The organism is Streptomyces sp. NPDC053541, from assembly GCF_044544705.1.
Classification (GTDB): domain Bacteria; phylum Actinomycetota; class Actinomycetes; order Streptomycetales; family Streptomycetaceae; genus Streptomyces.
In genome coordinates this window covers 345,406-458,371 of the sequence record NZ_JBITXM010000004.1, presented here as the reverse complement: position 1 = coordinate 458,371, position 112,966 = coordinate 345,406, and the positions used below count along the sequence as shown (strand labels likewise).

Here is a 112,966-nt window from a genome sequence, read left to right as displayed (position 1 = left end):
TCTCTTACCTGTGGACGATTAGATTGAGGCCATGCACCAGGCTCCCGCGACCCCCAAGGCCGTTCGACGCCAACACGACCGAGAGATCGTCTCGCTCGCCGTCCCGGCCTTCGGCGCACTCGTCGCCGAGCCCCTCTTCCTCATGGTCGACAGTGCCATCGTCGGCCACCTCGGCACCCCCCAGCTCGCCGGACTCGCCATCGCCTCGGCGCTCCTCGCCACCGCCGTGAGCGTGTTCGTCTTCCTCGCCTACGCCACCACCGCGGCCGTCGCCCGCCGGGTCGGCGCCGGCGACCTCAGGGCCGCCATCCGCCAGGGCGTCGACGGCATCTGGCTCGCCCTGCTCCTCGGCGCCGCCGTGGTCGCCCTCACCCTGCCCGCCGCACCCTGGCTCGTCGACGTCTTCGGCGCCTCCGACACCGCCGCCCCCTACGCCACCACCTATCTGCGGATCTCCAGCCTCGGCATCCCCGCGATGCTGGTCGTCCTCGCCGCCACCGGCGTCCTGCGCGGACTCCAGGACACCCGCACACCGCTGTACGTCGCCATCGCCGGCTTCGCGGCCAACGGCGCCCTCAATCTCGGTCTGGTCTACGGTGCCGGGCTCGGCATCGCCGGCTCCGCCTGGGGCACGGTCATCGCCCAGTTCGGCATGGCCGCCGCATACCTCTTCGTCGTCGTCCGCGGCGCCCGCCGGCACGGTGCCTCGCTGCGCCCCGACGCGGCCGGCATCCGGGCCTCGGCGACGGCCGGCGCCCCGCTCCTCGTCCGTACGCTCTCGCTGCGCGCCGTGCTGATGATCGCCACCGCCGTCGCCGCCCGCCTCGGGGATGCCGAAGTCGCCGCCCACCAGATCATCCTGTCCCTGTGGAGCCTGATGGCCTTCGCCCTCGACGCGATCGCCATCGCCGGGCAGGCCATCATCGGGCGCTACCTCGGGGCCGAGGACGCCGACGGCGCCCGACAGGTCTGCCGCCGCATGGTCCAGTGGGGCGTGGTCTCCGGGATCGTCCTCGGCGTGCTGCTGGTCGTCACCCGACCGCTCTTCGTCCCCCTCTTCACCGGCGACACCGCGGTCCAGGACACCCTGCTCCCCGCGCTGCTCGTCGTGGCGCTCTCGCAGCCGATCTCCGGGGTCGTCTTCGTCCTCGACGGCGTCCTGATGGGCGCGGGCGACGGCCCCTACCTCGCCTGGGCCATGCTGCTGACCCTCGCCGTCTTCGCCCCCGTCGCGCTCCTGGTGCCGACGCTGGGCGGCGGGCTGACGGCGCTGTGGGGAGCGATGACGCTGATGATGATCGTCCGCATGGCCACCCTGTGGTTCCGGGAGCGCTCCGGCCGCTGGCTCGTCACGGGCGCCACCCGCTGAGCGTTGTTTCACGTGAAACCGGATGTTTCACGTGAAACAGACCCCGCGACCCCCTGCGGAGGGCGGAGAGCAGCGGAAGGGCCCGCACCCCGAGGGGTGCGGGCCCTTCCGTACTGCTGAGCGCGAACTGCCAGGGGCAGCGTTACGCGGCGACGACCTCGACGCCGAGCTTCGCGGCGACCTCGGGGTGCAGACGCACGGACACCTGGTGCGAGCCCAGGGTCTTGATCGGCGCACCGAGCTCGACGCGACGCTTGTCGACCTCCGGGCCACCGGCGGTCTTGATCGCGGCGGCGATGTCGGCCGGGGTCACGGAGCCGAAGAGACGGCCGGCGTCGCCGGAGCGAACGGCCAGGCGCACCTTCGTGCCCTCGAGCTGGGCCTTGATCTCGTTGGCCTGCTCGATGGTCGCGATCTCGTGGATCTTGCGGGCGCGGCGGATCTGCGCCACGTCCTTCTCGCCACCCTTGGTCCAGCGGATCGCGAAACCGCGCGGGACCAGGTAGTTGCGAGCGTAGCCGTCCTTGACGTCGACGACGTCGCCGGCGGCACCGAGGCCGGACACCTCGTGGGTGAGGATGATCTTCATTATTCGGTCACCCTTCCCTTAGCGCGCGGTGGACGTGTAGGGCAGCAGCGCCATCTCACGGCTGTTCTTGACGGCCGTGGCGACGTCACGCTGGTGCTGCGTGCAGTTGCCGGTCACGCGACGGGCACGGATCTTGCCGCGGTCGGAAATGAACTTCCGCAGCATGTTCGTGTCCTTGTAGTCGACGTACGCGACCTTGTCCTTGCAGAACGCGCAGACCTTCTTCTTAGGCTTGCGCACAGGCGGCTTCGCCATGGTGTTTCTCCTGTGTGATCAAGAAGTGGGGGTACGAGCTGCTTCCGGGGCGCAGGCCCTAGAAGGGAGGCTCGTCCGAGTAGCCGCCGCCGGAGTTGCCACCCCAGCCGCCACCGCCGCCGCCCTGCTGGCCGCCGGACGGAGCGCTGGAGGCCCACGGGTCGTCGGAGGGAGCTCCGCCGCCCTGCTGGCCACCGCCGGAGTTGCCACCCCAGCCACCGCCGCCGCCACCCTGCTGGCCACCACCGCCGTAGCCGCCCTGACCACCGCGACCGGTGGTGCGGGTGACCTTGGCCGTCGCGTTCCTCAGGCTGGGGCCGACTTCCTCGACATCCAGCTCGAAGACCGTGCGCTTGACGCCCTCGCGGTCCTCGTAGGACCGCTGCTTCAGACGGCCCTGCACGACGACGCGCATGCCCTTCTGCAGCGACTCGGCGACGTTCTCCGCCGCCTGGCGCCAGACCGAGCAGGTCAGGAACAGGCTCTCGCCGTCCTTCCACTCATTGGTCTGCCGGTCGAAGGTGCGGGGAGTGGACGCGACGCGGAACTTCGCGACCGCCGCACCGGACGGGGTGAAGCGCAGCTCGGGGTCTTCGACAAGGTTGCCGACGACCGTGATGACGGTCTCGCCTGCCATGGGTGAACCTCTCGGCGGGATTGCTTACGGCTGCTTATTGCTACTCGGACCCGAGAACTCCTGAGCCTGGGCTCAGTGGGTCTCGGGGCGGAGGACCTTGGTCCGGAGGACCGACTCGTTCAGGTTCATCTGGCGGTCGAGCTCCTTGACGACCGCAGGCTCGGCCTGCAGGTCGATGACCGAGTAGATGCCCTCGGGCTTCTTCTTGATCTCGTAGGCGAGACGACGACGGCCCCAGGTGTCGACCTTCTCGACCTTTCCGTTGCCCTCACGGACGACGGAGAGGAAGTTCTCGATCAGCGGGGAGACAGCGCGCTCCTCGAGATCGGGGTCGAGGATGACCATCACCTCGTAGTGACGCATGTGGAACCCACCTCCTTTGGACTCAGCGGCCACGGTCGTTCCGTGGCAGGAGGGTCGTGATGCGTGCGCAACGGTATCCGCCGCCACTGACAGTCCCCCTCGCCGAACGAGGGGCTGCCGGCGGATCCAGGCCGGACCTGGGCAGACACCGGTGCAGACCGTACAGAGTACCCGCACATCACCCTGCGGTTGAAATCCGGCGGTGAGGGGACGCAATCTGTACACAGCGGATGTGGGCGGCGTCACAAGGCGCCGCCTTCCGGACGGCACGCCAGGAGGTGCCCCCATGGCACAGGCAATGCGACCCGACCCCGGCCACTCCCTCTTCGCCACGGACGGCAAGCCCCACCCGCTCCAGGACACCCTGGTCGCCGTCACGCTGGCGCTCGGCGTCCTCTCCTTCGTCACGGGCTTCTTCGACAACCTGCACCTGCTGGCGTCCTGGACCGGACTGATCGGCATCCTCACCGGGGCCTACGGACAGTTCATCTCCGCCACCACCCGCGAGCGCTTCGCGCTCGTCGTCGGACTCGGCGCCGCGGGCGTGGGCTTCTACCTCGGCATGGCCCACGGCGGCCTCTTCGGCGGAGTGATCAGCTAGCCGCATGCCCGTCACATGGGCCGGAAGGCCCCACAGGCACATTCGGGGCGCTCCCAGGTCGCAGTAGGCTTCGGCGCGAGAGCCGGAGCCCCGCAACCGATGGGGACACACCTGCCGAGGAGCGCCCCGCATGAGCCTGACCCTGAGGACTATCAGTCGTGAGCAGCATCTGGCATTCATCCAGAGCCAGCCCGCGGCGAGCCACTGCCAGGTCCCGGCGTGGGCTGACGTGAAAACGGAGTGGCGCTCCGAGAACCTCGGCTGGTTCGACAAGACCGGCGAGCTCGTCGGCGCCGGTCTGGTGCTCTACCGCCAGCTGCCCAAGATCAAGCGCTACCTGGCCTATCTGCCCGAGGGCCCGGTCATCAACTGGTACGCCCCCAACCTCGACGAGTGGCTCCAGCCGATGCTGGCCCACCTCAAGCAGCAGGGCGCCTTCTCCGTGAAGATGGGCCCGCCGGTGGTCATCCGCCGCTGGGACGCCGCCGCGATCAAGTCCGGCATCCAGGACCCGGACGTCAAGCGCCTGCGTGACGTCGAGGCCACCCACATCGAGCCGCGCGCCTTCGAAGTCGCCGACCGGCTGCGGAAGATGGGCTGGCAGCAGGGCGAGGACGGCGGCGCCGGCTTCGGCGACGTCCAGCCCCGCTACGTCTTCCAGGTCCCGCTCGCGAACCGCTCGCTCGACGACGTCCTCAAGGGCTTCAACCAGCTGTGGCGCCGCAACATCAAGAAGGCCGAGAAGGCCGGCGTCGAGGTCGTCCAGGGCGGTTACGAGGACCTGGCCGAGTGGCAGCGGCTGTACGAGATCACCGCCGTCCGCGACAAGTTCCGCCCGCGCCCGCTCTCGTACTTCCAGCGCATGTGGACCGTCCTCAACAACGAGGACCCCAACCGCATGCGGCTCTACTTCGCCCGCCACAACGGCGTGAACCTCTCCGCCGCGACGATGCTCGTGGTCGGCGGCCACGTCTGGTACTCCTACGGCGCCTCGGACAACATCGGCCGCGAGGTCCGCCCCTCCAACGCCATGCAGTGGCGGATGCTGCGCGACGCCTACGCGATGGGCGCGACCGTCTACGACCTGCGCGGCATCTCGGACTCGCTGGACGAGACCGACCACCTCTTCGGCCTGATCCAGTTCAAGGTCGGCACCGGCGGCGAGGCCGCCGAGTACCTCGGCGAGTGGGACTTCCCGCTCAACAAGCTCCTGCACAAGGCCCTGGACATCTACATGTCGCGGCGCTGAGCACCGGGCGACGCAGCCACCGCCGCGCCCGCCGCCTCGCTGACGGCGCGGCGGGCCTTGCGTAGGCTCGTACCCAGCCTCGTACACACTTTTGACAGACCGCAGCCACCAGAAAGGTTCCGGGCCGGCCATGGCGCTCTCCCTCTACGTCGACACCGCTCGCTGGCGGGCGCACCAGAAGACCGTGATCGAGCAGTTCCCGGGCCTGGTCCCGGTCTGCAAGGGCAACGGCTACGGGTTCGGCCACGAGCGCCTCTCGGACGAGGCCGCGCGCTTCGGCTCGGACATGCTCGCGGTGGGCACCACCTACGAGGCCGCGAAGATCAAGGACTGGTTCGGCGGCGACCTGCTCGTCCTCACCCCGTTCCGGCGCGGTGAGGAACCGGTGCCACTGCCCGACCGGGTCATCCGCTCGGTGTCCTCCGTGGACGGCGTGCACGCCCTGGTGGGCGCCCGGGTCGTCATCGAGTGCATGAGCTCGATGAAGCGGCACGGCATCCACGAGGAGGACCTGCCCCGGCTCCACGCGGCCATCGAGGACGTGCGCCTGGAGGGCTTCGCCCTGCACCTGCCGCTCGACCGCACCGACGGCACCGACGCCGTCGAGGAGGTCATCGCCTGGATGGACCGGCTGCGTGCCGCCCGGCTGCCGCTGCACACCATGTTCGTCAGCCACCTGCGCGCCGACGAGCAGGCCCGGCTCCAGCAGCAGTTCCCGCAGACCCGCTTCCGGGCCCGCATTGGCACCCGGCTGTGGCTGGGCGACCACGAGGCCACCGAGTACCGCGGCGCGGTACTCGACGTCACCCGGGTCGCCAAGGGCGACCGCTTCGGCTACCGGCAGCAGAAGGCCGCCTCCGACGGCTGGCTCGTCGTGGTCGCCGGCGGCACCTCGCACGGCGTCGGCCTGGAGGCCCCCAAGGCCATGCACGGCGTGATGCCGCGCGCCAAGGGCGTCGCCAGGGCCGGCCTCGCCACCGTCAACCGGAACCTCTCCCCGTTCGTCTGGGCCGGCAAGCAGCGCTGGTTCGCCGAGCCGCCGCACATGCAGGTGTCGATCCTGTTCGTGCCGTCCGACGCCCAGGAGCCGAAGGTCGGCGACGAGCTGGTGGCGCACCTGCGCCACACCACCACGCAGTACGACCGGCTCGTCGAGCGCTGAGCCGGCGCGAGCAGCCGTAGCGCGAAGGAACGCCGAAGCGGCCCCCGGGGGACTCCCCGGGGGCCGCTTGCGTCCGTGGCGCGGGCGCGGTCACTCGCGGGGCGGCAGGCCCCAGTCCACCCGCGTGCCCTCCACGGCCGGGGCCGCGTGCCGCGCCGGGTGCGCCGCCCTGCCGAGCACGAACACGTCCTCGGCGCCGTCCAGGACGCCCCCGGAGGGGTCGTCGGAGCCGTCGCGCCGCACCCCGTCCCGGTCGGGCACCAGGATGTCCCGCACGATCACGGCACACAGATAGAGCGTCCCGAGGACGTGCAGCACGATCGCGAACTGGTAGCCGTCGGTCGGCAGCCCCTGCTTGCTCGGGCCGCTCGTGTACGCCAGGTAGAACCAGATCGCGAAGAAGTACAGGACCTCGCAGCCCTGCCACACCAGGAAGTCCCGCCACCGCGGCCGGGCCAGCGCCGCGAGCGGCACCAGCCACAGCACGTACTGCGGCGAGTAGACCTTGTTGACCAGCACGAACGCGGCCACGATCAGGAACACCAGCTGGGCGAGGCGCGGCCGGCGGGGCGCGTTGAAGGCCAGGTAGGCGAGCCCCGCGACGGCGAGCATCATCAGGAACAGCGCCCAGTAGTTCGCGGTCTCGGGGCGCATCTGCTCACCGGTGAGCTGGCTGATCAGCAGCCACACCGAACCGAAGTCGACGTTCCGGTCCGTGCTGAAGACGTAGAACTGCTTCCAGCCGTCCGTCGCGAACACCAGCACCGGCAGGTTCACCAGCAGCCAGGCCCCCGCGGCACCGAGCAGCGCCGTGCCGAAGGCCCGCCACTTCCCGGCCCGCCAGCACAGCAGCAGCAGGGGCACCAGCAGCAGCGCCGGATAGAACTTGGCGGCCGTCGCGAGCCCGAGCAGCACCCCGGCGGCCAGCGGCCGGCTCCGCGACCACATCAGCAGCGCGGCGGCCGTCAGCGCCACGGCCAGCAGGTCCCAGTTGATGGTGGCGGTCAGCGCGACCGCGGGCGCGAGCGCCACGAGCAGCCCGTCCCAGGGGCGCCGCCGGTGCGTCCTGGCCACACAGACCGCCAGGACCGCCGCACAGACCATGAGCAGGCCCGCATTGACCATCCAGAACGCGCGCTCCTGCGCCGTCACGTCCCCGCCCGGCGTCAGCCACGCGGCGACCTGCATGAACAGCCCGGTCAGCACCGGGTACTCCAGGAACGGTATGTCGCCGCCCACCCGGTCGAAGTACGGGACCAGGCCCTCCGCGAAGCCGCGCCCGGTGAAGAGGTGCGGGATGTCGGAGTAGCAGGCGTGGGTGTACTGCGAGGTGGAGCCGCGGAACCAGGCCCAGTTGTAGCAGGGCAGCTTCTGCACCATGCCGAGGGCGAACATCCCGAGGGCCACGAGGACGACGACCCGGACCGGGGTCAGCTGCCCGGCGCCGAGCAGCGCCCGGCGTCCGATCGGACCGCCGATCAGCTCGCTGCCGGCGGCGGCCACCTCGTCCCGCCGGGTGGGGCAGACCACCGGGGGGTCCTGCGCAGGGCTCGTCTTCTGGAGGCTCGGCATGGGGGACATCCTGCCGTACGCCCCTGGGAAAACGGTGAGGGCCGCCGCGCCCGTTTCCGTACGAGGTACGGACCGGGTGCGACGGCCCTCGGGGCCCTGGGGCGCTCCTCAGGGGTGCGGGCTAGCCGCTCACGCCCCATGAGGTGCCGCCCGGCTTGCCGCCGCCTCCGCCGTTGGTGGTCGGGTCGACGGTCGAGCTCGTCGGATCGGGGCTCGGCGTGGTGGTGGTGCCACCGCTGGTGGTGCCGCCGCTGTCGGCGCCCGTGCTGGTGCCGCCGTTGTCCTTGCACGGCCAGTCCCAGACGCTGCACGTCTTGTCCGGGCCGGGCGTCTTGGTCGGCTTCTCGGTGGGCGCCTGGGTCGACGGGGTCGCGGACGGCGTCTGGGACGCGGTCTCCGTCGGCGTCGGCGTCGGCGTCGGGCTGACCGCGCCGCCGCCGTAGACCGCCTCGCCGTCGAGGTCCTCCGGCTCCGGGAACTTCTTCACGTCGGTGCCCTTGACGGCATCGGTCATGTAGTCGTGCCAGATCTCCGACGGGAACGACGCACCGTGGATCTTCGCCTGGCCGCCGGTGCCCTTCATGGACTCGAACTTGCGGTCCTTGATGGTCTCGTCGTCGGGGAAGCGGTACATGTCGATCGCCGTGGACAGCTGCGGGGTGTAGCCCACGAACCAGGCCGAGTTGTTGCCGTCGGTGGTACCCGTCTTGCCGGCCGCCTCACGGTCGTCCAGCTTGGCGTTGGTACCGGTGCCGCCCTCGACGACGTCCTTCAGGACGTCGGTGACGTTGCTGGCGACGGCGGTGGAGAAGGCCCGCTTGGGCTCGGCCTTGTGCTCGTAGACGACCTCGCCGCGCTGCTTGACCTCGGTCACGGAGAAGACGTCGTTGCGCTCACCGTTGTTCGCGAAGGTCGCGTAGGCGCCGGCCATCCGGATCGCGCTCGGGGAGGAGATACCCAGCGAGAACGAGGGCACGTTCGCCTTCACCAGGGAGGAGTCGAGCAGGCCCGCGTCGATCGCGGACTGGCGCACCTTGTCGATGCCGACGTCCATGCCGAGCTGCACGTACGGCGAGTTCAGGGACTTCATCATGGCCTTGCGCAGGTCGACCTTCGGCACGCTCTCGCCGCCGTCGTTGACCTGACGCCACTCGTTGCCCTTGTCGTCGTACCAGGTGCTGCCGTCGTACTCCTTGATCGTCAGCTTGTTCGTGCCGTTGTAGACGCTCTTGTCGGGGTCGACGATCGTGCGGGTCTCGGGGCCCTGCACCTTCGGTCCCTTGGGGTCGCGCACGCCGTCACGCATCGCGGCGGCGAGGACGAAGGGCTTGAAGGTCGAGCCGACCTGGGCGCCGGTCTGGTCCGCGTTGTTGGTGAAGTGCTTGGTGGCGTCCTGACCGCCGTAGAGGGCGACGATGGCGCCGGTCTGCGCATCCACCGAGGCGCCGCCGAACTGGACGTGGGTGTCCTTGTCCGGGCGCTTCTTCGGGTCGATGTTCTCCTTGTAGACCTTCTGGACCGCTGCCTCGAGCGACTTGACCTTCTTCTTGTCGAAGGTCGTATAGATCTCGAAGCCGCCCTTGGCGAGCTGCTGCGTCGTGAAGTCGCTGTTGTTCAGGAAGTTCGCCTCGGCCGTACGCACCAGATAGCCGATCTGGCCGCCGAGCTGGGCGCCCGAGCTGCGCGGCTTCGTCTTCGGCATCTCGGTGTACTTCGCGCGCTCACCGGCGTCGAGCTTCTTGTCCTTGACCATCTCGTCGAGGATCCACGACCAGCGCTTCCGCGCCCGTTCGGTGTTCGCCTCCTTGGTGGCGGTGGGGTCGATCTCCGGGTAGCCGGCCGGGTCGTAGTACGTCGCGCCCTTGAGCACCGAGGCGAGGAGGGCGCACTCACTCGGGTTGAGCTCGGTGGCGTCCTTGCCGAAGTACGCACGTGCCGCGGCCTGGAGGCCGTAGGCACCGCGCCCGTAGTACGAGGTGTTGAGGTACCCCGCCATGATGTCGGTCTTCTCCAGCTCGTTGCCCACGCGCATCGAGATGAAGAGTTCCTTGACCTTGCGGGTCACCGTCTGCGACTGGTCGTCGAGACGGTTGTTCTTCACGTACTGCTGGGTGATGGTCGAGCCGCCCTGGGTCTGACCGCCCTTGGCCATGTTCCACACGGCACGGGCGATGCCCATCGGGTCGATGCCCGAGTCGTCCCAGAAGGTCTTGTTCTCCGCCGAGACCACCGCGTTCTGCATGGCCTTCGGGATCTTCTCGAACCCGATGATCTGCCGGTTGACCTCACCACCGGTCGCGGCCATCACCGACTTGTCGGACCAGTAGAAGACGTTGTTCTGCTGCTTGGCGCTGATGGCGGTGTCGGGAATGTCCACCCAGGCGTACGCGATCGTCGCCGCGCCCATGAGACCACCGACGAAGGCCAGGAACAGGCCCGTCACCAGCTTCCAGGACGGCATCCAGCGACGCCAGCCGTACTTGCCGTAGCGCGGGTAGTCGATGATCCGCTTCTTGCCGGGCGGGCGCCCGCCGGCACCACCGCGACCGCGCCCCGGACCGTCACCGCGTCCACCGCCGCCACCGCGCCGGCCACCGGGGCCGCCCGGGCCGCCGCCGCCCTCGGGGGCGCGCCTGCGCCCACCGCGCTGGGCGGCACGACGGGCCTCTGCCCGTCCGCCGTAGGGACGCTCTTCCTCTCCATAAGAGGAAGGGGGCCCGTACGAGGCCGAAGGGGACCCCATGGCGGCATCATGACCGGGCGCCGCCCGGCGGCCCATCGGCTGCTGGGCGGCGCGCCGTGCCGCGGCACGACCGCCGTACGGCGGCTGCTGCGGCGGTTTGCGACGGTGCTCGCTCATCGAACGACTACTCCTCGGGCAGGCGCGTGCGCCTGGAAGCGGCAGTTGAGTTCCGGTCCCCCCGAAATGCACACGGCCGGACCTCGGAAGAAGCCCCGCCGTGTCGCAGCCGGTCACCCGTTTCACGGACGTCTCGCGGCCTTGCTCGGTTCCCGGTGGTCTGCATGCCGCACAGACTACGCACGGCCAAAACCTGCCTAGGGGGCGAGTTCACCCCAAATCAGGCAACTCGATTGCTGTGAATTGACGATGTGACGCCGGTCACCCGAGTCCCACTTGTCGCGGACATGGGGTCGTTCTATCGTCGGGATGTATCGAGCCGATACATCAGTGCGGCACATCGGCTCGGCATAGGAGTGTTTTTCCACCCGGTCCCCGAGACGACCCGAGAACGGAGGAGGAGACGAATGAGCCGGCGCTCAGGAATCCTCGAATTCGCCGTTCTCGGCCTGCTCCGCGAAGCCCCGATGCACGGGTACGAGCTGCGCAAGCGGCTCAACACCTCGCTGGGCATCTTCCGGGCCTTCAGCTACGGGACCCTCTACCCGTGCCTCAAGACGCTGGTCGCCAACGGCTGGTTGATCGAGGAACCGGGCAGCGCCCCCGAGGAAGCCGTGGCGGCTTCACTCGCAGGGCGGCGCGCCAAGATCGTCTATCGGTTGACGGCCGAAGGTAAGGAGCACTTCGAGGAGCTCCTCTCCCACACCGGCCCGGACGCCTGGGAGGACGAGCACTTCGCGGCCCGCTTCGCCTTCTTCGGCCAGACCGAGCGCGAGGTGCGGATGCGGGTGCTGGAGGGCCGCCGCAGCCGGCTGGAGGAGCGTCTGGAGAAGATGCGCGCCTCCCTCAACCGGACGCGCGAGCGCCTCGACGACTACACGCTTGAGCTGCAGCGCCACGGAATGGAGTCCGTGGAGCGCGAAGTGCGCTGGCTGAACGAGCTCATCGAGAGCGAGCGGGCGGGGCGGGATCAGCGATCCGGCCCCGACGCCCCCGAGGGCGCCGCTCAGCAGCAGAACCAAGAATCTGGAGAAACGGGCGGCCTGCCCCGGCACGGGGGCAGTACCCGGCCGGATCCGTCCGACGACACCGCCAAGTGAAACCCTGCGTCAGCAGGGCTTCCACGATCACACAGGGAGCAACCGGAAATGGGTTCGGTTCGCGTAGCCATCGTCGGCGTGGGCAACTGCGCCGCCTCGCTGGTGCAGGGCGTCGAGTACTACAAGGACGCCGACCCGGCGTCCAAGGTGCCCGGCCTGATGCACGTGCAGTTCGGCGACTACCACGTCCGTGACGTGGAGTTCGTGGCCGCGTTCGACGTGGACGCGAAGAAGGTGGGCCTGGACCTCGCGGACGCCATCGGCGCCAGCGAGAACAACACCATCAAGATCTGCGACGTTCCGGCCACGGGCGTCACGGTCCAGCGCGGTCACACCCTCGACGGCCTCGGCAAGTACTACCGCCAGACCATCGAGGAGTCCGCCGAGGCCCCGGTCGACGTCGTCCAGGTCCTCAAGGACAAGCAGGTCGACGTGCTGGTCTGCTACCTGCCCGTCGGTTCCGAGGACGCGGCGAAGTTCTACGCCCAGTGCGCCATCGACGCCAAGGTCGCCTTCGTCAACGCCCTCCCGGTCTTCATCGCCGGCACCAAGGAGTGGGCGGACAAGTTCACCGAGGCCGGTGTCCCGATCGTCGGTGACGACATCAAGTCGCAGGTCGGCGCCACCATCACGCACCGCGTGATGGCCAAGCTCTTCGAGGACCGGGGTGTCATCCTCGACCGCACGATGCAGCTGAACGTCGGCGGCAACATGGACTTCAAGAACATGCTCGAGCGCGAGCGCCTGGAGTCCAAGAAGATCTCCAAGACGCAGGCCGTCACCTCCCAGATCCCCGACCGGGACCTCGGCGAGAAGAACGTCCACATCGGCCCCTCGGACTACGTGGCCTGGCTGGACGACCGCAAGTGGGCGTACGTGCGCCTCGAGGGCCGCGCCTTCGGCGACGTCCCGCTGAACCTGGAGTACAAGCTCGAGGTCTGGGACTCCCCGAACTCCGCGGGTGTCATCATCGACGCCCTGCGCGCCGCGAAGATCGCCAAGGACCGCGGCATCGGCGGCCCGATCCTCTCCGCGTCGAGCTACTTCATGAAGTCCCCGCCGGTCCAGTACTTCGACGACGTGGCCCGCGAGAACGTCGAGAAGTTCATCAAGGGCGAGGTCGAGCGCTGACCTGACGGTCTCCCGACGGCCCGCCGGCCGTCGAGATCCCGGCGAAGGCTCTGACGAGGGTCCCCGTGGCACCTGCCCGGGGGCCCTCGTCGTATGTGAGTCTTGCTGCCATGTCCGTCGTGCGTGATCTGCGCGTCCTCCTGCGACTGCGCAACTTCCGCCGCCTGCTCGCCGTCCGCCTGTTCTCCCAGTGCGCCGACGGCGTCTACCAGGTCGCCCTGGCCACGTACGTCGTCTTCTCCCCGGAGAAGCAGACCAGCGCGGCGGCCATCGCCTCCGCCATGGCGGTGCTGCTGCTCCCCTACTCCCTCGTCGGCCCCTTCGCCGGCGTGCTGCTCGACCGCTGGCAGCGGCGCCAGGTCTTCCTCCACGGAAACCTGCTGCGGGCCCTGCTGGCCGGCGGCACCGCGGTGCTGATGCTGGCCTCCGTGCCGGAATGGCTGTTCTACGCCTCCGCCCTCTCCGTCACGGCCGTCAACCGCTTCGTCCTGGCCGGCCTCTCCGCCGCGCTCCCGCGGGTGGTCGACGCCGAGCGCCTCGTCGTCGCCAACTCGCTCTCGCCGACCGCGGGCACCCTGGCGGCGACCCTCGGCGGCGGGCTGGCCTTCGGCGTCCGGCTCGTGGCGGACGACTCCGACGCGGCCGTGGTCCTCCTGGGCGCCGTCCTCTATCTCTGCTCCGCGCTCGCCTCGCTCCGGATGTCCCGCGAGCTCCTCGGCCCCGATCCGGAGGTGCTCCAGCCCCGGCTCTCCGCCGCCCTCGCCTCCACCGCCCGCGGGCTCGCGGGCGGGCTGCGCCACCTGTCCGAGCGGCGCGCCGCCGCCCGGGCGCTCTCCGCCGTGACGCTGATGCGCTTCTGCTACGGCGCCCTCTTCGTCACCGTCCTCATGCTCTCCCGGTACGCGTGGAGCACCACGGAGTCGCAGGGGCTCGCCGTCCTCGGGCTGGCCGTCGCCGCCTCCGGGGCCGGCTTCTTCGCCGCGGCCGTGCTCTCGCCCTGGGCTGTGGGGCGCTTCGGCGCCTTCGGCTGGATGACCATGTGCACGGGGGCCGCGGCCGTACTGACGCCCACCCTGGGGCTCACCTTCGCCCGGACCCCGTTCCTCGTGGCCGCCTTCATGCTCGGGCTCATCACCCAGGGCGCGAAGATCGCCACCGACACGCTCGTGCAGACCTCGGTGGACGACGCCTATCGCGGGCGGATCTTCTCCCTCTACGACGTGCTCTTCAACGTCGCCTTCGTCGGCGCCGCCGGCGTCGCGGCGGCGATGTTGCCGCCGGACGGGCGCTCTCCCGCCCTCGTCCTGCTGGTGACCATGGTCTACGCACTGCTCTCGCTCGCCCTGATCCGTTCCGGCCTCCAGGCCCGCAGGGCCCGGAGGCCGCACGAGGCGGACAACGAAGAGGGGTGATGTTTCACGTGAAACATCACCCCTGCCCGAGACCGTCGCGTCGATGTTTCACGTGAAACATCGACCGTGAAACAACGGCGACCGCGTCACCCCTCCCGGCTCGCCCACCACTCCTTGAGCGCGGCGACAGCGGCGTCCTCTCCCATCGGGCCGTTCTCCAGCCGCAGCTCCAGCAGGAACTTGTAGGCCTGACCGACGGCGGGGCCGGGGCGGATGCCCAGGATCTCCTGGATCTGGTTGCCGTCCAGGTCGGGGCGGATCGAGTCCAGCTCCTCCTGCTCCTGGAGCTTGGCGATGCGCTCCTCCAGACCGTCGTAGGCCCGGGAGAGGGCGGCGGCCTTGCGCTTGTTGCGCGTGGTGCAGTCGGAGCGGGTCAGCTTGTGGAGCCGGGAGAGCAGCGGGCCGGCGTCCCGGACGTAGCGGCGGACGGCCGAGTCGGTCCATTCGCCCGTGCCGTAACCGTGGAAGCGCAGGTGCAGCTCCACGAGGCGCGAGACGTCCTTGATCATCTCGTTGGAGTACTTCAGCGCCGTCATGCGCTTCTTGGTCATCTTGGCGCCCACCACCTCGTGGTGGTGGAAGGAGACCCGCCCGTCCTTCTCGAAGCGCCGGGTGCGCGGCTTGCCGATGTCGTGGAGCAGCGCGGCAAGACGCAGCACCAGGTCGGGGCCGTCCTCCTCCAGGTCGATGGCCTGGTCGAGCACGGTGAGGGAGTGCTCGTAGACGTCCTTGTGGCGATGGTGCTCGTCGCTCTCCAGGCGCAGGGCCGGCAGCTCGGGGAGGACATGGGCGGCGAGGCCGGTGTCCACGAGCAGGCCGAGGCCCTTGCGGGGGTGGGCCGAGAGCAGCAGCTTGTTGAACTCCTCACGGATGCGCTCGGCGGAGACGATCTCCAGCCGGCCCGCCATCTCGGTCATGGCCGTGACGACCTCGGGGGCGACCTCGAAGTCCAGCTGGGCGGCGAAGCGGGCGGCCCGCATCATGCGCAGCGGGTCGTCGGAGAAGGACTCCTCAGGGGTGCCCGGGGTGCGCAGCACCTGCTCGGCGAGGTCTTCGAGACCGCCGTGCGGGTCGATGAACTCCTTCTCGGGGAGGGCCACCGCCATGGCGTTGACGGTGAAGTCGCGCCGGACGAGGTCCTCCTCGATGGAGTCGCCGTAGGAGACCTCGGGCTTGCGGGAGGTGCGGTCGTACGCCTCGGAGCGGTAGGTGGTGATCTCCACCTGGTAGCCCTCCTTCTGGCAGCCGACGGTGCCGAAGGCGATGCCGACCTCCCAGACGGCGTCGGCCCAGGGGCGCACGATCTTCAGTACGGCCTCGGGGCGGGCGTCCGTGGTGAAGTCCAGGTCGTTGCCGAGACGGCCGAGAAGGGCGTCCCGCACCGAGCCACCGACCAGCGCGAGGCTGAACCCGGCGTCCTTGAAGCGGCGGGCGAGGTCGTCGGCGACAGGGGACACGCGCAGTAGTTCACTGACCGCGCGGCGTTGCACCTGGCTCAGGGCAGTCGGGGTGTCTTCGTTGGCGTTCGGCACAACAGAAAAGGGTACGTGCACCGGCCTGCCCCCACGTCCCCGTTATTCCGCGGATCCGCGGGTCGGCCCGCGACCCGCCGCGTCCCATCGGCTGGAGCAGTCCCCGGCACTTGGCCCCCGCGTGCCTCGTTACCATGCCTGGACACAGCAACCGGGAACCACCAGCGACACCACTGACACCACAGACAACGACGAGGACGGGCGACGCGTGGCCGAGGCGGCAGCTATCCAGGGGACCCTTCCCTCACCTGCCCGCCGCTGGCTGCGGCGCACGGCCTCACTCGCCGTCGCGGTGCCGCTACTGACCGGTGTCGCCCCGGCCACCGCCGCCCCCGCGACCGCGGCCACCGAGCGTGCGAACGGCTCCGGCGCCGTCGACGTGTCCCTCGACACGCTGAGCCCGAGCGCCCCCGTGGAGGGCGACACGCTCACCATCAGCGGCACGGTCACCAACGAGGGCAAGCAGGCCGTGACGGACGCCACGGTCGATCTGCGGGTCGGTCCCCGAATGAGCAGCCGCAGCGAGATCGACGAGGTCTCCGGCCGGCGGGCCTACCGGGAGGGCCGCGACCCGGCTCCGCTGGGCGACGCCTTCACGGTGCGGATCCCCCGGCTCGGCGCCGGGCTGAGCAGTGATTTCACGCTCTCCGTCCCGGTCGCCAAGCTCGGACTGGACGAGGCCGGCGTCTATCAGCTCGGCGTCTCCCTGACCGGCCGGACCGCGAGCCAGTCCTACGACCGGGTGCTCGGCATCGAGCGGACGCTGCTGCCCTTCCAGCCCGAGGCCACCGAGAAGAAGACTCAGATCGGCTACCTCTGGCCGCTGATCTCCACCGCCCGGGTCTCCGCCGAGACCGGCGCCAACCAGCAGCAGACCCCCGTCTTCGAGAACGACGAGCTGGCGGCCGAGCTGGCCCCGGGCGGCCGGCTCGCCGAGATGGTGGCGCTCGGCAAGGACCTCCCGGTCACCTGGGTCATCGATCCGGACCTGCTGGCCAGCGTCACGGCCATGACCGAGCCGTACATGGTCAAGAACGGCACGACGGAGGTCCCGGGCCGGAACCAGGCGGTCGCCGAGCGCTGGCTGAACGACCTGGAGAAGGCCGTCCAGGGCCGCAAGGTGGTGGCGCTGCCCTTCGCCGACCCGGACCTGGCCTCCCTCGCCCACCACGGCAAGGACGTCCCCGGCTCGCTCAGCCACCTCCAGCAGGCCACGGCACTGGCCTCCACCACGGTGGAGACCATCCTGCACGTGAAGCCCTCCACCGACTTCGCCTGGCCGGTCGAGGGCGCCGTGGACCCCTCGATCATGGCCGTGGCCACCTCCGCCGGCGCCCGCAACGTCATCGCGCGCAGCGACAGCTTCCGCGACGACCTCTCGTACACGCCGACCTCGGCCCGTCCCATCGGCGGCGGCACCACCGCGATCGTCAGCGACGCGGGCCTGTCGACCGCCTTCCAGGGCGACATGATCCGGGCCGAGAACTCGACCCTGGCCGTGCAGGAGTTCCTCGCCCAGTCGCTCGCGATCACCCTGGAGCTCCCCGAGGAGCAGCGCAGCATCGTGGTCGCGCCGCAGCGCATGCCCTCCACCGCCCAGGCCCAGGCCATGGCCAAGGGCCTGCAGAGCCTCGCCGCGAAGCGCTGGACGGAGCCGGTCGACCTCCAGGCCGCCGCCGCCCAGTCCGACCCCGACGCGTCGAAGCGGGTCCCTGGCGGCTCGTCCTACCCGAAGCGGCTGCGGGCCCAGGAGCTGACCTCCGAGGCCTTCCGGCAGATGAAGGACACCCGCGACCAGCTGGACGACTTCCAGGTCATCCTGACCTTCCCCGACCGCGTGGTGCCGCCCTTCACCAACGCGATCAGCCGCGAGATGTCGACCTCGTGGCGCGGCGAGGCGCCCTCGGCGAGCCTGTACCGCAAGGAGGTGCAGGACTACCTGCGCAGCCTCACGCAGGAAGTGCAGCTGATCGAGAAGTCCGACCTCACGCTGTCCGGCCGCAGCGCCACCATCCCGGTGACCGTGCAGAACCGGCTGCTCCAGGGTGTGGACCACCTGGTCCTCAAGCTGAAGTCCAGCAACAAGACCCGTCTGAAGCTGGACGGCGACTCCGGTGAGGCCGCACGGTCGGTGACGATCGACGGCGGCCACAGCCAGTCGGTGAAGTTCGACACCTCGGCCAACGCCAACGGCCCGGTCACCATGACCGCCCAGCTCTACACCGAGGACGGCACCCCCTACGGCAAGCCGATGACCTTCACGGTGAAGGTCTCCGAGATCACCCCGACGGTGATGCTCGTCATCGCCGGCGGTGTGCTGCTGCTCGTCCTCGCCGGCATCCGGATGTACAGCCAGCGCAAGCGCGCGGCCGCCCGGAACGCCGGGGCCGAGGCCCACGACGAGGCCGGGACGGAGCCGGAGGCTCCGGCGGAGACCGCGGACGCGGCCCCGTCGGAGGACACGGATCCCGAGCAGCCGAGTGACCCGACACCGGACACCGGGTCCGAAAGCGGCGACCCGTCGGGCCCGGGTGAGAAAGTGGACCGTTGAGCGATGTCGTGGCCGGTCGGCCGGGGACGATGAGGTGGGGTAACCATGAACGCGCCGTACGACGGTGACCGCGGTCAGGGCGCGGGCGGCACGGCGCCGTCCGACGGCACGCCCGCGACACCCGGCCCTGCGCCGGTGCCTCCGCCGCAGCACGCCGCACCCGACCCGTACGCACCGGGCCCGCAGCAGCCCGACGCCCAGGACCCGTACGTCCAGGACGCCTACGCCCAGGACCCCTACCAGGCCCACGACCTGGCCGCCCAGGACCCGGTGGGCGAGGCGCTCTACGACCGCGCCGCGCACCCGCCGCCCCCGCCGGGCACCTACGCGGAGCCGCAGCCGCTCTACCAGCAGCCCGCCGCGCCCCAGCACGCCCCGGACCCCCGGGTGTGGGCCCAGACGCCCGCGCCCGAGCCGGACGGCCCCTCGCGCCACCTGCCGTACGGCGACGACGCCCGCACGGTCCAGTTCACCGGGGTCGACGACCTGGTGACCCGCGCGGGGGAGGAGCAGCCGGAGCCCGACGCGTTCGCCCACCTCTACCGGGACCAGCAGGCCTCCGGCCAGGTGCCGCCGCCGGCCCCGGAGCCGAACCCGCTGCCCGCACCCGCGCCGAAGAAGGCCGGCCGTGCCTCCGGGCTGCTCAAGTCGAGCGCCGTGATGGCCGCCGGCACCCTGGTCTCCCGGCTCACCGGTTTCGTCCGCAGCCTGGTCATCACCGGCGCCCTCGGCGCCGCGCTCCTCGGTGACACCTTCACCGTCGCGTACACCCTGCCGACGATGATCTACATCCTCACCGTCGGCGGCGGCCTCAACTCGGTCTTCGTGCCGCAGCTGGTCCGCTCCATGAAGAACGACGAGGACGGCGGCGAGGCCTACGCCAACCGCCTGCTCACCCTCGTCATGGTGGCGCTCGGCGTGATCGTGGCCGTCGCCGTGTTCGCGGCACCGCTGCTGGTCCGGCTGATGTCCAACACCATCGCGGACGACGCGGCGGCCAACAGCGTGGCCGTCACCTTCGCCCGCTACTGCCTGCCCACCATCTTCTTCATGGGCGTGCACGTGGTGATGGGTCAGATCCTCAACGCCCGCGGCAAGTTCGGCGCGATGATGTGGACTCCGGTCCTCAACAACATCGTGATGATCGTGACGTTCGGCCTGTTCATCTGGGTCTACGGCACCTCGGCCGAGTCCCACATGGGCGTCCAGACCATCCCCGACGAGGGCATCCGGCTGCTCGGCATCGGCACGCTGCTCGGCCTGGTCGTCCAGGCGCTGGCGATGATCCCGTACCTGCGCGAGACCGGTTTCCGCTTCCGTCCCCGCTTCGACTGGAAGGGCCACGGGCTCGGCAAGACCGTCAAGCTGGCCAAGTGGACGGTGCTGTTCGTGCTCGCCAACCAGGCCGGTGTCCTGGTCGTCACCCAGCTCGCCACCGCCGCCGGCGAGGAGTCCGGCAAGAACGGCGCCGGCTTCCTCGCCTACTCCAACGCCCAGCTGATCTGGGGCATGCCGCAGGCCATCATCACCGTCTCGGTGATGGCCGCGCTGCTTCCGCGGATCTCCCGCGCCGCCTCCGACGACGACCCGGGCGCCGTCCGTGACGACATCTCACAGGGCCTGCGCAACTCGGCCGTCGCGATCGTCCCGGTCTCCTTCGCCTTCCTCGCGCTCGGCGTCCCGATGTGCACCCTGCTCTACGCCTCCAGCGGCGTCGAGGCCGCCCAGGGCATGGGCTTCATCCTCATGGCCTTCGGCCTCGGCCTGATCCCGTACTCGGTGCAGTACGTCGTGCTCCGCGGCTTCTACGCCTACGAGGACACCCGGACGCCCTTCTACAACACCGTCATCGTGGCCGCCGTCAACGCGGCCGCCTCGGCCGTCTGTTACGTCGTGCTGCCCGCCCAGTGGGCCGTCGTCGGCATGGCCGCCTCCTACGGCCTGGCCTACGCGGTCGGCGTCGGCGTCGCCTGGCGCCGGCTGCGCAACCGCCTCGGCGGCGACCTGGACGGCGCCCACGTGATGCGCACCTACGCCCGGCTGTGCCTGGCCTCGGTGCCCGCCGCGATCGTCGCCGGCGCGGCCGGCTTCGGCCTGTTGAAGCTGCTCGGCGAGGGCGCCTTCGGTTCGCTCGTGGCCCTGGTCGTCGGTGGCGCGGTGCTGCTGGGAGTGTTCTTCGTGGCCGCGAAGCGGATGCGGATCGCGGAGCTCAACTCCATGGTCGGCATGGTCCGCGGGCGTCTGGGGCGCTGACCGGAGGCAGGCGCACGGGGTTCGCACAACCATCGGCAGCCGATGCGTGTCGTGCATAGCGCCGGACTGTGGGCACAATTGGCTTGGCTGTTGGATGTGGCGCAACGGATGGGGAGGCAGGAACGACGGTGGCGGAACGTAGCACGGCTGCCGTCGACGTGGCCGACAACAGCGGTGACGACCCGCTGACCGCCAAGGCGGACAAGGCCGCGACCGACGGGGTGGCGGAAGCGCAGAAGAAGGCGGCCACGACCGCCGAGGCCACGGAGAGCAAGGCGGGCGATCGAAAGAACGGCGAACAGCCTTCCATCACGGCACCGGAGCTGCACAGCGGCCACAAGCTGGCGAGGCGGTACCGGCTGGAGGAATGCGTCACCCGTCTGGACGGATTCAGCAGCTGGCGTGCCGTCGACGAGAAACTGCGCCGGGCCGTCGGAGTGCACATCCTGCCGGCCGACCACTCCCGGGCCCGTTCCGTGCTCGCCGCCGCGCGCTCCGCCGCGCTCCTCGGCGATCCGCGTTTCGTGCAGGTCCTCGACGCCGTCGAGGAGAACGACCTCGTCTACGTGGTGCACGAGTGGCTCCCCGACTCCACCGAACTGACCGCGCTGCTCGCCGCCGGCCCCCTGGAGCCGCACGACGCCTACCAGCTCGTCAGCCAGGTCTCCCAGGCCATGGCCGCCGCCCACCGCGAGGGCCTCTCCCACCTCCGGCTCACCCCGAGCGCCGTCCTGCGCAGCTCGACCGGCCAGTACCGCATCCGCGGCCTCGCCGTGAACGCCGCCCTGCGCGGCATCAGCGCCGAACGTCCGCAGCGCACGGACACCGAGGCGATCGGCGCCCTGCTCTACGCGGCACTCACCCAGCGCTGGCCGTACGAGAACGACGCCTACGGCCTCACCGGGCTGCCCAAGGGCGTCGGGCTGCTCCCCCCGGACCAGGTCCGGGCGGGCGTCCACCGCGGCCTCTCCGAGATCGCCATGCGCGCCCTCGCGAACGACGGGGCGACCGCCTCGCGCCAGGAGCCGCCCTGCACCACCCCGGACGAGCTCGCCAAGGCCGTCGCGGCGATGCCCCGCATCCGCCCGCCGGAGCCGGAGTTCCCCCTCCCGCCCCCGCCGGAGTACCAGCGCACCACCTACCAGCAGGGCACCTACGGACGGCCCCAGCCGCACCCCGCGGCCACCCAGCCCGTCGTGATGCCGCCGCCCCCGCTGCAGAGCCGCACGGGCCGGGCCCTCAAGTGGGCCGTCTCGGCCCTGCTGATCGCCGCCCTCGGTCTGGGCAGCTGGCAGATCGCGGACCGGCTCCTTGACCAGGACAAGGGCACCGAGACCCCGCAGACCACACAGCCGCAGCAGGGCGGCGACGACAAGGAGCCGGCCGCCGACGGCAAGCCGGTCACCGTCGTCGACGCCTTCGACTTCGACCCGGAGGGCGACGGCTCCGAGAACCACGACCAGATAAGGAACGCCTACGACGGCGACCCGAGCACCACGTGGAAGACCATGCGGTACGACGGGTACTCGAAGTTCGGCAACCTGAAGACCGGCGTCGGGATCATCCTCGACCTCGGCAAGGTCCAGCAGGTCGCCAAGGTCGAGGTCAGCTTCCAGGGCTCCACGTCCGTCCAGCTCCGGACGGCACCCGAGGGAGCCTCCGTGCGTCCGGGCCAGCCCGGTGGCTACGCCGTGCAGGCCTCCGGGTCCGGCACCCAGGTGCCCCTGCAGCCCGCGAAGCCGGTCAAGACGCGCTACGTTCTCGTCTGGCTGACCGACCTCCCGAGCGGCGGGGGCGGCTACCGGGGCGAGATCTCGGACATCAAGATCACCAGCTGACGCCACACCCGGGGGGAGGGGCTCACCGTTGGACGACGCCATACGCGACGAGCGCAGCGACCAGGACCTGCTGGCCTGCCATGTGGCCGGCGATCCCGACGCCTTCGGTGAGCTCGTACGGCGGCACCGCGACCGCCTGTGGGCGGTGGCCCTGCGGACCCTGGGCGACCGCGAGGAGGCCGCTGACGCGGTCCAGGACGCCCTCGTGTCCGCCTTCCGGGCCGCCCACACCTTCCGGGGCCAGTCGGCCGTCACCACCTGGCTGCACCGGATCACCGTGAACGCCTGCCTCGACCGGGCCCGCAAGACCGCCTCACGGCGCACCTCGCCCGTGGACGACACGGACCGGTTCGAGCAGCTCCTCGAACCGGTCGAGTCGGCCGAGGCCCCCGCCGAACGCCAGGACCTGCACCGCCAGCTCCTGGCGGCACTGGCCACGCTGCCGGCGGAGCAGCGGGCCGCCCTCGTCCTCGTCGACATGCAGGGATACCCGGTGGCCGAGGCCGCTCGTATCCTCGATGTCCCTAGCGGAACCGTGAAGAGCCGCTGTGCGCGCGGCCGGGCGAAACTCCTGCCGATGCTCACTCATCTGCGCGGGGACACGGTGGGTAACGAGGGCGTGGACCGGGGAAGGAACCGGACGCCGGGGGCATCCGTCCCACCGGTGCCGGGACCGACGGAAACCGGACCGAGCAATCCAGCGGCTGTGAAGGGCGGAGGTGGACGCGCGTGACTTCCGCGGCCGACACGACTCAGCACCCGGACGTCTCGGAGATCTCCGACCTGACCGAAGGGCTGCTCCCGCCCTCCCGCAGCGCCGCCGTGCGCCGACACCTCGGCGCCTGTCCTCTCTGCGCGGACGTGCGGGACTCCCTGGAGGAGATCCGGGGTCTCCTGGGCACCCTCCCCGGCCCGCCGCGGATGCCCGCCGAGATCGCGGGACGGATCGACGCCGCCCTGGCCGCCGAGGCCCTCCTCCACGCCACCGCGCCCGTCGAGGAGCGGCATGTTTCACGTGAAACATCGCCCGCCCGCCCGGTGCCCTCCGCTCCGGCCGCCGGCCGGCCCTCCGGACGCCCCTCCGCCACCACCGGCCCCGGCCGTCCCCGCACGGCCCGGCGGCGCCGCGCCGCGGTCCTCGGGGCCGTGTTCGGGGTGGCGGCCCTGGGCCTGGGCGTGTTCTTCGTCCAGTCGGCTCCGGACGAGCGCTCGGACAGAGCGGTCAGCTCGGCGAGCGCCCAGAGCTTCGACGGCCGGCCGGTGGCGACCGAGGTACGGGAGCTGCTCACGCCCAACGGCACCTTCAAGGCCCCCCAGGAGCAGAACCCCGCTCCCAAGTCGATGTCCGCGGAGAGTGGCGGCGAGACGCAGAAGCGCATGCTGCCCGCAGCCGAGCTGCCCGCGTGTGTCAAGGCCGGCACCGGCCGCACGGAGCCGGTCCTCGCCTTCCGCAGCGGCGACTACCAGGGCACCCCGGCCTATCTCGTGGTCCTGCCGGACACCTCCGACAGCACCCGGGTGCAGGCCTATGTGGTCGACGCCGCCTGTGCCTCCAACGGCTCAAACGCCCCGGGCGAGATCCTGCTGAGGGAATCCGTCCCGCGCTCCTGAAACTCTGCGCCGTGCCGAGCGGCGGTCGCGGGAATGCACGCCCCGTAGGATCGGTTGGGTGGGGTGAGAGTGACCGATCCGACCGCCCCCGTAGGCAGTAGGCAGTCTGCAGAGACGAGGAAGAAACCCGTGAGCGACGTCCGTAACGTGATCATCATCGGCTCCGGGCCCGCGGGTTACACCGCTGCGCTCTACACGGCCCGCGCGTCGCTGAAGCCGCTCGTGTTCGAGGGAGCCGTCACCGCCGGTGGCGCCCTGATGAACACGACCGAGGTGGAGAACTTCCCCGGCTTCCGTGACGGCATCATGGGCCCCGACCTGATGGACAACATGCGGGCCCAGGCCGAGCGCTTCGGCGCCGAGCTCGTCCCGGACGACGTCGTCGCCGTGGACCTCACCGGCGAGATCAAGACCGTCACCGACACCGCCGGCAACGTGTACCGCGCCAAGGCCGTCATCGTCACCACCGGCTCCCAGCACCGCAAGCTCGGCCTGCCGAACGAGGACGCCCTCTCCGGCCGCGGTGTCTCCTGGTGCGCCACCTGTGACGGCTTCTTCTTCCGCGACCAGGACATCGCCGTGGTCGGCGGCGGCGACACCGCGATGGAGGAGGCCACCTTCCTCTCGCGCTTCGCCAAGTCGGTCACCATCGTCCACCGCCGGGACAGCCTGCGCGCCTCGAAGGCGATGCAGGAGCGCGCCTTCGCCGACCCGAAGATCTCTTTCGCCTGGGACAGCGAGGTCGCCGAGATCCACGGCGAGCAGAAGCTCAGCGGTCTGACCCTGCGCAACACCAAGACCGGTGAGACCCGCGAGCTCCCGGTGACGGGCCTCTTCATCGCCGTGGGCCACGACCCGCGCACCGAGCTCTTCAAGGGCCAGCTGGACCTGGACGCGGAGGGCTACCTGAAGGTCGACGCGCCGTCCACGCGCACCAACCTCTCGGGCGTCTTCGGTGCCGGTGACGTCGTCGACCACACCTACCGCCAGGCGATCACCGCCGCCGGTACCGGTTGCTCCGCCGCCCTCGACGCCGAGCGCTTCCTCGCCGCCCTCGCGGACAGCGAGCAGCTCGCCGAGACCCCCGCGGTCTGACCCCTACGCTCCCCTCTCCTCACACCCCGCTGATTTAAGGAGGTCGCCGTGGCCGGCGCCCTGAAGAACGTGACCGACGCTTCCTTCGAAGAGGACGTCCTCAAGAGCGACAAGCCCGTCCTGGTGGACTTCTGGGCGGCTTGGTGCGGCCCGTGCCGCCAGATCGCCCCGTCGCTGGAGGCCATCGCCGCCGAGCACGGTGAGATCGAGGTCGTGAAGCTCAACATCGACGAGAACCCGGCCACCGCCGCCAAGTACGGCGTCATGTCCATCCCGACGCTGAACGTCTACCAGAACGGCGAGGTCGTGAAGACGATCGTCGGCGCCAAGCCGAAGGCCGCGATCCTGCGCGACCTGGAGGGCTTCGTCGAGGCCAAGTAGGCCCGACGCCGCTCCCCGGCACCCCTGTTTCACGTGAAACAGTGACGGCCCGTCCCCTTCCGAGGGGGCGGGCCGTTGTCGTCGCCGGTCAACCCGTTGCCGGCGGGGTCCCCGTCACAGGGGCCTGAGCGCGGGCTCCTTCTGGACGGCGCCGAGAAGGCGGTCGAGCGCCATCTCCACGTCCTCCTTCCAGGAGAGCGTCGTCCGCAGCTCCAACCGCAGCCGGGGAAAGCTCGGATGGGGCCGCACGGTCTTGAAGCCCACGGCGAGCAGGTGCTCGGCGGGGAGCACACACGCCGGCTCCTTCCAGCGGGCGTCGCCGAAGGCCTCGATCGCCTTGAAGCCCCGCCGCAGCAGATCCTTCGCGACCGTCTGCACCATCGTCCTGCCGAGGCCCTGCCCCTGATACCCCGGCATGATCCAGGCGGTCATCAGCTGCACCGCGTCCGCGGCGACCGGACTCGTGGGAAAGGCGGTGGAGCGGGGGACATAGGCCGGCGGCGCGTAGAGCACATAGCCGACCGGGATGTCGTCCACATAGACCACCCGGCCGCAGGAACCCCATTCGAGGAGGACGGCGGAGATCCAGGACTCCTTCTCCAGTTCCGGGCGGCCGGCCTTCACGGCGGCCTCGCCACTCACCGGATCGAGCTCCCAGAAGACACAGGAGCGACATCGCTTGGGGAGATCCGGAAGGTTGTCCAGCGTGAGCGGTACGAGCCGACGCCCCACGGCTGCTCCTCGCTTCCCTCGGCCATCGCTGTACGAATATGCCTCTCAGAATCGTAACGAGGGGCCGATCGGGGCGATACCGCGGACAGGCAAAGGGCGGAGCGCGTTCCGGTGAATGTCGGATCGCGCCCCGCCCCGGGGCGAGAGCGAGGGAGTTTCAGCCCTCGGAGTCCTGCCCGTCCTCGGCGTCCTGGGCCGCCGCACCGTGGTCCATGACGCGGCCCTCGCCGGGGGCCAGTGTCGACAGGATGCGCTCCAGGTCCTCCATCGAGGCGAACTCGACGACGATCTTGCCCTTCTTCTGGCCCAGGTCGACCTTCACCCGGGTCTCGAAGCGGTCGGACAGCCGGGTCGCCAGATCACGCAGCGCCGGGGAGACCCGGGCGCCGGCCCGCGGACCCTTGGGCTTGACCGGAGACGAGGGCTCCGAGCCCATCACCGTGACGATCTCCTCGACCGCCCGCACCGAGAGGCCCTCGGCCACGATCCGGTACGCCAGCTTGTCCTGGACCTCCGGGTCGTCCACGGAGAGCAGGGCCCGTGCGTGACCGGCCGAGAGGACACCGGCCGCCACCCGGCGCTGCACCGGCGGGGACAGCCGGAGCAGACGCAGCGTGTTGGAGACCTGGGGCCGCGAGCGTCCGATGCGGTCGGCCAGCTGGTCGTGGGTGCAGTTGAAGTCCTTGAGGAGCTGGTCGTAGGCGGCGGCCTCCTCCAGCGGGTTCAGCTGGGCCCGGTGCAGGTTCTCCAGGAGGGCGTCCAGGAGCAGCTTCTCGTCCTCGGTGGCCCGCACGATCGCCGGGATCCGCTCCAGGCCCGCCTCACGGCAGGCCCGCCAACGGCGCTCGCCCATGATGAGCTCGTAGCGCTCGGGGGCCAGCTGACGCACGACGACCGGCTGGAGCAGACCGACCTCCTTGATGGAGGTGATGAGCTCGGCCAGGGCGTCCTCGTCGAAGACCTCGCGCGGCTGGCGCGGGTTCGGCGTGATCGAGTCCAGCGGCAGCTCGGCGAAGTGCGCACCGGCGGGGGACTCGGGCAGCGGCTCCGGCTCGGCAGCGGGCACCACGGAATCCGGGGACTGCGGGCTCGCCGGCAGGGTCGCCAGCTTGGCCGCGGCCACCCCGCGCTCGGAGCCGAGCGCCGGAAGGGCACCGGGGGAGGTGGCGGCCGGGACGGAGCCCACACCGACGGCCGGGGCCGCCGGCCGCTCCTGGGGAGCCGCGGGGATCAGCGCACCGAGACCGCGTCCCAGCCCCCTACGTCGCTCGCTCACTGGATCCCCTCCGACATTCGCTGGTTGTTCTGGTGACCCGGGTGGGACGGTCCCCCATGGGCCTGGCTCGCGTCATAGTGCAGATCGGCCCCGCGCAGGGCGATCTCACGAGCCGCTTCGAGATACGACAGGGCACCACTGGAGCCCGGGTCGTAGGTGAGCACGGTCTGGCCGTAGCTCGGCGCCTCCGAGATGCGCACGGAGCGCGGGATGCTGGTCCGCAGCACCTCCTCGCCGAAGTGGCTGCGCACCTCCTCGGCGACCTGCGAGGCGAGCCGGGTCCGACCGTCGTACATGGTCAGGAGGATCGTCGACACATGCAGATGCGGGTTCAGATGGCCCCGCACCAGGTCGACGTTCCGCAGCAGCTGCCCCAGTCCCTCAAGCGCGTAGTACTCGCACTGGATCGGGATCAGCACCTCGGCCCCCGCCACCAGGGCGTTGACCGTGAGCAGACCGAGGGAGGGCGGGCAGTCGATCAGGATGTAGTCGAGCGGCTGCTCGTAGGCCTGGATCGCCCGCTGCAGCCGGCTCTCCCGCGCCACCAGCGAGACCAGCTCGATCTCGGCGCCGGCCAGGTCGATCGTGGCGGGGGCGCAGAAGAGGCCCTCGACATCGCGGACGGGCTGGACCACCTCGGCGAGCGGCTTGCTCTCCACCAGCACGTCGTAGATCGAGGGGACCTCGGCGTGGTGGTCGATCCCGAGTGCCGTGGAGGCATTGCCCTGCGGGTCGAGGTCGACGACCAGGACGCGGGCACCGTGCAGGGCCAGGGAGGCGGCCAGATTGACCGTCGTGGTCGTCTTGCCCACGCCGCCCTTCTGGTTGGCGACCACCATCACACGGGTCTGGGCAGGCCGGGGAAGCCCCTCACCCGCACGGCCCAGGGCTTCCACAGCCAGCTGGGCGGCACGGCCAATGGGGGTGTCGTCCATCGGGGGCGGTGTTTCACGTGAAACATCCATCCCCACCGATTCGGTTCGGGGACCGGGGACCGGATCGGTCATCGGTCCCGCGATGTTGGCGTCGGACCGCAAGGACTCACTCTCCTCGGCTTCAGACTCGCGATGGAGAGAGCCTGCCATGCCTTCGGGGTCCGGAACCAGCGAGGCCCGTGGTTCTGTGGACGAATCCACCTCTGTGGACAACCCCTTCACCCTCACGGGAGGTTTCAACGGGGTGGTGCGGTCCCGAGGCGTGGCAGCCGCGCGGCCGCGGCCGATGATCCCCTGCAGCAGTGAGCGACGTTTCACGTGAAACACGATGCACGCGCCGCAGGGCCGGGACCGCCCGACACTCCGAAATCTGCACGTATCGCAGCTTGTACGGATCAGCCGGTGGTGACGAAGGACGCTCAGCGGCGCCGACGCGTACGGCTGGGGCGCGCGGCCTTGGCGCGCTTGGCGGCGAACCGCACACCACCGGGGCTCTCGCCCACCTCGACCCGGACCACCGTGGTCATCGGGTCGACGATGTCCTCGCCGACGTGGAGCACGGAGGCCTCCACCACGCCCAGCTTCGCGAGCGCGGAGCGGGCGCCGTTGATCTCCTCCTCCGCCGTGTCGCCCTTGAGCGCGAGCATTTCGCCGTAGGGACGCAGCAGCGGCACGCCCCAGCCGGCCAGCCGGTCGAGCGGTGCCACCGCGCGGGCGGTGACGACGTGCACGGGCGGCAGCTTGCCGAGCATCTCCTCGGCCCGGCCGCGGACCACGGTCACATGGTCGAGGCCGAGCAGTTCGACGGCCTCCTGGAGGAAGTTGGTGCGCCGCAGCAGCGGCTCCAGGAGCGTGATCTTCAGATCGCGGCGCACCAGGGCCAGCGGGATGCCGGGCAGGCCGGCGCCCGAGCCGACGTCGCACACCGTGACGCCCTCGGGGACGACCTCGGAGAGCACGGCGCAGTTCAGGAGATGCCGCTCCCACAGCCGGGGGACCTCGCGGGGGCCGATGAGGCCCCGCTTGACCCCGGCGTCCGCCAGAAGCTCCGCGTACCGGACCGCCTCCGGGAAGTACTCGCCGAAGACTGTCCGCGCCTGCTCCGGCGCCTGGGGGAGCTCAGCTGCCTCCGTCACGGGGAACCGTCCTTCCGTACCGCACGCATACCGCGCGAGCGCACTGTGTGGCTGACTATCAGGCTGACAAAATTCGGCCCCGCCTGCGAACAGACGGGGCCGACACTACGAGGGGGTTCAGGCAGGGAGCACGACGACGAAGCGCTGCGGCTCCTCGCCCTCGGACTCGCTGCGCAGACCGGCGGCGGCGACCGCGTCGTGCACGACCTTGCGCTCGAACGGGGTCATCGGGTCCAGCTTCACCGGCTCGCCCGAGGTCTTGACCTCCTGCGCGGCCTTGGCGCCCAGCTCGGCGAGCTCGGCCCGCTTCTTGGCACGGAAGCCCGCGATGTCGAGCATCAGCCGGCTGCGGTCACCGGTCTCCCGGTGCACGGCGAGCCGGGTCAGCTCCTGAAGGGCCTCCAGCACCTCTCCGTCGCGGCCGACCAGCTTCTGCAGGTCACGGCTGCCGGAGTCGCTGATGATCGAGACCGAGGCCCGGTCCGCCTCGACGTCCATGTCGATGTCGCCGTCGAGATCGGCGATGTCGAGCAGGCCCTCGAGGTAGTCGGCCGCGATCTCACCCTCCTGCTCCAGGCGGGTCAGGGTGTCGCCACCCTCGGCGGCGGAGGTGGTGCCTTCCGTCACGGATGGACTCCTTCTTGCTTCGTGGAGGCTTACTTCTTGGAGGAGGGGTGCTTGGGCCGCTGCTGGCCCTTGCGCTGGCCGGACTTGGCCTGGCCCTGACGGGAGCCGCCGGAGTTGGCCCGGCTGGGCCGGGCCGGCTTGTCACCTGCGGCCTGGTCACTGGCGGAAGCCGCCTTGGTGCCCTTGGCCGAGGACTGCGGCTTCTTCTCCAGCGAGGTGGCCCCGGTGCCGGGAGCCGCGTCCTGGGGCTCGTCCGCCGTGTCGGCGTCCTTCGCCTGGGACTGCTGCGCACTGGCGGCCTGGCGCTGGGCCTTGGTCTGCCGCTTGGGCTGCTGGCGCCGGGTGGTGGCGCCGCCCTCCGCCTCGGCGACCGCGCTGTCGCTCTTGATCACGGTGCCGTCGACCTGGGCGGCGAAGCCGGCCTTGGCCAGGCCCGCGAAGAAGCGGCGCTCGTTGTCGTTGCGGTCGCTGCCCTTGGCGACGATGGCCTTCACGATGTTCTTGCGGCGGCGGCCGCGGACCTCACCGTGGTGGGTGACGCTCTTGAGCAGGCGCTGCAGGTAGGCGTCCTGGGCCTTGCTGCCCGGCGTCGGGTTCTGGTTGATCACGTACATCTGCTGGCCCATGGTCCACACGTTGGTGGTCAGCCAGTAGACGAGGACACCGACGGGGAAGTTGACGCCCATGACGGCGAAGATCACCGGGAAGATGTACATGAGCATCTTCTGCTGCTGCATGTACGGGGTCTTCACGGAGAGGTCGACGTTCTTCATCATCAGCTGGCGCTGGGTGAAGAACTGCGAGGCCGACATCAGGATGATCATGACCGCGGTGACGATGCGGACGTCGGTGATCGAGGCGTTGAGGGAGGCGACCTTCTCGGCGCTGTCCGTGAACTTGGCGGCCAGCGGGGCGCCGAAGATGTGCGCCTGACGCGCGCTGTCGAGCAGCGACTGGTTGATGACACCGATCGTCTTGCCCTCGGCGATGTGCGAGAGCACCGAGTACAGGGCGAAGAAGAACGGCGACTGCGCCAGGATGGGAAGGCACGAGGAGAGCGGGTTGGTGCCCGTCTCCTTGTACAGCTTCATCATCTCTTCGGACTGACGCTGCTTGTCGCTCTTGTAGCGCTCCTGGATCGCCTTCATCTTCGGCTGGAGCGCCTGCATGTTCCGCGTCGACTTGATCTGCTTCACGAAGAGCGGGATCAGACAGATGCGGATCAGCACCACGAGGGAAACGATCGACAGGCCCCAGGCCCAGCCCGTGTCAGGGCCGAAGATCGCCCCGTACAGCTTGTGGAACTGGACGATCACCCATGAGACAGGGGTGGTGATGAAGCTGAAAAAATTGGCAATCGTGTCCACTAATCAGGCTCCTTGAGCATTGGGCGAGGTCTCTGCGGCCGGGCTCGTCTCGGCGGAGGACCCGCCCTTGTCTCCACGCAGGGCGGTACGCAGCATCTCGTGCCACCGCGGCCGCTTGCGCTGGGGGACATGGTCCACGCCGCCGGGCGACCACGGGTTGCACCGCAGGATGCGCCAGGCGGTCAGGGCAGTGCCCTTGATCGCGCCATGCCGGTCGATGGCCGTGAATCCGTAGTGGGAACACGACGGGTAGTACCGGCAGACGGGACCCAGGAGCGGGCTGATCGTCCACTGGTACAGCTTGATGAGAGCCAGCAGCGGGTACTTCATCGCGTGCCCCCTCCCAGCAGCCGCTGCAGAGCGGCGTCCAGGTCTCGGGCCAGCTGATCGTGTTCGGCGTCGCCGGCTCCGGGCAACGCCCGTACGACCACCAGGCTACCGGGGGGAAGCAGGGAGAGCCGCTCGCGCACGAGGTGGCGGAGACGACGCTTGACCTGGTTGCGGACGACCGCGCCGCCTACGGCCTTGCTCACGACGAAACCCGCACGCGTCGGGGGAGCGCTCTCCCCAGGCGCGTGCGGGTCCGTTGCACCGCTGCGTAGATGGACGACGAGGAGCGGGCGTCCGGCCCGGCGTCCTCTGCGTACCGCGGTCGCGAAGTCCTCGCGCCGCCTCAGCCGATTCTCGGAAGGCAGCACGTCATGACCTGCTGTGGCAGATCAGGCGGACAGGCTCGCGCGACCCTTGGCACGGCGGTTCGCCAGGATGGCGCGGCCGGCACGGGTGCGCATGCGCAGGCGGAAGCCGTGGGTCTTGGCGCGACGACGGTTGTTCGGCTGGAAGGTGCGCTTGCTCACTCGGGGGCTCCAGAAATGATTCGTAGATGGCGGGACATCGCCTGGCTGTCACCGTGCGCCCACGAGTAGCTCTCGCAATCGCCCGAGTGCACCGCTTCGCGATCACCTAAGGTGATCTTCGCCCATCGGAGGCAGGCGGCAGCAGCCATCGACAACTCGACCTGGTTACGGTACGCGCGGCTACGCCATCCGGTCAAACCGACCGGTCGACGGGCCGCTCTGTACACAGGCTGTGGACAACAACTTGAACCACGTCAGCCGCCCCGACTACCGTGGCTGGACTCCGCAGTCTTTTCCGATCTGTCCTTACCTGTCCTTCCGGACTTCGACCCACCGTCCCGCAGAACCACACCTTCGTGGGACCAATGAGGAAGCGTGCCCCGTGGCTGACGTACCTGCCGATCTTGCCGCAGTGTGGCCGCGCGTGCTCGAACAGCTCCTCGGGGAGGGCCAGCAGGGCATCGAGCCCAAGGACAAGCAGTGGATCGAGCGCTGCCAGCCGCTCGCGCTGGTGGCCGACACCGCCCTGCTCGCCGTGCCCAACGAATACGGCAAGCAGGTCCTCGAAGGCCGGCTCGCCCCGCTGATCAGCGAGGCCCTCAGCCGCGCCTGCGGCCGCCCGATCCGGATCGCGATCACCGTCGACGACTCCGCCGGCGAGCCCCCGGCGCCCGCGCCGCCCGCCCGGCCGGCCCCCCAGCCCTACGGCGGGTACGAGCAGCCGTCCTACGACACGTACGAGAAGTACGAGGACTACGGGCGCCCGATGCCCGACGACGGGCTGCCCACCGCGCGCCCCGCCTACCCCGACTACCAGCAGCAGCGCCCCGACCCGGGCGTCTGGCCGCGCGCCCAGGAGGACCTCTCCTGGCAGCAGCAGCGGCTCGGCGGCTTCCAGGAGCGCGACCCCTACGCGTCGCCGCGCCCGCAGCAGCCCCAGCAGCCGCGCTACGACGAGCGGCCCCCGTACGAGCAGTCCCCGCAGCGCCCCGAGCGCGCCGAGCTCCCGGACACCGACGGCCCGGCCGGCCACGGCGGCCCGGGCGCGCACGGTCCGCGGCCGGGCGGTGGCGCCACGGGCATGGGCGGCGGCACCGGCATGGGCGGCTCCTCCTCCGGCCAGGGCGGCGGGGCGGGCGCGCCCGGCGAGCAGCACGCGCGGCTCAACCCCAAGTACCTGTTCGACACCTTCGTCATCGGTTCCTCGAACCGCTTCGCGCACGCGGCCGCGGTCGCCGTCGCCGAGGCGCCGGCGAAGGCGTACAACCCGCTCTTCATCTACGGCGAGTCGGGCCTCGGCAAGACCCATCTGCTCCACGCGATCGGGCACTACGCGCGCAGCCTCTACCCGGGCACCCGGGTGCGGTACGTGAGCTCGGAGGAGTTCACCAACGAGTTCATCAACTCGATCCGCGACGGCAAGGGCGACGCGTTCCGCAAGCGCTACCGCGACGTGGACATCCTGCTGGTCGACGACATCCAGTTCCTGGCGAGCAAGGAGTCGACGCAGGAGGAGTTCTTCCACACCTTCAACACGCTCCACAACGCCAACAAGCAGATCGTGCTGTCCTCCGACCGCCCGCCGAAGCAGCTGATGACCCTGGAGGACCGGCTGCGCAACCGCTTCGAGTGGGGTCTGACCACCGACGTGCAGCCGCCGGAGCTGGAGACGCGCATCGCGATCCTGCGCAAGAAGGCGGTCCAGGAGCAGCTGAACGCCCCGCCGGAGGTGCTGGAGTTCATCGCCTCCCGGATCTCGCGGAACATCCGTGAGCTGGAGGGCGCGCTGATCCGCGTCACCGCCTTCGCGAGCCTCAACCGGCAGCCGGTGGACCTCGGGCTCACCGAGATCGTCCTCAAGGACCTGATCCCGGGCGGCGAGGACACGGCGCCGGAGATCACCGCCGGCGCGATCATGGCGGCCACGGCGGACTACTTCGGGCTGACCGTCGAGGACCTGTGCGGCTCCTCGCGCAGCCGGGTGCTCGTCACCGCCCGCCAGATCGCCATGTACCTGTGCCGGGAGCTCACGGACCTGTCGCTGCCGAAGATCGGCGCGCAGTTCGGCGGCCGGGACCACACGACCGTGATGCACGCGGACCGCAAGATCCGTGCGCTGATGGCGGAGCGGCGCTCCATCTACAACCAGGTCACCGAGCTCACCAACCGCATCAAGAACGGCTGACGCGGCCGCTTCGCCGAAGGGCGCCCCGGGTAGGGATCCGGGGCGCCCTTCGGCGTTCCCCGGCCCCCTCCGCGCTCCGTGGGCCGTTCGGAGCAGCCCTGGAGGCCCGGTTCTCCGGTCCGCGGCGGCTCGGCGGGCGTCCGCCGGCCGGGTGGGCTGTTCGATTAGTGAGGTGCGCTGGCGGGTTCTCCACAGATTGCGGGATGATCTCCCGTCCACAGGGTGGGGACTGCGAAGTTATCCGGATCGCATCCACAGGCCCCCCTGGTGACAGACCATCACCCCAGGTCAGGGGGCTGTGGAATTGTTGGCAAACGATCTCCACAGCCTGTGGACGAAACTTTCGTCCACAGGGGGCCCGCAGAGTTGTCCACCGGCAACCCACAGGGGCGGCTCGGTTGCCCACAGCTTCTCCACACCGCTGTCCACTGTTCGGCAACGAAACACCCGCGCTCACTGGGGCGAGTGAAAGCCGTCACACCAAGGGAGACGTTTGGGCTGTGGGGAACCTGGGGAAAGCTGGGGACAGCACTGGGGAGAACTCCCCGTCGCCTGTGAATCGGGTGTGCAGAACTTTCGTGTGTCCACAGCGAGCCCTGGTTTTCCACGGGCCGCACCCACAGGGGCGGTGGACAAAAAACCGGGCCTGACCTGCATGGACGACGTTATCCACGGTTTCCACAGGCCCTACTACTACTCCCACTCATAGTTAGCCCGGAATCCGCTTTGAAGCGGGGCCTGTGCACAACTCGGGCCCGGAGCTCCGGCGAGCTCTTGTCGCGACTTGACCCCGAGCCGCACCGAGTGTCGGTGGCGTACGTCAGACTGGTTCCCGCAGTCGACGAAGAGCCAGCAACAAGCAGGAGGCGGTTCCGGTGAAGATCCGGGTGGAGCGCGATGTACTCGCGGAGGCGGTGGCCTGGGTGGCCCGCAGCCTTCCGGCCCGTCCGCCGGCGCCCGTACTCGCGGGCCTTCTGCTGAAGGCCGAGGACGGCGCGCTGAGCTTCTCCAGCTTTGACTACGAGGTCTCGGCCCGGGTCTCCGTCGAGGCCGAGGTCGAGGAGGACGGCACCGTCCTGGTCTCCGGCCGACTGCTCGCCGACATCTGCCGCGCCCTCCCCAACCGCCCTGTGGAGATCTCCACGGACGGCGTGCGGGCGACCGTGGTCTGCGGCTCCTCCCGCTTCACCCTCCACACCCTGCCTGTGGAGGAGTACCCGGCGCTGCCCGAGATGCCCACCGCGACCGGCACCGTGCCCGGCGAGGTCTTCGCCTCCGCCGCCGCCCAGGTGGCCATCGCCGCCGGCCGCGACGACACGCTGCCCGTCCTCACCGGTGTGCGCATCGAGATCGAGGGCGACACCGTCACCCTGGCCTCCACCGACCGCTACCGCTTCGCGGTCCGCGAGTTCCTGTGGAAGCCGGAGTCCCCGGACGCCTCCGCCGTGGCCCTGGTGCCGGCGAAGACCCTCCTGGACACCGCCAAGGCGCTCACCAGCGGTGACACGGTCACCCTGGCGCTCTCCGGCTCCGGCAAGGGCGAGGGCCTGATCGGCTTCGAGGGCGCCGGCCGCCGCACCACCACCCGGCTGCTCGAGGGCGACCTGCCGAAGTACCGGACGCTCTTCCCCACCGAGTTCAACTCGGTCGCGGTGATCGAGACCGCCCCCTTCGTCGAGGCCGTCAAGCGCGTCGCCCTGGTGGCCGAGCGCAACACTCCGGTCCGGCTGAGCTTCGAGCAGGGCGTGCTGATCCTGGAGGCCGGCTCCAGCGACGACGCACAGGCTGTGGAGCGCGTGGACGCGCAGCTGGAGGGCGACGACATCTCGATCGCCTTCAACCCGACCTTCCTGCTGGACGGACTGAGCGCGATCGACTCCCCGGTCGCCCAGCTCTCCTTCACGACCTCCACCAAGCCCGCGCTGCTCAGCGGCAAGCCGGCGCTCGACGCGGAGGCCGACGAGGCCTACAAGTACCTGATCATGCCGGTACGCCTGAGCGGCTGACCCCACAGGTGTGCGGCGGGGTCCGGGCGTAGGCTCGGACCCGGGTACGAACCGCACACGACGCTTAAGGAATCTCTGATGGAGCTCGGTCTCGTCGGTCTCGGCAAGATGGGCGGCAACATGCGCGAGCGCATCCGCCGCGCAGGCCACACTGTCGTCGGATACGACCGCAACCCGGACCTCGCCGACGTCCACAGCCTCGAAGAGCTTGTGGGCAAGCTCAAGGGTCCGCGCGTCGTGTGGGTCATGGTCCCCGCCGGCGCGGCGACCCAGTCCACCATCGACGAGCTGGCGGAGCTGCTCTCCCCCGGTGACGTCGTCGTGGACGGCGGAAACTCGCGCTGGACGGACGACGAGAAGCACGCCGAGGAGCTCGCCGCCAAGGGCATCGGCTTCGTCGACTGCGGCGTCTCCGGCGGCGTCTGGGGCCTGGAGAACGGCTACGCGCTGATGTACGGCGGCGACGCCGAGCACGTGGCCCGGGTCCAGCCGATCTTCGACGCCCTCAAGCCCGAGGGCGAGTTCGGCTCGGTGCACGCCGGCAAGGTCGGCGCCGGCCACTTCGCGAAGATGGTCCACAACGGCATCGAGTACGCGATGATGCAGGCCTACGCCGAGGGCTGGGAGCTCCTGGAGAAGGTCGACTCCGTCACCGACGTGCGCGAGGTCTTCCGCTCCTGGCAGGAGGGCACGGTCATCCGCTCCTGGCTGCTCGACCTCGCGGTCAACGCGCTGGACGAGGACGAGCACCTGGACAAGCTCCGCGGCTACGCGGAGGACTCCGGCGAGGGCCGGTGGACCGTCGAGGCGGCGATCGACAACGCCGTGCCGCTGCCGGCGATCACCGCGTCGCTGTTCGCGCGGTTCGCCTCGCGTCAGGACGACTCGCCGCAGATGAAGATGATCGCCGCGCTGCGCAACCAGTTCGGCGGCCACGCGGTCGAGACGAAGAAGTAATCCACAGGCTGTGCACCCCGCGGTGCACAGCCGCCGGGGGAAGAAGGTCGGCGCCCACCATGCACGTCACGCATCTGTCGCTGGCCGACTTCCGCTCGTACGCCCGGGTCGAGGTCCCGCTCGACCCGGGCGTCACCGCGTTCGTGGGGGCGAACGGCCAGGGCAAGACCAATCTCGTCGAGGCGGTCGGCTATCTCGCCACCCTCGGCAGCCACCGCGTCTCCTCGGACGCCCCGCTGGTGCGGATGGGCGCGGAGCGGGCGGTGATCCGGGCCGCCGTCACCCAGGGCGAGCGCTCCCAGCTGGTCGAGCTCGAACTCAACCCGGGGCGCGCGAACCGGGCCAGGATCAACAGGTCCTCGCAGGTCAGGCCGCGCGACGTGCTGGGGATCGTACGGACGGTGCTGTTCGCGCCGGAGGACCTGGCGCTGGTCAAGGGCGACCCCGGTGAGCGCCGGCGCTTCCTCGACGAGCTGATCACGGCGCGCGCGCCGCGCATGGCGGGCGTGCGCTCCGACTACGAGCGGGTGCTCAAGCAGCGCAACACGCTCCTGAAGTCGGCCGCCATGGCGCGGCGGCACGGCGGCCGCTCCATGGACATGTCCACGCTCGACGTCTGGGACCAGCACCTGGCCCGGGCCGGCGCCGAGCTGCTCGCCCAGCGCCTCGACCTGATCGCCACGCTCCAGCCGCTCGCCGACAAGGCCTACGAGCAGCTGGCCCCGGGCGGCGGGCCGGTGCACCTGGAGTACAAGCCCTCGGCGCCCGGGGCCGGGCACACCCGCGAGGAGCTGTACGGGCAGCTGATCGCCGCCCTCGCCGACGTGCGCAAGCAGGAGATCGAGCGCGGGGTCACGCTGGTCGGGCCGCACCGCGACGACCTGCTGCTCAAGCTCGGCGACCTGCCGGCCAAGGGGTACGCCAGCCACGGCGAGTCCTGGTCGTTCGCGCTGGCGCTCCGCCTCGCCTCGTACGACCTGCTGCGCGCCGAGGGCAACGAGCCGGTGCTCGTCCTCGACGACGTGTTCGCCGAGCTGGACGCGCGGCGCCGGGAGCGGCTGGCGGAGCTGGTGGCGCCGGGCGAGCAGGTGCTCGTGACGGCCGCGGTCGACGACGACGTGCCGGGGGTGCTGACCGGGACCCGGTACGCGGTGGCCGACGGCGCCGTGGAACGGGTCTGAGAGACGGGACGGCGACGGCCATGTCGATGAGCGGCGAAACTTCCCCACAGCCTGTGGACAAACCTTCGGCTCCCGAACCGACGGGCGTCGACCTCGCCCGGGTGGCGCTGCGCGCCGCCAAAGAGCAGGCGAGGGCGCGGGGTGCGGCGGCCGCGCAGAAGAAGCAGGCCCGGCGCGGTGGCGGCCTGCGCTCCGGCGCGCGCGCCGACGGGCGCGACCCGATGGCGCTCGGTGCCGCGATCAACCGGCTGATCACCGAGCGCGGCTGGGAGACCCCGGCGGCGGTGGGCGGAGTGATGGGCCGCTGGCCGCAGATCGTCGGCGACGACCTGGCCAAGCACTGCGTGCCGATCCGGTACGACGAGGACCCCGAGGAGCGGGTGCTCACCGTCCAGTGCGACTCCACGGCCTGGGCGACCCAGCTGCGGCTGCTCGCCCCGAGGCTGGTGGCCCGGCTCAACGAGGACCTGGGCCACGGCACCGTCCGCATGATCAAGGTCCTCGGCCCCGGCGGCCCCCGGCGCGGCTACGGCCCGCTCCGCGCGCCCGGCTCCACGGGCCCCGGCGACACCTACGGCTGACCGGCCCGGCCGGACCCGCCCAGGCTGCCAGCCCGCCCGACCCGTCGGACCCGCTCGGCCCGGACCCGCCCGCCCGACCTGCCCGCCGGACCTGGGCCCCCAGCGCCCGCCGGCCCCCGAGCCGGCCCTGCCCAGTCCGCCGGACGCACCCGACTCGCCGGCCCCGCCCAGCTCGCCCGACCTGCCGGGCTCGCCCGACCCGCGCACCAGCGCCCGCCCGCCCCCTCGCGCCCCGTCCGGGTGCGCCCTTCGCGTACCCGCGCGCCCTCACCCGTACCTCCGCAACCCCCTCCAACACCTCGTAACCCGCCCAAACCACCCGCCCCCCGTTCGGTCGCCACTACGCGCTACGACCCGAAGCGCTAGGTGGCCGTCAGAGGCGTCTGGAGCCCCTCTCCGGATATGGGGAGTCGTCTCGGGGCCGCGGAGGGCGGCACATGAGCATTCAGGTACCGGCAAACCCCCATGAGTGTCAGTGGTACCGGTAGACTGGAAGACAATCCCGCCACCCTGCGGAACAAGTCGAACGACGCAGCCGCTCCCGTATGCCCGGAGAACGGCCTGTGCTGTGCCAGAAAGGGCGCTTCGTGGCCGATTCCGGCAACCCCAACGAGAACAACCAGTACACCGCCAGCAACATCCAGGTCCTCGAAGGCCTGGATGCCGTGCGCAAGCGCCCTGGCATGTACATCGGCTCGACCGGTGAGCGCGGTCTGCACCACATGGTGCAGGAGGTCGTCGACAACTCGGTCGACGAAGCCCTGGCCGGGCACGCGGACACCATCGACGTGACGATCCTGGCCGACGGCGGCGTGCGCGTCGTCGACAACGGCCGCGGCATCCCCGTCGGCATCGTGGAGTCCGAGGGCAAGCCGGCCGTCGAGGTCGTGCTGACCGTCCTCCACGCGGGCGGCAAGTTCGGCGGCGGCGGCTACGCCGTCTCCGGCGGTCTGCACGGCGTCGGCGTCTCCGTCGTCAACGCCCTCTCCACCAAGGTCTCGGTGGAGATCAAGACCGACGGCTACCGCTGGACCCAGGACTACAAGATGGGCGCCCCGACCGCGCCCCTCGCCCGGCACGAGGAGACCGACGAGACCGGCACCTCGGTCACCTTCTGGTCCGACCCGGACATCTTCGAGACCACCGAGTACTCCTTCGAGACGCTCTCCCGGCGCTTCCAGGAGATGGCCTTCCTCAACAAGGGCCTGACGATCACGCTCACCGACGAGCGCGAGTCCGCGAAGGCGACCGTCGGCGCCGACGACCCGGACGCCGAGGCGGCCGCCGAGCCGACCGCGCGCACGGTGAAGTACCACTACGAGGGCGGCATCGTCGACTTCGTGAAGTACCTCAACTCGCGCAAGGGCGAGCTGATCCACCCCACCGTCATCGACATCGAGGCCGAGGACAAGGAGCGCCTGCTCTCGGTCGAGATCGCGATGCAGTGGAACTCCTCGTACAGCGAGGGCGTGTACTCCTTCGCGAACACCATCCACACCCACGAGGGCGGTACGCACGAGGAGGGCTTCCGCGCCGCGCTGACGACGCTCGTCAACAAGTACGCGCGCGAGAAGAAGCTGCTCCGCGAGAAGGACGACAACCTCACGGGTGACGACATCCGCGAGGGTCTGACCGCGATCATCTCGGTCAAGATCGGCGAGCCGCAGTTCGAGGGCCAGACCAAGACCAAGCTGGGCAACACGGAGGCGAAGACCTTCGTGCAGAAGGTCGTCTTCGAGCACCTCACGGACTGGTTCGACCGCAACCCCAACGAGGCCGCGGACATCGTCCGCAAGGGCATCACCGCCGCCACCGCGCGCGTGGCCGCGCGCAAGGCGCGCGACCTGACCCGCCGCAAGGGCCTCCTGGAGTCGGCCTCGCTGCCGGGCAAGCTGTCCGACTGCCAGTCGAACGACCCCACCAAGTGCGAGATCTTCATCGTCGAGGGTGACTCCGCCGGCGGCTCGGCCAAGTCCGGCCGCAACCCGATGTACCAGGCCATCCTGCCGATCCGCGGCAAGATCCTGAACGTCGAGAAGGCCCGGGTCGACAAGATCCTGCAGAACACCGAGGTCCAGGCGCTGATCTCCGCCTTCGGCACCGGTGTGCACGAGGACTTCGACATCGAGAAGCTCCGCTATCACAAGATCATCCTGATGGCGGACGCCGACGTCGACGGCCAGCACATCAACACCCTGCTGCTGACCTTCCTCTTCCGCTTCATGCGCCCGCTGATCGAGCACGGGCACGTCTTCCTCTCCCGCCCCCCGCTGTACAAGATCAAGTGGGGCCGGGACGACTTCGAGTACGCCTACTCGGACCGCGAGCGCGACGCCCTGGTCGAGCTCGGCAAGCAGAACGGCAAGCGCATCCGCGAGGACTCGATCCAGCGCTTCAAGGGTCTCGGCGAGATGAACGCCGAGGAGCTGCGCGTCACCACCATGGACGTCGAGCACCGCGTGCTCGGCCAGGTCACCCTGGACGACGCCGCCCAGGCCGACGACCTCTTCTCGGTGCTGATGGGCGAGGACGTCGAGGCACGGCGCTCGTTCATCCAGCGCAACGCCAAGGACGTTCGCTTCCTCGACATCTGAGTCGGTCTCAGCTGACCGTACGAAAGGACTGACGACCAGCAATGGCCGACGAAAACACTCCTGTGAACACCGGGACCGCGGAAGAGGAGGAGCCGCAGCTGCGGATCGAGCCCGTCGGGCTCGAGACCGAGATGCAGCGCTCCTACCTCGACTACGCGATGTCCGTCATCGTGTCCCGCGCGCTGCCCGACGTCCGTGACGGCCTCAAGCCGGTGCACCGCCGCGTGCTCTACGCGATGTACGACGGCGGCTACCGGCCCGAGAAGGGCTTCTACAAGTGCGCCCGCGTCGTCGGCGACGTCATGGGCACCTACCACCCGCACGGCGACACCTCCATCTACGACGCCCTGGTCCGCCTGGCCCAGCCGTGGTCGATGCGCATGCCGCTGGTCGACTCCAACGGCAACTTCGGCTCCCCGGGCAACGACCCGGCCGCCGCCATGCGCTACACCGAGTGCAAGATGGCGCCGCTGTCCATGGAGATGGTCCGGGACATCGACGAGGAGACCGTCGACTTCCAGGACAACTACGACGGCCGCAACCAGGAGCCGACGGTCCTGCCGGCCCGCTTCCCGAACCTCCTGGTCAACGGCTCCGCCGGCATCGCGGTCGGCATGGCGACCAACATCCCGCCGCACAACCTGCGCGAGGTCGCCGACGGCGCCCAGTGGTACCTGGCCCACCCCGAGGCCAGCCACGAGGAGCTGCTCGACGCGCTCGTCGAGCGCATCAAGGGCCCCGACTTCCCGACCGGCGCGCTCGTCGTCGGGCGCAAGGGCATCGAGGAGGCGTACCGCACCGGCCGCGGCTCCATCACCATGCGCGCGGTCGTCGAGGTCGAGGAGATCCAGAACCGCCAGTGCCTGGTGGTCACCGAGCTGCCCTACCAGGTCAACCCGGACAACCTCGCGCAGAAGATCGCCGACCTGGTCAAGGACGGCAAGATCGGCGGCATCGCCGACGTCCGCGACGAGACCTCCTCGCGCACCGGCCAGCGCCTGGTCATCGTGCTCAAGCGGGACGCCGTCGCCAAGGTCGTCCTCAACAACCTCTACAAGCACACCGACCTCCAGACGAACTTCGGCGCCAACATGCTGGCGCTCGTCGACGGCGTGCCGCGCACCCTCTCCCTGGACGCGTTCATCCGTCACTGGGTGACGCACCAGATCGAGGTCATCGTCCGCCGGACGAAGTTCCGGCTGCGCAAGGCCGAGGAGCGCGCCCACATCCTGCGCGGTCTGCTCAAGGCGCTCGACGCGATCGACGAGGTCATCGCGCTCATCCGGCGCAGCGAGACGGTCGAGGTCGCCCGCGCGGGCCTGATGGACCTGCTCACGATCGACGAGATCCAGGCCAACGCCATCCTCGAGATGCAGCTGCGCCGGCTCGCCGCCCTGGAGCGCCAGAAGATCGTCGCCGAGCACGACGAGCTCCAGGCCAAGATCGACGAGTACAACGCGATCCTCGCCTCGCCCGAGAAGCAGCGGGCGATCGTCAGCGAGGAGCTGGCGGCCCTGGTCGAGAAGTACGGCGACGACCGGCGCTCGCAGCTGGTGCCCTTCGACGGCGACATGTCCATCGAGGACCTGATCGCCGAGGAGGACATCGTCGTCACCATCACGCGCGGCGGCTACGTCAAGCGGACCAAGACCGAGGACTACCGCTCGCAGAAGCGCGGCGGCAAGGGCGTGCGCGGCACGAAGCTGAAGCAGGACGACATCGTCGACCACTTCTTCGTGACGACCACCCACAACTGGCTGCTGTTCTTCACCAACAAGGGCCGGGTCTACCGCGCCAAGGCCTACGAGCTGCCCGACGCCGGCCGGGACGCCCGCGGCCAGCACGTGGCCAACCTGCTGGCCTTCCAGCCGGACGAGCAGATCGCCGAGATCCTCGCGATCCGCGACTACGAGGCCGCGCCGTACCTGGTGCTCGCCACCAAGGCCGGCCTGGTGAAGAAGACCGCGCTCAAGGACTACGACTCCCCGCGCTCCGGCGGCGTCATCGCCATCAACCTGCGCGAGCGGGAGGACGGCAGCGACGACGAGCTGATCGGCGCCGAGCTGGTGTCCGCCGAGGACGACCTGCTGCTGATCTCCAAGAAGGCGCAGTCGATCCGCTTCACCGCCACCGACGACGCGCTGCGCCCGATGGGCCGAGCCACGTCCGGCGTGAAGGGGATGAGTTTCCGCGAGGACGACGAACTCCTCTCGATGAATGTCGTCCGGCCCGGTACGTTCGTCTTCACCGCGACCGACGGTGGCTACGCCAAGCGCACCGCCGTCGACGAGTACCGCGTCCAGGGCCGCGGCGGCCTCGGCATCAAGGCCGCCAAGATCGTGGAGGACCGCGGCTCCCTCGTGGGCGCGCTGGTGGTGGAGGAGACGGACGAGATCCTCGCCATCACGCTGTCCGGTGGTGTGATTCGTACGCGAGTCAACGAAGTCAGGGAGACCGGCCGTGACACCATGGGCGTCCAGCTGATCAACCTGGGCAAGCGCGATGCCGTCGTCGGAATCGCCCGCAACGCCGAGGCCGGCAGCGAGGACGAAGACGGCGACGAAGCTGCCGAGGCCGTGGAGTCGGCCGAGGCGGTCGAGGGCACGGAGCCCGAGACCGGGGAGCACGAGGAGTAGAGCGTGAGTGGAGCCACGGGCGCCGGTCCGGCCGACGGCCGGTCCGCAGGATCGAGCGGTGCCCGTGGCTCCGCCACGGACTCCCAGGGTGGGGGCACTCCCGCCGAAGGTAGGGGGATGACGGTGACGGACACCCGGGGGCAGAGGCCCTCGTACGACACGTACAACGGGCCGCTGCCCGGCGAGCGCGGGGGGACGCAGCCGCAGGGCCCGTACCACCCGCCGCAGGCCTACGGCGCCCCGCAGGGCGCGCAGGCCGGCGCGCCCGGGCAGGGCGGCGGCGGCACCCTGGGCGGCCAGAGCGCGGCCGCCCAGCGCAAGGCCCGGACGGGGGCGCGCACGACGCCGCGCACCCGCAAGGCGCGGCTGCGGGTCGCCAAGGCGGACCCGTGGTCGGTGATGAAGGTGAGCTTCCTGCTCTCCATCGCGCTCGGCATCTGCACGGTGGTGGCCGCGGCGGTGCTGTGGATGGTCATGGACGCCATGGGGGTCTTCTCGACCGTCGGCGGCACGATCTCGGAGGCGACCGGCTCCAACGAGTCGAACGGCTTCGACCTGCAGTCCTTCCTGTCGCTGCCGCGCGTCCTGATGTTCACCTCGGTGATCGCGGTGATCGACGTGGTCCTGATGACGGCCCTGGCCACGCTCGGCGCCTTCATCTACAACCTCTCCGCCGGTTTCGTGGGCGGTGTCGAGCTCACGCTCGCCGAGGACGAGTGAGGCCCCGGGGGTCGGTCCCGGGAACCGATTTTGGGACTGGCCCCCACGTGCGCTAATCTTCAGGAGTCAGCGCGCGGGACACACACCGCAAAGCGCGGCGGGGCTATAGCTCAGTTGGTTAGAGCGCATCCCTGATAAGGATGAGGCCACAGGTTCAAATCCTGTTAGCCCCACACAGAAGATCGGCCCGGACGGTTCACCCGTCCGGGCCGATTGCTTTGCCGCCGATGACCGATGTGTAGAGTGGGCGTCAGAAGTCTCCTACGTCAACGAAAGACGAGGTCGCGCGGTGAAGAAGCTTCTCCTGGTCGCACTGGCCGCCATCGGCGGGCTCCTCGTGTACCGCCAGATCCAGGCGGATCGCGCCGAGCAGGATCTGTGGACGGAGGCGACCGACTCCGTGCCCGCAGGTTCGGGTGTGTGAGACGAACCCATCGTCCAGGGGCGAGGCCCCGGCCGCATGACGCGGCCGGGGCCTCGCTCTGTTCACGGCCTCGCTCTGTTCACGGGGCCCCGTTCCGTTCGCCGAGGCTCACGCGCGTGCGCGAATGCGAAGAAATTGCTTGCTCTCGCGAATTTGTAGGGTGTCGGCGGTACCGGCGGGCAGGATGGGCCGGCACGGACACGACGAGGGGAAGCGCGTGAAGAGGCAACGGGGTACCGGGCACGGGCGCGGCGGGGCCGTCGCGTACGGGCGGGCGGCCGGGGCGCTGGCCACGGCACTGTGCGCGGGACTCGCCCTGCCGGGCGGGGCGTGGGCGGCGGCCGCGGGCGACGGGGGATACGCCTTCGACAGCGGTGCGCGGCCGGTCAAGGGCGCCGTGTCCAACCTGGACGCCGAGCGGCTGCAGCCCGGCACGACCTACCGCGACAGCATCAAGAAGGACGGCAAGCTCTACTACCGCGTCGACCTGGACGACAAGCAGAACGCCTACGTCTCCGTCGTCGCCGTCCCCCGCAAGGGCGCCCGGGCCGCCGGCTACGGCGACGGCATCAAGGTGAGCATGCAGGACGGCTCCAACAGCCAGTGCGGCTACCAGAACGTCTCCTTCACCGGCGACTTCACCCGGCCGCTCGCCGCCTACGCCCACCGCACCATCGAGCCGGAGTCGACGAGCTGTACCCAGGCCGGGGCGTACTACGTCCTCGTCGAGCGCGACTCCAAGGACGGCTCGGACGGCGGCGACTGGGACCTGGAGATCCGCTATCTGACCGAACCGGCGCTCACCAAGGCGCCCGGACCGACCGCGCTGCCCTCCGACTGGGCCTCCGGCACGCCCGGGCCGCCCGGGGGCGGCCCGCAGCGGCGGGACGGCGGGGCCGGCTTCCACGACGCCACCTCGCTCACCCAGGGCGAGTGGCGCACCGATCTCAGGCCCGGCCAGACCGCCTACTACCGGGTGCCGGTCGACTGGGGCCAGCAGCTGTTCGCCGGCGCCGAGCTGGGCAGCAGCCCGGCCGGGGACGCCTTCGTGTCGAACGCGCTGGTGCTGTCCCTGGAGAACCCGGCGCGCGGCCACGTCGACCAGGAGTCGATGACGTACTCCGGCGACCCGGCGACGATGGCGCTCGACCCGGAGCGCCCGGTGGCCTACGAGAACCGCTTCTCCTCGAACGACTCCACCAGCGCCATGCGCTTCGCCGGCTGGTACTACCTGTCGGCGACGCTCAGCCCGGAGCTGGCGAAGGGGTACGGGGACAAGCCGCTGCCGGTGACCCTCAAGGTGAGCGTCACCGGAAAGGCGAAGGCCGCGCCGCCGTACGCCGGACCGGCCGGGGAGTTCTCGGTGACCGCGGACGACCGGGACGCGGCCGCCAGCGGGCAGAGCGGCCCCGAGATCGAGCGCAGCGGCACGTTCAAGGTCGTCGGCGTGGCCGGCATCGGCGCGGGCAGCGTGCTGCTGCTCGGCCTGGGCGCGTGGTGGCTGCTGGCCCGCCGCCGGGCGGACTGAGGCGCCGGAGCACGGGGCGCAGGGGCCTTGGAGGCCCTCAGGCCTGGAGCAGGGCCCAGACGCCCACGGCGAAGCACAGCAGGGCGGTGATCAGGACCGGCACCGCCACCTTGGCGGGCGGCCCGGGCCGGCGCGCCGGTACGGCCTGAGGGGCGGTGTACGGGAGTCCGGGCTGCGGCTCGTACGCCGTCGGCCGCGGCGGATAGGCCACGGCGGGCGTCGGCGCCTGCGCGAAGCCGGCCGGGGCGGCGACCACGCGCTCGGTGGGCGTCGGGGCCGGGGCAGGGGCCGGGACGGGCGCGTGCCGCGGGGGCGGCGGCAGGTGGAAGCTGCCGGTCTCCGACGGACCCGGCAGGGGCGGCCCGGCGTCCTGCTGCGGTACGGGCGCGGGCGCGGGGGCCGGTGCGGGTGCGGCCGGGGCGGCGCTCAGCGGGCCCTGGGGACCGAAGCCGGCCGGCAGCGGACCGATCTGGTCGAAGACCTCGACCGGCTCCTCGCCCGCCGCCGGCTCCGGCAGCAGCTCGGCCGCCGCCGTGAGCGCCTTGCGCGCCCCCGTGGCCGTCCGGAAGCGCAGCTCCGGGTCCGGCTGCAGCAGCCCCGCCAGGACCTGCCAGAGCGGCTCCGGGATGCCCTGCGGGGCGCCCGGGGTGCCGTGGGTCCGGAAGTGCTCCACGAGGGCCTGGGAGTCGGGCTTGCGGCCCTGGAGCAGATAGAGCGCGACCAGACCGACCGCGAACAGGTCGGCCGGGAAGTCGGGCTCGGCGCCCATCAGTTGCTCGGGCGCGAAGTAACCGGGCGTCCCCACCACGTAGTTGGTCTCGGTGAGGCGGGGCTCGCCCTTGCGCATGGAGATGCCGAAGTCGGAGAGCCGCAGGTGCGGCCGGCCGGTGCCGGTGACCTCCATGAGGATGTTCGCCGGCTTGATGTCGCGGTGCACGACCCCCTCCGCGTGCACCGCGGCCAGTCCGGACAGCAGCTGGTCGAGCAGGACGCACACGAACCGGGGCGGCAGCGCGCCGTAGTCCCCGATCACGTGCGCCAGCGAGCCGCCCGCGACCAGGTCCATCGTGAACAGGACCTTGTCGTCGTCGGCCGCCCAGCTGGCCGGGGCGAGGACGTGCGGGTGGTCGATGCGCAGCGCCTGCTCGCGCACGAAGCGGAGCAGCGCGTGGGCGTCGCTCTGCTGGAGCACCTTCGCCGCCACGTAGCGGCGGCGCCGGTGGTCCCAGGCGCGCCAGACGGCGCCGATCCCGCCGCGTCCGATCGGGTCGATCAGCTCGTACCGACCCGCGAAGACCTCACCCATCGCGCTGCGCCCGCTCCCCGTACGTCCGGCCTCAGTTCTGGTGCGACTCGTAGTGGGCGACCGCGTCGGACGTGCGCCCCGCGCCGTACACCCGCAGGAACTCTGCCAGCTCCGGGTGGGCCGGCGCGAGGGAGTCCGCCGCCTCGATGATGTCGCCGGCCGCGGCCACGGAGCGCAGCAGCGACTGGATCTCGCGCACCACGCGGCGCACGGTCGGGGCGCCGCTGCTGGAGGTGGTCTGGCTGCCGGAGGTGAGCACGGAGCCGCCCTGGGACTTCTTGATCTCGTCCATCCGGTCGGTGGCCTCGGCGGCGCTGACGCTGCCGTCGGCGACCTGGCCGGCCAGCTCCTGGAGGGCCTGGACGCGCTGCACGACCGCGGGATTGCCGATCTTGGCCCGCTGGCCGCTCATCAGCTGGGAGAGCATGGGTGCCGAGAGCCCGAGCACGGCGGCCAGCCTGGCCTGGTTCAGCCCGAGATCGTCGATCAGCCGACGGAAGAGCGCCCCCAACGGCTCCCCGTACCAACTGCGCTGAAGCTCCCGGGCTCTGGCCGTGGCTTCCTGCTGCGCTGTGTCCATTTGCTACTTCTCCCCATCCCTTGGGTTCGCCACTGCGAACCCCGGTCAGCATCTTACGGAGCGTGGTCGCCGACGGGGAGTCCCAATCCTTTTGCGGGATACGGGGGTGCACCCGGTACTCTGGTCTCGTTCCGGGGCCTTAGCTCAGTTGGTAGAGCGCTGTCTTTGCATGGCAGATGTCAGGGGTTCGACTCCCCTAGGCTCCACCGGAAGAAAGCCCCTCCGACCTGCGAGAACGCAGGTCGGAGGGGCTTTTTCGGTCAGCGGCCGCAGTGCTCCGGCGTGCGGTCGGCGGACCGGGTGGGGGCGGACGTGGGGGTCGGGGTCGGCGTGGGGATCGTGGTGGACAGGACGGCCCGGTACTTGTTGACCGCGTCGATGCGGGACCGGGCGTCGAGCTTGGCGAAGATGTTCTGCAGGTGACGCTTGACGGTGCCCTCGGTGATCGTGAGCCGGTTGCCGATCTGGCGGTTGCTCAGCGCCTGGCCGACATAACGGAGGACTTCGAGCTCGCGCTCGGTCAGCAGCTCACGGCCCGCGGGACGCTCCTCGTCCGCGGGTGCCGGGCTTTCCTGGGTCTCCGGGGTCTCCAGCGTCTCCGGGGCGGCCGCGCGGACGGCGCGGAGCAGGGTCTCGCTGGGGGCCCGGGTGGGCACGCAGGAGTGGGCGCCCTCGGCGAGCAGGGTGCGGGCGAGGCCGTCGTCCTCGCTCTCCGAGAGCAGGACGACCCGGGTCCGCGGCGCCTTGGTGCGCAGGTCGCGGAGGGTCTGGACGGGCCCGCGGCCGGGCAGGCCCGGGGCGAGCAGGACGACGTCGGCGCCGCGGACGGCGCCCCGGACCGCTGCGGGGCCGTCGGCGGCTTCGGCGACGACCTCCAGATCCGGTTCACGGGACAGTAGAAGGGACACCGCTTCCCGCACCAGGGCATGGTCCTCTGCGATGACGATGCGGATCGGCGCGCTGCGGCTGTTGCGCATGGTTTCTCCCCCTTTGCTCAGGGCGGCCGCGCAGCCACGCGGCCGCTCCTGACCACGAGCACACCAGTCCCCCGCCGTCCGCCGCAGCAGCGTTGGGGCGACTGTGTCAGGAAGCGCAATGTCATGCCGGTCACACATTCACCCGATCGAATGAGCCCCCGGCCACCTGTACGCCGGTGGGCGTCCCGTGACCCCCGTCCCGGAGGGTCCCGGCGGCCCCGCTCAGGCGGAACGCAGCGCCTCGCGCAGCGCGCGGAGCCAGTGCGCGACCGTCTCGCGGGCCAGCGGGGTCGCCGCGCCGAAGTCCTCGAAGAGGTGGAACGCGCCCGGCACGAAGCGCAGTTCGAGCCCGACCCCGTGCTCGGCGAGCCGCCGGGCGTAGGCCAGGCCCTCGTCGCGCAGCGGGTCGGAGCCGGCCACCTGGACATAGGCCGGCGGCAGCCCCGACAGGTCCCCGGCCCGGCCCGGGACGGCGTACGCGGGGAGCGCGCCCGGGTCCGCGGCCGCGTCCGCCAGGTAGATCCGCCACAGCGTGCGCGCCGACGCGCCGTTGATGACCCGCGGGTCGTCGACCTCCTCGCGTGAGGTGCCGGTGTCCCGGTCGTCGAGCACCGGGAGCAGCAGCTGCTGGAAGGCGATGGCCGGGCCGTTCTCGGCGCGGGCGCGCAGCGTGAGCCCGGCGGCCAGGCAGGCGCCGGCCGAGTGGCCGCTGACGGCCAGCCGGGCCGGGTCGAGCCCCAGTTCGGCGTGGGCGGCGGCGGCCCAGCGCAGCGCCGTCCAGGCGTCCGTCGGCGCGGCGGGGTAGGGGTGCTCGGGCGCCAGCCGGTAGTCGACCGCGATCACCAGGGCGCCGGTGTCCGTACAGATCCGGGCGCAGGTGCGGTCGCCGGAGTCGAGGTCGCCGAGGGCGAAGCCGCCGCCGTGGAAGAAGAGCACCGCGGGCAGCGGCCCCTCGACCCCGGCCGGGCGGTAGAGCCGCACCGGCACGTCGGCCTCGCCGGGCACGCGGGCGACGGCGTCCTCGATGCCCAGGCGCGGGTCCCCGTACGGCTCGCGGGTCGCCATCGCCCGGTGCAGGCCGGCGCGGGTGGCGGGGATGTCGGCGAACATGTCGCGCGCGGGGAGGGCGTCCAGGACCGGCTGGAGCTGGGGGTGGACGTACAAGGGGGGCGTTCCTTTCGGGCGGTACGGGGCGGGCGGGGCCGGAGCGGGACCGGGCGGCGTCGTGCGGGGCGTACGGGTCGTGCGGCGTCGTACGGGTCGTGCGGGGTCGTGCGGGGTCGTGCGGCGTCGTACGGGTCGTGCGGGGTCGTGCGGGGTCGTGCGGTGGCGGGGGCCGGCCGGGGCGGCGACCGTGGGGCGGGCGGGGAGGGCCGTGCCGGCCCGGCCTCAGTGGCCCATGCCGAGGCCGCCGTCGACCGGGATGACCGCGCCCGCCACGTACGCGGCGCCCGGGCCGGACAGCCAGGCCACCACGTCCGCCACCTCCCGCGCCGAGGCGCTGCGCCCCATCGGGATGCCGGCCAGCTTCTCCTTGCGGACCTCCTCGGTCAGGTCCGCGGTCATGTCCGTGTCGATGAGGCCCGGGGCCACCACGTTGGCGACGACGTCCCGCGCCCCGTACTCACGGGTGATCGAGCGGGCCAGGCCCACCAGACCGGACTTGCTCGCCGCGTAGTTGGTCTGGCCGGCGCTGCCGTACAGGCCCGCCACGGAGGAGACGAGGACGATCCGGCCGTGCCGGGCCCGCAGCATCGGGCCGATCGCGCGCCGGGCGCAGCGCCAGGCGCCGGCGAGGTTGGTGTCCAGGACGCGCAGGAACTGCTCCTCGCGCATCCGCAGCAGGAGGCCGTCCGAGGTCATGCCGGCGTTGGCGACCAGGACGCCCACCGGGCCGAGCTCCTGCTCCACGGTCTTGAAGGCGGCGTCCACCGAGGCGCCGTCGGTGACGTCGCACTCCACGCCGAAGGTGCCGGCCGGCACCCCGGAGCCGCGGTGCGTGACGGCCACCCGGTCGCCGAGCGCCACGAAGGCCTCGGCCACGGCCGCGCCGATGCCGCGGTTGCCGCCGGTGACGAGCACGGTGCGGGGCCGGGCGGCCGCCGGGCCTGCTGACTGCTGGTCCATGGTGTGCGGGTTCCGTTCGGTCAGGCCGCGGGCGAGGCGGCGTCGGAGTCGGTGATGCTGCGGGACCAGTCGAAGTCGACCCGGTCGAGGGCGCCGAGCCGCTCGACGAGCTGGTGCAGTCCGGTGAAGTCCTGGATCAGGCGCTTGCGGCCGCCCGCGGCCTGGATGTCGTCGAGCATGGCGTGGCCGCCCGGAATGCCCGTCTCGTCCATGATCCGGTGCCAGGTGGTGAAGTCGTTGCCGACGAACGCCTCCAGGCCGTCGACCAGGGCCTTCAGGAAGAAGCGCTGCCGGTGTCCGTCCAGGTCGGCGTGCACCTTCTCGGCGAGCACGGCCGCGATCGAGGCGTGGCAGTACTCGTCGCGGTTGTGGATGCGCACCGCCGCGCTGTTGACGGGCTGGATCTCCTTGTCGTCGGCTATCAGGTTCAGATAGGCGTTGATGGAGATCTCGGCCACCGTCGCGAAGGCCAGCGTGGTCAGCGAGCGCTCCCACTCCTCGGTGGCCGCCGCCCGCAGCTCGTCGTGCCGGCGCACGATCAGCGGCTTCGGCAGCACCGCGTCCGGCAGCGCCCAGCCCCGCTTGCGCCGGGTCACGGCGCTCGCGTTGAGGTGCATGAGGGTGTGGTACTGCTCGTCGACCATGGCCTGGGCCAGGCTGCGCTGCATCAACTCCCCGCCCAGCTGCGGGAATCCGCCGTCCAGGCCGAGCTGGAAGGCCGGGTTCACGATCTGGCCCTCCAGCAGGACGGTGGTGCGGTTGTACGAGACCCAGGCCCAGCTCAGCAGCCGGGTGCGGTCCTCGGGCGCGAGCGCCGTGAACGTGGGGTGGTCCCGGAACGGCAGGATCCGCTCCGGGTAGTCGTCGCGCGTGACGTCGTACAGGGTGTCGAGGTCGGGCTCCTCCCGCTTCACGGCGGCCCTGCGGTGCCAGTTGCCCGCGAGCCGCGCGATGACCGCGTTCTCGGTGACGTCGGCGGGGTCGTGCGCGGGCAGCTCGGGCGGGACCACCCCGGCGGTCGGCGCGGTGTCCGACGCGGTGGCCGTGGCGGTGCCGGGCTCGGTGCCCGGCTCGGCTATCCGGTCCGTACGGTCCGTACTCATCCTTCTGCTTCTCCTCTTCTGCTGCGGCTCAGTCGTCCGTCTTGTGCGCCGCGGGTGCGGGGTCGGTCAGCCCGAGGGCGATCAGTCCGGCGAGCACCGCGAGGGCCGTGCACACCGCGAACACCGTGCGGAAGGCGCCCACGCCGGGGCCGCCGAGGGCCGCGATCAGGGCGGCGAAGGCGCCCGTGCCCAGGGCCGCGCCCACCTGGCGGGAGGTCACGACCAGGCCCGCGCCGGCGGCGAACCGCTGCGGCGGCAGCGCGCCGGCCGCGGTCGCGGACAGGGTGGTCATCACGGCGCCGATGCCGATGCCGCCGATCATGTTGGCGGGCAGCCACACCAGCGCGAAGTCGGGCTCGGCGCGCAGCCCGACGGCCCAGATCCCGCACTGCACGGCGAAGAGCAGGGTGCCGGCCACGACCACCGTGCGCTGGTGGCGCCGGGGCATCCGCCCCGCGAGCACCGAGACCACCACCGACACCACGGCGCCCGGGGTCAGCGAAAGCCCGGCCTGGAGCGGGGTGTAGTGCCAGATCTGCGCGGCGAAGAGCGGGGAGGCGAGCAGCCAGCAGTACATCGCCGCGCCGAACAGCAGGAAGGAGGCGTTGGCCACGGCGAACTTCCGGGTGCGCAGCAGCGCCAGCTGGAGCGCGGGCGTGGCGTGGTTGCGCGAGCGCAGCAGCGCGACGGCGAGGAGCACGGCTCCGGCGGCGAGCACGCCGAGGAAGGGGGCGCTGCCCCAGCCCCAGGAGCTGCCCTGGGTGAGCGCGGCGACCAGGCCGCCGACGCCGAGCAGCAGCGCCACCGTACCGAGCAGGTCCGGGACGGCGGCGGCGCGCATCCGCACCCGGGGCAGCACCCACCAGGCGAGCGCGAGCAGTGCGGCGCCGAGCGGGACGTTCACCAGGAACACGGAGGGCCAGCCGAAGCTGTGCACCAGGAAGCCGCCGAGCGGGGTGCCGGCCGCGGCCGCCGCCGAGGACGAGGCGCCCCACAGGCCGATCGCCTTGGCCCGCTCGTGCGGCGGGCGCGAGGCGAGCAGCAGCGCCAGCGAGGACGGCACCATGCCGGCCGCGAAGAGGCCCTGGACGGCGCTGGCGGCGATGAGCAGCTCCACCGTCGGGGCGAGCGCGCACAGCAGCGAGCCGACCGTGAACCCGGCCACGGACAGCGTGAACAGCCGGCGCAGTCCGATGACGTCGGCGAGCCGGCCGGCCGGGGCGAGGGTCGCGGCGAAGACCACGGTGTAGCCGCTCACCACCCAGGACAGCAGCGACAGGGAGGCGTCGGGGAAGCTCTCGGGCAGTTCGGGGAAGGCGATGTAGACGACGGAGACGCCGAGGAACGCGATGAAGGTCGCGCCGCACGAGGCCAGCAGGGTCAGTCCGGGACGCGTGTAGGGGGAGGCGCCGGCCGCCGCCTCCGCGTCCTGGGCGGCCCGGGCCGCCTCGGCGGGGGCGCCGCCGGGCGGTCCGCCGGGCGCCGTGGCCAGGCCGGGCGGGCGGGCGCCGGTCGGTTCGGACGTCTCTGTCATCGGGGGTCAGCTCCTCGTGCTCTCGGTGCTCTCGGCGCCCGGCGCGCTGTCCGCGCTCTCGGTGCTCTCGGCGCTCTCGGTGTGGAAGCGGCAGACGGATCCCCCGGTCCGCATGCACTCGGTGGTGGCGTCGGTGACCTCGACGCCGAGGCCCTGGAACCAGCCGTCCCGCATGCGCAGGCACGGACAGGCGTAGCCCTCCAGGGAGCGGGCGGCCCGGAGCATCCGCAGCGCGAAGTGCTCGGTGATGACGGTCTCCACCACGGGCCCGCCGTCCCCCTCGCCGGCGGGCAGGACCTCGGTGTGCGAGCGCATCATCCGCTCGTTGGTCATCACCCGGGTCAGCCCGTCGACGGCGGCGGCCAGCTCCTTCGGCGAGGCGGCGTCGGGCGTGCCCTCGCGCTGCTGGTACCAGGAGCCGACCCGGCGGCTGACGAACGCGATGGCCTCCGCGTTGATCTCGTTGGCCACCTCCTGGCCGAAGCGCTTCTTCACGCCCTGGTACCAGCGGGCGTCGTGCAGCCACCAGAACTGGCGCAGCGCGTCGGTGAGTTCGTTCTCCAGCTCGCCCAGCGGCGGGCGCGCCCCGTCGCTCACGCGGCCCCCTCCCGTACGAGCAGGGCGGTCGCGGTGCCCGGACCGGTCCCGGACTCCTCGTCCACGGACAGCTCCACCAGGATCAGCAGGGCCTCGTCGGCCTCGCCGTCCTCGAAGAGCAGCCGGGCGTAGTCCAGGGCGGCCCGCTCCTGGTCGCCCTCGGGGCTGAAGCAGACCACCGGGCCGCGCAGCCCCCAGGCGGTGGCGACGTGGCCGACGACGGCGTTGGGCACCGACTGGAAGAACAGCAGCGGCTGCACCGGGCGGCCCGCCGTGACGGCGGCGCCCACCGCCCGGTCGGTGGCGAAGTCGCCGAGCCGGCTGACCACGACGACCGCCGTGCGGTCGCCGCGCTCCGCCGGCACCGGCGCCTCGCCGTGGTGGGCGCGCAGACAGCGGTGGGCGGCCTCGGCGGCCAGCGGGCTGAAGGAGGACACCACGAAGCCGGCCAGCTTGGGCGGCCCGGCCGCCGGGTCGTCCGCCCCGGCCGGGTCGTCCCCCGCCGGCCAGGAGCCGCGGGACAGCACCTCCAGCGGGGCCGGGCCCGCCGAGGGGCGGGCGGACGGGACCGTACGCGTGCTCATGTCGCCTCCAGGACCAGGGCGGTGTTGGCGCCGCCGAACGCCGCGTTGAGCGAGAGGACGGTGCGCGGGCGCACCGGGCGCGGGGCGTCGACGACCAGGTCGAGCCGGCAGGCCGGGTCCTCCCCCAGATAGCCTGCGTTGACCGGGAGCCGGCCGTCCGCCAGGACGAGCAGCGAGACGGCGAGCTCGACCGCCCCCGAGGCCTCCAGGGTGTGCCCGGTCAGCGACTTGGTGGAGCTGACCGGCACCTTCGCCGCGTGCTCGCCGAAGGCCAGGTGGACGGCCGCGGTCTCCGCCGAGTCGTTGTACGGGGTGCCGGTGCCGTGCGCGTTGACGTAGTCGACCTGCTCCGGCGTGCGCCCGGCGCGCTCCAGCGCGGCGGTGATCGCCCGGGCCATGCCCAGGCCCTCCGGGTGCGGCTGGCACACGTGGTACGCGTCGCCCGCGCGGCCCCAGCCGGTCAGCCGGGCCAGCGGGCGGGCCCCGCGCCGCTCGGCCGCCGGGGCCGCCTCCAGGACCACGGCGGCCACGCCGTCGCCGAGCAGCAGGCCCTTGCGGCCGGCGCTGAACGAGCGCAGCTGCCCGTCGGTGGCCAGCGCGCGGCCCGCGTCGAACAGCCCGTACACGTCGGGGTCGACGAGATAGCCGGCCGCCACCACGACCCGCTCCTCGCGGCCCGCCGCGATCAGCGCGGCGGCGTCGGCGACGGCGGTGCTCGCGGCGACACAGGCGTTGGTGTACGTGCGGTCGGCGCCGCGCAGTCCGGTCGCGGCGGCCAGCGCGGCCCCGCTCGCGGCGTGGTGGTGCCGCGGCTGCTCGGCGAGCGGCCGGCGCGCCCAGGAGGCGTCCGCGTGCCGGGCGAACAGCAGCGGCGTGCCGGCGGCGAGCTCCTCGGTGAGCTCCGCCTGCGCGGCGGCCTCGCGGACCACGGCGGTGAGTTCGGTGTGCAGGTCGGGGTCGCCCGGCAGGTGGGCGGCGTGCTTGGCCCGGCGCCGGGTCACGTCGAAGCGGGTGACCTCCGCGAAGGCGGGGCGCCCGGCGGCGAGGGCCCGGCCCAGGGCCTCGGCGCCGCGCCCGAAGGCGGTCGTCACGGACATGCCGGTGACGACCACCCCGGTGCGGTCAGTGCGCGGTGCCGGCACGGTCACCTCCCGGGGCGGCGGTGGCGTCGGCGAGGGCGCCGCCGAGCACGTCGAGCACGTCGTCCAGGGTCACCATCCGGGCCAGCTGGGCGTCGTCCAGGTCGAGTTCGGTGTCGAAGCGCTCCTCGACGCTGTGCACGACCCAGGCCAGTTCGAGTGAGTCGATCCGCTCGGCGACGTCGCCGGGCTCCCGGTCCCCGTACGAGGCGAGGATCGCGACCAGGTCGCTCCGGGTCAGCCCGGCGGGCGCCGGCGGCTGCGGGAGGTGGGTGGTCACCGCGCCCGCCCGGTGAGCGCCGGGTCGGCGGCGCGCGCGTCGATCAGGGCGACGAGCCGGCCGAAGTCGAGGCCGGCGAGCGCCTCCAGCTCCTCGTCGTCGATCTGCACGCCGTACTCCTGCTCGACCTGCATGGCTATCTCGGCGAGCGTGAGCGACTCCAGCTCCAGACCGCCGTCGCCCAGCGGGGTGGTGTCGGTGACGCCGTCGACCTCGTAGTTGAGGTCGCGCAGGGTGGACAGGAGGAACTGGCCCGTGGTGCCTGTGGTCTTGCTGCTCATGTGGTCGACTCCAGAGGTCGGTCGTGAGGTCCGTGGTGAGATCGGTCGTGAGATCGGTCGTGAGGTCCGTGGTGAGGTCGGACGGGACGTTCTTCGGGGCGTTCTTCGGCTTCGGTCGGGCGTTCTTCGGGAGGGGCGGGATCGGGATGCGGACGGTGGACGGCGGGGCCGTGGTGGTCCGGCTGGTGCGGACGGCGGAGCGGCATCCGGCCGGCGCCCCCGTGCTGCGGGCGCTCGCGGCCGGGCTGCTCGGCGTGCCCGAGCCGGAGGTCCTGGTCGGCCGCGAGCCGTCCGGGCGGCCCCGGCTCGGCGGCGCGGCCGGTGGGCTGCGGGCGAGCGTGAGCCATGTGCGGGGTCTCACGGCGGTGGCGGTCAGCCGGGTCGGGGAGGTCGGGGTGGACGTGGAGCGGCTGCGTCCGCTGCCCGCGGCGGCACTGGCCCGGCGCTGGTTCACCGGGGCCGAGGGCCGTTGGGTCGCGGCGCGCCCTCAGGAGGAGCAGCCGGCCGCCTTCCTCGGTCTGTGGACCCAGAAGGAGGCGGTGGGCAAGGCGCTGGGCACGGGGCTCGCCGACGGCGGGATGCGCCGCCCGGTGCGCCTCGGCGCCCTCCCGGGCACCGTGCTCCTCCCGGTGCCGGCCGCGGACCACGGCCTGTGCACCGCGCTCCCCGGGGCCCCGGAGGGCTTCGTCCTGGCGGTCGCGGCCGAGGGGCCGGGCCGGGTCGTGGTGGAGGGCGAGCGGAGCGTGTACGCCGAGGGCACCACGGGCCCCGCGGGCCCCACGCGCATCACGGACCACATGGGTCCTGTGGCACCCACGGGACCCACGGGCCCCGACGGCCTCGGCCGCACCGGGGACCGGCGCGTCGGCAACCAGGTCATCGCGCACCTCACGCCGGAGCAGCGGCGCCGCTGACGGCTTCGGAGGCCCCCGCGGCCCCTGAGGCCTCCGCCGCCGCCCGCAGCACCTCCGGGTCGCGGCGCGGCTTGCCCGTCGCCGTACGGGGGAACTCGGGGAGCAGGTACCAGCGGCGCGGGTGCTTGAACGCGGCGAGTTCGGCCGCGAGCCGCTCCCGGACCTCGTCCAGGCCGGCCCCGGGCGCCGGGGTCACGTACGCGTCGATGCCCTCGTCGTACAGCACCACCGCGTCCGTCACCGAGGGCAGCCCGGTCAGGAACTCCTCCACCTCCGTGAGGTCGACCTTCAGACCGCGCACCGAGACCTGGGAGTCGAGCCGGCCGAGGACGGTCACCCGGCCGCTGGCCGGGTCGATCTCGCCGGCGTCGTGGGTGCGCAGCCAGCCGTCCGCCCAGCGCTCGGGGAGGGCTCCGGCGAGGTACGGGGAGCGGTCCAGGGCCACCTGGAGCTCGCCGTCCGCGATCCGGACCCGGACGCCGGGGGCGGGCGTGCCGACGGAGGGGTGGTGGGCGCCGCTCATGTCGGCGGCGATGATGCCGGTCTCGGTCATGCCGTAGATCTGCGCGAGCGGGACGCCGTAGCGCTCGGTGAAGGTGCGGGCGACCGTCTCGGGGGTGCGCCCGCCGGCCGTCATCACCCGCACCAGGCGGGGCAGCGGCGGCGGTTCGGCGACCGAGGCGAGCAGGGCGACCTGGGCGGGGACGCCGAGCACGGTGGTCGGCAGGTCGGCCGTGCGCACGGTGTCGAGGATGCCGCGCACGGAGGTGCGCGCGGGCAGCACGGCGCGTGCGCCGGAGTGCAGGGCGTGCAGCAGTCCGCCGACCAGGCCCCAGGTGTGGGAGAGCGAGCCGAGGATCACCAGCTGCTCGCCCGCCCCGGGCATGCCCTCGACGCGGGCGTAGCGGTCGAGTTCGGCGACCAGCTCCCCGGCGGTCCGGGCGATCAGCTTCGCCGGTCCGGTGGAGCCGGAGCTGAGCTGGACCAGGACCTGCTCGCCGTGGGCGGGTTCGCCGTCCGGGCGGCGGGTCAGCTCGGGCGTGACGGCGTGGAAGCCGCGCATGGACGGGGCGGGGTCGCGGGTGGAGACGAGGAGCTGGGGCCGGGTGAGGTCGAGCGCGCGGTCCGTCTCGGGGGCGGTCAGCCGGTGGTCGAGGACGATCAGCCGGGCGCCGAGCCGCCAGACGGCGAGGATCTGGACCACGTACTCGAAGGACGGGGGCAGCTGGACGGCCGCCGTGCCGCCGGGCCGCAGCCCGGCCCCGGCGAGCCGCTCCTGCCGCTCGGCCACGGCCTCCCGCAGGGTCCGCCGGTCGGTCTCCCGGTCGAGCACGAGACAGCCGGCGGAGGGCTCTCCGGCCAGCAGCGTCTCGTCGACCCAACGGGCTCGGGCGACCCATTCATTTCCGGTGAACATCACTACTCCACGAATGGCGCGAATGGTTTGGCGCGAATGGTTCGGATCCTGGTGCGGCAATCTCGTCACGGATCACGTTACGCACCCCTCGGGGGCGGAAGAAACAGAATCGGATGTCACCAAGGTGGCATGGCCACGGGCCTGTTCGGACTCTTAGCGTCGAGCCGTCCGAGACCGGTGCCGTCCCGTTCGGAATTTCCTCCGCAGGCGGCGAAAGTTGCCGGAACGTTTCCGGAACATTGCCTGAACAGCCGTGCACAGCACCCCCCTTGCAGGAAAGCGGTGCTCCGCCGACGCCTCATTCCTTGGAGAGCAGGCTCATCCATGCGCACGTTGATCGTGGACAATTACGATTCCTTCACCTATAACTTGGCGCATTACGTCGCAGAGGTCACCGGAGACGAACCGACGGTCGTCTACAACGACGATCCGGCATGGCGGCTGAAGCATCTGCGCGACTTCGACAACGTGATCGTCTCGCCCGGTCCCGGAACTCCCGAGCGGGAATCCGACCTGGGCATCGGAGCCGAGATCATGCGGCACGGCACCGTCCCGCTGCTCGGGGTGTGCCTGGGCCACGAGGCCCTGGCGCACCTGCACGGCGGACGGGTGGGGCTGGCCCCGGAGGAGCGGCACGGCCGGCTCTCCCCGGTGCACCACATGGACACCGGTCTGTTCGCCGGGCTGCCCTCGCCCTTCGAGGTGGTCCGCTACCACTCGCTCGCCGTCTCCGCGCTCAGCGAGGACTTCGAGGCCACCGCCTGGACCTCCGACGGCGTCCTGATGGGTCTGAGGCACCGTCACCGACCGCAGTGGGGCGTGCAGTTCCATCCCGAGTCCATATGCACCGAGTACGGGCACGAACTGCTCGCCAACTTCTTCCGGCTGGCCGAGGCGCACAACGGCACCCCGGGCCGCCCGCCGGTCCACCGGCCCGCGGCCCCGGCCCCCGCGCCCGCGGCTCCCGCCCCGACCGGTGCCGCGCGCCCCGCCCCCGGCACCGAGGGCGGCCCCGGACCCGAGAAGCGCCGACTGCGCGTGCACCACGAGCAGCTGCCCACCCGCCAGGACCCGGAGCACGTCTTCGACGAGCTGTTCCGCGGCACCCCGTACGCCTTCTGGCTCGACAGCAGCCGGCCGGACGCCGACCTGGGCCGCTTCTCGATCCTCGGCGACGCCGCAGGACCGCTCGCCCGGGTCGCCTTCGCCGACGTCCAGCAGTGCACGGTCACCGTGGAACACGCGCACGGCGGCACCGAGGTGCACAACGCGCCCTTCCTCGACTGGCTCGACCAGGACCTGCGCACCACCGAGACCGAACTGCCCGAGCTGCCCTGCGACTTCGCCCTCGGCTGGGTCGGCTACCTCGGCTACGAGCTCAAGGCCGAGTGCGGCGGCGAGGCCGCCCACACCTCCCCGGACCCGGACGCGGCGATGGTCTTCGCCGACCGCGCGGTCGTCCTCGACCACGCCACCGGCACCACCCACCTGCTCGCCCTGGCCCCCGCCGACGAGCCGGCCGCCGCCCGCGCCTGGCTCGACGAGACCGCCGCCCGCCTGACCGACCCGGCCCCCGCCGACGAGCCGGCCGGCTCCGGCGACCCGGAGGACGTCCGGCCCGCGCCGACCGCCCCGCTCCCGGTCTCCCTGCGCCACGGCCACGACCGCTACCTGGAGCTCATCGGCGCCTGCCACGACGCCATCCACGTGGGCGAGAGCTACGAGATCTGCCTCACCAACATGATCGAGGCGCGCGGCGCGATCGACCCCTGGGCGAGCTACCGCTACCTGCGCCGGATCAGCCCCGCGCCCTTCGCCGCCCTGCTCCGCTTCGACGGCCTGTCCGTCCTCAGCACCTCGCCCGAGCGCTTCCTGCGCGTCGACCGGGCCGGCGTCGCCGAGTCCAAGCCGATCAAGGGGACCCGGCCGCGCGGCGCCACCCCCGAGGAGGACCGGCTGCTCGTCGAGGACCTGCTCGGCAGCGAGAAGGACCGCGCCGAGAACCTGATGATCGTCGACCTGGTCCGCAACGACCTCGCGCGCTGCGCCGAGCCCGGCTCGGTCCGCGTCCACAAGATCTTCGACGTCGAGACCTACGCCACCGTGCACCAGCTGGTCAGCACCGTCCGCGCCACCCTCCGCCCGGAGCGCAGCGCCGTCGACTGCGTGCGCGCCGCCTTCCCCGGCGGCTCGATGACCGGCGCGCCCAAGGTGCGCACCATGCAGATCATCGACCGCCTGGAGGAGGGCCCGCGCGGCATCTACTCCGGCGCCATCGGCTACTTCTCGCTCTCCGGCGCCACCGACCTCAGCATCGCCATCCGCACCGCCGTGGTCACCGCCGACCGCGTCCGCTACGGCGTGGGCGGGGCGATCACCGCGCTCTCCGACCCGGCCGAGGAGTACGAGGAGACGGCCGTGAAGGCCACCCCGCTGCTGCGGCTGCTCGGCGCCCGCTTCCCCGAGCGCGCCGAGCCCGCGGGTTCGGCCGGTTCCGCCGGTTCGGCGGGTTCCGTGGGGTCCGCCCGATGAGCCCCCGGCCGTCGCCCGAGCGCCTCTTCGGGCTCGGCGTGGGCGGCGGGCTCGTGGAGCTCCCGCCCGCCCCCGGCACCGCCCCGCTCGCCGCCGACTCCTGGCTGGTGAGCGACGGCCGGGCGCGCGAACTGCGGCGCCACCGCGAGCGGTTCGCCGCCGCCGTGGCCGAGGCCGGCGGACCCGACACCGGCTTCTTCTGGGAGGAGGCCATGGCCCGGGTCCCGGCCGCGGGCGACTGGTTCCCGCGCGTCGAACTCGCCGACTCCGCCGGGGAGTTACGGCTCCGGATCCGGATCAGGCCCGCCCCGGTGCGTACCGCGGAGGTACGGGTCTGGGTCCCGGACCTGCCCGACCCCCGCCGCACCCCGCGCCGCAAGGGCCCCGACCTTGCCGCCCTCACCGGGCTGCGCGCCGAGGCGGTCGCGGCCGGCGCCGACGAGGCGCTGCTCACCACGCCCGACGGGCTGCTGCTCGAAGGGGCCACCACCAGCGTGCTCTGGTGGGAGGACGGTGCCCTGTGCACCGCGGACCCGGCGCTGCCCACCCTCCCGGGCGTCACCCGCGACTGGGCGCTCGCCCGCGCCGCGGCCCTCGGCGTCCCGGTCCGCCGGTGCCGGATCCGCCCGGCCGAGCTGGCCGGCCGCGAGGTCTGGTGCGTCAACGCCCTGCACGGCGTCCGCCCGGTCACCGCCTGGACCGGCCCCGCCGCCCCACCCGCCCCGGCCCCGCCCGAGCACGCCCCGACCTGGCGCACCGCCTGGCACGAGGCCGCCGAACCCGTCCCCGTACCGGTCTCGCCCACCGAGGGGAGGGGAACCCGATGACACGCACCTACGGCACGGCCGGCACATGGCCGACGCCCTCGGGCACCGGCGTCGGCATCGGCCCGGGCCCGTACTCCGGCTCCGGCCCGGCTTTCGGACGGCGCCCGGCTGCCGGCCCCAGCCCCCGTCCCCGGCAGGCCTCCTCGGGCGCCCGCGCCGCCGCCCGCCCCGGCGCCGACCACGGCTGGGGGAGGCGCTGATGGCGCTCGACACCGCGCTCGCGGGGACCGTCCATCCGCCGGAGGGCGTGCACGTCGTCGACCGGGCCGCGATCCGCGCCTTCGCCGAGGCCGTGGGGGCGCACAGCCCCGCGCACACCGACCCGGCGGCCGCGCGGGCGCTCGGGCACCCGGACGTCGTGGCGCCGCCGACCTTCGTCTTCCGGGCGGTCAAGGAGAGCTGCGACCGGGTCCTCGCGAGCCCCGCGCTCGGCCTCTCGCCGGAGGCCCGGCTGGTCCACGCCGACCAGCGGATCGCGCACCACCGCCCGGTCCGGGCGGGCGACCGGCTCGCGGTGACCGTGCACCTGGAGGCCGTGAAACGGCTCGGCGGCAACGACGTGCTGCGGATGCGCGCGGAGGTACGGGACGGGGCCGGCGAACCGGTCGCCGACGCGCACCTCACGGTCGTCGCCAAGGACGGGGGCCCGGCATGACGGGCGGCACCGGCGCTCCGGCCGCCGCCCGGCCGGACCACGAGACCCTCGCCGAGGGCACCGCGCTGCCCCCGCTCCGCTGCGCGCTCACCCGCGCCGACCTGCGGCGCTACGCGGCGGCCTCCGGCGACCACAACCCCATCCACCTCGACGACGCGGCGGCCCGCGCCGCCGGCTTCCCGTCGGTGATCGCCCACGGGATGCTGAGCATGGCGAAGGCGGTCGGCCTGGTCGCCGACTGGGCGGGCGACCCGGCCGCCCCCGAGGAGTCCTTCGCCCGCTTCGCCCGCCCGGTGCCGGTCCCGGACGACGCCGTCGGCGCCGTGCTCGACGTGCGCGCCACGGTGGCGGCCAAGCTGCCGGACCGCCGGGTCAAGGTGGCCGTGGAGGCGCTCTGCGCGGGCGAGAAGGTGCTGTCCTCCGCCTGGGTGGTCGTCCGGCTCGGGCCGTCCTGAGCACGCGTCGAATGGCCCAGTGCTTCGGGCGGTGAATGGACCGGGAGCACTGGGCCACCGAGCCCTAGCCTCGGGGCATGACGACGACGAGGAACACCGAGCAGGCGGCTCGCCCCGACGACGCGACGGGTAGGGCCGAGGCGCGGACCCGACGGGCCCTGCTGGTCGCCCAGTTCGGCAACTCCGTGGGCGACGGCGCCTTCTACGTCACCTCGGCCCTCTACTTCTCCCGGATCGTCGGCCTGTCCGCCCCGCAGATCGGCGCCGGACTCGCCGTCGCCTGGGGCATCGGCTCGCTCGCCGGCGCGCCACTGGGCCACCTCGCCGACCGGCGCGGCGCCCGCGGCAGCGCCGTCCTGCTCGCCCTCGCCACCGCGGCGGCCGTCGCCTCCTTCCTCCTCATCCGCTCCTTCCTGCCCTTCCTGCTCGCCGCGACGCTGTACGCCACCGCGCAGAGCGGCCTCGCCGCCGCCCGGCAGGCACTGCTCGCCGGTCTGGTCGCGCCGGCCGCCCGGGTCGGCATGCTGGCCCGGCTGCAGGCCACGCTGAACGCCGGGCTCGCCGTCGGCGCCGCGCTCGGCGGCCTCGCCGTCGCCGCCGGCACCCGCACCGCGTACCTCGCGGTGCTCGGCCTCGACGCGCTCGGCTTCCTCTTCTGCGCCCTCGTGCTGTACCGCCTCCCGGCGGTCCCCGCGGGCCCGGCCGGCGCCGCGGACGAGCCCCGGCTGGTGGTGCTGCGGGACCGCCCGTACGCGCTGCTCACCCTCCTCAACGCGGTGCTGCTGCTCCGGATGCCGCTGCTCAGCCTGGCGCTGCCGCTGTGGATCGTGGAGCGCACCACGGCCCCCGGCTGGACCGTCTCGGCGCTGTTCGTGCTCAACACCGGGGCCGTGATGCTCTTTCAGGTGCGGGTCGCGCGCCCGGTGACCGGGCTGCCGGAGGCGGTCCGCGCGGTCGGCCGGTCCGGCGTGGTGCTGCTCGGCTCCTGCGCGGTCTTCGCGACGACCGCCGCCGGGTTCGGCACCGGGCCGACGGTCGCGGTCCTGGTGCTCGGCGCCGTTCTCCAGGTGCTCGCCGAGATGCGGCACTCCGCCGGCTCCTGGCAGATCGGCCTCGCGCTCGCCCCGGCCGGCCGGATCGGGCAGTACCAGGGCTTCTACGGGACCGGCGTGCCCCTCGCCCGCACCCTCGGGCCGCTGGTCGTCAGCACGCTGCTGATCGGCGGCGGCGCGGCGGGCTGGCTGGTCCTCGGCGCGGTCTTCCTGGTCGCGGGCCTGGTCACGGGCCCCGCCGTGCGCTGGGCGGAGCGCTCACGCCCCGGCGGGCCCGCGCTCGCCGGCGACGGCGCCCACTGATCCGTACGAGTGGTGTTCATCGGAAGAACTGCGCGGCGGCTGCGTGCCTCCGGGCATCCCGGAGTCGCGTCCCCATGATGAGCAATGTACGAAAAGCGCGCAATCCGAAATGAACCATCCGAGAACGGCCCATCACTCCGCGAGGCACGCGAACCGCGCGGACCGCCCCGGGCCCTCGGGACTCGACACTCGAAAGTGAGGGGTCATGGCCACCGTCAAGGTCAAGCAGTTCTGGACCGCCTTCGTCTCCGTCCTCTTCGCCCTCTTCGCCTCTCTCGGCCTGGCCACGCCGGCCGCCGCCGCCACCGCGCAGCCCTCCCTCTCCCAGGGCGACGAGCCGGCCCCCGCCGCCGGCGCCGAGACCCGCGCGGAGCGCGCGGCCGTGCCGCTGCCCGCCCAGCGAACGGCCTCCCACTGGCACCTCGCGCAGGGCCGCGCCCTGCCGCCCACCATCAAGCAGCGCATCCGCGCCGAGGCGCACGGTTCCTCCCCCGCCGTCCGCCACCTGCCGGCCGACGGCGACACGGACCGCGCCGCCGGCTCGGCCTTCGACGCGCCCGAGCTCTCCGGCCTGGCGCTCTCCGCCCGGGCCGCGTAGGGGCGCGGCGGAACCTCCGCCGCGCCCCTACCGCCCGGCCCGGAAGACCTGGCCCGGAAGACCCGGACCGGAAGCCGGACCCGGACTCGTAGCCGAATCCGAATCCGTAGCCGAATTCGAGCCCGAAGCCGAAGCCGGATCCGAAGCAGGACCCGCATCCGAAGCCGGATCCGAAGCAGGACCCGGATCCGAAGCCGGATCCGAAGCAGGACCCGGATCCGAAGCCGAGTCCGAAGCAGGACCCGAATCCGAAGCCGGAACCGGAGTCAGCCCGATCAGCGACGTTCCTCGTCGCGCTTCGCGGCCTCCGCCTCCGCCTCGGCCTCCTTGGCGGCCACCCCCGGATCGAGTGACGCACCGCCGTCGTCGACGGACGACAGCCCGGTCTCCTCGTCCACCTCGGTGGGAGCAGGAGGTTCGACCAGCCAGTCGGGATTGGCCTGCTTGTCCCACCACTTCCAGGCGGCCACGGCGCCGCCGAACAGCACACCGACGACCAGCATTCCCTTGGCGAGACGACCGGCCCTGGCCCGGCGCTCGTGCTTCCTCACGATCTTCTCGACGTCCTTCGGCGTCACCTGGCCGCGCAGCGCGGCCCAGGCGGCAGTCGAACGCGACCCGGCCTCCTCCAGGACGGGACCGGTCGCGGCGACCGCGTGCTCGACACGCGGCACGGTGTAGTCGGCCGCCTGACGGGCGGCCTTGCGGGTGACGGTCGCGGCACGCTGCGCGGCCTCGTCGACCCGCGGCGGCACGTGCGGGGCGACCAGCGCGTCGTACTGCGTACGTGCCTGGACGCGAGCCTGCGACGCGGCCCTCGAAACCTTCGGGGCGAGCCTGACGCGCGCCTCGCGAGCATAGTGAACGGCCTGGTCCCGGGCCGTCTCGGCGTACGGCGCCACCACTTCCGCGGCGTGCACGACGCTGTCCTTCGCCGAACCTGTCGCGGCGCGCACGCTGTCCATGCGGGTCACGGGATCCTCCTCCTCCGGTGGCGATGTCGGTTTTTCACCTTTCCATCCTTTTCGGAATCATGCCTGCCGTGCCGCGCTCCGGCATGCGGGGCGGGCATCCGGGGCATGCGAGGATGCGGACGTTGCAGGACCGTGTGGGTACGCGCGTGGGCGCGGGTGTGGAGGAAGACGGATCGTGGCCGAGCAGCTGTACGCGACTCTGAAGACCAGCGCGGGGGACATCGAGATCCGCCTGCTGCCGTTCCACGCCCCGAAGACGGTGCGGAACTTCGTCGAACTGGCCCGCGGCGAGCGCGAGTGGACCCACCCGGCGACCGGCGTCGTCTCCACCGATCCGCTCTACGACGGCACGGTCTTCCACCGGGTGATCAAGGGCTTCATGATCCAGGGCGGCGACCCGCTGGGCAACGGGACGGGCGGCCCCGGCTACGAGTTCGCCGACGAGTTCCACCCGGAGCTGTTCTTCGACAAGCCGTACCTGCTCGCGATGGCCAACGCCGGCCCCGGCACCAACGGCTCGCAGTTCTTCATCACGGTCGGCGCGACGACCTGGCTGAACCGCAAGCACACGATCTTCGGCGAGGTCGTCGGCAAGGACAGCAAGGCGGTCGTGGACGCCATCGCCGCCGTGGACACCAACCCGCGCACGGAGCGCCCGGTCGAGGACGTCGTGATCGAGACCGTCGTCATCGAGAACCGCTGACCCGCCTCCGGCCTCCGGTCTCCCCTCAGGAACCTTTGCGCCCCGCCCGTCCGTATGGAGGGCGGGGCGACGTGCTTGCCCCCGCCGACCCGTCCTCGGAGGACCTTCATGCACTGCTACCGCCACCCGGACGTCGAGACCGGCATCCGCTGCGCCCGCTGCGAGAAGCCGATCTGCCCGCAGTGCATGGTGTCCGCGGCGGTCGGCTTCCAGTGCCCCGACTGCGTCCGCGGCGGCTCCGGCACCGGGCACGCCCCGCACGCCAACACCCCGCGGACGGTCGCGGGCGGCCGGGTGGCCGCGGACGGGCGCCTCGTCACGAAGATCCTCATCGGGATCAACCTGGCCCTGTTCATCGCGGTGCGGGCGGCCGATCCCCGGCTGGTGGACCAGCTGGACATGATCGGACTGGCGTACAGCGACGAGCTGGGGATCGTCGGCGTCGCGGACGGCGAGTGGTACCGGCTGATCACCTCGGCCTTCCTGCACCAGGAGGCCGCGCACTTCCTCTTCAACATGCTCGGCCTGTGGGTGATCGGCGGCATCGTCGAACCCGAGCTGGGCCGGATCCGCTACACCGCCCTGTGCCTGCTGTCCGGGCTCTCCGGCTCGGCCGTGGTCTATCTGCTCTCGCCGGAGAACCAGGGCGCGCTCGGTGCCTCCGGCATCGTCTTCGGCCTGATCGGCGCCTGGGTGGTGCTGGCCCGCCGGCACCGCTACGACATGCGGCCGGTGCTGATCTTCGTGGCGATCTCGCTGGTCTTCACCTTCGCCCGCCCCGGGGTCTCCTGGCAGGCGCACATCGGCGGTCTCGTCGCGGGCGCGCTGCTCACCTACGCCTTCGTGCACGCGCCGAGGGCCCGGCGGGCGCTGGTGCAGTACGGGGCCTGCGGGCTGCTGCTGGCGATCGACCTGGGGATCGTGCTCGCCCGGAGCGCCGCGCTCACCTGAGCGGGGAGGGTCGTGGAAGAGCTTCTGAGGAAGCTTTCCCCAGAGTTATCCACAGTGCGTGGCCGTGTGGCCACAGGTCCCGGTGCATGACCGCGCCCCCTGCCTCTGACCTGGGCTTACGGGTCTGAAGCAGGGGGCGGAGCGGTCCCGCACGGGTGTTCTGCCGGTCGTACCGGCGTCAACACCGCAGGAGTTATCCACAGATCTTCGTAAGTTATCCAGTGCTGTGCACAACACTGTGGATAACTAAGGGCAGAGCTTGACGGAGCCGGAGCCCGGGGCTACTTCCACTGCGTGGACACACCGAAGCCGGCGGCGATGAAGCCGAAGCCGACCACGATGTTCCAGTTGCTGATGGACTTCAGCGGCAGCGTGCCGTCGGTGACGTAGAAGACCACGATCCACACCAGCCCGATCGCGAACAGCGCCAGCATCACCGGCGCCACCCAGCTGCGGTTGGTCAGCTTGATCGACGCGGCCTGCTTCGACGCGGGCGGCGGCGTGTAATCGGCCTTCTTGCGGATCCGTGACTTCGGCACGAGGGACTCTCCTGTCGATGCGCTGCGTGACCGCGCAGTGAACTGGGGCGGGGTGCCGGGACCGTACGGAGCGGACCGTGACCACGGATGTGTCACAGCGCACCGCAGCCGCCGCCGGGCGTCCGTTAGCGTAGTGGTTCCGCGGCACCGAAGGGGATCAGGGTACGTTGAGCAATTCCGCCGGCACTCCCGCCGGACCGGGCCGAAGCCTCAGGTGGCGGCCGGTCCGAGTGCTCACCGCTGCCGTCTTCGCCCTCGCCGGGCTGATCTTCGTGACCAGCTTCAACACCGCCAAGGGCACCAACCTGCGCACCGACGCCTCCCTCCTCAGGCTCTCCGACCTGATCGAGGAGCGCAGCCACAAGAACGCCGGCCTCGACGAGTCCGCCGCCGCCCTGCGCCGCCAGGTCGACGCCCTCGCCGCCCGCGACGACGGCTCCACCAAGGCCCAGGACGCCCAGCTCAAGGCCCTGGAGAAGGCCGCCGGCACCACCGAGACCTCGGGCCCCGGCCTCACCGTCACCCTCAACGACGCCCCGCCGAACGCCCAGGCCGCCCCCGGCTACCCCGAGCCGCAGGCCAACGACCTGGTCATCCACCAGCAGGACCTCCAGGCCGTCGTCAACGCCCTGTGGCAGGGCGGCGCCAAGGGCATCAAGGTCATGGACCAGCGGCTGATCTCCACCAGCGCCGTGCGCTGCGTCGGCAACACCCTGATCCTCCAGGGCCGCGTCTACTCGCCGCCCTACAAGATCACCGCCGTCGGTGACCGCGACCGCCTGAACAAGGCCCTCGCCGACTCGCCGGCCCTGCAGAACTACCAGCTCTACGTGAAGGCCTACGGCCTCGGCTGGAAAGTCGACGAGCACAGGGCGGTGACTCTTCCCGGCTACTCGGGCACAGTGGACCTCCACTACGCGAAGCCCGTGAGCTGACGCGCCGGCGCACCGCACTGACGCACTGACGCGCTGTCCGGCGCACCGGCGCACCGGCGCACGGGCCGGGCCGGGGGCGCCGCCCCGGGGGGAGTCGGATGCGGTGACGGTGCGCCTGGTCGTACGGACCCTCAGCGAGCTGTGCATCACCGCCGGCGCCCTGATCGTGCTCTTCGTCGGCTACCTCCTCCACTGGACCGGCGTCCAGGCGGACGGCGCCACCGCCGGCCAGCTCGCCGGCCTCCAGCAGGAGTGGGCGGACCGCCCGGTCGAGCCGACGCCCGGAACGCCGCCCGCACCCGGAACGCCCGCCGCACCCGGAACACCCACCACCCCCCGCCCGTACGCCGCGGGCAGGGCCTTCGCCGTCATGTACGTGCCCCGCTTCGGCAGGGACTGGGAGTGGCCCGTCCTGGAGGGCACCGCCGTCGGCACCCTCAAGAAGGGACTCGGCCACTACGCCGGCACCGCCCGGCTCGGCGAGACCGGCAACTTCGCCGTGGCCGGCCACCGCCGCACGTACGGAGATCCGTTCAAGGACGTCCCCCGGCTGCGCGAGGGCGACGCCGTCGTCCTCACGGACGGCACGACCTGGTTCACCTATCGCATCGACCGCGCGCCGCTGCGGACCGTGCCCACCGACACCGCCGTGATCGACCCCGTCCCCCGCAAGTCCGGATTCGACGGCCCCGGCCGCTACCTCACCCTCACCACCTGCGACCCGGAGTGGGGCAGCAGTCACCGGCTGATCGTCTGGGCCCACCTGGACGCCACCCGGCCGGTGACGGCCGGCCGTCCACAGGCTTTGGACGGTTGACCCCCGACCGCCCCGTCGCCCCGTACTCTGGTCCCCGTAACGAACGGAAGGGGCTGCGGACGTCATGTACGGATGGATCTGGCGGCATCTGCCGGGCAACGCCTGGGTGAAGGCGCTGATCTCGGTCGTACTGGTGCTCGCGGTCGTCTACGTCCTCTTCCAGTACGTGTTCCCCTGGGCGGAGCCCCTGCTTCCGTTCAACGATGTGACGGTGGACGGCCAGTGAGCGCGCGAATTCTCGTCGTCGACAACTACGACAGCTTCGTCTTCAACCTCGTGCAGTACCTCTACCAGCTCGGTGCCGAGTGCGAGGTCCTCCGCAACGACGAGGTGGAGCTGAGCCACGCACAGGACGGCTTCGACGGCGTCCTCCTCTCGCCCGGACCGGGCGCCCCCGAGCAGGCCGGCGTGTGCATCGACATGGTGCGCCACTGCGCCGCCACCGGCGTCCCCGTCTTCGGCGTCTGCCTCGGCATGCAGTCCATGGCCGTCGCCTACGGCGGGGTCGTCGACCGCGCGCCCGAGCTGCTGCACGGCAAGACCTCCCCCGTCGTCCACGGCGGCAAGGGCGTCTTCGCCGGACTCCCCTCGCCCTTCACCGCGACCCGCTACCACTCGCTGGCCGCCGAGCCCGCCGCCCTGCCGGCCGAGCTCGAGGTCACCGCGCGGACCGAGGACGGCATCATCATGGGGCTCCGCCACCGTGAACTGCCCGTCGAGGGCGTGCAGTTCCACCCCGAGTCGGTGCTCACCGAGCACGGGCACCTGATGCTCGCCAACTGGCTGGAGCAGTGCGGCGACACGGGCGCGGTCGCGCGGTCGGCAGGACTCGCGCCGGTGGTGGGCAAGGCCGTCGCGTGACCGCCGGGTCGCCGTGGTTCCGGGCGACGAACCTGCCGGAGCAAGCGGAGCCCGGCCAGGAACACGCCCCGGGCCAGCAGCCCCACACGCCGCCGTACGAGCCCCCGTACGAGCCGATACCCGGCCAGGAGTCCTACGGGGACCCCACGGCCGGCTACGGCGCCCCACAGGCCCCCCAGCACCCCCAGGCGCCCCACGCGACCCAGCCGCCCCCGGAGGCGTACTACCCGGACCAGGGGACGTACGGCGAGCCCGCCACGGAGCCCGGCCCCTACACGGAGCCGTACGCGGAGCCCTACACCGAGCCCTACGCCGAGCCGTACGCGGCCGCGCCCGCCTACGAGCCCGCCGGCCACGCCCCGCCGGTCGCCGGGGACCCGGTCGCCGTGGACGTCCCGGACGAGGACCACGACCCCACCGACGCCGGCACGATGGCACTGCGCACCGTCGGCGAGACCCCGCCGCCCGCCGCCCCCGGACCTGGCCGGGCCGAGCGCCGCAAGGCCGCCCGGCGCAAGGGCGGTCGCGGCGCCGCCGCCGAGCCCGAGCCGCCCGCCGCCGCGACCGACGGGCCCGCCCGGCCGCTGTCCCGGGTCGAGGCCCGCCGGGCCGCCCGCGCCGCCAAGGACAGCCTCGGCGTCGTCCTGAGCCGCGCGGTCGGCGAACTGTTCATCACCTTCGGCGTCGTGATGCTGCTCTTCGTCACCTACCAGCTGTGGTGGACCAACGTCCGCGCCGGCCAGGAGACCGACCGCGCCAAGCAGGACATCGAGAACTCCTTCAACGAGGGCGACAAGGACCCCGGCGCCTTCGAGCCCGGCAAGGGCTTCGCGATCATGTACATCCCGAAGCTCGACGTCGTCGTCCCCGTCGCCGAGGGCATCAACAAGACCCAGGTCCTCGACAAGGGCATGGTCGGGCACTACGCCGAAGGCGCCCTGAAGACCGCGATGCCCTCCGACAAGCAGGGCAACTTCGCCGTCGCCGGCCACCGCAACACCCACGGCGAGCCGTTCCGCTACATCAACCGGCTGGAGCCCGGCGACCCGATCGTCGTCGAGACCCGCGACGCCTACTACACGTACGAGATGGCGAGCATCCTCCCGCAGACCTCGCCGTCCAACGTCGCCGTCATCGACCCCGTCCCGAAGGGCTCCGGCTTCAAGGGACCCGGCCGCTACATCACCCTCACCACCTGCACGCCCGAGTTCACCAGCACGTACCGCATGATCGTGTGGGGCAAGCTCGTCGAGGAACGCCCGCGCGACAAGGGCAAGCCGGACGCGCTCGTAGGCTGAACCCCACCATCGACACGCACACTTCGGAACGGGACGACCCTGTGGCACGAGCGCGCAACCGGATCGCCGGGATCATCAGCGTCTTCGGCGAACTCCTCATCACCGCGGGCATCGTCCTCGGTCTGTTCGTCGTCTACTCGCTGTGGTGGACCAACGTCCTCGCCGACCGGGCCGCCGACAAGGAGGGCGACCAGGTCCGCGACCACTGGGCCGCCGACCCCGGCCCCGGCGCCCTCGACACCAAGGACGGCATCGGCTTCCTCCACGTGCCCGCCATGGGCGACGGCGAGGTCCTGGTGAAGAAGGGCACCGACAGCGAGATCCTCAACGGCGGCGTCGCCGGCTACTACACCGAGCCGGTCAAGTCCGCGCTGCCGCAGGACAAGCAGGGCAACTTCACGCTCGCCGCCCACCGCGACGGCCACGGCGCGAAGTTCCACAACATCCACAAGCTGAGGACCGGCGACGCCATCGTCTTCGAGTCCAAGGACACCTGGTACGTCTACAAGGTCTACAAGACCCTCCCGGAGACCACGAAGTACAACGTGGACGTCCTCCAGCCCGTCCCCAAGGAGTCCGGCAAGACCAAGCCGGGCCGCTACATCACCCTGACGACCTGCACCCCGATGTACACCTCGGACTACCGCTACATCGTGTGGGGCGAACTCAGCCGCACCGAAAAGGTCGACGCCCGGCGCACCCCGCCCGCCGAACTGCGCTGACCCCGCCGACGGCACACCCCGGCACACACACGAGTGGGGCCCGCCTTCCCGGCGGGCCCCACTCGCGCGTCCTGCTCGTACGCCGGACGGACCGGCGCTCCGGCTATCCGAAGAAGCCGTTCCCGTCGTCGTTGTTGCCGCCCATCGTGAACACCGTGACCGTGTCACCCGCGTTCACCATGGACCCGGCCGGCGGGTTGGTGCCCATGACGGTGGCGTTGCCCTTGTCCGAACCCGCCTGCGACACGTTCAGACCGAGGGCCTCCAGCTGCGCCTTCACGTCGCTGAACTTCTTGCCCTGGACGTCGGCCGGGATCTGCACCTGGGCGGGCTGCTGCGGGCCCTTGGAGACCTTCAGCGTGATCTGGACGTCCTTCGGCTGGTTGGAGCCGCCGTTGGGGCTCTGGCCGATGACGACGTCCTTCGGCTGGTCCGAATCCACGTCCTGCCGCGCCACGTTGGTGAAGCCCAGCTGGGCCAGCTGCTGCACGGCCTGGTCGTAACTGCGGTTGGTGACGTCCGGCAGCGGCGTCTGCTGCTTCTTGGAGACGGTGATCGTCACCTCGGAGTTCTTCTCCGCCTGGGAACCACCGTCCGGGGTCTGCTTGAGCACCCGGCCCGGCTCCTGGTCGGACTCCTCGTACTGCACGACGACCTTGAAGCCCTTGGCGCGCAGCTGCTCCTCGGCGCTCGCCTGCTGCTTCTCCGTCACGTCCGGGACCTCGACCTGCGGCGCACCCTCCGACACGATCACGTTGATCGTGTCGCCGGTGTTCATCTTGGCGACGCCGTCCGCCACCGGGGTCTGCGAGCAGATCCGGCCCTTCGGCTGGTCGCAGCGCTCGGTGCCGGCCTGCGCGACCTTGACCTGCGAGTTCTCCGCGAGCCCGTTCGCTTCGTCGATCGTCTTGCCGACGAAGGACGGGACGACCACCTGCGGGGTGTCGTCCTTGCCGTTCATCAGCGACTGGCCGATCAGGATCGCGCCGACCAGGACCAGGACGCCGGCCAGGGCCAGCAGGATGGTCGAGGTGTTCGACTTCTTCGGGCGGTTCTGGCGGCGGCCGCCGGAGCGGTCGTCGTAGCCGTAGCCGCCGTCGTCCGGGTTCATCGGGGGCAGCATCGTGGTCTGGCCGGCCGGGTCGGCCTGGCGCAGCGCCGTCGTCGGCTGGTCCTCCGGGGCGTAGCCGCCGCCGTAGCCCTGCCCGTACGCGGCGACGCCCATCGCGCCGGTCGCGGCGACCGGCTGCCCGTCGAGGCAGGCCTCGATGTCCGCGCGCATCTCGTCGGCGGACTGGTAGCGGTAGTCGGGGTCCTTGACCAGCGCCTTCAGGACGATGGCGTCCATCTCGGGGGTGATCTCGGGGTCGAAGACGCTCGGCGGCTGCGGCTCCTCGCGCACGTGCTGGTACGCGACGGCGACCGGCGAGTCGCCGATGAACGGCGGGCGCACGGTCAGCAGCTCGTAGAGCAGACATCCGGTGGAGTACAGGTCGGAGCGGGCGTCGACCTGCTCGCCCTTGGCCTGCTCGGGGGAGAGGTACTGGGCCGTACCGATCACCGCGGCGGTCTGCGTCATGGTCATGCCCGCGTCGCCCATGGCGCGCGCGATGCCGAAGTCCATGACCTTGACCTGGCCGGTGCGGGTCAGCATGACGTTCGCCGGCTTGATGTCACGGTGCACGATGCCGGCGCGGTGCGAGTACTCCAGGGCCTGGAGGATGCCGACGGTCATCTCCAGGGTGCGCTCGGGAAGCAGCTTGCGCCCGGAGTGCAGCAGCTCACGCAGCGTCGACCCGTCGACGTACTCCATCACGATGTACGGGATGGACACGCCGTCGACGTAGTCCTCGCCGGTGTCGTAGACCGCGACGATCGCCGGATGGTTCAGCGAGGCGGCCGACTGGGCTTCGCGGCGGAACCGGGCCTGGAAGGACGGGTCACGGGCGAGGTCGGCCCGCAGCGTCTTCACGGCCACGGTACGGCCGAGCCGGGTGTCGTGCGCGAGGTACACCTCGGCCATGCCACCACGGCCGAGCACCGAGCCCAGCTCGTACCGGCCGCCGAGGCGACGCGGCTCTTCCATAGCTTCTCCAGCCCTCTCCGTCTGTCCCGACCGCACCCGTGTGTGGTCCGGCGGTGTGTGCTGTCCGCGCATACGCTACCGGCCACGGGGAAGCGCTTCGTCCGCCGACCGCCACCTGATACCCGACCGGTACACGGCGGGGCCCGGGCGTGGCGCCGGTCACCGGAACCGGCGCCGTACGTCCGGAAGATCAGCTCCTGGTCTTCAGCACCGCCTTCATCACGGCCTTGGCGATCGGCGCCGCCAGGCCGCCACCGCTGATGTCCTCACGGGCGGTGCCCGCCGAGTCCTCGACGATCACGGCGACCGCGACCGGAGAGCCCTGGGAGGTCTTCGCGTACGAGATGAACCAGGCGTAGGGGCGCTTGGCGTTCTTCTCGCCGTGCTGCGCCGTACCGGTCTTGCCGCCGACCTTCACGCCGTCCATCTCCAGGTCGGCCTTGCCGCCGGTGCCGTTGGTGACGACGTTCTCCATCATCTGCTGGAGCTTCTGCGCGGTCTCCGGGGAGACCGGGCGGCTGAGCTCCTCCGGCTCGTTCTGCTCCAGGACGTCCAGGTTCGGCGCCACCAGCTTGTCGATCATGTACGGCTTCATCAGCTTGCCGTCGTTGGCGATCGCGGCCGTGACCATGGCCATCTGCAGCGGGGTGGTCGCGGTGTTGAACTGGCCGATCGAGGCCATCGCGTTGCCGCCGCGGTCGGCGTTCTTGTCGAAGACCGAGCCCACGGCCCGGACCGGCACGAACTGCTCGTTGTTGAAGCCGAACTTCTCGGCCATCTCGTTCATCTTCTCGACGCCGATCTCGTCGCCGAGCTTCGCGAAGACCGAGTTGCAGGACACCTCCAGGGCCCGGTTCAGGCTCGCGTTCGCGCAGCCGCCGGCGTGGTTCACCATCTCCTTGGTGGAGAGCGGGATCTTCCAGCCCTCGGGGGTGTCGGTCGGCGCGTTGATGTCGGTGACCTTGCCGCTCTCCAGCGCCGCCGCGGCCGTGACGACCTTGAAGACGGAGCCGGGCGGGTAGATCTCGCGCAGCGCGCGGTTCAGCTTCGGCTTGTTCTTGTCCTTCTCCAGCGACTGCCAGGCCTTGGCGTCCGCGTCGTGGTAGCCGGCGAAGGACGCCGGGTCGTACGACGGGGTGGACGCGAGCGCGAGGATCTTGCCGGTCGACGGCTCGATCGCCACGACCGCGCCCGTCTTGGAGCCGAGGCCCTTGAACGCGGCCTTCTGCGCGGCCCCGCTCAGGGTGGTGACGACGTCGCCGCCGCGCTTCTTCTCGCCCGTGAACATCGCCAGCGTGCGGTCGAAGAACAGCCGGTCGTCGTTGCCGGTGAGGATACCGTCCTCGATCTTCTCGATCTGGCTGGCGTCGAAGGCCTGCGAGGCGTAGCCCGTCACCGGCGCCCACATGGGGCCGTCGACATAGGTGCGCGTGTACTTGTAGAAGGTGTCGCCGGAGTCCTTCGACCCGGTGATCGGCTTGCCGTCGACGATGATGTTGCCGCGCTCGCTGGCGTAGCGCTCGATCGTCACCCGCTTGTTCTTCGGGTGGGCGTTGAGCTCGTCGGCGCGCACGTACTGGAGCCAGTTGTCGCGCACCAGCAGGGCGAGGATCAGCAGGCCGCAGAAGATCGCGACTCGGCGCAGCGGCTTGTTCACGGACGGACCACCTGCGTCATCTCGGCGTCGGGGTTCGGGGCGGGGGACGGCGCGGGGCGGCGCGCGGTGTCGCTGATCCGGATCAGCACGCCGATCAGCGCCCAGTTGGCGATCACGGACGAACCGCCGTACGCCAGGAACGGCATCGTCATACCGGTCAGCGGGATGAGGCCCATCACACCGCCGGCGACGACGAAGACCTGCAGCGCGAACGCGCCGGACAGGCCCATCGCGAGCAGCTTGCCGAACGGGTCGCGGGCCGCGAGGGCGGTGCGCACACCACGCTCGATGATCAGCCCGTAGAACAGCAGGAAGACCATGACGCCGGCCAGACCGAGCTCCTCGCCGACGGTGGCGAAGATGAAGTCGGAATTGGCGGCAAACTGGATGAGGTCCGAATTGCCCTTGCCGAGGCCCGTGCCGAGGATGCCGCCGGAGCCGAAGGACATCAGCACCTGCGTCATCTGGTCGCAGGCGTACGCCATGTTGGAGCCCTCGGGCGCCGTCTTCAGGCACTCGAACGGGTCCAGCCAGGCCTGGACGCGGGACTGCACGTGGCTCGCGGTCGAACCGACGACCACCGCGCCGGCCGAGGACATCAGCAGACCCATGACGACCCAGCTGGTCCGCTCCGTCGCCACGTACAGCATGATCACGAACATGCCGAAGAACAGCAGCGAGGTTCCGAGGTCGTTCTCGAAGACCAGGATGAGGAGACTGACCGCCCAGATCGTCAGGATCGGGCCGAGGTCACGGCCGCGCGGCAGGTACAGCCCCATGAAACGGCGGCTGGCCAGCGCCAGCGCGTCCCGCTTCACCATCAGGTAGCCGGAGAAGAACACGGCCAGGACCAGCTTGGCGAACTCACCGGGCTGGATGGAGAAGCCGCCGACCCGGATCCAGATCTTGGCGCCGAAGACGTCCGCGCCGAGCCCCGGCACGAGCGGCAGCAGCAGCAGGACGAGGGCCACCACCATGGAGATGTACGTGTAGCGCTGCAGCACCCGGTGGTCCTTCAGGAGCAGCAGCACGCCCACGAACATGGCGATGCCGATCGCCGAGTACATCATCTGGTTCGGCGCGGACGGGCTGAACGCCCCGTACGAACGCTTCGCCAGCGAGATCAGCCGCGGCGACTGGTCCAGGCGCCAGATCAGCACCAGACCCATGCCGTTGAGCAGCGTCGCCAGCGGCAGCAGCAGCGGGTCCGCGTACGGCGCCCACTTGCGCACCACGAGGTGCGCGACGCCCGCGAGCAGGGTCAGCCCCGCCCCGTACCCGAGCATGCCCGCCGGCACCTTCCCGTCGATCGCCAGACCGACGTTGAGGTACGCGAAGACGGGGATGGCGACCGCGATCGCGAGCAGCACCAGCTCGGTGTTGCGGCGGCTCGGCGCCTCGATGGCGCCGATGGTGGTCGTGTTGGTGACAACGCTCATGGTGGTGAAAGGCCCCCTACGGGTCTGCTTACTGCTTGCCGCAGTTCGAGGCCAGCTTCTGCTCCTCAGCGGACAGGGTCGGTCCGGGGGACGGCGCGGGCGTGGTCTGCTTCGGGTTCGGCGCGGCGGCGCCCTCGGTCGTCGGCGGCTTGGTGCTCGCCCGGTCCGCGGCGTCCGCAGCGGCCTTCTGCCGCTGCTCGGTCTTCTTGCAGGCCGAGGCCTGCAGCGCCAGCTCGGAGATCTTGGCCTGCGCCTTGCCGAGGCTGCCGCCCGCGATCGTGTCCTCGACCTGCTTGCGCTGGTACGCCGGCAGGTACTTGAGTTCGATCTCGGGGTGGTCCTTCTCCACCTCCGACAGCTTCAGCCACGCCAGGTCCTGGCTGATGCCCCGGTACAGCGCCACGTGCTCGTCCTTCGACCCCACGTAGTACTGGGTCTGCGTCCAGCGCCACCCGCCGTACACCCCGCCGCCCACCACGGCCAGCGCCAGGACCAGGAAGAAGGAGCGCTTCAGCCACTTGCGGCCGGTGCGCGGCTTCACGAAGTCGTCCTCGGAGTACGAGCCGAAGGAGCCCTGCGGCGGCATCCCGCCGTAGCCGTGGTCGTCGCCGCTGCCGGGCGGGCCGAAACCACCGGCCGGAGGCTGCTGGTGCGGGGCGGGCCGGCCCAGGCCGGAGGCGCGGCCGGCGGGCGTGTGCATGGCACCGCCGTCGTGCAGCTGCGCCTGGTTCTCGGCGACCGCGCCGACGATCACCGGGGTGTCGCTGAGGTGGCCGGCGAGGGTGTCGCCGCCGTCGACGTCGAGGACGTCGGCGACGATCACCGTGATGTTGTCGGGGCCGCCGCCGCGCAGCGCGAGCTGGATCAGCTCCTGCACGGTCTCCTGCGGGCCCTGGTAGCTGGCGAGGGTCTCCTCCAGCGTCTGGTGCGACACGACCCCGGACAGGCCGTCGGAGCAGACCAGATAGCGGTCGCCGGCCCGCACCTCGCGGATCGACAGGTCCGGCTCGACGTGGTCGCCGCTGCCGAGCGCCCGCATCAGCAGCGAACGCTGCGGATGGGTGGTCGCCTCCTCCTCGGTGATCCGGCCCTCGTCGACGAGCCGCTGCACCCAGGTGTGGTCCTGCGTGATCTGCGTGAGGACGCCGTCGCGCAGCAGGTAGGCGCGGGAGTCGCCGACGTGCACCAGACCGAGGCGCTGGCCGGTCCACAGCAGGGCGGTGAGCGTGGTGCCCATGCCCTCCAGCTGCGGGTCCTCCTCGACCATCATCCGCAGCTGGTCGTTGGCGCGCTGCACCGCCGTACCGAGCGAGGTGAGGATGTCGGAGCCCGGGACGTCGTCGTCGAGCGTCACCAGGGTGGAGATCACCTCGGACGAGGCCACCTCACCGGCGGCCTGGCCGCCCATGCCGTCGGCGATCGCGAGCAGCCGCGGACCGGCGTAACCGGAGTCCTCGTTGCCCTCGCGGATCATGCCCTTGTGCGAGCCCGCGGCGAAACGCAGTGACAAGCTCATGCCCACCTGCCCTGTCGGCGCCGTGTCGGGGTGCCGCCGGTCTCGAGCCACACTGCCCACCCTCCGGTCGGGAGCCCGCGCTCGCTCCGCTCGCGCTCATTCATGATGCAGCACTACTTCCGAAGCTCGATGACGGTCTTGCCGATGCGGATCGGCGCGCCCAGCGGAATCGGGGTGGCGGTGGTCAGGCGGGTCCGGTCGAGATACGTGCCGTTCGTGGACCCGAGGTCCTCGACGATCCACTGACCGTCCCGGTCCGGGTAGATCCGGGCGTGCCGGCTGGAGGCGTAGTCGTCGTCCAGCACGATCGTCGAGTCGTGGGCCCGGCCCAGCGTGATGGTCTGGCCCTGCAGGGCGACCGTCGTGCCGGTGAGGGTGCCCTCGGAGACGACGAGCTTGGTCGGCGCGCCGCGGCGCTGCCGGCCGGCGGGCGCGGCCTGCTGCCCGCCCCGCTGCTGCGGGGGCGCGGCGGCCTGCCGCCCGGCCTGCGCCTGCGGCCGCGCGTCCTGGCGGCGCGAGCCGCGCTGGGTGACCCGCGTGCCGAACAGGTCGCTGCGGATGACCTGGACGGCCACGATGACGAACAGCCACAGAACGGCCAGGAAACCCAGCCGCATGACCGTCAGGGTCAGCTCTGACATTGCCCCCGCTTCACCCTTCGGCTTGCCGGTAAACGATGGTGGTGCTGCCCACGACGATCCGCGAGCCGTCGCGGAGCGTAGCGCGGGTGGTGTGCTGCCCGTCCACCACGATGCCGTTGGTGGACCCGAGATCCGTGATCGTCGAGGGCGTTCCGGTCCGGATCTCGCAGTGCCGGCGCGAGACGCCGGGATCGTCGATCCTCACGTCCGCGTCGGTGGAGCGGCCGAGAACCATGGTCGGGCGGGAAATCTGGTGACGGGTGCCGTTGATCTCGATCCAGCGGCGCGGCTGCCCGCCGGGGGCGGCCGCGGGCGCCGTCGGACGGTGTCCGGGCATCGCCGGGGCGCCCGGCGGCGGGGCCGCGGGCATCGGCGGGGCGCCGGCCGGGGGGTACCCGTAACCGCCGCGGGGCGGCTGCGGGCCGCCCTGCGGTCCGGCCGGATATCCGCCGGGGCCGGCGGGCGGCTGCCCGGGCGCCTGCGGCGCCGACTGTGACGAACTCGACGCGAGCGTGCGGCTGCGCACCCGGTACAGACCGGTGTCGAGGTCCTCGGCCTTCTCCAGGTGGACCTTGATCGGTCCCATGAAGGTGTACCGCTGCTGCTTGGCGTAGTCCCGTACGAGACCGGCGAGCTCGTCGCCGAGCTGGCCCGAGTAGGGGCTGAGGCGCTCGTAGTCCGGCGCGCTCAGCTCCACGATGAAGTCGTTGGGGACGACGGTCCGCTCCCGGTTCCAGATCGTCGCGTTGTTGTCGCACTCGCGCTGGAGCGCGCCGGCGATCTCGACGGGCTGGACCTCGGACTTGAAGACCTTGGCGAAGGTGCCGTTGACCAGACCTTCGAGTCGCTGCTCGAACCGCTTCAGGACTCCCATGGGGCACCTCCTCCTTCGGTGTCGTCCTCGTACTGCTTACTGATCGTATCCACGCGTCGGGAAATCGGCTGGTTCCCCTTCTCTGCCCTGTGGACGAGTGTCACCTCTCACAGACCTTCCGCGCGCCTTCCCCCACGGATCGTAGAGGCGGCCTGTGGACAGTGTCCCGCACCCGGCCCCGGAGCAGGAGGGCCCCGTGCGTCACGTCCCGCCTTCCCATCCCTTCCTCCCCCACTTCCCCGCCTCCCCGCCTCACCTCTCGTCTCTCGTCCTCTCCGTCCGTCGGCCCGTCCGTCCGTCGGTCCGTCCGTCCGTCGGCCCGTCCTCCTCTCTCCTGGTCTTCTCCTGGTCTGCGCGCGAGGGGTCGAAACCGGGGCCGCGAGAACGGATGTGAATCCACGGCCTGCGACGTGCTAATCTTCAGATGTCGCCAGGCGAACGAACCGAAAGGGGAGGGAGCCGGGAGACCACCCAATGCGCGGGTGGCGGAATAGGCAGACGCGCTGGATTCAGGTTCCAGTGCCCGCAAGGGCGTGGGGGTTCAACTCCCCCCTCGCGCACCAGTCGAATCGGTCGGCATCGTGATCACGATGCCGACCGATTCGCGTTTCCCCGCTTTCTTTCTCTGTTTCTCTGTGGGGGGCGGTGGGGTGTGAGGTAAGCCACGGTGTCTGTCCGTGGCGATGAGGCCGCGACCTTCGTCGGTGGGGAGAGCGACGAAAGAGGACGGCGGGGCGGGCGGTCGGGCCCCTATGTTGCGAGCGTGGACGTTCGTACGAGTTTCCGGACCGGTGTGGCGTGGCTCGGCGCCGGGTGGCGGTGGTTCGCGGTGCCGGGGCAGTGGTCGCGGCGCAGGACGGCGGGGGAGCTGGTGCTCGCCGTCGTCGTGGCGCTGCTGGCCGCGGGCACCGAGGACCTGACGGGCGCCGGGCCCTGGCGCCTGGCCGGCGTGGCCGTGGCAGCGGCGCTGCTGGTGCTGCTGCGGCGCCGGCTGCCCGCATCCGTGCTGATCGGCACGTCGCTGTGCACCCCGCTCGTGCCGGGCTTCCTGGCGCTGCTGATCCTCGTCGGCTGGTCGGCCGGCCGCTACATCGTCGGCGCCGGTCGTGCCCTCGCCGCGTTCACCGCCGCCTACGCGCTGAACGTCCTCGGCACCCTCGTGGAGGCCTGGGACCTGCACCGGTTCCTGACGCTGACGTTCATCTCCACCCTCTACTTCCTGGGGACGACGCTGGCGCCGGGCCTCGCCCACCGCTACTGGACGCAGCGCCGGACCCTGCTGCACGCGCTGCAGGAGCGGAACGTGCAGCTGCTGCGCGAGCGGGCCATGCTCGTCGGGCAGGCCAGGATGCGGGAGCGGCAGCGGATCGCCCAGGACATGCACGACAGCCTCGGGCACCAGCTGGCGCTGATCTCCGTGCACACGGGGGCCCTCGAAGTCGACCCGCACCTGACCGACCGGCAGCGGGAGGTCGTCGGGGTGCTGCGGGCCGCGTCCATGGACGCCATGCACGAGCTGCGCGAGGTCGTCGGCATCCTGCGCGACGGGGTGGAGGCACCCGCCGACACCGGTCCGGGCGGGCAGGCGGTGCGGCCCGGCGACGAGACGGGGCGGGCGGCGCGGGGGACCGCCGGCATCGAGGGGCTCGTCACCGCCGCCCGCGCCGCCGGCACCACGATCCGCCTGACCCGGCGCGGCGAGGCCCGGACGCTCGCACCGGCCGTGGACCACGCCGCGTACCGGATCGTCCAGGAAGGCCTGACGAACGCCTACAAGCACGCGCCGGGCGCCCCGATCAGCGTCGAAGTGCGGTACGAGCCGGACGCTTTCGTCGTCGAGGTGGTCAACGAGGAGGCGACGGAGGCGGCTTCGGGCGTCGTCAGCGGCGGGCAGGGCCTGACCGGGCTGCACGAGCGGGCCCGGCTGGTCGGCGGCATCGTGCACGCCGGCCCGGCGGACGGCGGCGGCTTCCGGGTCGCCGGGGTCCTGCCGTACGGGGCGGTGGAGGCGACCCCCTACGTCGACCCCTTCGCGCCTCTCCCGGACACCGAGGCCGCCCCCGTCCCGTACCCGTCCCCCGCCTTCGTCCCGGACGTCGCGCCTTTCGTCGATGCGGCCGACGACTTCCGGCAGCAGTCGAAGGGGGTGCCGCACCGGCACCGTGGTCCCGTCGCAGTCGGACCGGCCGGCTGGACGGTGGCCGAACGGGAGTTGGCGATGGCGATGCAGGCGGGCAGGGGCACGGGCCGGAGCACGGGCAGCGGGATAGCGATCGGCTGCGGCATAGCCTTCGCCGCTTTGGTGCTGCTGCTCGTGGCGGGAGGCTTCGGCATCTACTTCCTGATGGGCTCGGTCTCCAAGGGCATGATCGAGCCCGCGCAGTACGACGCGGTGAAGGTCGGCGAGAGCGAGCAGGCGGTCCGCGACCGGCTCCCTTCGGGTGACACGATCGCCACCAGCGGACTGCACGGCAAGGGCCCCGAGGAGCCCGAGGGTTCCAGCTGCCTCGTGCTCATGAGCACGCAGGTCAGCGACGACCTGGAGAAGGAGCCGGTTTTCCGGTTCTGCTTCAAGGACGGCAAGCTGATCGAGAAGAAGACGTACGAAGTCGTGCGCTAGGCACGCACGCGGGGGTTCTCGGGGAGTCGGAGTGGGCGGGGCGGAAACAGGCGCGGCGGCCGGAACGGGCATCGCCGCCGGAACGGGCGCCGGAACCGGGGCGGTCGGGGCCGGGGCGGGGACGGGACTCGGCGCGGGCCGGCGGATCAGGGTCGTCATCGCCGACGACGAACCGCTGATCCGGGCCGGGATCCGGATGATCCTCACCTCCGACCCGGAGATCGAGGTCGCCGCCGAGGCGACCAACGGCCGCGAGGCCGTCGACCTCGCCCGCGCCCACGCCGCGGACGTCGTCCTCCTCGACATCCAGATGCCCGTCCTCGACGGCCTGTCCGCCCTGCCCGAACTGCGCAGGGCGGCGCCCGCGACGAAAGTCGTCGTCCTGACCACCTTCGGCGAGCGGGAGAACGTGCTGCGGGCCCTGGAACACGGCGGGGCCGGCTTCCTGCTCAAGGACACCGCACCGGCCGAGCTGATCCGGGCGGTACGGGCCGCTGCCGCGGGCGACGCCTATCTGTCCCCGGCCGCCACCCGGCATGTCGTGGAGCGGCTGGCCTCCGGCCGCGAGACGGCCCGCGCCGAGCAGGCCCGCCACCGGATCGCCGCCCTCAGCGAGCGCGAACGCGAGGTGCTGGCTCTGCTCGGGGAGGGCCTGTCCAACGCCGACGCGGGCCGCCGCCTGCACATGAGCGAGGCCACGGTGAAGACGTACGTGAGCCGCATCCTCGCCAAGCTCGGCTGCGAGAACCGGGTCCAGGCGGCCCTGCTGGCCCGCGACGCCGACCTGTAGCCCTCGGCCCCGGCCAGGATCCGGCCACGACCCCCGGTCAGGACCCGGTCAGGACTCGGACGTGCCGGTGGAGGTCGGGGCAGGGGTGGGGGAGGTCTCGGGGGCGGAAGTGGGATGGGGGGCCGGGGGGAAGCCGGTGGTGCCGGCCGCGTTGTAGCGGAGCAGATAGCCCGCGAAGGCGGCCAGGTCCTCGGCCGACCAGTCCCTCAGCCGCTCCTCGTACGCGGCGAGCCGGCTGGCCTGCGTCGAGGCCAGCAGCCGGGTGCCCGCTTCGGTCGGGTGCAGCACCTGCACCCGGTGGTCGTCCGGATCCGGCCGCCGCTCGACCAGACCGAGCTTCTCCAGGGCCGCGATCTGCCGGCTCACCGTCGACTTGTCCAGCAGATAGTGCGCGGCGAGGTCGGTGGCCCGGCAGCCCTGCTGGTCGTCGATGTGCGCGAGCAGCGTGTACGAGACCAGCGGCAGCTCCGGATGGAGCCGCGCCGCCGCCGCCCGGGCCCGACGGGCGAAGGCCGTCAGCTCCCGCTGGATGGTGTCGAGGGACGTCTCCCGCGCGCCGCCGCTCATGGTGCGCTCCCTGTGCCGCGGGCGGTCCGCTGGTCGGAACCTCCCTTTCGGTTGTATAGTACAACGGTTACTTAGTTGTAAAAGCCAACCATGGAGGTTCAGGTGTCCGCAGGACCGACCACCAAGGGAGCGCTGCGCCACGTCCTCGGCCATCTCCTCACCCCCCTGCTGATGTGCATCGGCATGGGACTCGCCTACCTCGGCGCCTTCCACGCCCCCGAACCCCACGACCTCCGCGTCGACATCGTCGGCACCGGCCCCCAGACCCAGGTCCTCGCCCAGACCCTCCACGACAAGGGCGCCGGAGCCCTCGACGTCCGCACCGTCCCCGACCGCACCGCCGCCACCGCCGCCCTCCGCGACCAGTCCAGCTTCGGCGCCTACCTCCCCGGCAGCCCCGGCCACACCCCCGAACTCCTCGTCGCCTCCGCCGGCTCCGACACCAGCGCCATGGCCGTCGAGAAGGTCTTCACCAAGGTCGCCGCCACCCAGAACCAGCCCCTCAAGGTCACCGACGTCGCCCCCGTCTCCTCCGGCGACCCCACCGGCCAGGGCGTCTTCTTCCTCCTCGTCGCCCTCAGCATCGGCTCCTACGCCTCCGTCGCCGTCATCGGCGGCGCCGGAGCAGCCCTCCCCATGCGCCTCCGGGCCCTCCTCGCCGCCGGCATGTCCCTCGTCGTCAGCCTCATCGGCGCCGTCTTCGCCGGACCCCTCTTCCACCTCGTCGACCACGGCCTCGCCGGAGTCTGGGCCCTCTCCTGGCTCTACAGCGCCGGCATCCTCCTGATCGGCGTCGGCCTCCACACCTTCCTCAAGCGCTGGACCACCCTCGGCGTGATGGTCCTCTTCGTCATGCTCAACTTCACCAGCTCCGGCGGCATCTACCGCCCCGAGCTCCAGCCCGGCTTCTTCGGCTCCCTCCACGCCTTCTGGAACGGCGCCGGATTCGTCGAAGGCGTCCGCGGCCACGTCTACTTCGACGGCCACGCCCTCGGCCGCAACGTCCTCGTCCTCACCCTCTGGTTCCTCGCCGGCGCCGTCCTCGTCGGCCTCGCCGCCCTCACCGAGAACCGCCGCCGCGCCACCGCCGCACCGGCCGCCACCCCCGCGCTCCAGGCTGAGCACCGGGCCGAGCATCCCTCCGCGGAGCAGGCACGACGGGGTGCCGAGCAGGACGCCGAAGAGGCCGAGGAGGAGATGGAAGAGGCCGTCGGCGTCTGATCCCTCCACCGCCGGGAGTTGTCCACAGGCCGTTGTCCACAGGGGGAGACGGCTCGACGACCCCGGCGGTACCTTCGTGCCCAGTTCGACCGAGTCCGCGCGACATGCGCGACCACGCACGACGGGGGAGGACGTCCTGATGGACGACACGACGACAGCGGTACCGGGCCCGCGCGACCACACGCTCGACCCGCACCCGGCCGACCCGCACCCACTCGACCCGCACACGGTCACGGACGGGCGGCCCGGCGAGGGCGCCCCGCCGTCCACCCCGCGCCTCCCCCGCGTGCCCGGCTTCGCCCCCCACGCCGCCGGAGCCACCGCCACCGCCAAACAACGCGGCAGGGCCCTCCGCGACGAGGTCCCCCGCTCCGCCCACGCCACCCTCACCGCAGTCCCCGGCCGCCCCGACGCCGTCCGCGCCGTCGAGGAGTCCAACCAGGGCCGCGTCCCCGAACTCACCCCCATCCGCGTCGGCCGCATGGCCGCCAGCCCCTTCGCCTTCCTCCGCGGCTCCGCCGGCCTCATGGCCCACGACCTCACCGGCTCCCCCGTCAACGGCATCGCCGCCCAACTCTGCGGCGACGCCCACGCCGCCAACTTCGGCCTCTACGGAGACGCCCGCGGCCGCCTCGTCATCGACCTCAACGACTTCGACGAAACCGTCGTCGGCCCCTGGGAATGGGACCTCAAGCGGCTCGCCACCTCCCTCGTCCTCGCCGGCCGCGAAGCCGGCGCCGACGAGGACACCTGCCGCGCCGCCGCCTTCGACACCGCCGGCGCCTACCGCCGCACCATGCGCCTCCTCGCCCGGCTCCCCGCCCTCGACGCCTGGAACGCCATCGCCGACGAGGAACTCGTCTCCCACACCGACGCCCGCGACCTCATAGGCACCCTCGAACGCGTCTCCGCGAAGGCCCGCAACAACACCAGCGCCCGATTCGCGGCCCGCTCCACCGAAGCCGTGCCCGACACCGAGGGCGGCGGCCGACGCTTCGTCGACGCCCCACCCGTGCTCCGGCGCGTCGGCGACCGCGAAGCAGCCGCCGTCGCCGCCTCCCTCGGCCCCTACCTGGCCACCGTCGCCGAGGACCGGCTCCCGCTCCTCGCCCGCTACGCGATACACGACGTCGCCTTCCGCGTCGTCGGCACCGGCAGCGTCGGCACCCGCTCCTACGTGGTGCTGCTGCTCGACCACCGCGGCGAGCCGCTCGTCCTCCAGGTCAAGGAGGCCCGGCCCTCCGCCCTGATCCCGCACCTGCCCGCCGTCGGCTTCACCGTCCACGACACCGGACACGAAGGACGGCGCGTGGTGCTCGGACAGAAGCGGATGCAGGTTGTCAGCGACATCCTGCTCGGCTGGACCACCGTCGACGGGCGCCCCTTCCAGGTGCGCCAGTTCCGCAACCGCAAGGGCAGCGTCGACCCCGCCGCCCTCACCGCCGACCAGTTCGACGACTACGGCCGCATGACCGGCGCCCTGCTCGCCCGCGCCCACGCCCACAGCGCCGATCCGCGCCTGATAGCCGGCTACTGCGGCAAGAACGAAGAGCTCGACGAGGCCATAGCCGCCTTCGCCGTCGCCTACGCCGACCGCACCACCGCGGACCACGCCGACCTCGTCACGGCCGTCCGCACCGGCCGCCTGGCCGCCGAAACCGGCGTCTGAGCGACGCCCGGCGGGGGCAGGGGCCCGGGGGCACGGCCCCGGGGGCAGGGGCCCGGGGGCACGGCCACGGCGGCACGGGCACGGGCTCGGGGGCACAAACGAACAAACCGGGGGGAGGGGAGGGGGAGGGAGGGGGGAGGGGCCCCCGGAGGGGACCGTAGGCTGGATGGGACGAGCCGGAACGAGGACGTGGACGGGCGTGGACGGCGTGGACGTGAGCGTGGACCAGGGCAGGGCCGACGGGTCCGAGGAGCCGGGCGTGGACGGGCGTCCCGTCGCGGAGCCGGCGGCGGCTGGGCGGCCCGAGGCCGGCTCCGAGGCCGACAGCGCCGGTGAGCGGTCCGAGGCCGACAGCGCCGGTGAGCGTCCCGAAGCCGGCGCCGAGGGCGGCAGTGCCGGGGAGCGGCCCGAGGCGCGGCTTGATCAGGCGGTGCGGGTGGCCGAGCAGGCGCTGATCGAGTTCGAGATCGCCGTGGAGACCTTCCGGGTCGAGGTGGAGAACTTCTCGCGGCTGCACCACCAGAAGCTCGGGCCGATGTACGCGCGGCTCGACGAGCTGGACGCGCGGATCGCGGAGGCGCGGGCGGCGCGCAGTGGGGATCCGGAGGATCTGCGGCGGGCGCAGGAGGCGCGTGCGGCGGTCATGCCGATGCCCGGGGTGGAGGAGCTGTTCCACGACTGGGTGGATTCGGACGGGCTGTCGCCGGAGGCGGCGGCGATGCTGACGGACCGGCCGGTGCAGCCGCCGAAGCGGGTGCGGCCTTCGGACGAGGTGCGCAAGCTGTACCGGGACCTGGCGCGGCAGGCGCATCCGGATCTGGCGCGGGACGAGGAGGAGCGGCAGCGGCGCGAGGAGTTCATCACGCGCGTGAACGCGGCCTACGCGCGCGGTGACGAGGCGCTGCTGCGGGAGCTGTCGGCGGAGTGGGCGGCGGGTCCGGCGCCGGAGGCGCGGCTGAGCCCGAGCGAGGAGCTGTACGCGCGGCTGGAGTGGCTGGCGCAGCGCAAGGAGATGCTGTCGCTGGTGGCGCGGGAGCTGGAGGAGAGCGCGATCGGGGCGATGCTGCGGCTGGCCCCGGATGATCCGGACCGGCTGCTGGAGGAGATCGCGGAGCAGTTGCTGGCGCAGGTCTCCGAGCGTGAGGCGGAGCTTGCCGCGCTGGTGCAGTAGTTTCGGTGGTGTGCGCCCGTGCGGGTGTGCGCTGTCGGTGTGTGTCGCAGAGAGAAGGCCAGGTTCATGAATTTCGCCCCGCTGCCGTCGGTCGACGCGGCTTCCGTGCCGGCCGGTGCTCTGGTGCTCGATGTCCGTGAGGACGACGAGTGGGCGGCCGGTCATGTCGAGGGTGCGCTGCACGTGCCGATGAGTGCGTTCGTGGCGCGGTTCGGCGAGGTGACGGAGGCCGTGGCGGACGGGCGTCAGGCGTTCGTGATGTGTCGGGTGGGTGGCCGGTCGGCGCAGGTCACGCAGTATCTGCTGGGGCAGGGCATCGACGCGGTGAACGTCGACGGCGGCATGCTGGCGTGGGAGGGCGCGGGGCGTCCGATGGTGACGGACGACGGAAGCCCCGCCTACGTGCTGTAGGTCCTCAACTGAGGGGGTGGGAGGCGAGGAGTTCGCCGAGTTCCTCCTCGTGCCGGGCCGCGGGGCCGAGGGCGAGTTCGAGGTGTTTGGCCCAGGCGTGATAGCGGTGCAGCGGGTAGTCGGTGTCGGCGCCGAAGCCGCCGTGGAGGTGCTGGGCGGTCTGGACGACGCGGCGTACGCCTTCTGATGCCCAGATCTTGGCGACGGCGATGTCGGCTGCGGCGGGGAGTGGGCCGGTGGTGTCGGTGGTGAGGCGCCAGGCGGCCTGCCAGAGGGTGACTTCCATGGCGCGCAGGTCGATGTAGCGGTCGGCGGCTTGGACGGCGACGGCCTGGAAGGTGGCCACGGGGTGGCCGAACTGTTCGCGTTTGCCGGTGTACTGGCTGGTCATGGTGAGGACCTGTTCGCCGAGGCCGAGGGCGAGGGCGCAGGTTCCGGTGGTGAGCAGGGCGTGGAGTTCTTCCCAGGCGCCGGGGGTGTCGATGACGTCGGTGGGGTCGAGGCGCACGGTGTCGAGGTGGAGTGCGGCGAGGCGTTCGCCGTGGGTGCCGTACTGGTCGGTGAGCGTGAGTCCGGTGTGGTCGCGGGGCAGCAGGGCGAGGACGGTGTGTCCGTCGGGGGTGTGGGCGGGTACGGCGATGTGGTCGGCGTGGTGGGCCCAGGGGACGGCGCTGGTGTGACCGTCGAGGGTCCAGCCGGTGGGGTCGCGGTGGGCGGTGACGGCGAGGGGCGCCGGGTCGTGTCCGGTGCGGCCGTGGGCGGCGGCGGTGAGGACGAGTTCGCCGCGGGTGACGCGGGGGAGCAGGGCGGTCGCGGTGGCCTCGGGTGCGTGGTGCTGGAGGGTGAGGGCGACGGCGCTGGTTTCCAGGAGGGGTACGCGGGCGAGGGCGCGGGCGGATTCGCGGAGGACCAGGCAGAGGGCGATGGGGTCGAGTCCGGAGCCGCCGTGGGCGGGGTCGATGACGAGGCCGAGGAGGTCGGTGTCGGCGAGGCGGGCCCAGAGGGCGCGGTCGTGGTCGTCGGCGACGGCGCCGGGGGTGAGGGCGGGGCTGGGGACGCTGTCGGGTGGGACGTCGGCGAAGACGGTTCTGGCCGTTTCGGCGGCGGCCTGTTGTTCTTCGGTGAAGGTGAAGTCCACGGTCCTGTCCCTTCCGGCCTTGCCCCGAGCGAGATCTGACGGGCCGTCAAGATAGAACAGGTTCTATGGGAAGGGAATGGCCGGGTGCGCCCCGGTGGTGTCCGGGGCGCAGCCGTCGGTGGGCGGGGTGCCGTCCGTCAGCGGTCGAAGTCGAGCTCGACCTCGGTGGTGGCGGGGTGGGACTGGCAGGCGAGGACGTAGCCGGCGTCGGTTTCCTCGGGTTCCAGGGCGAAGTTGCGGTCCATGCGCACTTCGCCGCTCACGAGGAAGGCGCGGCAGGTGCCGCACACGCCGCCCTTGCAGGCGTACGGGGCGTCCGCCCGGGCGCGGAGCACGGTGTCGAGCAGGGTCTCGCCCTGTTGGACGGGCCAGTTGCCGGAGCGTCCGTGCAGGGTGGCGGTGAGCGTGGCGTGGGCGGGGGCGTCGGCAGCGGGTGCCGGGGCGGGGGCCGAGCCGTCGTCGACGTGGAAGATCTCCTGGTGGACGCGGGTGCGGCTGACGCCGAGGCCGCGCAGGGCGCGTTCGGCGTTCTGCACCAGGCCGTAGGGGCCGCACAGGAACCAGCCGTCGATGTCGGTGATGGGCAGGAGCGCGGGGAGCAGTGCGGTGAGCCGTTCCTCGTCGAGCCGTCCGGAGGGGAGGCCGGCCTGCTGTTCCTCGCGGGAGAGCACGGTGATCAGTTGGAACCGGTCGGGGAAGCGGTCCTTGAGGTCGGCGACCTCGTCGAGGAACATCGTGGAGGCCGCGGTGCGGTCGCTGCGGACGAGGCAGAACCGGGCTTCGGGTTCGCGGGCGAGCAGGGTGGCGGCCATGGAGAGGACCGGTGTGATGCCGCTGCCGCCGACGACGGCGGCGAAGTGTCCGGGGCGCGGTTCGAGGACGAAGCGGCCCATGGGTTCCATGACCTCGACGGTGTCGCCGGCGGCGAGTTCCTTGAGGGCGTAGGTGGAGAATTCGCCGCCGTCGACGAGGCGGATGCCGACGCGCAGGACGGGGGTCTCCCCCGCGGCGGCGGCCGGGGAGCAGATGGAGTAGGTGCGGCGGATCTCCTCGCCGCCCGGGCCGGTGCGGCGCAGGGCGAGGTGCTGGCCGGGGGTGTGGCGGTAGGCCTCGCGCAGTTCGGCCGGGACGGCGAAGGTGACGGCGACGGAGTCGTCGGTGAGCCGCTCGACCTCGCTCACGCGGAGCGGATGGAACCCGGCTCGTCCGGCGGCGCCGGTGGAGGCGGCGGAGGCCATCTACAACTCCTTGAAGTGGTCGAACGGTTCGCGGCAGGCGGTGCAGCGGCGCAGTGCCTTGCACGCGGTGGAGGAGAAGCGGCTGAGGAGCTCGGTGTCGGTGGATCCGCAGTGCGGGCAGCGGATGGCGAGGGTGAGCGGTATCGGTCCGCCGACGGGGCCCTGGGGTCGGGGCGGGGCGATGCCGAACTCGGCGAGTTTGCGGCGGCCTTCGTCGGTGATGTCGTCGGTGGACCAGGCGGGGCTGAGGACGGTGACGACGCTGACCTCGGGCACGCCGTGCTCGTGGAGGGCGTGCTCGATGTCGGCGGACATGGCCTCGATGGCGGGGCAGCCGGTGTAGGTCGGGGTGAGTTCGACCTCGACCCGGCCGGGGCCGCGCACGTGGACGCCGCGGAGGACGCCGAGTTCGGCGAGGCTGAGCACGGGCAGCTCGGGGTCGGGGACGGCGCCGGCGATGCGGGCCAGTTCCTCTTCCAGGGCGGTCGGGGCGGTGCCCGGTGCGGTGGTCACCATGTCGCCCCCGGGTGGCTGCGGTGCAGGTGCTGCATTTCGGCGAGCATGCGGCCGAAGGACTCGGTGTGCAGGCCCTGTCGGCCGGCTCCGGCGCTCCAGGCTCCGGTGCGGGGCCCGGAGGGGACGGTGAGGGTGGCCCGGGTGAGGACGGCGGTCACGGAGTCGAGCCAGGCGGTCTCCATGGCGGCGGTGTCGAGGTCGAGGCCGTCGAGCGGCTGGAACAGTTCGCCGGTGTAGCGCCACAGTGCGTCGCAGGCCTGCTGCATGCGCCGGTGGCTCTCGTCGGTGCCGTCGCCGAGGCGCAGGGTCCAGTGCTCGGCGTGGTCCTGGTGGTAGGCGACTTCCTTGACGGCCTTGGCGGCGAGTCCGGCGAGGGGGCCGTCGCCGGCGGCCAGCTGCCCGTACAGCAGGTGCTGGTAGGTGGAGAAGAACAGCTGGCGGGCGATGGTGTGGGCGAAGTCGCCGTTGGGCTGTTCGACGAGCTGGCAGTTGAGGAAGGCGCGCTCCTCGCGGAGGTAGGCGAGCTCGTCCTCGTCGCCGACGAGCGAGAGCAGCACGCGGGCCTGGCCGAGGAGGTCGAGCGCGATGTTGGCGAGGGCGACCTCTTCTTCGAGGACGGGGGCGCCGCCCGCCCATTCGCCGAGGCGCTGGGCGAGGACGAGGGCGTCGTCGCCGAGGGGCAGGGCGGCGGCGGGGACGGTGCCGGCGGGGGTCGTGCCCGTGGTGGCGGGGGTGGTCGGGGTGGTCACAGGTGCTTCACCCCGTCCGGGATCTCGTAGAAGGTGGGGTGCCGGTAGGGCTTGTCCGCGGCCGGCTCGAAGAAGGGGTCCTTCTCGTCGGGCGAGGAGGCGGTGACGGCGGCGGAGGGCACGACCCAGATGGAGACGCCCTCCATGCGGCGGGTGTAGAGGTCGCGTGCGTTGCGCAGGGCCATCTCGGCGTCCGGGGCGTGGAGGCTGCCGGCGTGGGTGTGGGACAGTCCGCGGCGCGAGCGCACGAACACCTCCCACAGCGGCCATCCGTCGGTGGTCATGCCTGTGCCTCCCCGTCCGTGTGCGGTCCGGCGTCGGTGCCGGTGTGGTGCGTGTCGTCGCGGCCGGTGGACGGCCGGTGCTTCTCGGCGTAGGCCGCGGCGGCGTCCCTGACCCAGGCGCCGTCCTCGTGGGCCTGGCGGCGCTTGGTCAGCCGCTGCTCGTTGCAGGGGCCGTTGCCCTTGAGGACGTTCCAGAACTCGTCCCAGTCGATGGGGCCGAAGTCGTAGTGCCCGCGCTCCTCGTTCCACTTCAGGTCGGGGTCGGGGAGGGTGAGGCCGAGGGTCTCGGCCTGCGGGGCGGCGATGTCGACGAAGCGCTGGCGCAGCTCGTCGTTGGAGTGGCGCTTGATCTTCCAGGCCATCGCCTGTGCGGAGTGGGTGGACTCGTCGTCGGGCGGGCCGAACATCATCAGCGAGGGCCACCACCAGCGGTTCACCGCGTCCTGGGCCATGGCGTGCTGGGCCTCGGTGCCGCGGGAGAGGGCGAGCAGGGCCTCGTACCCCTGGCGCTGGTGGAAGGACTCCTCCTTGCAGACGCGGACCATCGCCCGCGCGTAGGGCCCGTAGGAGCAGCGGCAGAGGGGGACCTGGTTGGTGATGGCGGCGCCGTCCACGAGCCAGCCGATGGCGCCGACGTCGGCCCAGGTCAGCGTCGGGTAATTGAAGATCGACGAGTACTTCTGGCGGCCGCTGTGGAGCTTGTCGAGGAGCTCGTCGCGGCTGGCGCCGAGGGTCTCGGCCGCGCTGTACAGGTAGAGGCCGTGGCCGGCCTCGTCCTGGACCTTGGCCATGAGGATCGCCTTGCGGCGCAGCGACGGCGCGCGGGTGATCCAGTTGGCCTCGGGCTGCATGCCGATGATCTCGGAGTGGGCGTGCTGGGCGATCTGGCGGATCAGGCCTGCCCGGTAGGCGTCGGGCATCCAGTCGCGCGGTTCGATGCGCTCGTCGGCGGCCACGGCGGCGTCGAACACCGCTTCGAGGGCGGCCTGGCTCGCCGTCGCACCTTCCGGCGCTGTCGTCTCTGCCGTACCTGTGGTCATCGGAACCCCTACCGACCGATCGTTCGGTTGAATGACTTCAATGGTCGTTCGGCGGCCCGTATGGTGTCAACCCTGTGGATAACTGCTGAGGCCGAGCGGGAGCGGGGCGCGATGGACTCGTACGACGACGCGGGCGGGATCACGCCCGGACCGGGGGACTCGTCCGAACGGGTGGCCGAACCGGCCGGCGGCACCGGAGCGGGCGCTCCCCGGGCCGGGATCGCGGGGCTCTCCCTGCCGTACCAGGTGGTCGCGGCCGTCGCCCTCGCCGTCGTCGGCGTCTTCGCCTGCGTCCACCTCGCGATGGTGTTCCTGCACGTCGCGCCGTCGAACACGCTGACCAAGCAGCACGGCGAGGCGGTCGACGACTGGGTCTACCCCGAGTTCGAGCAGAACTGGAAGCTCTTCGCCCCCAACCCCCTCCAGCAGAACATGTCCCTGCAGGTCAGGGCCGAGGTCGTGGGCGCCGACAGCCGGCGCAGGACCAGCGGCTGGATCGACCTCACCGCCTACGACCTCGAAGGCATCCGCGGCAACCTCGTCCCCAGCCACTCCCGGCAGAACGAACTGCGCCGGGCCTGGGACTTCTACCTCAACTCCCACACCGACGACCACCGCCCCAACGGCATGCGCGGCCGGCTCTCCGAGGAGTACATCCGCCGGATCGTCATGCGGCGCCTCGACGAGCGGGCGCTCGGCGGCACCGTCGACAAGATCCAGCTGCGCACGGTCACCCGGCCCGTCCCGGCCGCCGTCTGGAGCGACGAGAAGATCGACACCCGGCCCGTGACCCGCGGCTACCCCTGGTGGACCGTCACCGCCGGCGACCGCCCCGCCGCCGACACCACGTCCTTGGCGCAGGCCGGAGCCCGGACGGAGACCGCCCGATGACCGAGACCTCCCCCGCCCCCGAGACCTCCCCCGCCCCCGAGACCTCCCCCGAGGTGACCGGCACCCGTGCCGGCCGGCCCCGGATCCCCTTCGACCGGCGCCTCGCGGCCGCCGTGCAGAAGGTCACCGGCCAGGCGCTCGGCCCCTACCAGAGCGCGATCGTCCGCATCGGCTTCTCCCTCACCTGGCTGCTCTTCCTGCTGCGCGAATGGCCCCACCGCCTGGAGCTGTACGGCCCGGACGGCCCCTGGTCCTGGGACATGGGCCGGCAGCTGATCGCCGACAACCGCTCCTTCACCGCGCTCATGTGGTCCGACGGGCGCCTCTGGTTCGAGATCGTCTACGGCCTCGCCGTGCTCTCCGCCGTCCTGCTGCTGCTCGGCTGGCACACCCGGGCCGTCTCCGTGGTCTTCATGGCCGGCGTGCTGTCCCTGCAGAACCGTTCCATTTTCATGGGCGACGGCGGCGACAACGTCGTCCACCTCGTGGCGATCTACCTCGTCCTCACCCGCTGCGCCCAGGTCTGGTCCCTCGACGCCCGCCGGGCGGCCCGCGGCCGCGCGGGCCTCGGGCCGGCCGGACCTGTGCTGTGGACGGTCCTCGGCGGCTTCCTGCTCGCCGCCACCTGGTTCTCCGGCGTCACCGGAGAGTGGTGGCTGTTCGTGCTGCTGTGGGTGCTGTGGCTCGGCAACGCCCTGTGGTGGCTGGTCTGCCGCTTCGCCCCCGGCGAGCCCCGCACCCTGCTCGACGTCCTCGCCAACCTCGCCCACAACGCCACCCTCGCCGTGATCATGGCGGAGGTCTGCCTCGTCTACGCCACCGCCGGCTGGTACAAGGTGCAGGGCTCGCGCTGGCAGGACGGCACCGCGCTCTACTTCCCGCTCCAGCTCGACTACTTCACGCCCTGGCCCGCCCTCTCCGACCTCCTGGGCGGCAGCGGGGCCATGGTGCTGCTGCTCACCTACGGCACCGTGATCGTGCAGGTCGCCTTCCCCTTCACGCTCTTCAACCGCAAGGTCAAGAACGTGCTCCTGGTCGCGATGATGCTGGAGCACGCGGGCATCGCCCTGCTCCTCGGGCTGCCGTTCTTCTCGCTGGCGATGATCGCCGCCGACTCCGTGTTCCTGCCCACCGCCTTCCTGGTGTGGCTGGGCGCGCGGGCCGCACGGGGCCGCGACCGGCTGCTCCGCCGGACGCCACCGGCCGCCGAGGCCGGGCTGCCCGGACAGAGCCGTACGGGTGACGGGGCCGGCACCCGTACCCTCGTCGGGTGAGCACCACCGAAGAACACCCCGCGCCGGCCCCGGGCGCCGAGCCCCTCCAGTACGACGAGGGGTACGGCACCGAGATCGGCGTCGGCCCGCACCCGGAGCCGTGGCCGGACGACCCGCGCTACGACCCCGAGCTGCTGGCCGGCGGCGACCGGCGCAACGTCGTCGACCGCTACCGCTACTGGACGCGCGAGGCGATCGTCGCGGACCTCGACACCCGGCGCCACGACTTCCACGTGGCGGTGGAGAACTGGGGCCACGACTTCAACATCGGCTCCGTGGTGCGGACCGCCAACGCCTTCCTGGCCAAGGAGGTCCACATCGTCGGGCGGCGCCGCTGGAACCGGCGCGGCGCCATGGTCACCGACCGCTACCAGCACGTCCGGCACCACCCCGACACGGCCTCGCTGACCGCGTGGGCGGCGGCCGAGGGCCTGCCGGTCATCGGCATCGACAACCTGCCGGGCGCGGTGCCGCTGGAGCGGACCGAGCTGCCGCGCCGCTGTGTGCTGCTCTTCGGGCAGGAGGGCCCGGGCCTCACCGAGGAGGCCCGCGCCCACGCCGCCATGGTCTGCTCGATCGCCCAGTTCGGCTCGACCCGGTCGATCAACGCCGGCGCCGCCGCGGCCATCGCCATGCACGCCTGGATCCAGCGCCACGCCGACGTGCCGGCCCCCGAATAGGGACCGGCACGGCCGGCCGGTCACCCGGGCCGGCCGTGCCGCCGGGGTCAGGCCTGGCGGCGGACCTCCACCACCCGGAAGCGGTTGGCCACGAAGGCGCCGTCGCACAGCGCCGCGTTCGCCGCCGGGTTGCCGCCCGAGCCGTGGAAGTCGGAGAACGCGGCCGTCTGGTTCACATAGACCCCGCCCGTCAGGTTCAGCGACAGCTGCGCCGACTCCTCCAGGCAGACCTCCTCCACGGCCCGCTCGACGTCCGCCGAGGTCGTGTACGCGCCGACCGTCATCGCGCCCTTCTCGCGCACCGTGCGCCGCAGCAGCTCCAGCGCGTCGGCGGTCGAGTCGACCGACACCGCGAACGAGACCGGGCCGAAGCACTCCGAGAAGTACGCCGCCTCCGCGTCCGGCTTCGAGCCGTCCAGCTTCACGATGACCGGGGTGCGCACCACGGCGTCCGGGAACTCCGGGTTCGCCACCTCGCGGGAGGCCAGCGCCACCTCGCCCAGACCGGCCGCCGCCTCCAGGCGTGCCTTCACGTCCGGGTTGACCAGGGCGCCCAGCAGCGCGTTCGCCCGGGCGTCGTCGCCGAGCAGGCCGCCGACCGCGCCGGCCAGGTCGGCGACCACCTCGTCGTACGACTTCGGGCCCTGGTCGGTGCTGATGCCGTCGCGGGGGATCAGCAGGTTCTGCGGGGTGGTGCACATCTGGCCGCTGTACAGGGACAGCGAGAAGGCCAGGTTGGAGAGCATGCCCTTGTAGTCGTCGGTGGAGTCCACGACGACCGTGTTGACGCCGGCCTTCTCCGTGTAGACCTGCGCCTGGCGGGCGTTCTCCTCCAGCCAGTCGCCGAAGGCGGTCGAGCCGGTGTAGTCGATGATCCGGATCTCCGGGCGGACGGCCAGGGTCTTCGCGATGCCCTCGCCCGGGGCCTCGGCGGCCAGCGCCACCAGGTTCGGGTCGAAACCGGCCTCGGCGAGGACCTCGCGGGCCACCTTGACCGTCAGCGCCAGCGGCAGCACCGCGCGCGGGTGCGGCTTGACCAGGACCGGGTTGCCGGTGGCGAGGGAGGCGAACAGGCCCGGGTAGCCGTTCCACGTCGGGAAGGTGTTGCATCCGATGACCAGGGCGATGCCGCGGCCGACCGGGGTGAACTCCTTGCTGAGCTCCAGCGGGTCCCGCTTGCCCTGCGGCTTCGACCAGGCGGCCCGGCCGGCGGGGGTGCGGGTCTGCTCCTCGAACGCGTACGCCACGGCCTCCAGGCCGCGGTCCTGCGCGTGCGGGCCGCCGGCCTGGAACGCCATCATGAAGGCCTGGCCGCTGGTGTGCATGACCGCGTGCGCGAACTCGTGGGTGCGGGCCGAGATCCGGGCGAGGATCTCCAGGCACACCAGGGCGCGGGTCTCGGCGCCGGCGTCGCGCCAGGCGCCCATGCCGGCCCGCATCGCGGGGAGCAGCACGTCGAGGTCGGCGTGCGGGTACTCGACGCCGAGTGCCGGGCCGTACGGCGAGGTCTCGGCGCCGGTCCAGCCGTCCGTGCCCGGCTGGTCGAGCTCGAAGCGCTTGCCGAGCAGGTCCTGGTAGGCGGCGAGACCCGCGGCGGCGTCCAGCGAGCCGTTCTCCCCGTAGGCCTTCGGGTGCTCCGGGTGCGGGGACCAGTAGGCGCGGGTGCGGATGGTGGCGAGGGCCTGATCGAGTGTGGACCGGTGCTTCTCGGCCAGACGGTCGGTGGTCAGCTGAGCGGTGGCCATGGGTGGACCAACTCCTCGTCGAGCTGGGCAGGGAGACGCGTACGGAGTTAGAGTAACCGAACGATCGGTCGGGACAAGGGGGTCCGGCGATCCTGTGGAAAACCCATCGGGGAGGATCACTCCTATGACCGCCAATACGTCCGGGCAGGGGAACGACGCGGGGCCGGCCGACGGAGCCGGTGCCGGTGCCGGAGGCATCGGCCCGAGCGGGGTCGTCGCCGTCGTCGGCACGGGCACCATGGGCCAGGGCATCGCCCAGGTCGCCCTGCTCGCGGGCCACCCCGTACGCCTCCACGACAGCGCCCCCGGCCGGGCCGCCGAAGCCGTGGCCGGCGTCACGGGACGGCTGGACCGGCTGGTCGAGAAGGGCCGCCTGGGCAAGGACGAGCGGGACGCGGCGGTCGACCGGCTGCACGCGGCCGGCGCGCTCGACGAGCTCGCCGACGCCGCCCTCGTCGTCGAGGCGATCGTCGAGCAGCTCCCCGTCAAGCAGCGCCTCTTCGCCGACCTGGAGGCGGTCGTCGCGGCGGACGCCGTCCTCGCCACCAACACCTCCTCGCTGTCGGTGACCGCGATCGCCGGCGGCCTCGCCCACCCCGGCCGCTTCGTCGGCATGCACTTCTTCAACCCCGCCCCGCTGCTCCCGCTGGTCGAGATCGTCAGCGGCCACGCCACCGACCCGGCCGTCGCCACGCGCGCGTACGAGACGGCGAAGCGCTGGGGCAAGACACCGGTGCGCTGCACCGACACCCCCGGCTTCATCGTGAACCGCATCGCCCGCCCCTTCTACGCGGAGGCGCTGCGCGTCTTCGAGGAGGGCGTCGCCGACCCCGCCACCATCGACGCGGCCCTGCGCGAGTCCGGCGGCTTCCGGATGGGCCCCTTCGAGCTCACCGACCTCATCGGCCAGGACGTCAACGAGGCCGTCACCCGCTCGGTCTGGGAGTCCTTCTACCAGGACCCCAAGTTCACGCCCTCGCTCGCCCAGCGCCGGCTCGTGGAGTCCGGCCGCCTCGGGCGCAAGAGCGGGCGCGGCTGGTTCTCGTACGCGGAGGGCGCCGAGCGCCCCGAGCCGCACACCGCCCCGCCGGCGAAGGCCCCGGCGCGCGTCACGGTGCGCGGTGACCTGGGACCCGCGCAGCCCCTGGTGGACCTCTTCGAGCGGGCCGGCGTCGTCGTCCGGCGCAAGAAGGGCGACGGGTTCGTGGAGCTGCCCTCGGGTGTGAAGCTCAGCCTCGCGGACGGCGAGACCTCCTTCGAGTACCACCAGGAGGACATCGTCTACTTCGACCTCGCGCTCGACTACGAGAAGGCGCCCCGGATCGTCCTGTCCTCGCGCGAGGGCATCGCCCCGGAGGGGCTCGCGGAGGCCGTGGGTCTCTTCCAGGCGCTCGGCAAGCAGGTGTCCGTGATCGGCGACGTGCCCGGCATGATCGTGGCCCGCACGGTCGCGATGCTCGCGGACCTGGCGGCCGACGCGGTCGAGCGGGGCGTCGCCACCGCCGAGGACGTGGACACCGCGATGCGCCTCGGGGTCAACTACCCGGCCGGCCCGCTGGAGTGGGTCGCCCGCTTCGGTCACCGGCGTGCGGCGGCACTGCTGCACGCGCTGCACGAGCGCTACCCGACGGGCCGGTACGCGCCGAGCCTCGGCCTCGTGCGCCGGGCGTACGCCGAGGAAGCCGAGGAGACCGCATGACCACCGCGAGACGCGACACCTACACCCCCGAGACGCTGCTCCAGGTCGCCGTGCGGGTCTTCAACGAGCGCGGCTACGACGGCACGTCCATGGAGCACCTGTCCAAGGCCGCCGGCATCTCGAAGTCGTCGATCTACCACCACGTGGCGGGCAAGGAGGAGCTGCTGCGGCGGGCCGTCAGCCGCGCGCTCGACGGGCTCTTCGCCGTCCTCGACGAGCCGGCCGCGAACCGGGGGCGGGCCGTCGAGCGGGTCGAGTACGTCACCCGGCGCACCGTGGAGGTGCTGATCGCCGAGCTGCCGTACGTGACGCTGCTGCTGCGGGTGCGCGGCAACACCGCGACCGAGCGGTGGGCGATGGAGCGGCGCCGCGAGTTCGACCACCGGGTGGCCGAGCTCCTGAAGGCCGCCGCAGCCGACGGCGACCTGCGGCCCGACCTGGACATCCGGCTCGCGACCCGGCTGCTCTTCGGCATGATCAACTCGCTGGTCGAGTGGTACCGGCCGCACCACGCCTCCCTGGAGGAGCGGGAACAGCTGGTGGACACCGTCGTCCACCTCGCCTTCGACGGGCTGCGCACGGCCCGCTGACGCGACGACCGAACGCGGCGCGCCCGCCCGGGGACCTTCCCGGGCGGGCGCGCCGCGTTTCCGCCGTTCAGGCCAGGTGCTCCGGGCAGGGGTCGAGGTCGGTCTCCTCGAAGACCAGCAGGGTGCGGGTGGACAGCACCTCGGGGATGGCCTGGAGGCGGGTGAGGACGAGCTCGCGCAGGGTCCGGTTGTCGGGGGTGTGGACCAGGAGCAGGACGTCGAAGTCGCCGCTGACCAGCGCGATGTGCGCGGCGCCCGGCAGCGCCTGGAGCTGCTCGCGCACGGTGCGCCAGGAGTTCTGGACGATCTTGAGGGTGATGTAGGCGGAGGCGCCGTGGCCGGCCCGCTCGTGGTTGACGCGGGCGCCGAAGCCGCGGATCACGCCGTCGTCGATGAGCCGGTTGATCCGGGCGTACGCGTTGGCGCGGGAGACGTGCACCCGCTCGGCCACGGAGCGGACCGAGGCCCGGCCGTCGGCCTGGAGCAGACGCAGGATGTCGCGGTCGACGGCGTCCAGCGGGCGGGCCGGGGCCGCCGGGGGGACCATGGCAGGGCCGGGCTGCGGGCCCGGCGGCGGGCCCGTCTGGGCTCCCCACGGCCCCACCGGCCCGGGCGCCCTCCCGGCCGCCGGGGCGGCGCCGGGGGGTGTGTTCAGGAGCTCGCCGTCCGCGTGCTCGTCGACGTCGGCCATTTGTTCATCCGCCATGTCCCCCCGCCTCTCTCCCGTGGACGACCTGATTCCATCCCAGGCTGTGGAGAACCGTTTGTCCACAGGCTGGAGGTGCCTGTAGCCAAAATGCCTCCACGACCGAACAATCGGTAGGTGAGGCGCGCCACATTCCGCGCCACCCGCCTTCGGGTCTTATGCCCGCTCCCACGAGGAGGTGGACTCGTTGCAACAGCGCAGTTCGACAGTCCAAGAGCCCCCCGGCGCCGCCCGCGCCTACCGGCCCACGCCGCCGCCGGCCTGGCGGCCGCGCACCGACCCCGCCCCGCTGCTGCCGGACGCCGAGCCGCTGCGCGTGCTCGGCACGGACGCCGTGGCCGACGCGGACCCCGAGCTGCTGCGACGTCTCTACCGCGAGCTCGTCCGCGGCCGCCGGTACAACGCGCAGGCGACCGCCCTGACGAAGCAGGGCCGGCTGGCCGTCTACCCCTCCACGACCGGCCAGGAGGCGGCCGAGGTCGCCGCCGCGCTGGTCCTGGAGGAGCGGGACTGGCTCTTCCCCTCGTACCGCGACACCCTCGCGGCCGTCGCCCGCGGCCTCGACCCCGTGCAGGCCCTCACCCTGCTGCGCGGCGACTGGCACACCGGCTACGACCCGCGCGAGCACCGCATAGCGCCGCTCAGCACCCCGCTCGCCACCCAGCTCCCGCACGCCGTGGGCCTCGCCCACGCCGCCCGGCTCAAGGGCGACGACGTGGTCGCGCTCGCCATGGTCGGCGACGGCGGCACCAGCGAGGGCGACTTCCACGAGGCGCTGAACTTCGCCGCCGTGTGGCAGGCCCCGGTGGTCTTCCTCGTGCAGAACAACGGCTTCGCGATCTCCGTGCCGCTCGCCAAGCAGACCGCCGCCCCGTCCCTGGCCCACAAGGCCGTCGGATACGGGATGCCCGGCCGGCTCGTCGACGGCAACGACGCGGTCGCCGTCCACCAGGTGCTCACCGAGGCCGTGGCCCGCGCCCGGCGCGGCGGCGGACCCACCCTCGTCGAGGCCGTCACCTACCGGATCGACGCCCACACCAACGCCGACGACGCCACCCGCTACCGCGGCGACAGCGAGGTCGAGGCCTGGCGGGCGCACGACCCGATCCTGATCCTGGAGCGCGAGCTCACCGAGCGCGGCATCCTCGACGAGGACGCCCGCCGCGCCGCCGCCGAGGAGGCCGAGACCATGGCCGCGCGGCTGCGCGAGAGCATGAACGCCGACCCGGTGCTCGACCCGATGGACCTGTTCGCCCACGTCTACGCCGAGAAGACCGCGCAGCTGCGCGAGCAGGCGGCGCAGCTGCGGGCGGAGCTCGACGCCGAGAGCGAGGCGGAATGACCACCCACGCGACCGCGCGGCCGGCCGCGAAGACCGCGGCCAAGCCCGCCACCATGGCGCAGGCGCTCCAGCGCGCCATGCGCGACGCGATGGCCGAGGACCCGTCCGTCCACGTCATGGGCGAGGACGTCGGCACCCTCGGCGGCGTCTTCCGGATCACCGACGGACTCGCCAAGGAGTTCGGCGAGGACCGCTGCACCGACACGCCGCTCGCCGAGGCGGGCATCCTCGGCACGGCCGTCGGCATGGCGATGTACGGGCTGCGCCCGGTCGTCGAGATGCAGTTCGACGCCTTCGCCTACCCGGCGTTCGAGCAGCTCATCAGCCATGTCTCCCGGATGCGCAACCGCACCCGCGGCGCCATGCCGATGCCGATCGTGGTCCGCGTGCCGTACGGCGGCGGCATCGGCGGCGTCGAGCACCACAGCGACTCCTCCGAGGCCTACTACATGGCGACGCCCGGCCTCCACGTCGTCACGCCGGCGACCGTCGAGGACGCCTACGGACTGCTGCGCGCCGCCATCGCCTCCGACGACCCCGTCGTCTTCCTGGAGCCCAAGCGGCTCTACTGGTCCAAGGCCGACTGGTCGCCCGAGGCGCCGGCCGCCGTCGAGCCGATCGGCAAGGCCGTGGTCCGCCGCCCCGGCACCAGCGCCACCCTCGTGACCTACGGCCCCTCCCTGCCGGTCTGTCTGGAGGCCGCCGAGGCCGCCCGGGCCGAGGGCTGGGACCTGGAGGTCGTCGACCTGCGCTCGCTCGTCCCCTTCGACGACGAGACCGTGTGCGCGTCCGTGCGGCGCACCGGCCGGGCCGTCGTCGTCCACGAGTCGGCCGGCTTCGCCGGACCCGGCGCGGAGATCGCCGCCCGGATCACCGAGCGCTGCTTCCACCACCTGGAGGCCCCGGTGCTGCGGGTCGCGGGCTTCGACATCCCCTACCCGCCGCCGATGCTGGAGCGGCACCACCTTCCGGGTGTCGACCGGGTCCTCGACGCGGTCGCCCGGCTCCAGTGGGAGGCGGAGCGCTGATGGCCCAGGTGCTCGAATTCAAGCTGCCCGACCTCGGCGAGGGCCTCACCGAGGCCGAGATCGTGCGCTGGCTGGTGGACGTCGGTGACGTCGTCGCCATCGACCAGCCCGTCGTCGAGGTCGAGACGGCCAAGGCGATGGTCGAGGTGCCCTGCCCCTACGGGGGCGTGGTCACCGCCCGCTTCGGCGAGGAGGGCACCGAACTCCCGGTCGGCGCCCCGCTCATCACCGTCGCCGTCGGCGGCGCGGGGGGCGAGGACGGCGCCCCGGCGGCCGCCGAGGCCCCCGCCGCCGCGGAGTCCGCGGTCTCCTCCGAGTACTCGGGCAACGTCCTGGTCGGCTACGGCACCAGCGGGCCCGCCGCGCGCCGGCGCCGGGTGCGCCACGCCACCCCCACCGCCCAGGCCGCCCCCGCCGTCCCGGCCCCGCCGGCCGCTCAGTCGGCGCCGGCCGCGCCCGCCGGGCCCGTGCCGGTCATCTCGCCGCTGGTGCGCAAGCTGGCCCGCGACGGAGGGCTCGACCTGCGGGAGGTGCACGGCTCCGGCCCCGAGGGGCTGATCCTGCGTGCCGACGTGGAGAACGCCCTCGCCGTCCGCGACCGGGCCGCCGCCGCCCCGGCGGCCGTCCCCGCGCCGGCCCCCGCGGCCGCCGCCGCACCGTCCCCGGCCGGGGAGCGGATCCCGCTGCGCGGCGTGCGCGGCGCCGTCGCCGACAAGCTGTCCCGGAGCCGTACCGAGATACCGGACGCGACCTGCTGGGTCGACGCCGACGCGACCGAACTCATGGCCGCGCGGGCCGCGATGAACGCGGCCGGCGGACCGAAGATCTCCGTGCTCGCGCTGCTCGCCCGGATCTGCGTCCACGCGCTCGGCCGTTTCCCGGAGCTCAACTCCACCGTCGACACGGCCGCCCGGGAGATCGTCCGGCTGCCCGGCGTGCACCTCGGCTTCGCCGCGCAGACCGAGCGCGGTCTCGTCGTCCCGGTGGTCAAGGACGCCGGCGGGCGCACCGCCGAGTCGCTGACCGCCGAGTTCGCCCGGCTCACCGAGGCGGCCCGGCAGGGCGCGCTGACCCCGGCCGACCTCACCGGCGGCACCTTCACCCTGAACAACTACGGGGTGTTCGGGGTCGACGGCTCCACGCCGATCATCAACCACCCCGAGGCGGCGATGCTGGGCGTCGGCCGGATCGTGCCCAAGCCATGGGTGCACCAGGGCGAGCTGGCGGTGCGCCAGGTGGTGCAGTTGTCGCTCACCTTCGACCACCGGGTGTGCGACGGCGGCACGGCGGGCGGCTTCCTGCGGTACGTCGCCGACTGCGTCGAGAACCCGGCGGTGCTGCTCCGCACCCTCTGACGGCCGCACGGCCGGCAGGACTCCGCCGGGAGCGCCACCGGCCGGGGCACGGGGCCCCGGACGGTGCCCGGCGGCTTCGTCCGGGACCCAACCCCACGCCGGGTCCCGGACGCGTTCCAGGATCCGGGCCGGTCACCCCGCCGGCCCGGCCACGGACCATACTGGCCGGCATGACGTCCGCGTACGACGCCCTCGTGCTGGCCGGCGGAGCCGCCCGGCGCCTCGGCGGTGCCGACAAGCCCGGCGTGCGGGTCGGCGGCAGGCCCCTGCTCGACCGGGTCCTCGCCGGCTGCCGCGACGCCGGCCGCACCGTGGTCGTCGCCGCCCCGCGCGCCACCGCCCGCCCCGTCGAATGGACCCGCGAGGAGCCTCCCGGCGGCGGCCCCGTCGCCGCCCTCGACGCCGGCCTCCGCCGCCTCGCCGAACCGCCCGGGCCTGCCGTACCGCCCGGGCCTGCCGAAGAGCCCCGCGCGCTCAAGGCCGACGCCTCCCCCGCCCCGGCCCCGGCCCCGGCGCCCGAGGCCGCACCCCGCGACCGGCCCGGCGCGCCCCTCGTGCTCGTGCTCTCCGCCGACCTGCCGTTCTTCGATGCCGGCGCCGCGCGGCTGCTGGTCGACGCCCTGGAGGCGGCGCCCGGGGCCGAGGGGGCCGTGGCCGTCGACCGGGAGGGGCGGGAGCAGCCGCTGGTGGCCGTGTACCGGGCCGGGGCCCTGCGCGGGGCGGTGGCCCGGGCCGCCGAGGAGCACGGGGGCCCGGCCGGGCTGCCGCTGCGCCGGGTCACCGGGGAGCTGAGGACCGTGGCGGTGCCCGTCGGGGACGCGGTCGCGTTCGACTGCGACACCTGGGAGGACATCGTCACGGCCCGGGCGAGGATCAGGGAGCATGGGACCGTGCTGGATGAATGGATCACCGCAGTCAAGGACGAACTGGGCATCGACCTGGACGTCGACACCGGCCTGCTGCTCGACCTGGCCCGCGACGCCGCGCACGGCGTCGCCCGGCCCGCCGCGCCGCTGACCACCTTCCTGGTCGGGTACGCGGCGGCGAGCGCCGCCGGGGCCGGCGGCGGCCGGGAGGCGGTCGCCGAGGCCGCCGCGAAGGCCGCAGCGCTCGCCCAGCGCTGGGCGGCCGAACAGGACGAGGCCGGATGACGAGCAAGGAGAGCGTGCCCGACGACGGCGTGGACGACGCCCTCGCCCTCGTCGGCCGCCGCCGACCCGACCCGGCACCCGACCCGGCACCCGACGCGGCACCCGGTCCGGCGCCGCGTGCGGCGTCCGGGGCCGCGCCTTCCGGGCCCTCCGACGCCCCGGAACCCGCGTCCGCCCCTGCCGCCCGCCCCGAGCGGCATCGCGCCACTCCCTGGCCGGAGGCCCGGACGGTCGCCGGGCGCGCCGGGGCGGAGGCCCTCGACCGGGGCACCCACCGGCGGCCCGCGCCGGTCGCGCTCGACGAGGCGCTCGGCAGGGTGCTGGCCGAGCCGCTGCGGGCGCTCACCGACCTGCCCTCCTTCGACACCTCCGCCATGGACGGCTGGGCCGTCGCGGGCCCCGGCCCCTGGCGGATCGACCCCGAGGGCTCCGTCCTCGCCGGCCACACCGGGGCGGCCGTGATCGCCGACGGCGACGCCGTGCGGATCGCCACCGGCGCCCGGGTGCCGGGCGGCGCCACCGCCGTCGTGCGCAGCGAGCACGCCCGCACCGACGCGGACGGCAGGCTGCACGCCCTGCGCCCCGTGACGCACGGCCAGGACATCCGCCCGCGCGGCCAGGAGTGCCGCACCGGCGACCGGCTGCTGCCCGCCGGCGGCCCCGTGACCCCCGCCGTCCTCGGGCTCGCCGCCGCGGCCGGCTACGACACCCTGACCGTGCACCCGCGCCCCCGGGTCGAGGTGCTGGTCCTCGGCGACGAACTGCTGAGCGCCGGACGGCCCCACGAGGGCCTGATCCGCGACGCCCTCGGCCCGATGCTCGGCCCCTGGCTGCGCGGACTCGGCGCCGAGGTCCTCGGCACCCGCCGGGTCGGCGACGATGCCGAGGCGCTGTACGAGGCGGTCACCGGATCCGCCGCCGATGTCGTGGTCACCACCGGCGGGACCGCCGCCGGACCCGTCGACCATGTGCACCCGGTGCTCGCCAAGGCCGGCGCCACCCTGCTGGTCGACGGCGTGAAGGTGCGGCCCGGGCATCCGATGCTGCTCGCCGCGCTCCCGGACGGCCGCCACCTGGTGGGCCTGCCCGGCAACCCGCTGGCCGCCGTGTCGGGCCTCCTGACGCTGGCCGAGCCGCTGCTGCGCGCGCTCGCCGGACGGCCGGGCCCCGCCCCGTACCGCGTCGAGGTGGCCGAGGAGGTCCAGGGGCACCCGTACGACACCCGGCTCGTCCCGGTCGTACGGCGCGGCGGCCGGGTCGTGCCGCTGCGCTACCACGGGCCCGCGATGCTGCGGGGGATCGCGGGTGCCGACGGCATGGCCGTGGTGCCGCCCGGCGGCGCCGTCGCGGGTCAGCCGCTCGACGTCCTCGACCTGCCCTGGTCGGCCGCGAACGAAGGGGTGTGTTTCACGTGAAACTTCCCAGCCGGGACGCGATGGCGCGACAGGCCGACGAACGGGTCGCGGGCCCCCGGGTCACCCTGCCCCGGCCGGTGGTCGAGAAGCCGCTCCGGCAGGTCGGCAAGCGCCTGCTGATGGCACTCGGCGTGATGGTCGTGACCGTCCTCATCGTCTATCTCGACCGGGACGGCTACCACGACAACGCCAACGGCACGCTCGACTTCCTCGACTGCGTCTACTACGCGACCGTCACCCTCTCCACCACGGGATACGGCGACATCGTCCCGTACAGCGACTCGGCGCGGCTCGCGAACATCCTGCTGGTCACGCCGCTGCGCGTGCTGTTCCTGATCATCCTGGTCGGCACCACCCTCGAGGTCCTCACGGAGCGGACCCGGGAGGAGTTCCGGCTGAACCGCTGGAGGGCCACCTTGCGCGAGCACACCGTCATCGTCGGCTTCGGCACCAAGGGGCGCTCGGCGATCCAGACCCTGTGCGCGACCGGGCTGCGCAAGGACCAGATCGTCATCGTCGACCCGTCGACGAAGGTGATCGAGGCGGCCAACGCCGACGGCTTCGTCGGCGTCGTCGGCGACGCGACCCGCAGCGACGTGCTGCTCCGCGCCGAGGTGCAGAAGGCCCGTCAGATCGTCATCGCCACCCAGCGCGACGACACCGCCGTACTGGTGACCCTGACGGCCCGCCAGCTCAACCGGGGCGCGAAGATCGTCGCCGCGGTCCGCGAGGAGGAGAACGCGCCGCTGTTGCGCCAATCCGGCGCCGATGCGGTGATCACCAGTGCCAGCGCCGCCGGCCGGCTGCTCGGCCTGTCCGTGCTCAGCCCCAGCGCGGGCACGGTGATGGAGGACCTGATCCAGCAGGGCTCCGGGCTCGACCTGGTCGAGCGCCCGGTGACCAAGGCCGAGGTGGGCCGCAGCGTCCGCGAGACCGACGACCTGGTGGTGAGCGTGCTGCGCGGCCACCGGCTGCTCGGTTACGACGACCCCGCCGCCAGCCCGCTCCAGCTCACCGACCGGGTGATCACCATCGTGCGGGCCGCGCCGGTCACCCCGCTCACCACGCCCGCCGAGGACTGACCCGGGACGGCCGGGGGCATCGGAGTAGCCTCGCCGGCATGCATGCGATCACGATTCCGGAACCCGGCGGGCCCGAGGCGCTGGTCTGGGCCGAGGTGCCCGACCCCGTCCCCGCCGAGGGCGAAGTGCTCGTCGAGGTGGTGGCGAGCGCCGTCAACCGTGCCGATCTGCTCCAGCGCCAGGGCTTCTACGACCCGCCGCCCGGCAGTTCGCCCTACCCCGGCCTCGAATGCGCGGGCCGGATCGTCGCGCTCGGCCCCGGCGTCTCCGGATGGGCGGTCGGCGACGAGGTGTGCGCGCTGCTCGTCGGCGGCGGTTACGCGGAGAAGGTGGCCGTGCCGGCCGGGCAGGTGCTGCCCGTGCCGGAGGGCGTGGACCTGGTGACGGCCGCCGCGCTGCCCGAAGTGGCCTGCACCGTCTGGTCGAACGTCTTCATGCTGGCCCATCTGCGGCCCGGCGAGACCCTGCTGGTGCACGGCGGCGCGAGCGGCATCGGCACCATGGCCATCCAGCTGGCCAAGGCGGTCGGCGCGCGGGTCGCGGTCACCGCCGGCGGGCCCGAGAAGCTGGCGCGCTGCGCCGAGTTGGGCGCGGACATCCTCATCGACTACCGCGAGCAGGACTTCGTCGAGGAGCTGCGCAAGGCGACGGACGGGGCCGGGGCGGACGTCATCCTGGACATCGTCGGCGCCAAGTACCTGGACCGGAACATCCAGGCCCTCGCGGTCAACGGGCGCCTGGTCGTCATCGGTCTCCAGGGCGGCGTCAAGGGCGAGCTCAACCTGGCCGCCCTGATGGGGAAGCGGGCCGCCGTTCTCGCGACCACCCTGCGCTCGCGCCCGCCGGCGGAGAAGGCGGCCGTGGTCGCCGCCGTGCGCGAGCACGTCTGGCCGCTGATCGGCGCGGGAACCGTCACCCCGGTCGTCGACCGCACCCTGTCGATGCCGGAGGCCGCCGAGGCCCACCGGGTCGTCGAGGCGAGCGGCCACGTCGGCAAGGTGCTGCTGGTGGCCCCGAAGGCCTGACGGGCCGCCAGGCGGTCCCGGAGAGCCGCCGACATCCGCCGAATCCAGCGACATCCGGCGGCATCCGCCGACATCCGGCGGCATCCGCCGATACCCGTCGCCCCCCGTGTCACCGACGGACGAAGGGCCCGGCAGGGGCGGCTTCCGCCACCCCGCCGGGCCCTCACCCATCACGGACGCGACGAACCGGAACCGAACCGGAACCGGAACGGACCGCTTACAGATACGGCCCCGAGCCGACCGCGCGGCCGCGCTGCGGGCCGTGGTCGTCGTCGTCATCGCCGTGCGGGGCGCCGGGCGGCAGGGCGCGGCGCATCTGCTCCAACTGGGCGCGGGCCGCCATCTGCTGGGCGAACAGCGCCGTCTGGATGCCGTGGAAGAGGCCCTCCAGCCAGCCGACCAACTGGGCCTGCGCGATGCGCAGTTCCGCGTCGGACGGGATGGCCTCGTCGGTGAACGGCAGGGAGAGCCGCTCCAGTTCCTCCACGAGCTCGGGCGCGAGCCCGTCCTCCAGCTCCTTCACCGAGCTGGAGTGGATCTCCTTGAGCCGTACGCGGCTGGCCTCGTCGAGAGGTGCCGCCCTGACCTCCTCCAGAAGCTGCTTGATCATGCTGCCGATCCGCATGACCTTCGCAGGCTGCTCGACCATTTCCGTCACCGGGACCTCGCGGGATTCGTCGTCACCCTGAGTGCCGCCGAGTGCCATCCCGTCCTGGCCCACGACGAGGACCTGGGGGCTGCTCTCCTGCGACCTGTCATTCCTCGGCATCTCCATGCCGCCATTCTCTCGCACATACGCCTCAACAGACGGTCTGCCCCCGGAGGACGGTGATCACCCTCCTCCGGGGGCACGGGCGTCAGTGCGCGGCGCGGCGGGCCAGCGCCCCGCGCGAGCGGGTCACCAGGGCCGCGAGGAGCGCGGCGCCGAGCGGCACGGCCACCAGGAGCGCGGCGAGCGTCTCCCAGGGCACGACGATCGGCAGGACCGGCGG

106 protein-coding genes and 3 tRNA genes (1 of these 109 cut by a window edge) are annotated in these 112,966 nt (G+C 72.2%); 61 read left to right on the top strand and 48 right to left on the bottom strand.

Features of this window, described 5'->3' with window-relative positions; translation table 11 throughout:
- Positions 1 to 31 precede the first annotated feature (31 nt).
- Positions 32 to 1,369 carry an MATE family efflux transporter gene (locus ACIGW2_RS12660; RefSeq protein WP_399843241.1) on the top strand — a complete coding sequence of 446 codons (1,338 nt, stop codon included), beginning with the start codon at positions 32 to 34 and terminating at the stop codon, positions 1,367 to 1,369.
- 142 nt (positions 1,370 to 1,511) lie between these two features.
- Here the strand turns inward: ACIGW2_RS12660 and rplI are convergent, their stop codons facing one another.
- From rplI to rpsF, 4 genes are all read right to left on the bottom strand, one after another.
- Positions 1,512 to 1,958: a 50S ribosomal protein L9 gene (rplI, locus tag ACIGW2_RS12655; RefSeq protein ID WP_356062221.1), complete on the bottom strand. Its 447-nt coding sequence runs from the start codon at positions 1,956 to 1,958 to the stop codon at positions 1,512 to 1,514.
- Positions 1,959 to 1,976: 18 nt separating this feature from the next.
- The gene (rpsR, locus tag ACIGW2_RS12650) at positions 1,977 to 2,213 is read right to left on the bottom strand and encodes a 30S ribosomal protein S18 (RefSeq protein ID WP_128983236.1); all 237 of its coding nucleotides are present in this window, start codon (positions 2,211 to 2,213) and stop codon (positions 1,977 to 1,979) included.
- A 58-nt stretch (positions 2,214 to 2,271) separates the two neighbouring features.
- Positions 2,272 to 2,850, bottom strand: a complete 579-nt coding sequence (locus ACIGW2_RS12645; RefSeq protein ID WP_361578672.1) for a single-stranded DNA-binding protein — start codon at positions 2,848 to 2,850, stop codon at positions 2,272 to 2,274.
- A 72-nt stretch (positions 2,851 to 2,922) separates the two neighbouring features.
- Positions 2,923 to 3,213: a 30S ribosomal protein S6 gene (gene rpsF, locus ACIGW2_RS12640; RefSeq protein ID WP_004950685.1), complete on the bottom strand. Its 291-nt coding sequence runs from the start codon at positions 3,211 to 3,213 to the stop codon at positions 2,923 to 2,925.
- 286 nt (positions 3,214 to 3,499) lie between these two features.
- On the opposite strand from rpsF, the gene ACIGW2_RS12635 reads away from it, so the two are divergent.
- From ACIGW2_RS12635 to ACIGW2_RS12625, 3 genes are all read left to right on the top strand, one after another.
- Complete coding sequence (locus ACIGW2_RS12635) at positions 3,500 to 3,814, top strand: hypothetical protein (RefSeq protein WP_356062215.1); 315 nt, start codon at positions 3,500 to 3,502, stop codon at positions 3,812 to 3,814.
- Between the two features lie 130 nt (positions 3,815 to 3,944).
- Positions 3,945 to 5,063, top strand: a complete 1,119-nt coding sequence (locus ACIGW2_RS12630) for a peptidoglycan bridge formation glycyltransferase FemA/FemB family protein (protein ID WP_356062212.1) — start codon at positions 3,945 to 3,947, stop codon at positions 5,061 to 5,063.
- Between the two features lie 130 nt (positions 5,064 to 5,193).
- Positions 5,194 to 6,225 carry an alanine racemase gene (locus ACIGW2_RS12625; RefSeq protein WP_356062210.1) on the top strand — a complete coding sequence of 344 codons (1,032 nt, stop codon included), beginning with the start codon at positions 5,194 to 5,196 and terminating at the stop codon, positions 6,223 to 6,225.
- Between the two features lie 90 nt (positions 6,226 to 6,315).
- Here ACIGW2_RS12625 and ACIGW2_RS12620 read toward each other — a convergent pair whose 3' ends face one another.
- Entirely contained in the window at positions 6,316 to 7,797 is a 1,482-nt protein-coding gene (locus ACIGW2_RS12620; RefSeq protein ID WP_391653986.1) for a glycosyltransferase family 87 protein, read from the bottom strand.
- A gap of 121 nt (positions 7,798 to 7,918) precedes the next feature.
- Positions 7,919 to 10,657, bottom strand: a complete 2,739-nt coding sequence (locus tag ACIGW2_RS12615; RefSeq protein WP_399843237.1) for a transglycosylase domain-containing protein — start codon at positions 10,655 to 10,657, stop codon at positions 7,919 to 7,921.
- 407 nt (positions 10,658 to 11,064) lie between these two features.
- Here ACIGW2_RS12615 and ACIGW2_RS12610 point away from each other — a divergent pair, with 407 nt between their 5' ends.
- The 3 genes from ACIGW2_RS12610 (at position 11,065) to ACIGW2_RS12600 (ending at position 14,300) form a co-directional block, all read left to right on the top strand.
- Positions 11,065 to 11,757 carry a PadR family transcriptional regulator gene (locus ACIGW2_RS12610; protein WP_361578661.1) on the top strand — a complete coding sequence of 231 codons (693 nt, stop codon included), beginning with the start codon at positions 11,065 to 11,067 and terminating at the stop codon, positions 11,755 to 11,757.
- 48 nt (positions 11,758 to 11,805) lie between these two features.
- Complete coding sequence (locus ACIGW2_RS12605) at positions 11,806 to 12,888, top strand: inositol-3-phosphate synthase (RefSeq protein WP_391653988.1); 1,083 nt, start codon at positions 11,806 to 11,808, stop codon at positions 12,886 to 12,888.
- A gap of 110 nt (positions 12,889 to 12,998) precedes the next feature.
- Positions 12,999 to 14,300 carry an MFS transporter gene (locus tag ACIGW2_RS12600; protein ID WP_399843233.1) on the top strand — a complete coding sequence of 434 codons (1,302 nt, stop codon included), beginning with the start codon at positions 12,999 to 13,001 and terminating at the stop codon, positions 14,298 to 14,300.
- Between the two features lie 86 nt (positions 14,301 to 14,386).
- Here the strand turns inward: ACIGW2_RS12600 and ACIGW2_RS12595 are convergent, their stop codons facing one another.
- Positions 14,387 to 15,832 (bottom strand): CCA tRNA nucleotidyltransferase, encoded by a 1,446-nt coding sequence (locus ACIGW2_RS12595; RefSeq protein ID WP_361578652.1) that lies wholly within the window; start codon positions 15,830 to 15,832, stop codon positions 14,387 to 14,389.
- Between the two features lie 208 nt (positions 15,833 to 16,040).
- Here ACIGW2_RS12595 and ACIGW2_RS12590 point away from each other — a divergent pair, with 208 nt between their 5' ends.
- The 7 genes from ACIGW2_RS12590 to trxA all read left to right on the top strand — a co-directional run bounded on the left by ACIGW2_RS12590 (position 16,041) and on the right by trxA (position 25,561).
- The gene (locus ACIGW2_RS12590; protein WP_399843230.1) at positions 16,041 to 18,383 is read left to right on the top strand and encodes a DUF6049 family protein; all 2,343 of its coding nucleotides are present in this window, start codon (positions 16,041 to 16,043) and stop codon (positions 18,381 to 18,383) included.
- A 45-nt stretch (positions 18,384 to 18,428) separates the two neighbouring features.
- Complete coding sequence (gene murJ, locus ACIGW2_RS12585) at positions 18,429 to 20,636, top strand: murein biosynthesis integral membrane protein MurJ (RefSeq protein WP_399843228.1); 2,208 nt, start codon at positions 18,429 to 18,431, stop codon at positions 20,634 to 20,636.
- Between the two features lie 128 nt (positions 20,637 to 20,764).
- Positions 20,765 to 22,474, top strand: coding sequence for a protein kinase family protein (locus ACIGW2_RS12580; RefSeq protein WP_391653992.1), 1,710 nt, complete (start codon positions 20,765 to 20,767; stop codon positions 22,472 to 22,474).
- Between the two features lie 28 nt (positions 22,475 to 22,502).
- Positions 22,503 to 23,207: an RNA polymerase sigma factor SigM gene (sigM, locus tag ACIGW2_RS12575; RefSeq protein ID WP_361578640.1), complete on the top strand. Its 705-nt coding sequence runs from the start codon at positions 22,503 to 22,505 to the stop codon at positions 23,205 to 23,207.
- Complete coding sequence (locus tag ACIGW2_RS12570; protein ID WP_399843225.1) at positions 23,204 to 24,085, top strand: hypothetical protein; 882 nt, start codon at positions 23,204 to 23,206, stop codon at positions 24,083 to 24,085. Before sigM ends, ACIGW2_RS12570 begins: the two co-directional genes overlap by 4 nt.
- 129 nt (positions 24,086 to 24,214) lie before the next feature.
- Positions 24,215 to 25,180, top strand: a complete 966-nt coding sequence (trxB, locus tag ACIGW2_RS12565; RefSeq protein WP_356062175.1) for a thioredoxin-disulfide reductase — start codon at positions 24,215 to 24,217, stop codon at positions 25,178 to 25,180.
- Positions 25,181 to 25,228: 48 nt separating this feature from the next.
- Positions 25,229 to 25,561, top strand: coding sequence for a thioredoxin (trxA, locus tag ACIGW2_RS12560; RefSeq protein WP_361578634.1), 333 nt, complete (start codon positions 25,229 to 25,231; stop codon positions 25,559 to 25,561).
- Positions 25,562 to 25,675: 114 nt separating this feature from the next.
- On the opposite strand, the gene ACIGW2_RS12555 is transcribed toward trxA, so the two are convergent.
- From ACIGW2_RS12555 to rpmH, 9 genes are all read right to left on the bottom strand, one after another.
- Positions 25,676 to 26,293, bottom strand: coding sequence for a GNAT family N-acetyltransferase (locus ACIGW2_RS12555; protein WP_356062169.1), 618 nt, complete (start codon positions 26,291 to 26,293; stop codon positions 25,676 to 25,678).
- Positions 26,294 to 26,450: 157 nt separating this feature from the next.
- A complete protein-coding gene (locus tag ACIGW2_RS12550) occupies positions 26,451 to 27,569 on the bottom strand; it encodes a ParB/RepB/Spo0J family partition protein (protein ID WP_399843221.1) in 1,119 nt (372 codons plus the stop codon).
- Positions 27,566 to 28,654 carry a ParA family protein gene (locus tag ACIGW2_RS12545; protein ID WP_361578628.1) on the bottom strand — a complete coding sequence of 363 codons (1,089 nt, stop codon included), beginning with the start codon at positions 28,652 to 28,654 and terminating at the stop codon, positions 27,566 to 27,568. The genes ACIGW2_RS12550 and ACIGW2_RS12545 overlap by 4 nt, the downstream gene beginning before the upstream one ends.
- A 269-nt stretch (positions 28,655 to 28,923) precedes the next feature.
- Positions 28,924 to 29,640 (bottom strand): 16S rRNA (guanine(527)-N(7))-methyltransferase RsmG, encoded by a 717-nt coding sequence (gene rsmG, locus ACIGW2_RS12540; RefSeq protein WP_361578625.1) that lies wholly within the window; start codon positions 29,638 to 29,640, stop codon positions 28,924 to 28,926.
- Between the two features lie 117 nt (positions 29,641 to 29,757).
- The gene (locus ACIGW2_RS12535; protein WP_361578622.1) at positions 29,758 to 30,267 is read right to left on the bottom strand and encodes a R3H domain-containing nucleic acid-binding protein; all 510 of its coding nucleotides are present in this window, start codon (positions 30,265 to 30,267) and stop codon (positions 29,758 to 29,760) included.
- 29 nt (positions 30,268 to 30,296) lie between these two features.
- Positions 30,297 to 31,634, bottom strand: a complete 1,338-nt coding sequence (gene yidC, locus ACIGW2_RS12530; RefSeq protein WP_399843217.1) for a membrane protein insertase YidC — start codon at positions 31,632 to 31,634, stop codon at positions 30,297 to 30,299.
- A gap of 3 nt (positions 31,635 to 31,637) precedes the next feature.
- On the bottom strand, positions 31,638 to 31,964 hold the full coding sequence (gene yidD / locus ACIGW2_RS12525; RefSeq protein ID WP_356062153.1) for a membrane protein insertion efficiency factor YidD: 327 nt from the start codon (positions 31,962 to 31,964) through the stop codon (positions 31,638 to 31,640).
- Positions 31,961 to 32,332, bottom strand: a complete 372-nt coding sequence (gene rnpA, locus ACIGW2_RS12520; RefSeq protein WP_356062151.1) for a ribonuclease P protein component — start codon at positions 32,330 to 32,332, stop codon at positions 31,961 to 31,963. The genes yidD and rnpA overlap by 4 nt, the downstream gene beginning before the upstream one ends.
- 21 nt (positions 32,333 to 32,353) lie before the next feature.
- On the bottom strand, positions 32,354 to 32,491 hold the full coding sequence (rpmH, locus tag ACIGW2_RS12515) for a 50S ribosomal protein L34 (RefSeq protein ID WP_015659252.1): 138 nt from the start codon (positions 32,489 to 32,491) through the stop codon (positions 32,354 to 32,356).
- 382 nt (positions 32,492 to 32,873) lie between these two features.
- Between rpmH and dnaA the strand changes: the two genes are divergently transcribed.
- From dnaA to ACIGW2_RS12460, 11 genes are all read left to right on the top strand, one after another.
- Positions 32,874 to 34,676, top strand: coding sequence for a chromosomal replication initiator protein DnaA (dnaA, locus tag ACIGW2_RS12510; protein ID WP_361578614.1), 1,803 nt, complete (start codon positions 32,874 to 32,876; stop codon positions 34,674 to 34,676).
- An 875-nt stretch (positions 34,677 to 35,551) separates the two neighbouring features.
- The gene (gene dnaN / locus ACIGW2_RS12505) at positions 35,552 to 36,682 is read left to right on the top strand and encodes a DNA polymerase III subunit beta (protein WP_015034855.1); all 1,131 of its coding nucleotides are present in this window, start codon (positions 35,552 to 35,554) and stop codon (positions 36,680 to 36,682) included.
- A gap of 78 nt (positions 36,683 to 36,760) precedes the next feature.
- Complete coding sequence (gene gnd / locus ACIGW2_RS12500) at positions 36,761 to 37,639, top strand: phosphogluconate dehydrogenase (NAD(+)-dependent, decarboxylating) (RefSeq protein ID WP_356062145.1); 879 nt, start codon at positions 36,761 to 36,763, stop codon at positions 37,637 to 37,639.
- A 59-nt stretch (positions 37,640 to 37,698) separates the two neighbouring features.
- Positions 37,699 to 38,820: a DNA replication/repair protein RecF gene (recF, locus tag ACIGW2_RS12495; RefSeq protein ID WP_391653998.1), complete on the top strand. Its 1,122-nt coding sequence runs from the start codon at positions 37,699 to 37,701 to the stop codon at positions 38,818 to 38,820.
- Positions 38,821 to 38,846: 26 nt separating this feature from the next.
- Positions 38,847 to 39,401, top strand: coding sequence for a DciA family protein (locus tag ACIGW2_RS12490; protein ID WP_361578606.1), 555 nt, complete (start codon positions 38,847 to 38,849; stop codon positions 39,399 to 39,401).
- 563 nt (positions 39,402 to 39,964) lie between these two features.
- A complete protein-coding gene (gene gyrB / locus ACIGW2_RS12485; RefSeq protein ID WP_356066747.1) occupies positions 39,965 to 41,995 on the top strand; it encodes a DNA topoisomerase (ATP-hydrolyzing) subunit B in 2,031 nt (676 codons plus the stop codon).
- A 41-nt stretch (positions 41,996 to 42,036) separates the two neighbouring features.
- Positions 42,037 to 44,631, top strand: a complete 2,595-nt coding sequence (gene gyrA / locus ACIGW2_RS12480) for a DNA gyrase subunit A (protein WP_356066746.1) — start codon at positions 42,037 to 42,039, stop codon at positions 44,629 to 44,631.
- Positions 44,632 to 44,754: 123 nt separating this feature from the next.
- Entirely contained in the window at positions 44,755 to 45,351 is a 597-nt protein-coding gene (locus tag ACIGW2_RS12475) for a DUF3566 domain-containing protein (RefSeq protein ID WP_391654257.1), read from the top strand.
- A gap of 99 nt (positions 45,352 to 45,450) precedes the next feature.
- A tRNA-Ile gene (locus ACIGW2_RS12470) sits at positions 45,451 to 45,524 on the top strand.
- A gap of 116 nt (positions 45,525 to 45,640) precedes the next feature.
- The gene (locus ACIGW2_RS12465) at positions 45,641 to 45,775 is read left to right on the top strand and encodes a DLW-39 family protein (protein WP_003958712.1); all 135 of its coding nucleotides are present in this window, start codon (positions 45,641 to 45,643) and stop codon (positions 45,773 to 45,775) included.
- 217 nt (positions 45,776 to 45,992) lie between these two features.
- Positions 45,993 to 47,303 carry a hypothetical protein gene (locus ACIGW2_RS12460; RefSeq protein WP_391654000.1) on the top strand — a complete coding sequence of 437 codons (1,311 nt, stop codon included), beginning with the start codon at positions 45,993 to 45,995 and terminating at the stop codon, positions 47,301 to 47,303.
- A gap of 37 nt (positions 47,304 to 47,340) precedes the next feature.
- Here ACIGW2_RS12460 and ACIGW2_RS12455 read toward each other — a convergent pair whose 3' ends face one another.
- Entirely contained in the window at positions 47,341 to 48,609 is a 1,269-nt protein-coding gene (locus tag ACIGW2_RS12455; protein ID WP_391654001.1) for a serine/threonine-protein kinase, read from the bottom strand.
- Positions 48,610 to 48,640: 31 nt separating this feature from the next.
- Positions 48,641 to 49,189, bottom strand: a complete 549-nt coding sequence (locus ACIGW2_RS12450) for a DNA-binding protein (RefSeq protein ID WP_356066740.1) — start codon at positions 49,187 to 49,189, stop codon at positions 48,641 to 48,643.
- Between the two features lie 133 nt (positions 49,190 to 49,322).
- On the opposite strand from ACIGW2_RS12450, the gene ACIGW2_RS12445 reads away from it, so the two are divergent.
- Positions 49,323 to 49,395 (top strand) — tRNA-Ala (locus ACIGW2_RS12445).
- 54 nt (positions 49,396 to 49,449) lie between these two features.
- On the opposite strand, the gene ACIGW2_RS12440 is transcribed toward ACIGW2_RS12445, so the two are convergent.
- From ACIGW2_RS12440 to ACIGW2_RS12395, 10 genes are all read right to left on the bottom strand, one after another.
- Complete coding sequence (locus tag ACIGW2_RS12440; protein ID WP_391654002.1) at positions 49,450 to 50,166, bottom strand: LuxR C-terminal-related transcriptional regulator; 717 nt, start codon at positions 50,164 to 50,166, stop codon at positions 49,450 to 49,452.
- 222 nt (positions 50,167 to 50,388) lie between these two features.
- Entirely contained in the window at positions 50,389 to 51,330 is a 942-nt protein-coding gene (locus tag ACIGW2_RS12435; protein ID WP_391654003.1) for an alpha/beta hydrolase, read from the bottom strand.
- A 225-nt stretch (positions 51,331 to 51,555) separates the two neighbouring features.
- A complete protein-coding gene (locus ACIGW2_RS12430; RefSeq protein ID WP_391654004.1) occupies positions 51,556 to 52,293 on the bottom strand; it encodes an SDR family oxidoreductase in 738 nt (245 codons plus the stop codon).
- 20 nt (positions 52,294 to 52,313) lie between these two features.
- Positions 52,314 to 53,396: a diiron oxygenase gene (locus ACIGW2_RS12425; protein WP_391654005.1), complete on the bottom strand. Its 1,083-nt coding sequence runs from the start codon at positions 53,394 to 53,396 to the stop codon at positions 52,314 to 52,316.
- Between the two features lie 28 nt (positions 53,397 to 53,424).
- A complete protein-coding gene (locus ACIGW2_RS12420; RefSeq protein WP_399843204.1) occupies positions 53,425 to 54,930 on the bottom strand; it encodes a DHA2 family efflux MFS transporter permease subunit in 1,506 nt (501 codons plus the stop codon).
- Positions 54,931 to 54,936: 6 nt separating this feature from the next.
- Positions 54,937 to 55,527, bottom strand: coding sequence for a hypothetical protein (locus tag ACIGW2_RS12415; protein WP_391654007.1), 591 nt, complete (start codon positions 55,525 to 55,527; stop codon positions 54,937 to 54,939).
- Entirely contained in the window at positions 55,524 to 56,111 is a 588-nt protein-coding gene (locus ACIGW2_RS12410) for a beta-ketoacyl synthase chain length factor (protein ID WP_391654008.1), read from the bottom strand. The genes ACIGW2_RS12415 and ACIGW2_RS12410 overlap by 4 nt, the downstream gene beginning before the upstream one ends.
- The gene (locus ACIGW2_RS12405) at positions 56,108 to 57,253 is read right to left on the bottom strand and encodes a beta-ketoacyl-[acyl-carrier-protein] synthase family protein (protein WP_391654010.1); all 1,146 of its coding nucleotides are present in this window, start codon (positions 57,251 to 57,253) and stop codon (positions 56,108 to 56,110) included. The genes ACIGW2_RS12410 and ACIGW2_RS12405 overlap by 4 nt, the downstream gene beginning before the upstream one ends.
- Positions 57,234 to 57,530, bottom strand: a complete 297-nt coding sequence (locus tag ACIGW2_RS12400) for an acyl carrier protein (RefSeq protein ID WP_356066724.1) — start codon at positions 57,528 to 57,530, stop codon at positions 57,234 to 57,236. The genes ACIGW2_RS12405 and ACIGW2_RS12400 overlap by 20 nt, the downstream gene beginning before the upstream one ends.
- Positions 57,527 to 57,811, bottom strand: coding sequence for an acyl carrier protein (locus tag ACIGW2_RS12395; protein WP_391654011.1), 285 nt, complete (start codon positions 57,809 to 57,811; stop codon positions 57,527 to 57,529). The genes ACIGW2_RS12400 and ACIGW2_RS12395 overlap by 4 nt, the downstream gene beginning before the upstream one ends.
- Positions 57,812 to 57,957: 146 nt before the next feature.
- Between ACIGW2_RS12395 and ACIGW2_RS12390 the strand changes: the two genes are divergently transcribed.
- Positions 57,958 to 58,725 carry a 4'-phosphopantetheinyl transferase family protein gene (locus tag ACIGW2_RS12390; protein WP_391654013.1) on the top strand — a complete coding sequence of 256 codons (768 nt, stop codon included), beginning with the start codon at positions 57,958 to 57,960 and terminating at the stop codon, positions 58,723 to 58,725.
- Here ACIGW2_RS12390 and ACIGW2_RS12385 read toward each other — a convergent pair.
- Positions 58,700 to 60,142, bottom strand: a complete 1,443-nt coding sequence (locus ACIGW2_RS12385) for a class I adenylate-forming enzyme family protein (RefSeq protein WP_399843199.1) — start codon at positions 60,140 to 60,142, stop codon at positions 58,700 to 58,702. The two genes, ACIGW2_RS12390 and ACIGW2_RS12385, sit on opposite strands and share 26 nt — an antisense overlap.
- Before the next feature lie 324 nt (positions 60,143 to 60,466).
- On the opposite strand from ACIGW2_RS12385, the gene pabB reads away from it, so the two are divergent.
- The 7 genes from pabB (at position 60,467) to ACIGW2_RS12350 (ending at position 66,564) form a co-directional block, all read left to right on the top strand.
- Positions 60,467 to 62,674, top strand: coding sequence for an aminodeoxychorismate synthase component I (gene pabB / locus ACIGW2_RS12380; RefSeq protein ID WP_399843196.1), 2,208 nt, complete (start codon positions 60,467 to 60,469; stop codon positions 62,672 to 62,674).
- Complete coding sequence (locus ACIGW2_RS12375) at positions 62,671 to 63,501, top strand: aminotransferase class IV (RefSeq protein WP_399843192.1); 831 nt, start codon at positions 62,671 to 62,673, stop codon at positions 63,499 to 63,501. Before pabB ends, ACIGW2_RS12375 begins: the two co-directional genes overlap by 4 nt.
- A complete protein-coding gene (locus ACIGW2_RS12370; protein ID WP_399843189.1) occupies positions 63,498 to 63,701 on the top strand; it encodes a hypothetical protein in 204 nt (67 codons plus the stop codon). Before ACIGW2_RS12375 ends, ACIGW2_RS12370 begins: the two co-directional genes overlap by 4 nt.
- Positions 63,701 to 64,156 (top strand): MaoC family dehydratase N-terminal domain-containing protein, encoded by a 456-nt coding sequence (locus ACIGW2_RS12365; RefSeq protein WP_391654017.1) that lies wholly within the window; start codon positions 63,701 to 63,703, stop codon positions 64,154 to 64,156. Before ACIGW2_RS12370 ends, ACIGW2_RS12365 begins: the two co-directional genes overlap by 1 nt.
- Positions 64,153 to 64,611: a MaoC/PaaZ C-terminal domain-containing protein gene (locus ACIGW2_RS12360; protein ID WP_391654018.1), complete on the top strand. Its 459-nt coding sequence runs from the start codon at positions 64,153 to 64,155 to the stop codon at positions 64,609 to 64,611. Before ACIGW2_RS12365 ends, ACIGW2_RS12360 begins: the two co-directional genes overlap by 4 nt.
- A gap of 77 nt (positions 64,612 to 64,688) precedes the next feature.
- The gene (locus ACIGW2_RS12355) at positions 64,689 to 65,966 is read left to right on the top strand and encodes an MFS transporter (RefSeq protein WP_391654019.1); all 1,278 of its coding nucleotides are present in this window, start codon (positions 64,689 to 64,691) and stop codon (positions 65,964 to 65,966) included.
- Positions 65,967 to 66,171: 205 nt separating this feature from the next.
- Positions 66,172 to 66,564 (top strand): DUF6344 domain-containing protein, encoded by a 393-nt coding sequence (locus ACIGW2_RS12350; RefSeq protein ID WP_399843186.1) that lies wholly within the window; start codon positions 66,172 to 66,174, stop codon positions 66,562 to 66,564.
- 275 nt (positions 66,565 to 66,839) lie between these two features.
- Here ACIGW2_RS12350 and ACIGW2_RS12345 read toward each other — a convergent pair whose 3' ends face one another.
- On the bottom strand, positions 66,840 to 67,538 hold the full coding sequence (locus ACIGW2_RS12345) for a DUF5324 family protein (RefSeq protein ID WP_391654021.1): 699 nt from the start codon (positions 67,536 to 67,538) through the stop codon (positions 66,840 to 66,842).
- Between the two features lie 175 nt (positions 67,539 to 67,713).
- On the opposite strand from ACIGW2_RS12345, the gene ACIGW2_RS12340 reads away from it, so the two are divergent.
- Together ACIGW2_RS12340 and ACIGW2_RS12335 are read left to right on the top strand one after the other, a co-directional pair.
- Positions 67,714 to 68,241, top strand: coding sequence for a peptidylprolyl isomerase (locus tag ACIGW2_RS12340; protein WP_391654022.1), 528 nt, complete (start codon positions 67,714 to 67,716; stop codon positions 68,239 to 68,241).
- A gap of 108 nt (positions 68,242 to 68,349) precedes the next feature.
- Entirely contained in the window at positions 68,350 to 69,192 is an 843-nt protein-coding gene (locus tag ACIGW2_RS12335) for a rhomboid family intramembrane serine protease (RefSeq protein WP_399843183.1), read from the top strand.
- Between the two features lie 281 nt (positions 69,193 to 69,473).
- Here ACIGW2_RS12335 and crgA read toward each other — a convergent pair whose 3' ends face one another.
- Positions 69,474 to 69,731 (bottom strand): cell division protein CrgA, encoded by a 258-nt coding sequence (gene crgA / locus ACIGW2_RS12330; protein ID WP_356066683.1) that lies wholly within the window; start codon positions 69,729 to 69,731, stop codon positions 69,474 to 69,476.
- A gap of 167 nt (positions 69,732 to 69,898) precedes the next feature.
- Between crgA and ACIGW2_RS12325 the strand changes: the two genes are divergently transcribed.
- From ACIGW2_RS12325 to ACIGW2_RS12300, 6 genes are all read left to right on the top strand, one after another.
- On the top strand, positions 69,899 to 70,666 hold the full coding sequence (locus ACIGW2_RS12325; RefSeq protein ID WP_356066680.1) for a DUF881 domain-containing protein: 768 nt from the start codon (positions 69,899 to 69,901) through the stop codon (positions 70,664 to 70,666).
- Positions 70,667 to 70,769: 103 nt separating this feature from the next.
- Complete coding sequence (locus ACIGW2_RS12320) at positions 70,770 to 71,483, top strand: class E sortase (RefSeq protein ID WP_399843179.1); 714 nt, start codon at positions 70,770 to 70,772, stop codon at positions 71,481 to 71,483.
- 64 nt (positions 71,484 to 71,547) lie between these two features.
- The gene (locus ACIGW2_RS12315; RefSeq protein ID WP_030493741.1) at positions 71,548 to 71,709 is read left to right on the top strand and encodes a hypothetical protein; all 162 of its coding nucleotides are present in this window, start codon (positions 71,548 to 71,550) and stop codon (positions 71,707 to 71,709) included.
- Positions 71,706 to 72,344, top strand: coding sequence for an aminodeoxychorismate/anthranilate synthase component II (locus ACIGW2_RS12310; protein WP_356066675.1), 639 nt, complete (start codon positions 71,706 to 71,708; stop codon positions 72,342 to 72,344). The genes ACIGW2_RS12315 and ACIGW2_RS12310 overlap by 4 nt, the downstream gene beginning before the upstream one ends.
- The gene (locus tag ACIGW2_RS12305) at positions 72,341 to 73,642 is read left to right on the top strand and encodes a class E sortase (RefSeq protein ID WP_391654027.1); all 1,302 of its coding nucleotides are present in this window, start codon (positions 72,341 to 72,343) and stop codon (positions 73,640 to 73,642) included. The genes ACIGW2_RS12310 and ACIGW2_RS12305 overlap by 4 nt, the downstream gene beginning before the upstream one ends.
- A gap of 41 nt (positions 73,643 to 73,683) precedes the next feature.
- Positions 73,684 to 74,364 (top strand): class E sortase, encoded by a 681-nt coding sequence (locus ACIGW2_RS12300; RefSeq protein WP_391654028.1) that lies wholly within the window; start codon positions 73,684 to 73,686, stop codon positions 74,362 to 74,364.
- A gap of 103 nt (positions 74,365 to 74,467) precedes the next feature.
- Here ACIGW2_RS12300 and pknB read toward each other — a convergent pair whose 3' ends face one another.
- From pknB to ACIGW2_RS12270, 6 genes are all read right to left on the bottom strand, one after another.
- On the bottom strand, positions 74,468 to 76,450 hold the full coding sequence (gene pknB, locus ACIGW2_RS12295; protein WP_399843175.1) for a Stk1 family PASTA domain-containing Ser/Thr kinase: 1,983 nt from the start codon (positions 76,448 to 76,450) through the stop codon (positions 74,468 to 74,470).
- Between the two features lie 190 nt (positions 76,451 to 76,640).
- Entirely contained in the window at positions 76,641 to 78,107 is a 1,467-nt protein-coding gene (locus tag ACIGW2_RS12290) for a peptidoglycan D,D-transpeptidase FtsI family protein (protein WP_391654030.1), read from the bottom strand.
- Positions 78,104 to 79,546 carry an FtsW/RodA/SpoVE family cell cycle protein gene (locus tag ACIGW2_RS12285; protein WP_361578512.1) on the bottom strand — a complete coding sequence of 481 codons (1,443 nt, stop codon included), beginning with the start codon at positions 79,544 to 79,546 and terminating at the stop codon, positions 78,104 to 78,106. Before ACIGW2_RS12285 ends, ACIGW2_RS12290 begins: the two co-directional genes overlap by 4 nt.
- A 28-nt stretch (positions 79,547 to 79,574) precedes the next feature.
- On the bottom strand, positions 79,575 to 81,062 hold the full coding sequence (locus ACIGW2_RS12280) for a Stp1/IreP family PP2C-type Ser/Thr phosphatase (protein ID WP_399843171.1): 1,488 nt from the start codon (positions 81,060 to 81,062) through the stop codon (positions 79,575 to 79,577).
- A 113-nt stretch (positions 81,063 to 81,175) separates the two neighbouring features.
- Positions 81,176 to 81,703 (bottom strand): FHA domain-containing protein, encoded by a 528-nt coding sequence (locus ACIGW2_RS12275; RefSeq protein WP_356066654.1) that lies wholly within the window; start codon positions 81,701 to 81,703, stop codon positions 81,176 to 81,178.
- A gap of 10 nt (positions 81,704 to 81,713) precedes the next feature.
- On the bottom strand, positions 81,714 to 82,577 hold the full coding sequence (locus ACIGW2_RS12270) for an FhaA domain-containing protein (protein WP_391654032.1): 864 nt from the start codon (positions 82,575 to 82,577) through the stop codon (positions 81,714 to 81,716).
- Between the two features lie 476 nt (positions 82,578 to 83,053).
- Here ACIGW2_RS12270 and ACIGW2_RS12265 point away from each other — a divergent pair.
- The 3 genes from ACIGW2_RS12265 to ACIGW2_RS12255 all read left to right on the top strand — a co-directional run bounded on the left by ACIGW2_RS12265 (position 83,054) and on the right by ACIGW2_RS12255 (position 85,987).
- Positions 83,054 to 83,140: transfer RNA gene (locus tag ACIGW2_RS12265), tRNA-Leu, on the top strand.
- A gap of 200 nt (positions 83,141 to 83,340) precedes the next feature.
- Positions 83,341 to 85,197: a sensor histidine kinase gene (locus tag ACIGW2_RS12260; protein WP_391654033.1), complete on the top strand. Its 1,857-nt coding sequence runs from the start codon at positions 83,341 to 83,343 to the stop codon at positions 85,195 to 85,197.
- Between the two features lie 145 nt (positions 85,198 to 85,342).
- Complete coding sequence (locus ACIGW2_RS12255; RefSeq protein ID WP_356066749.1) at positions 85,343 to 85,987, top strand: response regulator transcription factor; 645 nt, start codon at positions 85,343 to 85,345, stop codon at positions 85,985 to 85,987.
- Between the two features lie 48 nt (positions 85,988 to 86,035).
- Here ACIGW2_RS12255 and ACIGW2_RS12250 read toward each other — a convergent pair whose 3' ends face one another.
- Positions 86,036 to 86,554, bottom strand: coding sequence for a MarR family winged helix-turn-helix transcriptional regulator (locus ACIGW2_RS12250; protein ID WP_391654034.1), 519 nt, complete (start codon positions 86,552 to 86,554; stop codon positions 86,036 to 86,038).
- 102 nt (positions 86,555 to 86,656) lie between these two features.
- Between ACIGW2_RS12250 and ACIGW2_RS12245 the strand changes: the two genes are divergently transcribed.
- The 4 genes from ACIGW2_RS12245 to ACIGW2_RS12230 all read left to right on the top strand — a co-directional run bounded on the left by ACIGW2_RS12245 (position 86,657) and on the right by ACIGW2_RS12230 (position 91,026).
- On the top strand, positions 86,657 to 87,775 hold the full coding sequence (locus ACIGW2_RS12245; protein ID WP_391654035.1) for a hypothetical protein: 1,119 nt from the start codon (positions 86,657 to 86,659) through the stop codon (positions 87,773 to 87,775).
- 139 nt (positions 87,776 to 87,914) lie between these two features.
- Positions 87,915 to 89,444 (top strand): DUF2252 domain-containing protein, encoded by a 1,530-nt coding sequence (locus ACIGW2_RS12240; RefSeq protein ID WP_399843166.1) that lies wholly within the window; start codon positions 87,915 to 87,917, stop codon positions 89,442 to 89,444.
- Between the two features lie 166 nt (positions 89,445 to 89,610).
- Positions 89,611 to 90,615, top strand: coding sequence for a hypothetical protein (locus ACIGW2_RS12235; RefSeq protein ID WP_391654037.1), 1,005 nt, complete (start codon positions 89,611 to 89,613; stop codon positions 90,613 to 90,615).
- 66 nt (positions 90,616 to 90,681) lie between these two features.
- Entirely contained in the window at positions 90,682 to 91,026 is a 345-nt protein-coding gene (locus tag ACIGW2_RS12230) for a rhodanese-like domain-containing protein (protein ID WP_356066602.1), read from the top strand.
- Positions 91,027 to 91,030: 4 nt separating this feature from the next.
- Here the strand turns inward: ACIGW2_RS12230 and ACIGW2_RS12225 are convergent, their stop codons facing one another.
- The 6 genes from ACIGW2_RS12225 to paaA form a co-directional block, all read right to left on the bottom strand.
- Entirely contained in the window at positions 91,031 to 92,164 is a 1,134-nt protein-coding gene (locus ACIGW2_RS12225; RefSeq protein ID WP_391654038.1) for an acyl-CoA dehydrogenase family protein, read from the bottom strand.
- A gap of 137 nt (positions 92,165 to 92,301) precedes the next feature.
- The gene (locus ACIGW2_RS12220) at positions 92,302 to 93,402 is read right to left on the bottom strand and encodes a 2Fe-2S iron-sulfur cluster-binding protein (RefSeq protein ID WP_399843161.1); all 1,101 of its coding nucleotides are present in this window, start codon (positions 93,400 to 93,402) and stop codon (positions 92,302 to 92,304) included.
- Positions 93,403 to 93,918: a 1,2-phenylacetyl-CoA epoxidase subunit PaaD gene (gene paaD / locus ACIGW2_RS12215; RefSeq protein WP_399843158.1), complete on the bottom strand. Its 516-nt coding sequence runs from the start codon at positions 93,916 to 93,918 to the stop codon at positions 93,403 to 93,405.
- Positions 93,912 to 94,667 (bottom strand): 1,2-phenylacetyl-CoA epoxidase subunit PaaC, encoded by a 756-nt coding sequence (paaC, locus tag ACIGW2_RS12210; RefSeq protein ID WP_391654040.1) that lies wholly within the window; start codon positions 94,665 to 94,667, stop codon positions 93,912 to 93,914. Before paaC ends, paaD begins: the two co-directional genes overlap by 7 nt.
- A complete protein-coding gene (gene paaB, locus ACIGW2_RS12205) occupies positions 94,664 to 94,951 on the bottom strand; it encodes a 1,2-phenylacetyl-CoA epoxidase subunit PaaB (protein ID WP_265861486.1) in 288 nt (95 codons plus the stop codon). Before paaB ends, paaC begins: the two co-directional genes overlap by 4 nt.
- Positions 94,948 to 95,991 carry a 1,2-phenylacetyl-CoA epoxidase subunit PaaA gene (gene paaA, locus ACIGW2_RS12200; RefSeq protein WP_399843153.1) on the bottom strand — a complete coding sequence of 348 codons (1,044 nt, stop codon included), beginning with the start codon at positions 95,989 to 95,991 and terminating at the stop codon, positions 94,948 to 94,950. Before paaA ends, paaB begins: the two co-directional genes overlap by 4 nt.
- 111 nt (positions 95,992 to 96,102) lie before the next feature.
- On the opposite strand from paaA, the gene ACIGW2_RS12195 reads away from it, so the two are divergent.
- From ACIGW2_RS12195 to ACIGW2_RS12185, 3 genes are read left to right on the top strand one after another with little or no spacing between them, the layout of a single operon-like run.
- Positions 96,103 to 96,882, top strand: coding sequence for a DUF5819 family protein (locus tag ACIGW2_RS12195; RefSeq protein ID WP_399843150.1), 780 nt, complete (start codon positions 96,103 to 96,105; stop codon positions 96,880 to 96,882).
- Positions 96,879 to 98,156: an HTTM domain-containing protein gene (locus ACIGW2_RS12190; RefSeq protein ID WP_399843148.1), complete on the top strand. Its 1,278-nt coding sequence runs from the start codon at positions 96,879 to 96,881 to the stop codon at positions 98,154 to 98,156. The genes ACIGW2_RS12195 and ACIGW2_RS12190 overlap by 4 nt, the downstream gene beginning before the upstream one ends.
- Positions 98,153 to 98,836: a TrmH family RNA methyltransferase gene (locus ACIGW2_RS12185; protein ID WP_399843145.1), complete on the top strand. Its 684-nt coding sequence runs from the start codon at positions 98,153 to 98,155 to the stop codon at positions 98,834 to 98,836. Before ACIGW2_RS12190 ends, ACIGW2_RS12185 begins: the two co-directional genes overlap by 4 nt.
- A 47-nt stretch (positions 98,837 to 98,883) precedes the next feature.
- Here ACIGW2_RS12185 and paaN read toward each other — a convergent pair whose 3' ends face one another.
- Positions 98,884 to 100,581 carry a phenylacetic acid degradation protein PaaN gene (gene paaN, locus ACIGW2_RS12180; protein ID WP_361578406.1) on the bottom strand — a complete coding sequence of 566 codons (1,698 nt, stop codon included), beginning with the start codon at positions 100,579 to 100,581 and terminating at the stop codon, positions 98,884 to 98,886.
- Between the two features lie 124 nt (positions 100,582 to 100,705).
- Between paaN and ACIGW2_RS12175 the strand changes: the two genes are divergently transcribed.
- On the top strand, positions 100,706 to 102,280 hold the full coding sequence (locus tag ACIGW2_RS12175; RefSeq protein ID WP_391654046.1) for a 3-hydroxyacyl-CoA dehydrogenase: 1,575 nt from the start codon (positions 100,706 to 100,708) through the stop codon (positions 102,278 to 102,280).
- Positions 102,277 to 102,870 (top strand): TetR/AcrR family transcriptional regulator, encoded by a 594-nt coding sequence (locus ACIGW2_RS12170; protein ID WP_356066572.1) that lies wholly within the window; start codon positions 102,277 to 102,279, stop codon positions 102,868 to 102,870. Before ACIGW2_RS12175 ends, ACIGW2_RS12170 begins: the two co-directional genes overlap by 4 nt.
- Positions 102,871 to 102,937: 67 nt before the next feature.
- On the opposite strand, the gene ACIGW2_RS12165 is transcribed toward ACIGW2_RS12170, so the two are convergent.
- Entirely contained in the window at positions 102,938 to 103,576 is a 639-nt protein-coding gene (locus tag ACIGW2_RS12165; RefSeq protein WP_391654047.1) for an Lrp/AsnC family transcriptional regulator, read from the bottom strand.
- A gap of 178 nt (positions 103,577 to 103,754) precedes the next feature.
- Here ACIGW2_RS12165 and pdhA point away from each other — a divergent pair, with 178 nt between their 5' ends.
- The 7 genes from pdhA to ACIGW2_RS12130 all read left to right on the top strand — a co-directional run bounded on the left by pdhA (position 103,755) and on the right by ACIGW2_RS12130 (position 111,974).
- Positions 103,755 to 104,918, top strand: coding sequence for a pyruvate dehydrogenase (acetyl-transferring) E1 component subunit alpha (pdhA, locus tag ACIGW2_RS12160; RefSeq protein ID WP_361578400.1), 1,164 nt, complete (start codon positions 103,755 to 103,757; stop codon positions 104,916 to 104,918).
- On the top strand, positions 104,915 to 105,946 hold the full coding sequence (locus ACIGW2_RS12155; RefSeq protein ID WP_361578397.1) for an alpha-ketoacid dehydrogenase subunit beta: 1,032 nt from the start codon (positions 104,915 to 104,917) through the stop codon (positions 105,944 to 105,946). Before pdhA ends, ACIGW2_RS12155 begins: the two co-directional genes overlap by 4 nt.
- The gene (locus tag ACIGW2_RS12150; RefSeq protein ID WP_391654048.1) at positions 105,946 to 107,301 is read left to right on the top strand and encodes a dihydrolipoamide acetyltransferase family protein; all 1,356 of its coding nucleotides are present in this window, start codon (positions 105,946 to 105,948) and stop codon (positions 107,299 to 107,301) included. The genes ACIGW2_RS12155 and ACIGW2_RS12150 overlap by 1 nt, the downstream gene beginning before the upstream one ends.
- A 170-nt stretch (positions 107,302 to 107,471) precedes the next feature.
- Positions 107,472 to 108,452, top strand: a complete 981-nt coding sequence (locus ACIGW2_RS12145; protein WP_391654049.1) for a DUF6457 domain-containing protein — start codon at positions 107,472 to 107,474, stop codon at positions 108,450 to 108,452.
- Positions 108,449 to 109,867 carry a molybdopterin molybdotransferase MoeA gene (locus tag ACIGW2_RS12140; protein WP_391654050.1) on the top strand — a complete coding sequence of 473 codons (1,419 nt, stop codon included), beginning with the start codon at positions 108,449 to 108,451 and terminating at the stop codon, positions 109,865 to 109,867. Before ACIGW2_RS12145 ends, ACIGW2_RS12140 begins: the two co-directional genes overlap by 4 nt.
- Positions 109,864 to 110,949 carry a potassium channel family protein gene (locus tag ACIGW2_RS12135; RefSeq protein WP_391654051.1) on the top strand — a complete coding sequence of 362 codons (1,086 nt, stop codon included), beginning with the start codon at positions 109,864 to 109,866 and terminating at the stop codon, positions 110,947 to 110,949. The genes ACIGW2_RS12140 and ACIGW2_RS12135 overlap by 4 nt, the downstream gene beginning before the upstream one ends.
- A 38-nt stretch (positions 110,950 to 110,987) precedes the next feature.
- Positions 110,988 to 111,974, top strand: a complete 987-nt coding sequence (locus ACIGW2_RS12130; RefSeq protein ID WP_391654052.1) for an NAD(P)H-quinone oxidoreductase — start codon at positions 110,988 to 110,990, stop codon at positions 111,972 to 111,974.
- 217 nt (positions 111,975 to 112,191) lie between these two features.
- Here the strand turns inward: ACIGW2_RS12130 and ACIGW2_RS12125 are convergent, their stop codons facing one another.
- Positions 112,192 to 112,749 (bottom strand): bacterial proteasome activator family protein, encoded by a 558-nt coding sequence (locus ACIGW2_RS12125; protein WP_361578379.1) that lies wholly within the window; start codon positions 112,747 to 112,749, stop codon positions 112,192 to 112,194.
- 82 nt (positions 112,750 to 112,831) lie between these two features.
- Positions 112,832 to 112,966 carry the 3' end of an FtsX-like permease family protein gene (locus tag ACIGW2_RS12120; RefSeq protein WP_391654053.1) on the bottom strand. Its footprint extends 2,742 nt past the window's final position, so only the last 135 of its 2,877 coding nucleotides appear in the window; its start codon lies beyond the right edge, outside the window; the stop codon is at positions 112,832 to 112,834.

Bases quoted from the DNA above. Each gene is read 5' to 3' on its own strand.
- paaB (WP_265861486.1), bottom strand. From the start codon at position 94,951: ATGACCACCGACGGATGGCCGCTGTGGGAGGTGTTCGTGCGCTCGCGC.
- rpsR (WP_128983236.1), bottom strand. From the start codon at position 2,213: ATGGCGAAGCCGCCTGTGCGCAAGCCTAAGAAGAAGGTCTGCGCGTTC.
- ACIGW2_RS12390 (WP_391654013.1), top strand. From the start codon at position 57,958: ATGCGGACGGTGGACGGCGGGGCCGTGGTGGTCCGGCTGGTGCGGACG.
- pabB (WP_399843196.1), top strand. From the start codon at position 60,467: ATGCGCACGTTGATCGTGGACAATTACGATTCCTTCACCTATAACTTG.
- paaA (WP_399843153.1), bottom strand. From the start codon at position 95,991: ATGACCACAGGTACGGCAGAGACGACAGCGCCGGAAGGTGCGACGGCG.
- paaD (WP_399843158.1), bottom strand. From the start codon at position 93,918: ATGGTGACCACCGCACCGGGCACCGCCCCGACCGCCCTGGAAGAGGAA.
- ACIGW2_RS12615 (WP_399843237.1), bottom strand. From the start codon at position 10,657: ATGAGCGAGCACCGTCGCAAACCGCCGCAGCAGCCGCCGTACGGCGGT.
- ACIGW2_RS12280 (WP_399843171.1), bottom strand. From the start codon at position 81,062: ATGAGCTTGTCACTGCGTTTCGCCGCGGGCTCGCACAAGGGCATGATC.
- ACIGW2_RS12360 (WP_391654018.1), top strand. From the start codon at position 64,153: ATGACGGGCGGCACCGGCGCTCCGGCCGCCGCCCGGCCGGACCACGAG.
- ACIGW2_RS12630 (WP_356062212.1), top strand. From the start codon at position 3,945: ATGAGCCTGACCCTGAGGACTATCAGTCGTGAGCAGCATCTGGCATTC.
- yidD (WP_356062153.1), bottom strand. From the start codon at position 31,964: ATGAAGTACCCGCTGCTGGCTCTCATCAAGCTGTACCAGTGGACGATC.
- rpsF (WP_004950685.1), bottom strand. From the start codon at position 3,213: ATGCGTCACTACGAGGTGATGGTCATCCTCGACCCCGATCTCGAGGAG.
- ACIGW2_RS12175 (WP_391654046.1), top strand. From the start codon at position 100,706: ATGACCGCCAATACGTCCGGGCAGGGGAACGACGCGGGGCCGGCCGAC.
- gnd (WP_356062145.1), top strand. From the start codon at position 36,761: ATGGAGCTCGGTCTCGTCGGTCTCGGCAAGATGGGCGGCAACATGCGC.
- ACIGW2_RS12370 (WP_399843189.1), top strand. From the start codon at position 63,498: ATGACACGCACCTACGGCACGGCCGGCACATGGCCGACGCCCTCGGGC.
- ACIGW2_RS12600 (WP_399843233.1), top strand. From the start codon at position 12,999: ATGTCCGTCGTGCGTGATCTGCGCGTCCTCCTGCGACTGCGCAACTTC.
- ACIGW2_RS12285 (WP_361578512.1), bottom strand. From the start codon at position 79,546: ATGAGCGTTGTCACCAACACGACCACCATCGGCGCCATCGAGGCGCCG.
- ACIGW2_RS12250 (WP_391654034.1), bottom strand. From the start codon at position 86,554: ATGAGCGGCGGCGCGCGGGAGACGTCCCTCGACACCATCCAGCGGGAG.
- ACIGW2_RS12365 (WP_391654017.1), top strand. From the start codon at position 63,701: ATGGCGCTCGACACCGCGCTCGCGGGGACCGTCCATCCGCCGGAGGGC.
- ACIGW2_RS12195 (WP_399843150.1), top strand. From the start codon at position 96,103: ATGGACTCGTACGACGACGCGGGCGGGATCACGCCCGGACCGGGGGAC.
- ACIGW2_RS12605 (WP_391653988.1), top strand. From the start codon at position 11,806: ATGGGTTCGGTTCGCGTAGCCATCGTCGGCGTGGGCAACTGCGCCGCC.
- gyrA (WP_356066746.1), top strand. From the start codon at position 42,037: ATGGCCGACGAAAACACTCCTGTGAACACCGGGACCGCGGAAGAGGAG.
- paaN (WP_361578406.1), bottom strand. From the start codon at position 100,581: ATGGCCACCGCTCAGCTGACCACCGACCGTCTGGCCGAGAAGCACCGG.
- murJ (WP_399843228.1), top strand. From the start codon at position 18,429: ATGAACGCGCCGTACGACGGTGACCGCGGTCAGGGCGCGGGCGGCACG.
- ACIGW2_RS12450 (WP_356066740.1), bottom strand. From the start codon at position 49,189: ATGGACACAGCGCAGCAGGAAGCCACGGCCAGAGCCCGGGAGCTTCAG.
- ACIGW2_RS12375 (WP_399843192.1), top strand. From the start codon at position 62,671: ATGAGCCCCCGGCCGTCGCCCGAGCGCCTCTTCGGGCTCGGCGTGGGC.
- ACIGW2_RS12645 (WP_361578672.1), bottom strand. From the start codon at position 2,850: ATGGCAGGCGAGACCGTCATCACGGTCGTCGGCAACCTTGTCGAAGAC.
- ACIGW2_RS12235 (WP_391654037.1), top strand. From the start codon at position 89,611: ATGGGACGAGCCGGAACGAGGACGTGGACGGGCGTGGACGGCGTGGAC.
- ACIGW2_RS12660 (WP_399843241.1), top strand. From the start codon at position 32: ATGCACCAGGCTCCCGCGACCCCCAAGGCCGTTCGACGCCAACACGAC.
- ACIGW2_RS12140 (WP_391654050.1), top strand. From the start codon at position 108,449: ATGACGAGCAAGGAGAGCGTGCCCGACGACGGCGTGGACGACGCCCTC.
- ACIGW2_RS12490 (WP_361578606.1), top strand. From the start codon at position 38,847: ATGAGCGGCGAAACTTCCCCACAGCCTGTGGACAAACCTTCGGCTCCC.
- ACIGW2_RS12420 (WP_399843204.1), bottom strand. From the start codon at position 54,930: ATGACAGAGACGTCCGAACCGACCGGCGCCCGCCCGCCCGGCCTGGCC.
- ACIGW2_RS12410 (WP_391654008.1), bottom strand. From the start codon at position 56,111: ATGAGCACGCGTACGGTCCCGTCCGCCCGCCCCTCGGCGGGCCCGGCC.
- ACIGW2_RS12145 (WP_391654049.1), top strand. From the start codon at position 107,472: ATGACGTCCGCGTACGACGCCCTCGTGCTGGCCGGCGGAGCCGCCCGG.
- ACIGW2_RS12430 (WP_391654004.1), bottom strand. From the start codon at position 52,293: ATGGACCAGCAGTCAGCAGGCCCGGCGGCCGCCCGGCCCCGCACCGTG.
- ACIGW2_RS12230 (WP_356066602.1), top strand. From the start codon at position 90,682: ATGAATTTCGCCCCGCTGCCGTCGGTCGACGCGGCTTCCGTGCCGGCC.
- ACIGW2_RS12150 (WP_391654048.1), top strand. From the start codon at position 105,946: ATGGCCCAGGTGCTCGAATTCAAGCTGCCCGACCTCGGCGAGGGCCTC.
- ACIGW2_RS12440 (WP_391654002.1), bottom strand. From the start codon at position 50,166: ATGCGCAACAGCCGCAGCGCGCCGATCCGCATCGTCATCGCAGAGGAC.
- ACIGW2_RS12610 (WP_361578661.1), top strand. From the start codon at position 11,065: ATGAGCCGGCGCTCAGGAATCCTCGAATTCGCCGTTCTCGGCCTGCTC.
- ACIGW2_RS12125 (WP_361578379.1), bottom strand. From the start codon at position 112,749: ATGGAGATGCCGAGGAATGACAGGTCGCAGGAGAGCAGCCCCCAGGTC.
- ACIGW2_RS12350 (WP_399843186.1), top strand. From the start codon at position 66,172: ATGGCCACCGTCAAGGTCAAGCAGTTCTGGACCGCCTTCGTCTCCGTC.
- pknB (WP_399843175.1), bottom strand. From the start codon at position 76,450: ATGGAAGAGCCGCGTCGCCTCGGCGGCCGGTACGAGCTGGGCTCGGTG.
- ACIGW2_RS12385 (WP_399843199.1), bottom strand. From the start codon at position 60,142: ATGTTCACCGGAAATGAATGGGTCGCCCGAGCCCGTTGGGTCGACGAG.
- ACIGW2_RS12155 (WP_361578397.1), top strand. From the start codon at position 104,915: ATGACCACCCACGCGACCGCGCGGCCGGCCGCGAAGACCGCGGCCAAG.
- ACIGW2_RS12355 (WP_391654019.1), top strand. From the start codon at position 64,689: ATGACGACGACGAGGAACACCGAGCAGGCGGCTCGCCCCGACGACGCG.
- ACIGW2_RS12165 (WP_391654047.1), bottom strand. From the start codon at position 103,576: ATGGCGGATGAACAAATGGCCGACGTCGACGAGCACGCGGACGGCGAG.
- ACIGW2_RS12545 (WP_361578628.1), bottom strand. From the start codon at position 28,654: ATGGCAGGCTCTCTCCATCGCGAGTCTGAAGCCGAGGAGAGTGAGTCC.
- ACIGW2_RS12625 (WP_356062210.1), top strand. From the start codon at position 5,194: ATGGCGCTCTCCCTCTACGTCGACACCGCTCGCTGGCGGGCGCACCAG.
- ACIGW2_RS12240 (WP_399843166.1), top strand. From the start codon at position 87,915: ATGGACGACACGACGACAGCGGTACCGGGCCCGCGCGACCACACGCTC.
- ACIGW2_RS12220 (WP_399843161.1), bottom strand. From the start codon at position 93,402: ATGGCCTCCGCCGCCTCCACCGGCGCCGCCGGACGAGCCGGGTTCCAT.
- ACIGW2_RS12335 (WP_399843183.1), top strand. From the start codon at position 68,350: ATGCACTGCTACCGCCACCCGGACGTCGAGACCGGCATCCGCTGCGCC.
- ACIGW2_RS12270 (WP_391654032.1), bottom strand. From the start codon at position 82,577: ATGGGAGTCCTGAAGCGGTTCGAGCAGCGACTCGAAGGTCTGGTCAAC.
- ACIGW2_RS12425 (WP_391654005.1), bottom strand. From the start codon at position 53,396: ATGAGTACGGACCGTACGGACCGGATAGCCGAGCCGGGCACCGAGCCC.
- rplI (WP_356062221.1), bottom strand. From the start codon at position 1,958: ATGAAGATCATCCTCACCCACGAGGTGTCCGGCCTCGGTGCCGCCGGC.
- ACIGW2_RS12455 (WP_391654001.1), bottom strand. From the start codon at position 48,609: ATGGGTGAGGTCTTCGCGGGTCGGTACGAGCTGATCGACCCGATCGGA.
- ACIGW2_RS12315 (WP_030493741.1), top strand. From the start codon at position 71,548: ATGTACGGATGGATCTGGCGGCATCTGCCGGGCAACGCCTGGGTGAAG.
- ACIGW2_RS12130 (WP_391654052.1), top strand. From the start codon at position 110,988: ATGCATGCGATCACGATTCCGGAACCCGGCGGGCCCGAGGCGCTGGTC.
- ACIGW2_RS12635 (WP_356062215.1), top strand. From the start codon at position 3,500: ATGGCACAGGCAATGCGACCCGACCCCGGCCACTCCCTCTTCGCCACG.
- ACIGW2_RS12170 (WP_356066572.1), top strand. From the start codon at position 102,277: ATGACCACCGCGAGACGCGACACCTACACCCCCGAGACGCTGCTCCAG.
- ACIGW2_RS12275 (WP_356066654.1), bottom strand. From the start codon at position 81,703: ATGTCAGAGCTGACCCTGACGGTCATGCGGCTGGGTTTCCTGGCCGTT.
- ACIGW2_RS12395 (WP_391654011.1), bottom strand. From the start codon at position 57,811: ATGAGCAGCAAGACCACAGGCACCACGGGCCAGTTCCTCCTGTCCACC.
- recF (WP_391653998.1), top strand. From the start codon at position 37,699: ATGCACGTCACGCATCTGTCGCTGGCCGACTTCCGCTCGTACGCCCGG.
- ACIGW2_RS12620 (WP_391653986.1), bottom strand. From the start codon at position 7,797: ATGCCGAGCCTCCAGAAGACGAGCCCTGCGCAGGACCCCCCGGTGGTC.
- ACIGW2_RS12190 (WP_399843148.1), top strand. From the start codon at position 96,879: ATGACCGAGACCTCCCCCGCCCCCGAGACCTCCCCCGCCCCCGAGACC.